This window comes from Marinobacter sp. L-80 (assembly GCF_056859395.1).
The window spans coordinates 1-83,470 of the sequence record NZ_JBSXOI010000045.1 but is presented as its reverse complement, the minus strand read 5'-3'; the positions used below and the strand labels follow the sequence as shown (position 1 = coordinate 83,470).

The following is an 83,470-nucleotide window of genomic DNA, read 5'->3' as shown; positions in this document are numbered from 1 at the left end:
CCTCTGCTGACTTCTCGCTCCGTGCTTCCACGTCGCCCTTTCAGGCATAAGGCGAGATCTCCCCGGGTAAGAACACACTCCTTCACCGCACAACCGCCGGATTTACGCCGCGTCGCCTTGGCCACAAGAGCTTCGCGGCTTCTTGCCCGCTCGCCCTGCTTGGCAGTGCCTCGTATCCGATTCTTGTTCATCGGCTCACGGTTTACGATCCACGCTTCCTCCCCACGGTCGGTCGCCCTTCCGCAGTTGCGCTTCACTTCGTTCGCTGTGGCCAGCTCACGGGAGGACTTGCACCTCCAGGAGTGCGCCCGTGCCGGGCGCACAAAAAAAAGCCCGCAGAGCGGGCAAGGGCAGTGCAATGGGTGCTGGGCAGACCTGGTAGGCAGGTAGGCGGCAGGCGTCGGCCTGCCCAGCAATTCGGTTGAGGATCCGGAGCCTTCCGGACCCTGGTGTCAGACGGTGACCTCCTTGGCGATGATTCCTTTCCCGGATTGGGACCGGGACAGGCGGATCAGGTCCTCGATGTCGAACTGCCCGCCAGCGGCCGGCAGCATGTCGCCGTGCTGGCTCAGCTTGTCGATCAGAGCTTCAGGGTCATTCAGGATATCCCGCAGGCCGTGGCGGTGGATCTGGTTGCTCATCTGCATCATTCGTTCGAACTCACCCTCGGAACCTTTGAACAGAGAGACGGTGCCCATGCGCAGGAAGTAGTGCGCCCCATTGGACGGGCTGAACTCGCCATCGCGGCGTGTGCCGTCGTCATCGACCGGGCCGTACCGCTCAAGGGCGTTCTCCAGCTCAAAGCCCCAGAACAGCTCAGCGCCTTCCTCGTCTACATCGAACTCGTCGCCTGTCGGTACAGCAAACGGATCCAAGGTGTCAGTCACAGCCGCCAGCACATCCATAGAGCCAACAGCGAAGTGACCGTATTCGCGATCTGCGAAGGGTAGAGTCACCTTCCGGATGCTCGGCAGGCTGGTCGGGTAGCTCTCGTTGGGGTCGGCCGCTGGAATCGGCCAGCGCTTCCCATTGTCCACTTCGTTGGCTGTGTGGCATGCCATCAGGGCGTGCTGGTAGCCGTACCGACTCCACAGGAAATCAATCGCAATGATGTCCTTCAGGCGCAGCAGCTGGAATCGCGGGGCGATACCCAGGCGAGCAGCTGCCCGGCGCTCATCGGCGTCGATGGTCAGGGCGTACCGCAGCAGGTCAAGGCAGAACCCCGGAGCATAGCTGTTCGGTGCGAGGGTGATCGTGCCGTCCTCATTGACGGTACGTGCCAGCCAGTTGCGCTTGTCGATTCGGAAGTGGTTCCGCTGGATGTAGTTGCGGAACTCGTTCAACGGGCGCATCCAGGCGTACTGATCATCACGGAGCATTGCTTCCATGGAGTAGTCGTCTTTGACCGCCAGGCAGATGTGACAGCCAGTACGGGAGCCGCAGCCGCTGGAGGCCGGCTTGCCCTTGGCATACACGTTGATCATGCACTGGCCTTCGTTAGCTGTGCGGTAGATCTCCACCAGCTGCTCGAAATCGGAGTAGGTGGTAATCATGTCGTTACGCACATACGCGATCAGGTAGTACACATCGTCCAGTGACCAGTGCGCGATGGGGCTCATGACCCACTCATAGGCCTTGCCCTGCTTGTCGCGAACCATCTTGACGGGAACGTCGGGACGCTCCCCGGAGGCACGCATGCCCCGGCCACGGTTCTCACTCTCGCTGTAGCGCTTTCCGATCAGGGTGACGAACTTGTCCCGGGCCTCTTTCTTGCTATAGCCCATTTCTTTGGCCAGACGCTTCTTCAGACGCTCGATCGGCTGGATCTTCATCATGACGGTGCACTTCCGGCCGGCGTCCGGCGTGGAAGCGATCAGGCGACCGCCAATCAGGTTCACCAGGTAGTTGTTGCTCGTGTTGGGGGTGGCGATGCGCATTTCGATCGGGAGGTTCTTGGCCTTGGCATAGGCGCGAACCTTTGCCGCCTCACTGAGGGAGTAATTGTCCATCAGAGGGTTCTCCAACAGAGTGTTGGAGGTGATCACGAACATCTTCGGTGCAGTGCCAGTCTCGGCAACCAGTTCTTCCATCGCCTGGATAGCCAGGGACAATAGTACGCTTGAGTCCTTGCCGAAGCTGCACGCTACAACAATGTGCTTGCCTGCAGACATTTGCGCCTTGATAGCGCCTACGGTGGCCGCAATTTTGTCATCAAGGGAGTCTTCTTCATTGAAGCCAACCGGCATGGCCAGCGGGACGACAGAATCAAGTTCGTCAATTCCGAAGAGATCGAAGTTCTCTGCTGCGCCCATTGTCGTTCTCCTGCCTGTGTTTATTGCCCTAACCTGTTAATAATTTTACCAGAACAAAGACACCCTGCAAGGTGTATTTAGCAGGAAATATTCACGGCGCAGCCGTGGCGTAGCCAACCGGCCTCAGTGCACACAAAAGGGCCACAGGCCCGCATGGCAGGCAATCGCCCAACCATAAGAGCCTGCGGATAGTTCGATGGTGGAATGGTTCAGAACTGGGGCCATTGCTTCCGGATAGCCTCGTAAATGGCCGCTGATAACACCAGGCCGATGATTCCGGCTGTCAGGTGGTCTACATCAACGGTGAACACGGCTCGGGTCTTCTGGTCCTCCCACAGCTCGTTTCCGAGGTGCCAAAAGGTCATCACCCCCAGCCAGCAATAGAAGTCAGTGACTATCACCATAACCTTCGACAGAAAGCGATCTAAGGCCGGTCTGGCTATGACCCAGTTGGCTGGCTTCTTGGCAGGCTCTCTAAGCAATGCGAACACGCCATAGCCCAGATACGGGAATGCCAGGCCAAAGAAGAAGTGCCCGAGAAAATAGTGGCTCGTTCCGACCAGGCCCACTGTGTACTGAATCGAAAGCACCAGTAGGCTCGCCGCTGTGAAAATGACTGCAGAGACGGTGGTGGTGAAGGTTTTGCTCATACTGATAGTCCTCTGATTGATAGCTGAACCGGTATGGTTCCCTAATCAGACCCCTTACGGTGCGCTGTAATTTAGGAAAGCGGGCATTTAGCCCGCCATTGTCCGAAAAGTGTTAGATCGGGAGAAGATGCCCCCGAGGGCATACACGGTATTCTGCAAAATCCGCCAGCGTGGCCGGACGAAGTTGATCTGTCTCCGGATTGATGAAGACAGGGCCCTTAAACGGATCGTGCCCCCCTTTGAGGACAGGACCGGAAAGAACTTCCATGATGTTTGATGAGACAACGATACCGAGAGTGTGCTCGTTTAGGACGACATAGCTCTCGAGTGCCGGCGCCCGGGATGTTTGTGTTTGATGTGTGGTCATGGTCGAAGACTCCGAAAAGAGGCTTTGGGGCCCTTCTGGGCCCCGCTGGATGGATTAAAACAGGGCCATCTGGTGTTCTGCGGAGAGAACCTTTGCAGGTACGTTCGGCGGAAGGATAGCGATAACCTTTTCCTCGGCGACCGGCTGGCTCTTGGTCGCTTCCATCTCCTTCATCTCAGCCGCGAACTCTTCCAATTCTTCTCGACGGGCCTCAACGTAGCCGCGCCACGCCTGACGCCATGAACGGAAGTCTTCATAGGCGCCTTCACCGTTGGCGTATTCGAGAAAGTCACGCTCGACGCTCTCAAGGCTCATGACGCCGAAAATGTCTGCCTCACGCTCGATCAGGGTCTTGAGGGCGGTCTTGTCGATGTTTGCGATATCTTCGATTGAGAACATGGTGCTACTCCTGCCTGTCTGTCTTTGTTTGCCTAACCTGTAAATAATTTTAGCAGAACAGAGACACCTTGCAAGGTGTATATAGGTTTTATTTTCCGCGGCGCAGCCGTGGCGTAGCCAACCGGCCTCAATGCACACAAAAGGGCGCCTCGCGCCCCGGCTGGCCAACGGCCAGGCGAAAAAAAAGCCCGCGTCGCGGGCTCGGGTTCGGGCTGATAGAAGATGCGGTCGGAGCAGGGGAGGCATTCCGGTCATGTCCAGCCCCGCTGAACATCGAAGTAACGCCGTGTAAGCTGCAAATGCCGCATCGAGCCCTGGGTCATGAATTCCATGGCTGACTTGCCGGCGAACGGCAGGTCAGTGGTGCCCAGTCGCATGCGGGCAATGGCTCGATCCTTTGTCGGATAAAGCATGCCCACTGACTTGTAGATACCAAGGATGTAGCTGATGCGCTCCATCACGTCCCGATTGAGCCGAATGGGCTTGAGCTTTTTCCAGTTCTGCAGGGTGCTCCGGGAAACGTCGCCCAGCAAAATTCGCTGTTCGTTCTCAGAGCATCCCCATTCCCGGGTGATGTTGAAAAAGCCTTTCAGCGCGACACGGCCTTTTTCGGCTTCGCGGTCAACGGAAGTGTTGTTGCGAGTTGGCTGAGTTTGCATGGCTCGTCTCCATTAACCTCTGCACCCAAAAACAGTACAGCAATAATGACCATATTCGTACATATAGCCCATTTATATGCATAGTTGGTCATTACAGGGTGAGCCAGGCGGAAAAGTTCCGCTCAATGGCGGGCAGGCAGTGGCAAAGGGTGCTGGGCAGGCCCGGTAGGCAGGTAGGCGGCAGGCGTGGGCCTGCCCAGCAATTCGGTAAAGCTATAGCGGCTCAGAGCCCAATTTCAGAAATGACTTCTCCATCAATCAGCAGCTTCAGAGTTTTGCTGTCCTCGTACAGCGGGCCTCCATCCATGCCGCCGCTGTAGTTTGTCTTGGTGTCGAGATCCAGCGTCAGATTTTCCTTCAGGAATTCGATGATCAACTCTCTCAGTTCTTCGTCCATATCAGGCCTCTCACTCAGAGATGTTGGTAAGGAAGCGATTGTCAGGACTGAAGCCAAGGCGCTCGTTCAGGCTGGGATCGACGGTCACTTCGCCGCTCTCGGGGAATATGAACGTCGGATCCGCCAGCCACTGCCTCATATCCTCCAGCACTTCTTCCAGAGCTCCGGCATCGGTCTCGAACTCATAGAGTGCGTGGGTGGCATTGAAGTCCGGCTGGTCGTGGCCGCGATTCCACTCGTGGGTCAGCAGCTCACCATCAAAGATGAAAAAGATCCCGTGACCAATGACGTTGGTTGTGCAGGGCTTGCCCTGGGCCAGAATGAGTCGATGGATCTGATTCCATGCTTTGGCAACCGCCTGGAACGCAGCGTTTTCGCGCTCGTCCTGTCTGAATGTCGCATCTTCCTTCAAAAAACGTTGCATTGTCATTCTCCGTTATATCTGTTGCCCGGACTGATCCGGGACGAATAGGGTGACCGGCTGGCGGTATTCAGGTTGGCAGGCAGGCGTGCCAGCCGGTCAAAACTGTTGAACTCAGTCGTAAACCTGTTGGCAGACCTTCTCGACAAGATCGAGGTCAAACCAACCGTTGGAACGTACTCGCCCTTCCATATCAATCCAGAACCGGCCTTCGCCCTCGATCATTTTCAGGTAGTCGATGACCGTTGCCGGGCCGATGCCGCCGGAGTAGCCGACCAACTGGTCAGTGCCGGGTAGGGCAGGGATATTCTCTGGGAAGCGGCCTTGGCCGCCGGAGCAATCAAAAAGCTCGAAAAAGGGCTGTCCAGTATTGAACGCCATGCTCCTGGTCTGAAGGATCACGTCGTATTCCGATTCGCTCGCGATCTTTGTCAGGTTCGGAGTCTGCGCCCGGCGTCCGTTGACCTGAACCCGATCGAACCGTCCCAGTTTGAACGGCTCCGGAAATGTCCCGCAGACCGTCAGGATGGAAGCGTAATCACCGCACAGGTGCGCAGACTTCCGGCCGGCAACGTCTGTCAGTTCCGAAATCATCTGGTTACTCGGGAACCGGGCATCCCGGGCGTGAACGGACATCAGGACGCCCCATTCAATTGGATACCGACTGGCCAGCTTGTCTGCACGGGTAAGGTCCGTGCGATCATCAATGCCGGTGAAGGTGATGAATTCTGGCTTACGCATGCTCACCCCCAGATATCTGCCTGGCAATTTCAGCGACCTTGGTTAAGAAGGGGCCGGCTATCTCCACAGTGTCCTTTCGCAGGTCCCACTCACAGGCATGCTTCGCCAGCGCGGTGGCCATGGATTCGAGATCACCGAGAGGGATGCGCTCCTTATCCTCAACGCCAACTTCCGGGACGTGGTGTTCAAGGTGCAGTTCTGCGCGAAACGAGCCGGTACCGGACTTCGGATAAATCGAAAGGGTCAGTGTGAACTCGTCTTCTTCGGTTTCATCCTCGTTGGACGGGGCGTAATCGACGGTGTACTCCGCCCGCCACTCGTAGCCGTGGCCAGTCAGGTCTCCTTCGAAAACATCCCCGGGGAACGTTTCAAGGGTCTTCCGCAGTGGGTTCAGTAACTCACCTTGCTTGGACTCAATACTGATCATGGTGTGCCTCGCTCTGCCAGTGGGGGTGACGGCTGGGTTAAATACCCAGCTCGTACTTGTCGATGACAGAGCCCGGGTGACCTTTGGGCTCGCCGGCAAGCTTCTCAAACTCGACGGCGTAGCAGTCCCGGGGGTCGGAGTAGCGCTTTGCCAGATCCTCGGCCTTCTGATGGCGCAGCAGGCGCCCGGCGTCAGCACTCATCTGTTGAGTGGCAACCACCTTGTTTGTGTTCAGCTCGCGAACCTGGATAACGAAAGCGACTCTTTCACGGGTAGCGGTAGTCATGGTGTCTCTCCTGCCTTTGCTTGTTTGCCTAACCTGAGAACCATTGTACCAGAGATAGTACACCATGCAAGGTGTATTCATGGTTATTTGTGATAAATCCCTATTTATTTGCTAAATGTTGAAAATTCACTATACTTTGCTCAACAAAAGGGAGGGCGAATCCATGGCTACCGCTATTCGCGAAGAAAAAGAGGTTGATGACCGGCAGGTGCTGGGCAAAGCGCTGTTCAAAGCCGCCGGCGCCCTGGGGATCAGCAAAGCTGATGCTGCGAGCATTGTTGGCCGTGAGCGTACGGGGATATCCCGGGACGGTATCGATCCGAAGTCTAAGGCCGGAGAGCTGGCACTCATGTTCGTCCGGATCTATCGGGGCCTTTATGCCGTCGTTGGTGGCGACGCCGAGAATATGCAGCACTGGGTATCCACGCCCAACAAAAGCTTTGGCAAGGCACCCCGCGAGATGATGCAAACCTGTGAGGGTCTGGCTCGAGTCGTTATGTACATCGACGCTATCCGGGGCAAGGTTTGACTCTGGTCGAACGTGTAGAGAAGGCGATCGAGCCGGTCAGAGGCCGGCTCTTTCGTGTTGCAGAGTCACAGGAGCAGGTGGCCACCACCGAAATTGTCGATTCAGCGGCTGAACAATCCCGCCTGGAGGAACTGCTGGAAGACAGCAAGCCTGCATATCCGGAACCAGTAGACGACCTCCACTATCTGCTAAAAACCCCTTTTCGCTACCCACCTTTGATGTGGGGATCCCGGTTTGGCGGGACGTTTGAACCCAGCTTGTTCTATGGAGCTGCCAGAACGGAGACTGCGCTGGTTGAAACGGCCTTCTATCGGTTTGTGTTTGTTACAGATCCGGAGGAACCCTTCCCGAAACCGGTGAAGTCCCAGCACACGATCTTTGAAGTGGACATCGCTTCGAAACGAGGGGTAAAGCTCCAGTCCGATGCCTGGAACGATCTTCACCCGGATCTGGTGCATCCCAAGGATTACCGGTTTACACAGGATGTGGGTAGCGCAATGCGTGCCGCAGGGGTGGAGGCCTTCCAGTTCATCTCAGCCCGAGCGGTTCAGGCCGGGATCCGGGAGATTGATGACCGCCCGGCGGTGCCGGGCATTCGGGATTTGTGGGCCGAATTGCGAGGGGTCAACTGGGCCCTGTTTACGCCCCGGGCCTTTGAGAAAACGAGGCCTACCAATCTCCGGCCTATGATTGCGGTCACGACGCGGGAAAAGGTGTCCATCGTGGTCACGGAGCCGGATGGTTCTTCGAAGGCGGTGGAATATCCGGTTGAACTTTTTCTGGTTGAAGGTGAGATACCGCGCCCTGCAGCATGAAATCTGTTAACGTGAAATCTCCAATTGTTGATTCTTTTGTGAGTTTGAAGGAAGTTGTATGGCTTTAATGGTATTGAAGCGTCTGCCCACGGAGGCGGAGTTGGAAAAGACAAGTGTTGAGCCTCATTCTTTCTTGAATGCCTTTAACAACATGCACGTATCAGACTTCGTTGCCGACGTTGAAGACAAGGGGGAACACGTTCTCCTTGATGGATGGCATATACAGAAAGCAGATTGGTTTGCAGTCGTCGACTAAACAGCCACAGGCTGTTGCGTAGCCAACTGCCTTCAGTGCACATTAAAGGGCGCCTGCGCCCTGGCTGGCGGAACGCCAGGCACAAAAAAGCCCGGGACTTCCCGGGCTCGTGGTCAGTTGGGTTTATGCGGCCTGCTTTTGCTCAGCCTCGATGATGTCGAAAATTGTGTCGACGCCAAACGGAGTCAGCCAGAACAAATCGTCTTCTTCGCAGTAGAAGCCAATCCCCTTGGCCTCCAGGCTTCCCATGAGTGCAGCTACCTGGTGCTTGTTCCACCCCAGCCCGGCAGTCATTTCATCCATGCCGGCGTTGCTGTAGTTATCACCATGCTGGTTTTCGCGATCATCATAATTAAGAGTCATTTTGACCGCGGCGATTTCGTTCTCAGTGAGGGTGACCTGGGAGTTTGAAGTTGTCATGGTATGTCTCCTGCCTGTGTTTATTTGCCTAACCTGAGAACCATTATAGCGCAAGGCGTACACCACACAAGGTGTATTTAGGGTCATTCCCCGCGGCGCAGCCGTGGCGTAGCCAACCGGCCTCAGTGCACAACCAAGGGCCGAAGGCCCCGACTGGCGGAACGCCAGACACAAAATCAAAGATCCGGAGGAACCGTTGATCGGCGCGGAAATATCGAGGTAGGTGGCGATTAACCGAAACGGCCGGTAGCAAACTGGTAAATGGATTCTTCGGTAGCCCTGGGGCCGGCAATTCGAGAGTGGCGGGAATGCGCCATCTGGGTATCAACGAAGCTGCCAATCTGGCTCAGCATCAATTGCTCAAGGGCCTCATCATCCAATCCGGGGAAGCGAGCTCTCAGTTCAGACAGGGCCGCTTCCGGATCTTCTTCGGTGTCGTCCCACTCGTCCAGCTCGTGTTCCCACATTTCAGAAAGAACGGCAGCCCGGGTGTCCGTGATCGCATTCCCCTTGCCGACAAGTGCGCGGTGCTCGCAGGCATCGCAGGATGTTTCGGCGCCGGGCCAGACTTCTTCCAGTCGAAACAGGCGCTCCTGGAGGGCCTTGGATCGCCGGCTTATTCCCAGAAAGTGAACGCGACGCGGAACTGATGTGGGTACGGAAGCAAGATCGCTGAGCATTTCCGGCGGGAAGGCGGCGGCGTTGCTCGGGATTGCCAGGCCACCGATCGGGCCGGGAAGGCAGAGCAGCGCTTGCTTGATGAACTGGGAAGGACGGGCTTCGCCACGCTGAACGGGCAGCAGGGCAATATGCTTCGGGCCGATGGCCTCAAGTACGGCAGCGCCCCAGTGCTGCAGCACATCAAGCGTGGCCTCCTGGCTGCCCACCACATCCGGAAGAACGAACGTGACCGGGTTGCTGGCGGCCGATGCGATCTTGCGGTAGATCTTGATAATCGAATCCCACGGCATGGCCTCCGGGCGGTCCCGATATACGAAGGCGCCGGAATCCACGAACAGCTCACCGCCAGCCTCGACATAAGCGATGGCCCGGTCAATCGCACTCTGGCCAGCTTCACTGGCGGCAATGCACATGGCGCGGCCTGCTCGCTCGTACCCAGCCCAGATAGCAGGGGAGAGCACGCCGGAGGCATAACGCTTTACCCGATCCTCCAGGGTCTGTCCGGAGAAGCCGAACAGATCGTTTGAGAAAGCGTCAGCGGTCTGAGTGGTCGTGATCATCGTGATTCTGCCTTTTAGTTCTTGGCTGCACTCAAAGCCCCGAAGGGCTTTGGTTAGCTCTTGTCGGGCTGTCGGTTATATGACTGGTAGCCCCTGAAGTAGAGCCGAGATGCCCAATCCGAATCAGGCTTGGGAAACGGTGGTGCCGCCCGGCCTTCTTCCGCAGCTTTTCTTCCCTTTGAAAAGGGGCTGTCTTCCGGGCATCTTCCAAGCATTTCGCGTAGTTTTCCCATGGTGACTATCTCCTGCCTGTGGTTTTAAGCCGGTAGTTCGATGCGCTGCAGATCGTACGGCACGCCATCAAGGCCGTAATCGAAGGTGTAACCGTGAGGCTCAAGGTCAGCCAGAAAGTCACGGCACAACAGGTAAGCGTTGCCGTCGTCGTTCTCGATCAGATTGGTGTGATGATCGATGATGGCCCGGACGTTCTCGGGGAGAGTGTCCTGTGCCTGGAAAAGATCGGTAGTGCTGTCGATATCGTGCGTCGTCATGATGTTCCTGCCTGTCTGTGATTGCCTAACCTGAACTCCATTTTACCAGCAACGATACACCATGCAAGGTGTAATATGGTGAGAATTTCACGGCGACAGCCGTGGCGTAGCCAATCGGCCTCAGTGCACACAAAAAGGGCCTCTGGCCCTGGGGCTGGCGGAACGCCAGACACAAAAAAGCCCGCATAAGCGGGCAAGGGAGCAGGTCGTCAACGCTGCGGAATTTAGTCTCTCTGGCAGAAAATGAAGTCAAAGCCGCCATAAACCACATTGAACGCGGAGCTGTTCGAACCGTGGTAGTCCTCATAGGCGTTATAGGTGCCGGTCTTGAACATGGCGACGGCATCGGAAACGGTGCGCTGGTTGACGGTCTCACCGTCGTCCTCACGGCTCCATGAAACATAGAGGGCATCGCAGGAGCGCTTGCGAACGGAGAACTTCACGCCCGGGAAAGCTTTTTTCAGGGTCTTGCGAACGTTCTTCGCGGTCATGTTGTCGCGCTGGCGGGAGTACATGCCGGCGCCCTCTGGGGCTTGCTCGAGGTGCTTGAATTCCTCGTTTTCACGCATGGCCTTTACAGCCCGATCGAAGGCCTCTGCTGCGGCTTTCTTCTCGGCTTCGGCCTTTTCGGCGGTTTCCTTGGCGAAGGCTTTCGCCGCGTCAATCTGGGCTTGGGTGTAGTCGTCCTCATCGAGGAAGCGCCACTGCACGCCGGTAGCAATGCACTCGGGAATACGAAGGCTGACAGAGCCGTCATCCCAGACCACATCAATGTGAACGTCTGAGCCGCTGGAGATCACAACCGCGCCGCCCAGCGCTGAAAGGGACTTGCTGACTCCAGGCTTACCGTCAACGGCGCTGATGACGCCATCACGGCCACCGTACAGGATGCAATGAATGCGACGGCCGACGCGGAGGTCAGTGGTGTTGTCTTGGATGTTAGCTGCTGCGCCCATGGGTAATTCTCCTGCCTGAAGTTGTTTGCCTAACCTGAAAACCATTCTACCAGATACCGTACACCTTGCAAGGTGTATATAGAGTTATTTCCCCGCGGCGCAGCCGTGGCGTAGCCAACCGGCCTCAGTGCACAACAAAGGGCCGCAGGCCCCGGTTGGCCAACGGCCAGACACAAAAAAGCCTGCTCATCGGCAGGCTCCTGGGTGTCATAGGTTTTGAGTGATTTCACAAAAACTGGTCTGGAGAATTGCCTTAACTGAATACCAGCAATACTTGTGGCTTCTAACTAATCACCGTCCGATCCGTACCGGTCAATTAAACTTGCCAACTTATCGCTTTTAAATGTTAGTTGGTGCATTTTCGACAGATCTTTTTCGAGTCTGATTCCAATTTTTACGATTTGCGGCTTAACAACGTACTTCTGCCAGTCACGCCAAATTATTACGTGTCGCTTAGTCGGATGGCGAAAATCAGAATCCATAAAAGCAGCACTCATAAGTCCTAAGATAACCCTGTCCAATGATTCTGTTGATCCTATATAAAGGTTTTCGTGATTAGTGTTCTTTCGCAACCTGTCTGTCTCCGTGGCGGAATAAAAATGCTTTTCAGCCATTTCAGGATCGGAGAAGTTCACAAACCCAACAAAACGTTCATCCTGTAATTCCACTTTGTGCTGCTTCAATCTCGCCTCAATTGTTTTGCTCATCCCTACTTTTAAAATGGGCGTCAGGGGATCGTATTGCCAAAAAAAATAAAGCCCTCCGAGTTTTTTGCCATTAGCAATCAAATCGATCATGAACGTACCTATTGGAATGCGTGAGAAAGGCCCTCCTCAGAGGGCTTCGTAGTTGGCCGGGTCAATGCTCAGGGCCGCTTCAATATCGAGGATGCCCTGACCGTGAATGGTCGGATCGTAGGCGCTGAAGCTGCTATCAGCAGTATCCAGCAGGATTTGCATTACCGCTACGTTGCTCAGGGTGGGAAACTGGCCTTTGACCAGAGCCGCAGCACCTGTCACCAGCGGGGCAGCCTGTGAAGTGCCGGAAACCCGCAGGTAGTCGGTGTTGGTGTCAAAGAACGCGCCATCAACCGCTGAACCCGGTGCACTGATCCAACGCGCCTGAATGTCTGCGTCTGATCCTGGGACATTGGTACCAGCTTCGGTACCACCCGCCAGCAGGAATTCCGCAGGCTGGCCGTTGTTGTCTACCGCACCAACCCACAGGAAGTTGTCAGCCAGCTCCGCATCCTTTGCCAGCAGGTCAACGCTGGTGGCGTCGAAAATGAAAGTGCAGGTCAGGTTGTCCTGACGCTCGGTTTCAGACAGGTCGCCACAGTTCACCGGATTGGTGAGGAACGTTTCGGTCATATCCAGACCAAAGTTACCTGCAGCAACGATAAAGCCCATCCCGGCAGTCTCCAGCCCCTCATACAGCGGACGCTCATTGATGAACTCGCTGTTCTCGTAGTAGTCCACGCCGGTCAGGGACGCATTGATGAATTCAACGCTCATGGTTGCCAGATCGCTGATCAGCCCCTTTGCCGCAAGAGAGTCCGGGTTGGTGGTCGCGTATACGTCCATCATGATTACGCCGGCCTCCGGTGCCACACCGACATTTTCACCCCAAGTCATTGAGGCTACGTGGGTGCCGTGGCCGAATACGTCTTCCTGTGCGCCTGTGTAGACCGGCTGGTACAGATCCAGACCGGACAGGCCCATCTCTTCGATTTCATCGAAAGTGTAAGCGTTGATCGCAGACACATAAGAGCCGCTGTTCTGGTTCAGAGTCTTACCTGCAAACTCGTTGTGATCGACGTTCACGCCAGAGTCGATGATTGCCACAGTGACGCCAGCGCCACCGATGCTACGGTTACGGGCGTAATCGGCATTGATCACCTTCAGGTGGTCGTTGTTGAAGGCTGGTGCAACAGTCTCAACGTTTCCACCATTGTCAGCGTTCGGTGTGCTTGGAGTGCCAGATCCACCACCTCCGCAAGCGGTAAGAGTGAAAGCCAGTGCTGGAATGATGATCTTGTTCATGGGGTGTTCTCCTGCCTGTGTATGTTTGCCTAACCTGAATACTATTTTACCAGACGCAGGACACTCTGCAAGGTGTATTTCTCACGGCGATAGCCGTGGCGTAGCCAACCGGCCTCAGTGCACACAAAAGGGCCAGAGGCCCGCATGGCTGGAACCTTCCCAGCCATGGAAGAGCCCGCAGATCGCGGGCGAAGTTGAGGATTGTGGGTAAGTGAGGATCAGCAAGACTGGTTAGCCGGCTGAACTGAGAGAGTCCAACCAAGGGCGTTGCACCTCCGGTCGGCATCCGCCGGGCTGTTTGCCATAACCCGGTACTCCTTCTCTGCGTATCCATAGATCTGGCCCAGCTTTTTGACCACGATGTACTCGCTGGTGCCGGGGTTCAGAAGATTCGGGGTGGTGACCCACTCGCCCATCTTGGGCTTGATGCCAAGGGCCTCGAATTCGTCAATCTCGGCCTCGGTCAGCACCATGCAGGGCTCCGGCACTGCCCGGGAACTGAACAGTCCCGGCATTGAACTGCGGTTATTGTCGACACCGATATACGGCCCGCGCTCGTGAGCTTTCTCCTGGGCCGAGTCGAAATCATCGCTCAGGGCACCGTAGAACTCATCAGCCGTATGGTTGAACTGGGCGTTGTAATAGTTGCGCAGCTTGTCCACCAGTGCGACAACCTGAAGAATGGTCATGCCACGGACGTTGATCACGAACGGCAGTTTGAATTCCGTCTTGGTCGCAGTCATGATTACACCATCAGGTCGAGATAGGGGTGGGCGGTGGCCTGATAAGCCTCTTCCATGGAGATTTCACCAAGGCGCTCGTACAGCTCATCAGCGGCTTCAATGAACTCGTCCGCGTCGTGGCCTTCCAGCAGCACATCAAGGCTCAGCTCGGCCAGATCGGCGATATGAACGGTAGAGAAAGCCCGATCGACGTTTACTTCCACGTTGCTGCCCGCAACGTACTGGGCGTACATCCGGGTGATCTCGATCTCGCGGGTGCGCTTGCCCATTTCCTCAGCCATGAAGCTGAGAGACTTTGCAGCTGATACGAATTGCTGTTCCATGATGATTCTCCTGCCTGTCTTTGTTTGCCTAACCTGAGAATCATTTTAGCAAAGAGCGGACACCGTGCAAGGTGTATACAGGTTTTATTTTTCGCGGCGCAGCCGTGGCGTAGCCAACCGGCCTCAGTGCACACAAAAGGGCGCCCCGCGCCCCGGCTGGCCAACGGCCAGGCACAAAAAACCCGCTCGAGGCGGGTTGTGGCTTGCTGCGAGAGAATCAATCAGCTGGTGTACCGTTTTTCGGTGGCCGTTTCATAGATCCGATTGCCGGATTCATCCTCGACCCATCCGCGCCAGCCGTTGTTGTCGATATGGCCTATGGCCTCCAACGCTTCGCTACGCATCATCGGGCTCCTGGGCTCGGTTTTAACATCCGAAAAGATCTCAGGATTGCCGGCAATGAACCTCACGTACCATTTTTTCCTGCTGGCCATTACCCCTCTCCCCACTCAAAAAGTTCCTGTTCCAGCTTTTCCAGCTCCTCTGAAGTTGAACCAACATACTCTGTGTTGCCAAGGATCAGGTAATAACTGCCGTCTGCCTCGATCTCGATGAACTTGTTGAACTCTTCGGAGTCGCCGAACCGGTAACCGAAGGCCTTTCGATCAAGTCCTTCTTTGACTTCCGCCTTCACCGCGGGATCATCACTGAGAAGATCGGCGGCACTGATGTTGAGGTAGGAAGCTGCCACTTCATCTCCGGTCTTGATGATATCCCGGAAGGTGATGCGCTCGCGGGTTTGTTTGAACTGGAAAAAAGTCTGTTCACTCACTGGGTTTCTCCTGCGTTTTGATTGCCTAACCTGAAAACCATTTTACCACAGGAAGTACACCATTCAAGGTGTATTTAGCTGATTTCAGTCAGGAAATGCGCCTGAGTGTGCTCACCAGCATGGCAATCTCGGCCTCCTGGTTGCGGGAGTGAATGAATCGTCGGTTGTCGCCGTGACTCCAGACATTGCCCGTGGGCCCGGCCACTCGTCGGATCCGGTTTTTCTCCACGTAGAGCAGGCCCCAACCTTCCGGCAAGTCGTCAGGCTCAATGACGCCCGGCGGGCACAGGTAAAACCGGTATGTACCCACCCCCATTGCCGGGTTCAGACGGAAGGGCTTTTTCCGATCCGCCAGGAAGTCAGCCCGGGAAGTCTTGCACTCGACCAGAATGGAATATTCCGACCGCCAGCCCAGGGCGTCCGGTGTTTCACCGGAGCCCGTGAATGCCCGCAGTTCGCCAACGGCCACACTGCAGCCGCAGGAACCCTTGAGCCATCGGCAGGCCCGCTCCACCAGCTCATCGTGCAGGGTAGGGGCCCGCGGCTCCTTCGGTTCACTGGGAGCGCCTTTCTCTGGATTGCGCTTAATGACGGCCATCTGCTTACTCGTTCACCTGTTTCGAATCAGTGCTGTTGAATGTGTTGCCAGGATTCTGGTGCTGTTTTCCCTTTTAGTGACGGTAAGATTTCTGTGTTGAGAAACTCGCTAACCCCCGAGTGCTCTATTTCCCAGTCGTAATCGCACTCGTGGTTTCGCATCTCCAATAGATCCTGCTCGGTTACAGGAATAACAGAGAAGAAAGAGTTCTCACCAGGATAGAAGGTGCCACCTGCATCCTCAGCGACCATTACCGGAGCAAATCCAACCGCGTCGACCATCGTCTCTGAGTCGATCAGGCAAAACGCATGTACCAACGACCGACTACCGTCTTTCTCCGCAGTTTCAATAAGGGCCTGCATGGGCAGGCCGGTCACGCGATTGATGGCGACAGCAAGCAAGTCACACGCGCCGCCATTCCAATCTAATGCACTAAGAGGTTTCCCAAAAAACGACATCGCCTTTATTCCCTGGCAAAATTCCGGATCACGATTCCGGCCTGGCTGTTGAGGAAATCGTCTCCGTCCCGTTCTTCGTGAAAAACCTCGTCAATCTGCTCTCGGAATTCTTCCGTCAGGTCTTCCGTCTTGAACAGGTAGATATTGTCTCCCTCCCGGGGGATGAAGCCTTCACTGAGTTCCATGCGGTGAGCCACGTAGTAGGCTGTAATCACCTGCTCGCAGGTAATAGCACCGGAGGAAATGACATCGACCGGCCACATGTTTTTTACTCGCTGAGTCGCCTCAATTGAGAATCCGCCGTCACGCAAGCACTCGAGGGAGATGGTTTCCTCCTCATCATCAACGATAGCTTGGGTCACCTTTGAAATAGTAACGCCCTCGGTCTGGGAGAATGCCTGGTACCGCTCGAGCATTCTGACCATTGGCTCATCTACTGCGATGGTAATGGTGTGAAACTCCGCGTCAGTTTCTGAGTGTTCCTCGGCGTCGAAGTGAAGAATAACGCGATCGCTCATGACAATTCTCCGGTTTTCAGAATTTCGAGGGCTTCATTGCCTTCCCGTACCAACACATCCTCCAGATCTCGGGTTGAAGCATTGCCGACTTCGAAGGGGTAGAAGATTGCAACGGCGTAGCCTTCCTTGCGAAGTTCATCAATTACAGCTTTCTGGTGTGCTTTCATGCTGCCGTCTCCTCTGTGTCAGCGGCCATGTCTGAAACCAATTCTTCAAGGTCTACCGCAATCCGGTAGAGCGTACGGCAGGAAGTGATATCCGCGCCTTCACCCGAAACGAAGTAGGGCGAGATCATCACCATTTTGTACTCGGGAGTCAGTCGGAGTCCGCCGGGCAACTCACCATCCAGCAGGGGAGTAAAGGCATTGACCACAATCCGGCCATCAAGGGTCACCTTGTTGCCGTGGGTGATGAAAAAATCCGTTTGTGGGTAGCGGGCTGACAGGTCAGCCAGACGCGCCTGAAGCGTTGCGGCCATTTCCACAAACTGGGAATCCGACAGATCGTTTTCTCCGGTTTTGCCGGCAGCGCCATTGTAGTGGGCGTTCAGCTCGACTTCACTCAGGATGCCGAGTTTGCCGTTGTAGACGGCCACAAAGCTGATTTCCCGGTGCAAATGATTGCGCGGGTCACCGACACTAAAGCCGGCATAGAGCGAATTGCCCTCGGCATCCATCTCGCCCTGGTCGTAGTGGCCCCGGAGGTTTTCGTAGCTCTGGGACGCAGCGCCGTTAAAGCTCCAGCTGTCCTTGAAGGTTTTGCGTGGAATGTACTCGCCGAACCGGTCGGTCAAGGGGATCGGTGCGGCGATGTTCTCAGAAATGATCGCAATATCGGAAGGTTGCATGGTTCTGCCTCGTGTTGTCCTAACCTGAGAACCATTTTACCACTGCCAGTACACCATGCAAGGTGTATAATGACGACAATTCACGGCGGCAGCCGTGGCGTAGCCAACCGGCCTCAGTGCACACAAGAAGGGCCGTCAGGCCCTGGGGAACGGACGCTCAGTCCGTGACCAACGCCTCCACTGGGGCGCGATGACGTCGAATCAGGCCGATCAGCCCCGCAATGAAGTTGCCGGAAGTAACCGCCATGCCGGGAACACTGCCGACAGCCAAAGCAAATCCGAAGAACACGGTTTCACCGGTCATAAAGCCGACCCGCAAGGTGTTACCCCTGCCGAGGAACTGCGTCATGGTGATGATCACGCAGCCTACGGCCGCCAGCACGTCTGCCCAGCCGGTTCCGAAGTACCAGCAGCAACTGACACCGGCGATGGAGAAAGCCGCGCCTGTGAAGCCTCTGGCGGCCGCACTGGCGTTCTGCATCCAGTGAGCAGCGAACAGGCTGACAGCCGCGACCAGATGGACCATGAAGCCGGATACGGAGCCGAGCAGCCCGTAGTGGACCGCCCAGAGCAGGACAGACAGTCCGAGCACCGCCAGAAGTCCTTGGTTGGACCGGCGCGTGAGCGCCACCACCGTCATGGTGAGGGCGATCAGGCCGATGATGTTGGGGACGTCAAACATGCTGGGTCCTTGGGTTACGCCCAATAGGCGCCGCGATTGCGGGATTGGGCGAACGCCAGAACGCTCCACACGTTCACGGTACGGCGCCGCAGGAGCTCCATTGCCTCGTTGCCGGCGAGGCTGACCTCCAGCGCTTTCAGGCGCTCAAGGGCGTCCCCGATGCGATCGGCGGGAATACCATCGCCTTGGGGGTCTTTGTCCTCAAACCCTGCTGCACGCAGTACCTGCGCCATGCTGGACGCCGACATGCGGACGTCCGGCGCGTTAAACGCGATCTCGTCGCACTCGTGCCAGCCGTTGACCATTACGCTGATGCCCATCGTTCTTCTCCTGCCTTGATGACCTAACCTGAAAACCATTTTACCAGAATCTATACACCGTACAAGGTGTATATGGGTTAATTTTCCGCGGCGACAGCCGTGGCGTAGCCAACCGGCCTCAGTGCACACCAAAGGGCGCTCCGCGCCCAGGTCTTTGCCTTCCTCCAGAACGTCTCCGTTTGAACTCCGAGTTTTATAAATAAAGGAAGTCGCGGGCGAAATTGTCTGATTAATCAGGGCTTTTTCGACAGAAATCGAAGGGTTTTTGGCGACTGAGGATAAATATTACTGAGGACAAAGTTTCCTCCAAAAACAATTCAAACAATACGGAGAAGAATTATGAATGAACTGATTTTAAGTATTACTGCGTGGGACATTGCAAACGGCTTGGCCGTAATCGCTCAGGTGCTTTTCTGGCTGATATTGCTGGCTTGCATCTTTGGGCAGGCACCGACAGTGGTGCTGATGTTGTGGGTAACGCGGAAAGGGGTGCGGGTGACTGAGTTGCTGCTCAGAGCCTGGCATTGCCGGAATCAGAAGAGAGAGGCGATCGGCTATCTCAGAAGAGCGGCTTTCGAGTTAATGCCTGTGTATCCGATCAGTTGAAGCCAACAGGGGCGTGAGCCCCTGGCTTTCAGGATTCTGTATCAGCGGTTAGTTTAGTCCCTGCACCATCCGCCAACATACCAGAACCACTTGCCTTCCTTGAGCATTTTGTCTTTTTGGTCTTTGATGTGCTTCTTCAGTTCCTTATCCAGCGCATCAATTTGGCTCTGGCACTCGGCTATTCTGCCTTAATCCCTTCGATGCGCTTTTTATCCGTGTTGGTAAGCAAGATCTCCTCATCACCACACACGGGGCACTGGTGCCTGGTGAGATACTGTTTGTTGATCTTGCTCTGACAGGATTGGCAGGTTTTAAACTGAGCTTTTTCGGTAGCTACGCGCTGTATGATCTGTCGCAGAATGTCAGCCTCACGGGCCATCTGGTGTGCCTCACCGTAATCTTTCGCGCCTTCAGGCAGTTTATTGCCCCACATGGGGTTGCCCTGTCCAAGTTTCAGCCGGTGGTTATTCATCCGCTCAAGAATTTTGAGCCTGCGATTCTCAATGGATTTAGTTTTGCGATCGCGGATTTCGCCGAGCATCTTAATCGCAACAAGGGGGTCGTCCTTGTCAGGGAAGTGCTTGTCGATCCATTCAAAGGCTTCATCCAGGTCGGTTACCACAACCGGCTTCACGATGAATCCGTGCTTGTCGCCCCAGTCACCGGAATAACTATGTCCAGATTCGTAGCCGGCCTGATCGATTTCGCCCCGAACCAATCCTTTAAGCGTTTGCTCGTCGCATGCCTTGAATTCCCGGGATTCGAATGCTGAGCCCATGGGTTTAGATCTCCTTTTGCCTGTCTGTGTTTGCCTAACCTGAAACCCATTTTACCAGACTGCGTACACCATGCGAGGTGTATTCGATGCGGTATTCCCGCGGCGCAGCCGTGGCGTAGCCAACCGGCCTCAGTGCACACCAAAAGGGCCTCAGGCCCTGGGCTGGCGGAACGCCAGACACAAAAAAACCCGCAGAAGCGGGCTCAGGATGCTTGATAGTTGCTTGGGCTAGTCGAACCGAACTTGAGCGGTGATGTGGTTCACGCCACCAAACACAATATTGAACGGGGATTCAGAGTCCCGGCTAAGGTCTTGCTGGGTGTCGTAATAGCCGGTTTCAAATTTACCGACCAATTCAAGAATGCTCTGCTGGCTCAGGGATTCGCTCTCATCCGTACGCGGCCAGGTAATCCACAGCGAGCTATAGCTTTCTTTTCGAACCGAGAATTTAACGCCGGGATGCGCCTTTTTCAGCACTTTGCGGATGTTCTTTGCGGCCAGTTTGGTCTTGTCAGTCCGGCCCTCACGACAACTTTGTTCAAGATCGGCGTATTCTTCAGAATTGCGCAGATCCTGAACCTTGGCCACGAAGTCTCTCTCTGCGGCAGCTTTAGCTTCCTTGGCCTCGCGATCCTTTTCCTGAGCGAATACGAGAGCATCGTTAATCTGCTCCTGATCCCAGTCCGGTTCATCCAAGAAACGCCACTGGACACCGGTACAGATGCATTCAGGAACACGAACGCTCACGCCGCCATTGTCCCAAACAATGGTGACATAGGCCTCTGGGCCGGTGACAAGATTCGCAACGCCATGAATGCGGCGGCTGTTACCCAGTCCCGGGGTGCCCTCTACGGAGGTGATTGTGCCGTTTTTGCCACCGTACAGGATGCAGTGGATGCGACAGCCTACGCGCAGATCGGGAGAAGTATCGAGTGACTGGGCTGCGTTATTCATTGGGGATTCTCCTGCCTGAGTTGTTTGCCTAACCTGGAAACCATTATAGCGGATCAGATACACTCTGCAAGGTGTATGCAGGGTTAATTTACCGCGGCGCAGCCGTGGCGTAGCCAACCGGCCTGAGTGCACACAAAAGGGCCGCAGGCCCCGGCTGGCGGAACGCCAGGCACAAAAAAGCCCGCATGCGCGGTCAGAGTAGGATAGGGTGGCCGGGGCGAAAGTAGGTAGGTAGGCGGCAGGATCCGCCCCGGCCGAAACGGTTGTGCTATTTGCCCTCGATCAGGGCAATCAGCTTGTCGATGTACGGTGCCGCTTTATCGGAATACTCCGTAATGAATTCTTCTTTCGAAAACTGGTAGCTGCCCTCGGGGAGAGTCACTCCACACCAAACTTCCGATAACAGCTCTTGAGTCAGCAACTGGTGCAACGTCGATTCCTGGGTGTGTTCCGGAACGTCCGGAGTTGTCGTGCCGAAAGTCCAGTTCAGGTACGTGAACGTCTCACCGAGATAATTGAGCTCGTTGTGCTCGACAAAGTACCCGCCTCGGCTTTGGATGGTGTCAACAACCTCGAAGAAGCCCCAACCCCAGTCCAGGTTCAACGCTCCGTGAAGGTTGGCACACCATGCAGCATAGTAGTTGCCTGGCACACTCAAGCGTTCAGGTAGCCCATCCAGCCAGAATTCGAAGGATGCGGGTCTTGCCAGATCGCCGCCGACATAGTTCTCCTCAAGGATCCTCGCGTATCTCTCGGCAACCTCTTGGATCTTGTTTTCCGGTGTAACCTCGCTCATTTCGATCTCCTCAAGCTTCTTCAAAAACGGTGAATCCATCAATGTAGCCGGCGTCACTGTCGAACTCGATCAATGAGAAGCCCGCCGCCTTGGCCCAGACAATAATCCGGTTTAGCGCGTCACTGGCCTGGTGAATCAGATCATGCTCAACTCTGTGAGCATCACCCGCCAGCTTTATGAAGTAGCCGTATGGACGCTTCAGGATGCGAGTGGATTCCTGGGTGTCTACCATGCGATCCAGCAGCTTAAAATCTGCCGGCGCCAGGTGTCCGGTGCTCATGGCAACCGCCGAATAGGTTTCGATGCCTTTGGGATCTGGAAGAACAATACCGCTCATTTTTCACCTGCCTCTTTATTCATTAGTTGGTATTTCTCTGCTGTCCGCCAGCAAACCTTGCTGTACGAAACAGTGAAATCCAGTTCATGAGGTTGGGCACGCAGAACGGCACGGTCCGTGACGCAATAACGCCGGTATTCGGTTTCGTTCAGCTTCACGAAAGGGCCGCCCTCTCGAAACGCCATGCCGTTAAAGATGGCGCCAACTGGGGCATTCCTGAAAAGAACGTGCATGCCTGAGCTCCTGCCTTACGTGTTTGCCTAACCTGAAAACCATTGTACCAGGTATTAGACACCATGCAAGGTGTATTGAGCCATATTTCACGGCGCAGCCGTGGCGTAGCCAACCGGCCTCAGTGCACATCAAAGGGGCGCTTGCGCCCCTGGCTGGCGGAACGCCAGACACAAAAAAACCCGCATGCAGCGGGGTTTTAAAGTGGCGTAACCCATTGCCCTAAAATGGAATATCATCTCCAAACGAATCTTTGATCGAATCAACCATATTCAGCAATCCATTAACGGCTCGCTCGAAATTGAAATCTTCAGTATCAGCCATAGTACCCAGCTGGCCGCAGAATGATTGCGTAAACAGACGAAGGAATTCCACTTGGTATTCCTTGGTGAAATGGCACTCCATCACCGCAGTATTCCGACTGTAATTCCGGCTGATTGAAAAGGAAAACCGGTTGCAGGCTTCCGGGATGTAGTTCTCCGCCAGCAATTTAGATCTGTACTCGGGAGTGGATACGTCAGGAATCTCAAAATCTTTGTCGATGTTGAATCGAACCTCGCTGATGGTGCCAAAGCGCTTAACAAAATCTCGGATCTCGTTGCTAACTTTGTAGTCATCACCGACCAGCATGCTCTGGCTTTCAAGGTCCACATAGATCCTAACAGCGGGACTGCGGTGAGCAACTTCCCGTGAAATTGGGGCAGGGCAAGCGGCAGAATAAAGTTTCAGGGACATGGGCGTGCCTTGGTCGTCTGCAATGGAGATCGTCCCGTCTTCGCCGATATCGGCGGTCATGAAGTTATTCAGCCCGAGATAAACCTCGTGCTCGTCGTCGGCGGCCTTCCATCTGAATCGATAGGCCTGACGCTCAGTGTCCGGATAGAGAATGTCGACGTCTTTCTTGGTCATTACTCCAGAGATTCCCACCAACTCGTAGGCAGCAGCTGACTGGAATGCTTCAAGGGCAGGAAGTTTGATCATGGATCCCATTGATTTACCTCTCACTGTGAATGTTTGTCCTAACCAGTGCCTATTATACAGCAGCACAGACACCATGCGAGGTGTATGAACCAAGTTCTATAACCGGCGCAGCCGTGGCTACGCCACTACCTCAGTGCACAACAAAGGGCGCTTGCGCCCCTGGGGCTGGCGGAACGCCAGGCACAAAAAAAACCGCTCGAGGCGGGCGTTGAGATTTGGTTCGCTCGTTCAGAGTGGACAGCCAAGCATCACTTGGAGAGGGGTGGAGGATTCAGCATTGGCAAAAGCCATGACAAATATCCCGGAGACAGATATTGCAGACCCGATTCGACCCGTATGGCGAGTGACAAACTCAGTATTCCTCAGCGCTTTCTTTCGTCTTAAGGCCTTTTTTCGTGTATCCAGGACTTCACGTCTTCGATCCAGCCAAGGCTTTTGGTTTTCAAGCTTGCTGTCGTAGTGAGAAATAAACCGATCAGCAACCATCACAAGGTTTTTACAGATGACCAGTTCATCCCGAATCTTGGGAAATTCAATGTCGCGCCACCCGATCAATAAGATGCCGGCCGCTGATAATGTTGAACCAATCGCGAAGAACAACGCTGCCTTACCCACATTAAACGATGCTTTACCGCTGACAAAGAGAACAGCCAGGAAGATAACTGCTAGCGCCACCGCAAAGAGTGGAAGTATGATCTTTAAGCCCACGAAACGCTGATGGAGTGAGCGCTTTTCCGTAGCGTGAATGAATTCTTTGCGGGCATTATCGTATTCATCCAAGTTAATAGGCAATTTGCTCATCCCTTTGGGTCGTAGTTAAATTGATCCAGTTCGCACAGCCAGACCCGGCCACCATCCGGGCCCGGGGTCTGCCATTCGATAATGGTACCGAAAACCCGGTGGTCGGCATCTTCGTCACAGGTTGAGACATCGACACTCACCATGTCGCCCACGGCAATGTCCAGAAACTCAGCCGGCAGCTCCAATTCCATGTCCCGGTCCTTGAACCACTGGAGTCCTTTGCGAATGCTCGCTTCGGCATCCTCCTGGGACATACCTTTATCCCGACCCGGGTTGGTGGCGAGATAGGCTTTGGCCGTGCAGTAGGCGCAGGCCTCGCTTCCATCTGCGTGCTGTCCCGGAGTGTCGTGGGGACGATTGTCGAAGCACGGATTCAGTGAATCGAACTGACAGCGACCGCCTTTAACCAGGCGCCTGATGATTTCGGTCGGATCGGTTGAAACTGTGCTCATGAAAGTAGCCCTATCTGCTCTGTATGAAGAGTCCCCGCCGGAGCGGGGAGGGGGGTGGCTATAAGTGGGCTCAGCCACAACGAGCTGCCCCACACTGAAGACAGGTGTCGCAACCGTCCATTTTGATCACAGCCTTAGTGTGACACTTGGTGCAGGTGGTCGCGTGGGCGGGATAGTTTGAGGCCGCAGTCTCCGTTTTTTGCTGGGCCTCGAACGCAATGCGCTTCTCATTGAGGATCTTGCGGGTGTGCTCGCTCATCTCCTCGTCCTCGATCATTCCAATGGCTTTCAGGTGCTTCTCAATGACCGCACCCAGATCGGCTACCAGGGAAGGCATGAATACACCGCCTTTCTTGAAGTAACCGCCATTGGGATCGTACACGGAGCGCAACTCCTCGGTCAGGAACTTGATATCACCACCTTTGCGGAAGCACGCTGACAGCAGACGTGTCAGGGCTGTGATCCACTGGTAGTGTTCCATCGCCTTGGAGTTAATAAAGACCTCATACGGGCGACGCTGCTCGTTGGCAGTACCTTCGTTGAGGATCATGTCGTTGATGGTTATATACATCGCATGCTCAGCCACGGGCGGCTTCAGCTTGTACGTGGTACCCATCAGAATCTCTGGACGCTCAAGCGTCTCGTTCATTTGCATCACCTCGGGAGCGGCTTGCTCAACCGGGGCTGCGTTCTGCGCCTCGTCCTCGGCCTTACCTTTAACCCGGTAGCCGACAATGGGCTTATCGATCTTTGCTGCTGCACTCATTGGATGTCTCCTGCACTGTGTTTGCCTAACCTGTAAACCATTTTACCAGAATAAAGACACCATGCAAGGTGTATTATACGGAAAAGTGGGGGTGGGACTCACCCCCAGTCTGGGTTTCACATCTTGGAGTAGGTGCCTTCCTTCAAGGCATCAAACAGGTTGGCGGCATTGTGGATCTCACCGTCATACTCGACGTGCTCATCACCGCGCAGGGTGACCTTGGAGCCATCTTCGAGGGTGAACTCGTACAGGGTGTTCTTGAGGTCATCTTCCCGTACCAACACGCCCTGGAAGGCTTCAGGATTGAACCGGAAGGTGGTGCAGCCCTTCAGGCCCTGCTCATAGGCAATCATGTAGATGTCCTTGAACTCTTGATAATCGAAGTCGGTTGGGACGTTCGCTGTCTTGGAGATGGAGCTGTCTACCCACTTCTGGGCGGCAGCCTGGACCATAACGTGCTGCTCCGGGGTAACGTCCTCAGTGGTGCTGAAGCACTCAGGAACCGCCTTGTCCGGATCCTCAGAGTAGGGCATGGCGCCAGGGTTCACTTCGTGGCGGTAACGCAGCAGCTCATAGCTGAACACATCGACCTTTTCCTTGGTCTTGCGGCCCGGCTTGATGATGTTCCGTGCATAGTGCAGGGCGAAGGAAGGCTCGATGCCGTTGGAGGCGTTATTGGCCAGAGACAGGCTGATGGTGCCAGTCGGTGCAATAGAGCTGTGATGCGTGAACCGTGAGCCGACTTCCGCCAGCTTGGACACCAGGTCAGGATCGACCTCAGCAATCTTTTGCATGTAGCGGCTGTATTTGGCGTGGAGCACGCTGCCTTTGACGGTATCACCGATCTGGTACCCGTCGCGGGCCATCTCCGACCGCTTGCGCAGCATTTCACCGGTGACCGTGTACTCTTTGGCGAGGACCGGGGCAGGGCCTTTTTCTTTAGCCAGCTCGAGGCCGGCTTCCCAACCGGTCACCGCCAAAGTCTGGGTGACGTTCTCGGTGAACTCGAGGGAGCCCTCAGGTCCGTACTTCATGCCTAGCATGGACAACGCTGAGCCCAGACCAAGGATACCCATGCCGTGGCGGCGCTTACCGAGAATCTCGTCCCGCTGGGGGCCCAGGGGCAAGCCATTGATCTCGACCACGTTATCCAGCATGCGGGTAAAGATTCGCACAACCTTCTGGTAGCTGTCATAGTCGAACGACGCTTCATCAGTGAAGGGCTTCTTCACGAACATGGTCAGATTCACACTGCCCAGCAGGCAGGAGCCGTACGGTGGCAGCGGCTGCTCGCCGCAGGGGTTGGTAGCGCGAATGTCTTCGCAGAACCAGTTGTTGTTCATCTCGTTGACCTTATCGATCAGGATGAAACCCGGCTCAGCATAATCGTATGTGCTGGTCATGATGGTGTCCCAGATGTGCTTTGCCGGTACCTTGCGGAAGATTCGGCAGGCCACCAGGCCCTCGTCGTTGACCACATAGCCCTGATGGGTCGGGAACTCGCGCCACAGGAAGTTCTCGGTATCAGTCAGATCGAGGTTTTCGCTATCCACTTCTTTCTGTGTGACCGGGAAGGACAGGGGCCACTCATCGTCGTTCTTGACCGCTTCCATGAAGGATTCAGTGATCAACAGCGACAAGTTGAACTGGCGCAGGCGGCCATCTTCGCGCTTGGCGTGGATGAAATCGAAGATATCCGGGTGGTTGATGTCGAAGGTTGCCATCTGGGCGCCGCGGCGACCGCCAGCACTGGAGACGGTGAAACACATGCGATCGAAGATATCCATGAAGGACAGGGGTCCGGACGTGGTTGCGCCGGCACCGGCCACGTAGGCGCCTTTTGGGCGCAAGGTTGAGAACTCGTAGCCAATACCACACCCGGCTTTCAGTGTCAGCCCCGCCTCATGGACCTTGTTGAGGATGTCGTCCATGGAGTCTTCGATGGTGCCCGATACGGTGCAGTTGATGGTGGATGTCTCCGGCTTGAAGGCCTCGGCACCGGCGTTGGACATGATACGACCGGCCGGGATGGCGCCATGGCGCAGGGCCCACAGGAATTCCTGGAACACGGCCTCACGCTTCTCTGGAGCCTCTACGTCCGCCAGCGCACGGGCAACGCGGGTGTAGGAGTCCTCGATGCTCTGATCAACGGCTTCACCGTCTTTGGTCTTCAGCTGGTACTTGCTCTGCCAGATATCAACGCTGGCATCCTGGAAGGTTACGGGGGTTTTTACTTTGGCATTCATGGTGTCAGTCTCCTGCTATGTCTATTTGCCTAACCTGTGACCAATTATACCAGAGCGCGTACACCTTGCAAGGTGTATTGATAGTAAATCTTCCGGGGGAAATATCCGAAAGAAACAGCAGGGGAGGTGTTTGGGCGTGAATCGAGGAAGGCTGGAAACCTTCCTCTCGTACCTACGAAAATTCAGTTTTCTTCCTTCAAAACTGCCCGGGTCCGGCATGCTGAAAGAGAAGAATTCGTTCAACCTGGAGAGCGGGTGCTCTTTGTCGAGATCCATTTCCGGGCCGTGCCAGCGGTATTTGTGAGTGACGTGAGGCCCGCGCCGGGTTGTGATCTTCATGCAGCCTCTGGCACCAAAGCGCACCGAATAGCCGCCATGGGCTGGGTGAGTGGCATTGACACCCCCAGTCTCAACCCAATTTCCGTATCGCTCGGTGGGTGAATCGATACCGTCGCGCTTTGCAGCTTCGCGAGCAGATGCACCATTGGGGACGAATTCACCGGTAGGCGTGCGCCAGACTGAGGCCTCCCCGCTATAGGCATAGATGATCACCAGCTCTTTGGTTACTTCGGGCTTGTTGTAGCCGGCAACAGCTTTGGCAATGAGATCTTCTATGCCACGAAGCTGAGTACCTTCAACCCGCAGGTGCACCCAGGGCCGATTAATTTCGATGTCACCCCAGGCCCGTTCGCGCCTCAGCACTTCGTGGCCGTTGGCGTCGTCATCACCACGCAGAAGAGCCCTCAGAACGGGGCCAAGCTCATCCGGGACCTGAGCAAAGAACAGACCGTCATTATTGACGGTGTAGGTGACTGTGTGTTCCTGAGGCCCGCCAGCTTCAATAAGTTCGATCTTCTCAGATTTAACCTTTGGCATGCTGGCCTCCCGAGTGCTCACCCGCCAGTTTGTCGACCTTCCGCTTGCAATGCCCGCACGGGAATGTACCTGGTTCCGCATCGACATGACCGCTGTTGGTCCGATGTTCGCGGCCGCAAATAGAGACCACTTCACCTTCTGGAAAGTAGTGAGCGCTCTGTGTGCTCGGGTGTTTCTGGTACCCGGCGGGTGTGGGCATTGAATAGGATCATCGTTCTTGCTCAGCCATAGTGATGCCTTCCATTTTTCTGCTTGCCTAACCTGACACCACCATAGCATAAACACCTAGCAAGGTGTACTGATAAAGGTCGCATTTCACGGCGCAGCCGTGGCGTAGCCAACCGGCCTCAGTGCACATCAAAGGGCGCACCGCGCCCCGGGCTGGCGGAACGCCAGGCACAAAAACCCCCGTCGAAGCGGGGCTGTCTATTCGAATCACCTCAATGAATAGGCTGATCCGGACCCGGGCCCCGGACAATCGCCTCAATGTCGTAGGTGTGAAGCTCGGAAAGCGTCTTTTGAGCCTCTGGGCTGTCAGGAGCTGTCAGCAGCAAACGTTGCCCCGCCATGCTGTAACCGACTTCCCATGGCAGATGCCTTTCAGCATCAGAGAGCAGCAGCTGCAGTACCGGTATGTGATCCATCTCCGGGAAGCAGGCATAAGACCTCCGAATTTTCTCATCGGTAATCGCCGGGTCGGCCTCAATCAGCGCAACTGGGTACTGATCCTGAACAAGGCCCGTATAGATTCCGGCGGGAAGTGATCCCTGCAGTTTGGCAATCTTGGCCAGATCGTTCAGCAACGCAGAGCCAAGATTCGGAGGGAGCGATTCGACCAAAATTTCGAAGCCAATGTGTTTGGCCAGCCCCACGGTGTAATGGAACGGAGGGCCATCCGATTCCTTACCACCGCCCATCGCAATGATCTGATGGCCATATTTCGCTACTTTCTGTTTGAGATTTTCGAGAAACTCTTCCACTCAGGCCTCCTGAATGCTCGTGGCGTGGGGAGACACTTCGATGGCCCCTCTCACGTATTCAATAGCAGCTTCCTCACTCATACGGCCAACCATCTTGGCCAGCCGCTCGCGTTGCCACTGCTCGTTAGTGTTACTTGCTACCATGCCGCCGGCGAATACACCAGGGCGAACCTCGGCGTAGAGATCCACGAAGGACTCAGCATCGTTTGAAATCATCTGCTGGTAGCACAGCTCGTTGTCCCGGTTGGGGTTGATAAAGTAATCCCTGTGGGTAGCGATCACCTTCACGCCCTGGATGGTGGTTTCCCGGGCAATCGCACTCTTGGGGATACGCGCCTTCCAGTTCCCGACTCGAGCATGGTTGCGAATAATGGTGATTTGACTCATCCGTGCCTCCTCAGCAGAACACGTCGGATTGCTCAAGGATGGTCTGGGCGTCCACGACACCTTCACCCGCAAAGGCAACACCGGCGCTCTCGCGCAACAGGCCTGCCATGGCGCACAGGTAGGTGGCATCGGGTCGAGATTCGGCAGAAACTCGCATGGCGTCATACTCGTTGCTCGCCTGTACGTGGTCCAGAAAGCTCTGGCCGGTTTCTTCGTAGAAGCCGAACACCGAGTAGTTCTCAAGAGGCTCCTCGGATTCAGGGGCGCTGGGGGTGTGCTCCGTGATCTCGTAGAAGGCCTCGGTTTCATCGTCATCGGAGTACTCGAAATACCAGTCGATGATGGCCTCACGCTGTTCAGCGTTTGCGGACTCCAGAATGGGGGTGATGTCACCGGTCTCGTCCTCAACCTCTAGGCCCAGCGACTCTGCTTCGTCAAAGAACGGATCGGCACAACAGGCGGGGATCCGCCCAGACACATAATTCCAGAGCGACTCCAGCGCTTCCGCCCGGGTCTGGAAGAGGTAAGGCCCGTTCATGGCCGCTTCAGCGTCTGAATCCCTGGAACGATCGAAAAAGACCAAAGTGAAAAGGGTGGATGCGTTGAAGCGCGGGCCGTTCGAGCTGATTGTCATGATGATCTCTCCTGCGTTGATGTCCTAACCTGGAAACCATTGTACCACTATTAATACACCGCTGAAGGTGTATTGCTGGCAAATTCCCCGGCGACAGCCGGCGCTACGCCACTGGCCTCAGTGCACATAAAAGGGCGCTTGCGCCCCGGGCTGGCGGAACGCCAGGCACAAAAAAGCCCGCATGGCGGGCTGATCAAAGTAGGGTGGCCGGGCGGAAGGTAGGTAGGCGGCAGGAGTCCGCCCGGCCGAAACGGTGATTTAACTCTCTGGCATAGCTTGAGACAGAGGCGATGCCTTTGGTTTGGTTCGCTGCTTTTCCCGAATCTGCGGAATTTTGGTCCAGATGCGTGCAAGTTCTGCGTCCGCACATTCGTCTTGGTCGATGCCGGCGGCCAGGCAAAGGGCTGCCAGAGTCACTCTGACGCCGCCTACTTCTTGAGTCGGCTCGCCGAGCGGTCGAGAGAACACATAGTTGGACAGCATGTCCGCCCGCTCCCGGGTGTAGCCAACCGACTGCACCAGCTCAAGCGACTCCTCGAGATAGCGATCGCAACGCTCGACCATATCCGCTGAGATCTCGGGACCAAAGCACTCCTGCATCCAAGGCGCTACACGGTCCTGGAAGGATTCCCGCTCGGCTTGCTCAGCCGATTTCTGACTGTTGCAGGCTAGCCAGCCTTCCCATCGGCCGATGTACTGATCTGAAATCTGAGGCCCATCACTGTCGCGGTCCCACCAGAAATCGTCATCAGATTCGATGACATATCGCTGATCGGCCTCACTCCACGCCATGCCTTCCGGAAGCGGGAAGACCTGTTCAAATTTTTCGCGAAGCTCTTTCATGGCAATGCCTCCAGCCAATCAGGCTATACAGAAAATGGGTATGCGATCGGCTCATGGTGCTGATACCCAATAACTTTGAAGTCATCGGTCGTTACCCAGGTCTCCAGATCTTCCAGAGTTTTGATGTCCGGGTTGATCTCGAACTGCGGTGCCGAGAAGGGCTCACGCTTCAACTGAACGTCCCTCATCAGCTCGTACTGATCTTCGTAAATGTGCGCATTAACAATGTGGTGGGCGGCCACCGCCGGCTTAGTTCCGGTGATCTGTGCCATGATGGCCAGCAGGAAAAAGACTTGCATCTGATTGAAGTTGCCGCCAAGGGGGACGTCCATCGACCTCTGATATGACGTCAGGAACAATTGATCACCCAGCAGGGAGAACTGGTGCGTATGCATGCACGGACGCAAACAGCCAAGATGGAATTCACCAGGGTTGTAGAACGTAATGATCTCGCCGCGGTCATCAATGCCATTCGATAGGTCATTTACAACCTTGCGTAGTTGATCAATGGAATTGCCTTCCGGCGTGCGCCAATCCCGAGCCTGAACTCCATAGACTCTGCCCATGTCATCCTCACCCTTTCGGGCAGGGTTGTTCAGCCAGCTTTCGTTAGCGTTGGCGTTGGCATCCCATGTCCGACAACCAAGCGCCCGAAACTGAGCCGCACTGTTGTAACCCCTGAGATAGCCAATAAACTCGGCAATGGCCTGCTTCCAATAACTTTTCCGAGTGGTGTCCAGTGGGCATTCACCGGCGCCTACGTCGTAGGTCATTGTCGCGTTAATCACGGTCTTGCAGCGCTTGCCGGTGCGCTCGTTCTCGACCCAGACGCCTTTCTCGACAATTCGCCGGTTCAATTCCAGATACTGCGTCATTCAAGCCTCCAAAGCTTCGGGCCAACGAAGGCCAGTTGTTTTTCCTGTGGCCCGCTCAACGGAGCGGACGAATGTTCGAAAATGGTCACCAAGCCCGCCAGCGCGATCCGAGACCCAATCCTCGAAGTACTTCAGGGTTTCGCAGGGGATCTTGTTCCCAAGTGCCAGGGCAACCGTGAGCTCGCCACACTGGCGCATGGCTGACCGGCGGAACAGCGCAAAGTCCTCATTATCAGAGCGATAAAGCGTCAACTTCATTCGCTCCTCTTCGGTTGCATTTGCTGCAGCAACCACCAACTCATGCTCTTCTTCAGCGGGTCTCATGGCAGTGTCCCTCATTTCTGGCTGTCTGGTTCGTGGCAAGCCGGACACTTGCGGCTGTATTGGCCCGATCCTTTTCCTCATCGGACATGCGGCTCCAGTTCGCGATGCTGTCGATATCTCGACCACATGAGACGCATTCGCGGTTCTCATTGAGCTTGCACTGTTTTTTACAGGGCGACTGGGTGTTCATCTGTATGCCTTTAGCTTGTCCAGAGTGTGCGTTTATTTTATCAATTTAAGTACATCGCGGAAACTGTTAGCCAGAAACACATGATTGTTTTATTTTCCGTGCCCGCTATTGATCTGATGTTCTTTGAGGTCCTCTATCGTGAGGCGCTTGGCAAAACGCTTGATTCTCATGCTTTCCGCCGGGAAGGGCTCACTCTCGATCATCTCTGCATGCGGTTTGACGAACCGGTAGAGTTGTTCGGCATTCGCAAAGGTTTGACCGGTCTGATACCCAAGGGCCGGCGACAGGCGAATACCTCGAAGCTCAACGCGCTCCCGCGGGCTCATTGTCTCCAGTAGATCAATCAACGGGCTTCTGGGTCGAAAAGTCTGGGGCAGTCGGCCAGTGGCCTTGTACTGCATCATTGCTCTGGGATTTCGCGCCAGGTAACGGGCCTGCTTGGAATTCATCGCTGGGTCCTCGTGGGTAAGGGCAGGCCTTTCGGCCCGCCCGTGGGTTTTACTGAATTTCCTCAGGCGGAATCTCGTCCCAGACCCAACCGTCACCGATCGCGTATACATGCTTCAATTCACCTTCGAAGGTGATGTCGAAGCCTTTGTATTCCTCGAATCGGCACTCATCATCAACGTCTTCGCCCATATCAACGACGAAGGTGTCCCGCTCCTTGTCGAATGTCATGTCCGGGCCTTGCTCCGCCAGCATCAAGGCGCCTTTCTCTTCGAACACCGGCATGGCAAAGCCATTCCACAAACGGCCGGTGGTGTAACCGGGAATCGGATCGTCGTAGGCCCCGTCGATGTTGAAATAAGCGGCGCGGTACTGAACGTTGTTGATTTCGTTCTGGCTTACCTTCCGGAAGGTTTCTTCGAATTTCGCCTCCGGCATGCGATAAACCGGACCACCGCCCATTGGGGCGAACTTAACGTAACCAGCTTCCTGTTCTGAAAACCGGCAGATAGTGATTGCACCGTTGGGATAGGTGTTCTCTTTTGGAATGTAAGTGTCGGTACTCATGAATATTTCTCCTGCCTGAAGTTGTTTGCCTAACCTGAGAACCATTTTACCAGACAGCGTACACCTTGCAAGGTGTAGATAGTTTTAAGTCTCACGGCGCCAGCCGTGGCGTAGCCAACCGGCCTCAGTGCACACAAGAAGGGCCGTAGGCCCTGGGCTGGCGGAACGCCAGGCACAAAAAAAGCCCGCATTCGCGGGCAAGCAGGAAGGAAGTAGGGCGCTTTTAGGCAGCCAGATCGCCCTCTACGATCGCCCACAAGTAGAATTTCCGCTCAATCTCTTCCAGCGGTCCCCGGAACTCCTCTTTGTAGTCCTGGAACCACGCTTCACCAGTGTTGGGGTCATACCCGAGAAGGCTCGGGCCAGGGTAAGTGACACAGTAGTCCGTGACGTTGATGCCTTCCACCAGATGCTCGTATTCCGCTGGCAGAGTGGAAACGTGCTCAAAATCACGATCCTGCTGAAATCTCAGGAATGAGATGACTTTGCTGGAGTCGAGTTCGTGCGTGCTCATGGTGGCCAGGGTCTCCGCGCTGAAGTCGGTATTAGCTTCATCCTCTCCAGCGTCTTTCAGATACTGCGAGTAGGCGCCAGATATCAGGTTGTGCCAAGCTGTCGGCAAAAACCTTCCACCTTCCTGAGCTGAAGCAGCTGCATCACTGAGGGATTCATTCGCGTAGTCCGCCAGCTCCGGCGTCACGGTCACGGAAGGTTCGCGGTCGGTAGTCAGGGCCTCATTCACGGCGTCGCGGATTTTCGCGGCCCAGACCGGCGTTTTCACCGTCTGTAGTGCCGGATCTCGATCCTCAAGCTCGTTCTGGTCGGCCAGCATTTCCAGCGCTTCGAAAATCATGGTGGTCGAAATTTTGTGGGTAGGGCGGTTCATAGACTTGTCCTTTAATTTTGCAGCCCGGGAAACCCCGGGCGCATGGTTACAGTTGGCGAAGAATTTCGCGATTCAGATTACGGGCAGCTGCTAGCGAAATCGTATGCGTTGGCTCTTCCTGATTTACATCGGCGAATACAGCCAATTGAAGTTCGCCTTTGTGCTGGATCAAGGTGAACAATTCGCCCATATCGTCCTCGGATGCGTTATCCGTATGGCCTTCCATGCGCACTGCTAAGCCATGGGGAAGGACAGAAATCATCCCTCTGGTGGGTTGGTAACCCCGCTCCTGGTCCTGAATGACAACAGGGTATTCCTGAATGTCGTTCACCGTGGGCGCTGATGGTTTCCTACCGGCGATTTCTGGGCGCGGTTCTGCGGCCCGCCAGTAGGAATCAAAGGCCACGGCCACGTTGCCTGTCTCGACAACCCAGAGCACTTCGATCGGTTCATCACTGTAGTAAGAGGAAAACTGCTCAGCTTGGTCGCTGTCCCTGGCACAACACCGGAAAGCTTCGGGGATGGGCATGACCTCACCATTCTTGGGCTTGTAGATCACAACCATCGGGATAAGCGGCTCCTCATCCTCCGGCATATTGACCCAATCTGAGCCTTCGTCCAGCTCTCCAATGTGGGGCGGGCACTCTTGGCCCTTTTCCTTCGGGCCAAAGCTCGAGCACATCTCTCCCAAGTCAAAGTTGGTGGTGCCGTGGCGAACATCGAAATGCTCTGCCACCAAATCCGCCAACTTGCTCTGGGCCTGGCTGATCAATCGGATCAACTCGTTAGCGCCTTCAATTTCCTGGTCCTGAGCAAGGCCGATCAGTTGGCCGGTATAAAGTGCGTGCATAATCTGATCTCCTCTCAGGCTGCTTTGCGATAGGGGTCGATCACGAAGCCGTCTGCATCGAGATCCTGTTGGTTGTAGGCATCAAGAGCTGCTTCCATAACCTGAAGCTCATAACCTGAACCAAAGAAGTCATGGCCAACGAAGCCACCAATGATGTTGTCCGTAATGTTGTCGAACCTTTTCCATTCACGGCCGGTCCAGTACTCGGAAATCATCGCCCAAACACCGGTACGTCGGATTTTGCGGCGGAAATTTTCGGCTTCGCGCTTAAGCTGCTCTGGGGGGACGCTCGGGTTTGCAGCAGGATTGAAACAATCACCCGCCAGCTCTTCGAAGCCACCATGAATGTCTGCCTGACGTGTAAGACGAATTTTGCCTAGCTGAATGGCGTCGATAACGGCTTGTACCGCCTCGTTCGACTTTTCATAGCCGGTGCTCAGATGTTCTTTGAGAGACTTGATAACCCGCTGGTCCAGATCGGGAAGATTCTTAATGCTCATCGTATGATTACTCCTGCCATTGATGTCCTAACCTGGTAACCATTTTACCAGACCTCAGACACCATGCAAGGTGTATAGCGTGAGCGATTTACGGCGCCAGCCGTGGCGTAGCCAACCGGCCTCAGTGCACACAAATGGGCCGAAGGCCCATGCCGAATAGTCGGCTTTAAAAAGGGGCATCAGGAAAATCCGGATTTAAGTGCACACCGAAAGGGCGCACTGCGCCCAACAACTGGCGAGGAAGAGTCGAGCACCCGCTATTGCGGGCGCTGGGGAGTGATCCGATCAGGCAGCTTGGGCGTCTGGGCTATTGCCCGCCAAGGTCTCGAAGGTGCGTACAGCAAGCCGGGCTTCCCTCATGGTGCGGAAGCAACCAAAGCTGAAGGGCTCTGCGCCGGAAGGCTCGAATGACAGGCTGAAGCCCTGACTGTGCCGGATCGCGCTGAACCGGGTGCCCGGAGCTTTCAGCTGGTCTATGTCCACATCCACGCTGCTGAGTAGAGCCCATGCCGCCAGAAAATGGCCCTCGGAGAGAAGGCGGTCGTAGCTGGCCACGCCGAAGTGGCCGAACAACTGGAACAGGGCGTCGATGATCCCAGGAACAAACTCCATGTCGAAAGGCTCATCATAGAACTCCTCGACCCGGCCATAGAGATGGTTGATCTCAATCGCAAGGTTTGCAGCCCGCTCCCGGGTCTCCGAAACGCCCTGATCGTTCAGGGCGCCCTCGAGGTATTCGCCGTATGGGCCATTAATGTGGTCCGGGATGTTCAGAGTCTCCCAGACACACATCGCCGCAGTAGCCAGCTCGATATTACCTGCTGCGTATTTCATATCATCACTCCTCCTCAGTAGGGAATATCGTTGTCGAACACCGGGTCAAAGTCCGGGTTGGTCGCGTCATAAGCCAGCTTGTTCGCCAGAGCCTGATAATCCTGCTCCTGACGAATGAGAGCTTCCGCCTCTCCGATATCCGGGAAAGCTGCGCGTGCCTTGCCGTTTGCCCACTGGCGAGCGTTGCCATCGTCCAGACCAGCATGGCGAGCGCTGGAGTAGGCTTCGGAATAAATCTCGTCAAACTGATCGCTCAGAAGATATGCTTCTTCAAGAAGCGCCTCGGGTACGGATGCGATGTTCATGTTTCCTGCCTCTTGCCTGTTTGCCTAACCGAACTCCATTTTACCAGACAACGTACACCTCGCAAGGTGTATATAGGGTTAATTTCCCGCGGCGCAGCCGTGGCGTAGCCAACCGGCCTCAGTGCACAACAAAGGGCCGAAGGCCCCGGCTGGCGGAACGCCAGGCACAAAAAAAACCGCTAAGCAGGCGAGTGGGATAGGGTGGCCGGGCGGAAGGTAGGTAGGCGGCAGGAGTCCGCCCGGCCGTTGAACGTTGTGCCGGCGTTAGACCAGCTCGGCAGTGTCCACGATCTGCCGGTTAGAGATGATCAGCTCATAATGACCGGCCTGAACCACGCTTTCTACACGACGCGGGGTAAACAGGCCCCAGCAAGTGGCACCGGGATTGCGAACAGACCAGTACTGGATCCCTTCGGAATCGTTTTTCCGAAGCTTTGCGCCGAGTGCCTGGGCGTCAGCATAGTCTTCCTTGTCATAGATCGGATCTGACAGCTCCAGAGCTGTGGCGTCCGCCAGCTCACCGGAGAACTGAACTGCCAGAGTGCGCAGAACGATTCGATCGAACTTCAGGTCTTCAACCCCGGCAACGTAGCGGCCCCAGTGATAAGAAACCTCAGACAGAGCAGTTTCCTTGGTGTCAGCAATGTAGAAAACACCATAATCGCCATTGCTGAATCGGCTTCCGTCCGGTGCAACGTGAGTAAACGGTGCCGCGGCATAACTGGTTCCCTGGATCTCCCACGGCACTTCATCCAGAGAGAGGTAATCGAGACTCCCAACCTCGTTGTTAAGGCGAGGGTTGGTCAGCTCCTGGAGGGCATACAGAGTCTCGAAATCCTCAAGGCTCGAAACATCCTCAAATAGATGGATGGTCGGCAGCTTCGAGTTGATAAGGCGGTAGCCTTTCACTCGCTCTAGCATTTTTGTGGGTAGGGAAGCGCCCATCTAAACCAGTCCTCCGCGTAGCGCATCAACGCGCTTGAATGTTTCGTAGAGCTTGGTGAACTCACCGCCCTCAATAACTTCCATTGGGCTGCGGCCAGAGAAGTACGGGTTGTGGTTCTTCATCTTCATAAATCCGTACTGGTTCTCTGGGTTCTCAAACACGATCCGCAGTGCCTGGTGAATGTTCAGCAGCATACTGATCCGGGCGAGCTGGTCGGCATCAAGGTTGGCGCTGTCCGGATCGCCTTTCAGCTTGAAGTACGTCGCCCGCTTCAAGCGCAAGATGGCTTGAGCCTGCTCAGCACTGCATCCCCATTTATCGAGGATGTTGAACGCGGCCTTCAGGCCGGCAACACTGAGTTCCTTGTTGCTGAAGCTTTTCTGTGCGCTGGCGGTATTCATGGCGAAACTCCGGTTCAAATCCCTATTTAGTCCAAGTATAGACAAATAAAGCCCTAAAGTCTATATATGGACTAAATCAGTGATCACAGACTGACTCCAAGTTCGTCTGCAATTTCCTGGTCGGAAACGCCGCACTGCTCCAGATATTCAAGTTGAGAGCTCATGCCATCGTTGTTGATGGCGCTGGCTCGCCGGGATGCCGCATCGTGAACCAGATCGTCCAGCATGGTGGATTCGATGCCTTCTTCCTGCAGCCGAAGCTTCAAGGAACTCATGCCGCGTTCTCCTGTGACTCGAGCAGTTCCAGACTGGGGATGTGTTCAGTTGATTTGATGCCGGACTGCAGCCAGCGAACCTTTGCGAACTTGCCGTCAACACTCAGTACTTCGGCAGAACCGGAACTTCTGAGCGAGATATCGTTGTACCGAACAAAACGTCCTGGCTCGATGTTCTCCATCAGGTAGTCGGTTCGTACTTGCTGGTAAAAGCTCGGCCAGAACTGACGCACTGGCGAAACAACATAGCCATCTTTCACCAAGACAGGTGAGGGGCCTTTGTAACCGATCGAGTGAAGAGTTTCGGTGACATCTCTCATGGGATTCTCCTGCGCTGTGATTACCTAACCTGTAAACCATTTTACCAGAGGGCGCACACCATGCAAGGTGTATATTGGTTCATTTCTCCGCGGCGCAGCCGTGGCGTAGCCAACCGGCCTCAGTGCACACAAAAGGGCGCCCCGCGCCCGGGCTGGCGGGACGCCAGACACAAAAAAAAGCCCGCAAAGCGGGCAAAGGTTGGCAGGCATTCGGGGTGTCACAGGGAATCCCAGGTATTCCCTGTGACGGGAGTCAGGCGGCTTGGGCCAGTGCCGGGCGATGGCCTCCGATCAGTGCAATGCTGTCATCGGCGAAGTGAACAATGTGCGGGTACCGGTCCAGATCAATCGCGGCTGCCTGCGGCATTTCCTGCTGCTCGGCAGTCAGGTACAGGATGTCGCTGTCGAACCATTCATCGTTGGCGGCCATGGTGCCAACGGTCAGGCCGATCTGGGTCAGCATCTCAATGCCAAGCTCAACAAAGACCGCTTCGAAAGCTGGGATGATCACGCCCTGACCAAGGATCTCATGGCCGACAGTGTTGGAGTTGCCCGCGATGATAGATGCCGGGGCACCTTTAACCGCGCAGTGCTCGGTCAGGGTGAGCAGGCGAGTCAGCTTCTCGTCAGTTGGGTGCTTGATACGCGGCTCGGTGCTGCGGACTTTCGCGTAACCCCGGCCGATAGTGCCAACCTTCTGAGCTGTGAGGTCAAGCTCCTGCATGGCAAAACCTTTGCCAGCGGCCTTGTCGCGGTCAGCCTTAACGCGGAGGTAATCGTAGTCTTTCCAGATTTCGTCCTCAGCGCTGAACTGCTCCACAATGTCAGCCAGCGTGTCCGGCTTCTTCGCAACGCTGCGAACTTCCGGGAACAGGTTCATAGCATCCAGACCCTTCGATGTTGCGATCATAGCCAGACGATCGCGATTCTCGAACGCGCCCAACTGGTTGCCGTTCAGGACGGTCTCACGCAGGGTGTAGCCCCACTGGTTCAGCACAGACCGGATAATAGCCATGCTGGCGCTGGAAGCGTACTCGACCACGTTCTCAAGCGTGATAACTGCCGGATTCATCGCTTCGATGTACCGGAGGAAGTAATAGAACATCGAGCCGGCCTGATCGTGTTCTTCCGGGTGGGTAAGGCCATTCTTGGAAATCCCACTCTTGGAAGCGCCGACGCAGGGGACGCCGCCGGTCAGAATGTGCAGGCTCAGGTCTGCAGGAAGCACAGAGTCCTGAATCGGGCCGTTGATGATGATGGAATCTTCCCGGAAAAACTGGGGATTGTTGGCGTAGCTGCTTCCGATGTAGCGCGGATCCCACTCAACCGCCAGCTTGGTATAGCTGGAGATGCCGACGCGCTCAAGGCCACTGTGAAGGGCGTAGTCGAGCATCCCGCCGCCGTGGAACAGGGAGCCCAGCTGCAGGGGCTCGCCCTTCATCAGGGTTTCGAGAAAGTCCTTCTCGCGGGCCTTGATGCGCTCTTCGTCAACGTGCGCCCGGATGGTGATCTTGCCCTTGAAGACGCCGATGCGTAGCTTCATCTGGCCCGGGAGGGCGTCGAGAACGGTCGGGTCTTTGATTTCGATCAGCGGCTTGGTGCGGCCGTCCTTCAGGGTACGGCGGGAAACGCGCACGGTGCCGAGGGAGTCGCTACCCGGCTTCGGGTGCAACTGGAACACGTTGCTCTTTTCGTGCTTGCGGATGTGCAGAGTGACGCCCGGCTCAATGCCACCGTGACGGAGATGGAAGCCTTCCATCCAGATCCGGCGGGTGCCGTTGTTTTCGCCAACTCGGGAGTAGATGATAACGCTCATGTTCTGTCCTGCCTGTTTTTCTGCCTAACCTGTAGAGAATTATAGCAAAACAGAGACACCTTGCAAGGTGTATTTAGTGTTTTTTTTCACGGCGACAGCCGTGGCGTAGCCAACCGGCCTTAGTGCACACGAAAGGGCGCTTGCGCCCCGGCTGGCGGAACGCCAGGCAATCGGGATAGGGGGGAGCCATGAGGCTCCACCCCTCCCACACCACCCGGCATGCGGGTCCGCACCGGGCGGTTCGAGACGTTGAGGGTTCACGAGAGTCTCGGCACTCCCAACCGGTCGAAGTAGGCAATCGTCAGGACATTGTGGATGGCAGAGCGACTGTTGTGCCACCAGCGGCGACTCAGAGCCGCCACAGATTCAGCCACCCAGGAACTGGCACCCAACCGGACCAGCTCCCGGTAGATCGTCTTACCCCGCCGCCACTGCCGGAGGTGGAGCATTCTCAGACGACGACGTATCCACTCATCCAGTGATCGCCAGATGCGTGGCGTTTGCGCCAGCCTGAAGTACCCTTTCCAGCCGAGCAGGTATCGGCGGAGTTGCTCTACCACCTGTTCAATACTGCGACCCCCTGATCCCCGGGTCAGTTGCCGGATCCGGAGCTTGAACGCCTGTAACGCCCTGGTGGATACCGCGCGTCGAACCTCAGCGTTCCTCCCTTGCCACAGGGCATAGCCGAGGAACTTGCGCCCGAACACGCTGGTCACCGCGCTCTTGGCTTCGTTAATCACCAGACGCAACTTTCCATAACAGCGGCGGAGTAACTGCATGACCCGTTCTCCCGCCTTGTGGCTGCGAACGTAGACGTTGCAGTCATCGGCGTAACGGGCGAAGCAGTGCCCCCGGCGTTCCAGCACTTTATCCACCTCGTCCAGCAGAACGTTGGCCAACAACGGCGACAATGGCCCGCCTTGCGGCGTGCCCTCGTGCCGATCCATGACCACACCACCGTCCATGATGCCCGCGTTCAGGTACGCACGAACCAGCCGGATAACGCCGGGGTCGTTTATGCGTTTCTTCAGGCGGTCGATCAGGATGTCGTGGTTGACCCGGTCGAAGAACTTCGACAGGTCGACGTCCACCACGATATGGCGGCCCTGTTGGGCGTAACGCTGCGCAGCCAACACGGCGTCGTGGGCCCGACGGCCCGGGCGGAAGCCGTAGCTGTGCTCGCTGAAGGTGGGATCAATCAGAGGTTGCAGCACTTGCAACAGTGCCTGTTGAATCAGACGATCAGTGACGGTGGGGATGCCCAGTTCCCGCTCACTGCCGTCCGGCTTCGGGATGCCTACCCGACGGACGGGCTGTGGTTGGTAGGCGCCGCTCAGCAGGTGCTGGCGAAGCTCAGGCCACGCCCATCGCAGGTGTTCCGCGGTTTGGGCAATGTCCAACCCGTCCACACCTGCCGCTCCCTTGTTGGCCTTCACGCGCTTCCATGCCCGCTGCATATTCTCTCGTGCGAACGCCTGCTCAAGCAGGCTTCGCCCTGCGCCTTCCGGTTCTTGTCGCGGGAGTCCTGCTTCATCGCTCATCGCCTTCGGCAAGGCTTCACCTGTCCGTTGCGCGATCCGCCCCGCTGGCGCGGGCATCTGATGCCGTACAGTGCTCATCGACAAGGCGTTTGACGCTCCTTCTCGTTCGGCCCTTCGCCCTGTGTTAGCGGTTACTATGGCCTCTGCTGACTTCTCGCTCCGTGTTGCCACGTCGCCCTTTCAGGCATGAGGCGAGATCTCCCCGGGTAAGAACACACTCCTTCGCCGCACAACCGCCGGATTTACACCACTTCGCCTTGGCCACAAGAGCTTCGCGGCTTTTGGCCCGCTCGCCCTGCTTGGCAGTGCCTCATATCCGATTCTTGTTCATCGGCTCACGGTTTACGCTCCACGCTTCCTCCCCACGGTCGGTCACCCTTCCGCAGTTGCGCTTCACTTCGTTCGCTGTGGCCAGCTCACGGGAGGACTTGCACCTCCAGGAGTGCGCCCGTGCCGGGCGCACCAAAAAAACCCGCTCAAAGGCGGGTTTTTATCATGGCTGTGGTTTAGATCATGGTACCGGTGCCGGGCTCCGGCATGGGCCACCACTCCACAACGGGTGCATCTCCGGAAATCCCGTCGACCCGCCAGCTTTCTATGCCGTGCAGGTACCGGCCAATGTCCATTGCGTAGCCTTCGCGGGATTCCACGCGGACAATGACGTTATCGCTGGGTTGCGCCTCAACCTCGGTCGGGTGAGGGTTTGCCTTGGGATCGGGCAATCGGCTCTGATTCATCACTCGTCGTCCTTAAACATTGAGGGATCCACGCCCAGCAGTCCGGCCAGTGTTGACCAAGAAACGCGACAAGCCTCGGCACTTCAGGCCGGGGAAGGATAGCGTGGCCACGGAACGTGGCCTATAATACTGTATGTACGAACAGTGGTGGATGAGCTGAATGAAACGCCTGCAAGCCTTTAAGTACGAACTCCGGCCCGATGGTCAGCAACAACGCCTCATGCGCCGTTTCGCGGGCTCCTGCCGGTTTGTGTTCAATAAGGCGCTGGGGCTGCAAAAGGCCCGTTACGATCAGGGCGAGAAGAAGCTGAACTACGCCGGGCTCTGCAAGCAGATCACCGAATGGCGAAACGCTCCGGAAACCGTCTGGCTTGCGGAGGCTCCGGTTCACCCACTGCAACAAACACTGAAAGACTTGGAGCGGGCCTACACCAACTTTTTCGCCAAGCGGGCTGATTTCCCTCGGTTCAAAAAGAAAGGCATCTCCGACAGCTTTCGCTACCCTGACCCCAAACAAATCAAGCTCGACCAAGCGAATAATCGCCTATTCCTTCCTAAGCTGGGCTGGGTCCGGTATCGCAACAGTCGTGAAGTTCTGGGCACGGTGAAAAACGTCACCGTCAGCCAGTCGGGCGGTAGATGGTTTGTCAGTATCCAGACCGAACGTGAGGTGGAAACGCCGATCCCCAAGGGCGATGCCATCGGCATCGACCTGGGCGTGGCTCGCTTCGCCGCCTTCGACCGGCCGCTGCCGGCCTTCGAGGGTGACGACCATCTGAAGCCCCTCAACAGCTTCAAAAAACATCAGGCCCGACTGCGCAAAGCGCAGCGGGCGCTCAGTCGCAAAACCAAATTCAGCAACAACTGGAAGAAAGCGAAAGCCAAAGTTCAGCGCATCCATGCCCAGATCGGTAACGCCCGCCGCGACTATTTGCACAAAGCCACGACGACCATCAGCCAAAACCACGCGATGGTGTGTATCGAGGACTTAAAGGTGCGAAATATGTCGAAGTCAGCGGCAAGCACCGCCGATCAACCCGGACGCAACGTCCGGGCCAAATCCGGTCTGAACCGGAGCATTCTGGATCAAGGTTGGTTCGAGTTCCGCCGCCAGCTGGACTACAAGCTCCAATGGAGTGGCGGGTGGTTGGTGGCGGTACCGCCACACAACACCAGTCGAACCTGTCCGGCTTGCCGCCATGTGTCGGCAGAGAACCGCCGAACGCAATCGCTGTTCCACTGTGTCGAGTGCGATTTCAAAGAAAATGCCGACACGGTTGGCGCGATCAATGTTTTAAGGGCGGGACACGCCCGGTTCGCCTGTGAAGTGAGCGATGCAGCAAGGTCGCCAGCAGCAGGAACCCACCGAAGCGACTCAGGCAAGGCTCTATGCCCTGCCTGAGCGCCGCAGGAATCCTCGGCATTCATGCCGGGGAGGATGTCAATGAACCTCTGAGCTGCGAGCATCAAAGCCATTCCGATAGGCGCGGAGGATGCAGACGGCCTGCTCAATCAACGCGCCCGGGTTATCCTGGGAAACCAGTGCATCACCAAGAGAGGGCATCAGAGATTCGCCATGGCGGCCGGTCTTTATGTCGTCCATTCGGGCCCAAAGGTACGCCTTCTCGTGTATGGTCTCCCGGCCAAGAGGCATAATCTCAAGGTCTCCGGCATAGACTTGGTACCCAAGCTTGTACATTTTCTCGACCAGGCCGCTCAGGTAATACTCCGGCTGGTCATTGCGCTCAAAGAACGCATTCGCCCAGACAAAGCGTTTTCGCAGATCCTCCAGCGAGAAAGATTGGAAGAGCGCGATAACGTCGCTCTTCTCCATCACGTTGCGCTCTAAATGTACGTTCATGGTGCCTCCTGATTAATCCTGGCCGCCGGGGTGGGGGATAAGGGCGATCTCAGCCCCGGAGTTTTCCAGAATCTCATTGGCCATCTCGGCAAAGGTGAAATCCTGCTTCTTGATGATTTGCTGGGCCTCACCGGACCATGCAACGGCTTCAAGCGTTGCTTCCATGGTAGGACCAGGGTTGAGCAGGCCGGCAACTTCCCAGACAAGGGCTGTCCGGAAGTCAGCGCTGGCGAGCTGCTTCAGCGCGACCTCGGCGTTGGGGAATACAGCCTCAACGCAGTCGGTCCAGCGGTTCATGTTCGGGTAACAGATAATCCCGATGCGGGCATTCGGATCTGAGGGGCCTTCGCCATTTTCCGGATTCTCCAGAACGAACACCGGCTTTTCGTCTCCACCAGGGGCGAGCATCAGCAGCTGGTAGCGCCCACCGGAGGCCACCGAATCAAACTCAAGACCGTGGCGTATTCCGATTGCTGTAATGTCGTCGGTGCTCATCTCAGTGTCCTTCTGCGTTGTTGCTGTCGGCGGGGATCTCGGCGTTGATCACCCCCAGCGCCCGGTTCACCATATTCTGGGCCTCATTGAGAATGTCCAGCTCATTCGGCTCATCGTGCAACCAGTGCCACTCTTGGCAAACGCCAGCCAGACAGTTTGCATCACAATGATCGTGGAGGTCGCCGAAGTTGTCGATCGTCTTGAGCGTATCATCCGAGAGGATATCCAGAAGGATAGCCCGTGATAGGCGCTGTGCCTTGATCAAGTCTTGTTTGTTCATGGGTGGTCTCCTGCGCTTAATTGCCTAACCTGAAGACCATTTTACCACAACAGGAACACCGTGCAAGGTGTATATCAGTTTACTGGGCTTTGATTTCGACGTCTGCGAAGCTCACTTCTACCCAGCCTGACACATACGCGCCGGGGTCATCCCCGAGGGAGGCCACAGAGTGCTCGTCGAATTCGACATCTATGTGACTGGCGGCTGAGATGTAGGCCAGCTCTACGTTGTCCTCGTCGGCATCCTCGTCCAGATCGTCGCACCCGGCATCGGCGGCATCGACCCATGCCCAGCACATCACCCGGTACCCATCCTCGGTTCGCTCCACGGGCAAGTCATCGGCGAATTCCACTTCACCGTCCCGGGCGTACATTTTCCGGGCGCACTCCCGGGCCTGCTTCGCTGCCTTGTACATGGTATCCACAACAAGAGCCGTATCAGGGCCGGAAAGGACGCTGGCCGCGCCATTGTAAAGAATATCCTGGGTAATGGCGGCCCGGTCAAAGTCTGTGAAGTCCGCCAGAATCGTCAAAACAGCATCCAGCGTATCGGCCCGTTGCTCAACTGAGTTGAGATTGATCGTGTACCTCATGCGTCTGCTCCCGACTCCTGGTGCTTATCCAATACGAATTTGGCCATTTCCTTATTCAGAGGCATCAGTGCGAGGCCCATATCCGCAGTGCCATAGGTTACAACAACGCCACTGAGCGTCAGGTACAGATCGCTTTCACCGTCTTTTAGATAGTCGTTGAAAGACTCCTCGCTGATGGGGATGTAGGGGCGCTCAAGATGCACGACGCCGATTCCGTATTCACTTACCGACCCGGATAGGGGGTGCAGATTGCTGCAGTCGAACTCCCGATCTGCAAACCAGCTCTGAACCGCCTGAATTACAGACAACCCGTCCTCGGCAGCTTGGTCAATAAACTCCGGGTTAACGTCCGCTGAAAGATCCAGGGCTTGGATTTTGGCAGCCACTTCCGCTGCAAAACCGTCAAACACGGGGATCTCGCGATCAATGGATGCTTCACTGGTCCACCAGCCCCGGTAGTCAACACCATCTTCAGGGTCGCCGGGCATGGTGATGTTGTCGTAAAGCTCGCCTTCACTGTAACCCTGAAGCATCATTTCGTGGGCCCGATCCAAGCCGGTCTCCTCAAGTGCCTCAAGGTGGCGCTCGGGGGTTTCTTCGGTCGTGCTCCAACGGATGTTGATTGAGATGGTCTTGGTGACCTTGAACTGTGCGTTGTTAGTCATGTTTGGTGTCCTTGAGTCCTGAGTGGGGGAGGGCGGCCAGTGGCAATCCCGCCCGTGTCCACTTCGATAGCAATTCTGGTGTGGCCTCGGAAATCAGCCCGGTTTCTTTGAGTTCGTTCTTGCCGGTTAGCCGGAAGGTCTGGCTGTTATGCGTAACCGGAAGCACTGGTTTCAGCCGTTCTGTGGTGATCGAGACCAGATGGATAGCGGCGGCCGGCTCGGTGAAAGACTTGTTGCGCTTCTGGCAGGCCAGGAAGTGAACTGTGTTTCCCCGATAGGTGACGGTCAGCGGTACCCATGTCTTGAGCTGATAGCCTTCGATGGCGTTGAACGCTTCTCGGATGGCTTCCTCTGCAGAGTCTGGGGCCTGTGGTTCCATGGCGAGTTTCCGATTAGCGGCGCCCATCGTTATGGGCGCCATGTGCTGGTCGGGTTACCAATGAGGCATCCATGCTCTGCCCATTCGCGAAGGCGCCCGGCCTCCTCGTAGCAATGCTGGATTTCCCAGTGATTGGCGTCCGGATCGGCTTTGCTCAGTCGCTCAATCTTGTCCTCAAGCCTGCTGGCCCGACGCTCCAATGATTCTTTGGTGTGTCTCTGTTTCATGCTGCCCCCTGATGTTGTCCTAACCTGACTTCATTCTACCATTCTTCTTACACCATGCAAGGTGTATACAGTTTCAACTCCCACGGCGACAGCCGTGGCGTAGCCAACCGGCCTCAGTGCACACATAAGGGCGCCCCGCGCCCCGGCTGGCGGAACGCCAGGCACAAAAAAACAGGCCTCGGAAGGCCTGTGTCTGTCGTTTGCAGGTAGAGAGATGTTTCAGGGCTGGCGCATCAGCTCCGATTCCCGCCAGCCGCCACCCTCGGTGCCATCTGAAAACTTCAGGTACCAGATAGGCTCGTTGGCTCCGTTTGGCCGTGAGCCCGGATCCGGGTCCGGCATCAGGATTCGGCCGCTGGCATTCAGGCCGGGCACAATCACTTTTTCGCCAACCGAAAGCGGCGGGTTGTGCTGGGTAACCTGGGACATAGGCGCTCCTGTCGTAATCTGGGGTGAGTCGGGTACCAGCCCTCTACATGAGGGCGAGCGTCGGTTCTTCGATGGTGTCCGGAAGAATGGTCCAGAGTTCCCAGTCCGGACTTTCTTTGCGGGCCTCGACCAGCTCGCCAAGCGCGATCGCGTAGGGGATAACCTCATACGAGGGGCGGTCATCCCAGTGCTCGCCGGTCTCCGGATTCGAGACTTGGTAGCCGATCGGGTTTTTAGACAGCTCCCAGTCCTCCGCGTTTTCAAGTGCCGACTCGAGCAGGACGTCATCTCCGGTACCGGGGAACCATATATCCCCGTGCTGGGACTGGTTAAAGGCAAAGTTCAGTTCCTGAAAGGTCACCGCCGGCGTGTTGATAGGAACTTCCGCATCGAATTCGTGAAACAGGGCCGAGACCCAGATCTGTTCGTCGGAGACCACAATTTCAGGGGTGGTGGCCGAGAAATCACCGCCGTAATACTGGGCATCCGGCTTGGTGAATCGTGCCTCGGAAAGGTCGTGGTCTGTAGCCAAGTTGATGACCTGGCCAATACGGTCTATGTCCGCCTCGCTCACAGTGAAAACGACGGCGATCGGGTTCTGTACCAGGGGCCCGGACTTGCAGGCCATGACGATTTTGATGCTTTTCATGGGATCTCCAGAAATTATCAGGTTGAAACGCTGTGCTGGATGTCCGCCGTGAAGGCGTGAACGTCTCCGTCGTAGTGTTCGGTAATATAAGCGTCGAATTGACGGTCCTCGGGTGACAGTGGGTCATGGATGAAAGCCAGCCCGTCATCAAGGGCTTCAATATCGGCCACCGCGTGGAATTCAGTTTCCGGATCCTCCCTCAAGACCAGCGTGTCTACCGGGAAGTCATAGCCGCCGTCGCCAAGAATCAGAAAGCTCGTCGCCGGGCATTGGCCGCTGAACCAGTCCTCCACCGAGATGGCCGGGATTCCGGTAACCGGGTAGTCAATCTTGAACACCCGGCCGTACCGTCTGGCCACATTCGGGGACCGGGACAGGAACAGCATGTCGGCCTCATCGCTCCGGCCGCGATCGGCTTTCCAGCCCTCGAAATCCGGAGCACTCGCCCCGTGGTAAAACGTCACCGTGGGGGTGCAGGGTGTGGCCACCTTTCGCACGTTCATGCTGTGCCTCGACCGGGAGCCTTCCGGCTCCCCAGAATCACGACATGGGGCCTTGAGGTGATAGTCAGACGCTCGTCCCAGTGTCGCTCAATCATGATGTCGCGGGCCCTGGGGCGGGTTTCCGCCTCCACTTCGTCCACGGCCAGGGCTTCGTCGTTGCCTGTTCCCCGAACCTTGAGGAGGCACTTAAACAGCATTGGTGTCCTCCTCGCCTTTCTCCTCAGTATCCGCAGGCTCAAACTCATGGCCCTCAACGTGGTACTCCGCCTCGATGTCGTTGCTGAATACCTCATCCGGAGCCAGAGCCATGGCGTGGATTTCCGCAGAGGCCGGGCCAATTTCATTCTCAACCTGAATCTCGCGGCAGCGAACGGCCGTCCGGTGTACCTCGACGGTATAGGTGCCATAGGCAGCCGGGTCCGGGTACCGGCGCTCGTGTTCCGCCAGCGCATAGGTCGGTACCGCATTGAAGTCGTAGGGGTTCCCGCTGAAGTAAGGCTCAATCGCCGGGGTATTGCACTCTGGGCACTCCTTGGCGTCGTTGAGTTCGTCTTCGACGGTCCACTCATGGAAACAGTGGGTACAGCGGTACCGGCCCTGCATCAGGTGTTGTGCGTTTACCTTGTCCAGAGCATCGTTTACCGATTTCTGCAGGGCTCTGACTTCCGTGGGGAAAGGGGTGTTCCCGGAGGCCACGGCCGCCAGCATATCCCGTACCTGATTCATCACAGCTTTTTCCACGGTCATCGTGGAGGTTTCAATGGTCACTTTGGGTGCGCTCATGGGATGCCTCACTGGTTAACGTAAAAGAGAATGTGGGTGGGTAGGTGGTCAAGCTCTCGCTTGAGGATTTCCCAAAGCGGGGCAAGTTGTTCGTCGTCCCAGCCGTTTACATCAAGGATCACCTCGTCATCGACGTCATCACGCTTGAAGACATCCAGCTCCGTACGGATGCGCTGGAAGGTGGCTTCAGTGACACCGTAAGCATGAATAGCGCCGGGTCTTTCCAGATCCGGATACTGGGTGATGGTCAGTTCCTGGGGGTGTTCCGGGCCGGGCTTCTCGCCGCGACTGGCTGTGTAAGCCGCACACGCAGGCACTTTGAAGGGCCGGCCATGGGTAATGTCGCTGCTCTGAACGAAGAATGAGGTTTCCCCGCCAGCCTGGGCCTGCTCGGCAAGAGCCGCCAACGGCCGGCTTCCATGAAGCCAAAGGTTCTGTTCGGGCTCGCTGGAAATCATGACAAGGATGCCGGTATCGGTGCGGATGGCATTTCCGTTATCCAGATCTTCTGCCGCGGCCCTCAGATATTCGAGATCCTGGGTGGGAATGTTGTCGGGGGATATGCTCATGCTGATTCTCCCGCAGGTGTCAGGCTGGTGCGTATCTCAGAGAGGGAGCGCCCCTCATGGACCTTGGCACCGTCGAGCCAAACCTGGGATTCCCAGACTTTCCAGCCATTAAGGCCAGCTTTCAGGGCGGGGGATTTCTCGGCTTTGAGCATCAACGATGCAGCAAGCGCGTCGGAAAATTGAGAGTCGGTTTCAAAAGCACACTCCAGAGTCCGGGTGACCGGTGCCACACGTCCCTCACGGCCATAGCGTGAGAAGTGAGCCGCCACGGTTTTCAGTGCTCTGTCGAAATGCTGTAAACGCTCGCTGGTGTTGTTCATAAGTCTTGCCTTGCTTGTTTGCCTAACCTGAGAACCATTTTACCAGCATACATACACCATGCAAGGTGTATATAGTGGCAATTTCACGGCGACAGCCGTGGCGTAGCCAACCGGCCTCAGTGCACACATAAGGGCGCTTGCGCCCCGGCTGGCGGAACGCCAGACACAAAAAAAGCCCGCGTTGCGGGCTTTGGATTGGTTGCGGTGAGGCGCTAGACTTCGACCAGATAAAACACAGAGTGCTCATCAAAACCCTCGGCCATGGGTATGGGCTTGGATGCAAGATCAAAATCATTCGGCAGTGGGACGAAGGCGGGCTTTTCCAGCCAGCGCTCAATTTTCGCTGACAGGTCTGCCAGATCGTCGGCGCCCTGGCCGTCGAAGTTGTAGAGCGGGCAAGACTGGTCCCAATTCGGTTCCTGGCTTGCATCGTCGAAGGCATAGCCGGTGCAAAACAGCAGCTCGTCTTCGAAAATGAAAAAAAATCCCTTGTCGATATCCGTGGTGAAGCACGGGTAGGGCTGGGTCAGGATTGCCCGGTGAATAGCATTCCAGTTGCGAGCTAACCGGCGGTATTCCCGGCTCTCGTGCTCATCATCAGACCATTCCAGATCTTCGCGTATCATTAACGGCATTTTTGGGTCTCCCAAGGGTTCTTTTTCGGCGTTGCTACACGCTCAGCGAGTTTCCACAAAGAGGTCCTATCTGCCTTGCGAATCTGGTTCAGCTCGGTCTTCAGGCTGGCGCGGTGCCATTGACGTCCGTCTTTGAAACGCTCATGAAGCAGGCCTTGATTGATCAGGTCGTTGATCAGCTCATTTTTAAACTGGTGAGAGATCTGACAACCGCCACGACCAGCCGAAAAGTGCTCCACAAACTGAAGACCAGGGAATGCTGAGCGGATGGCACCATACTCGTAAAACAGTCCGTCAGTTGTGATGTCTCGGTAGATCTTTCGCTTTCCAGTGAACGCGGAGTCGAGAAGGGACTCAGCCAGCTCCTCACGGTAGTAGGTCAGTCGGTTCAGTTTCTCGTCATCATCGAGCTCTTCGCAAATGGCGTAGACATCAACCCAGCGCAGCCCAGTGACGCTGCTTTTCCCGGCTTTGATTGCTTCGACAATCCGAACCAGGCGATCGAGCGAGACCAAACCGTTCAGATCATCCGGGTGAATGTGAAGCTTCTCGGGAACTTCACCAAATGTCCGGGCGTAGGTGCCATCAACAATCATGTGCTCGTCGCTGAGTAGGGCGCCCATTTCCTCGTAGAATTTATCGCTGGCGGCGTTGTCCGCGAACTGGGGGTAGTAAATGTTCTTTTGCCGGTAGCTCGGTGTATCAATCCGGATGTGGACTCTCAGATAAATAGATCCCGGATTAAAGTTCGCCGGCAAAGGAAGGGCTGCAGAATCGTGGAATTTGCACTCACCGTCTGCTGAAAAAATGTCTGTCAGTTGTTTCTGGGCACTCATGGCGACACCTCGAATTTGAAAAGGGCTGGCAGCCCATTAGCGGAAAGACTGCCAGCCAAAACGGAAACTGGGTTTATGCGGCGGCCTGGATTTCTTCCGGGCCGTGCAGGAACTGAATATTCGGGTAGCGGCCGGACGCTGCGTATAGCTCGCCGTTATCGGTGGTGCCCAGATAGACCGGAGCGTTTACACGCTCAGCGAACTCGCGAATGGTCATCGGGCGGCCGATTGCGTCGCTCATTTCGTTTGAGGTGGTATGGGCGACAATGGCGATATCGTCGGTGAAGAAAGGGATCGGGGTTGAATCAATCATGGTGTTTCTCCTGCCTGTGTATGTTTGCCTAACCTGTAAAGAATTATAGCAGAGTTAAGACACCTTGCAAGGTGTATATAGGGGCAATTTCACGGCGCCAGCCGTGGCGTAGCCAACCGGCCTCAGTGCACAGAAAAGGGCGCCCCGCGCCCCGGCTGGCGGAACGCCAGGCACAAAAAAAGCCCGCGTTGCGGGCTTTCTGGATCTATTGCCAAAGTCAGCTCAGGTATTGCAGCCACCCATGACCAGAGGTCCTCGGGTCGATCGGGACAGAAGGATGATTGAGACCGTTTGCCTCGCCTGTAGTGCCCGGCGCATAACGGCCTGTATTGGTCTTGAAATCGACGTAGGAAAGGGGCGACTCCGAATTGTCCGAAAGGCACGGCTCTACGGTTAACACCTGGATGTCCTCAATCTGGTCATCGGCATTCTTGTAGCAGTGAAAGCTGACACGGGCACCAATACCCATTGGGCCCAGTACTTCCACGCGCTGAAAACCGCCAGCCTCTTTGATCTGTTCAGCAACCGGCCGGGCCAGCATGGTCACCCAGTCGCACGGATACTCGGATTCGGGAAGGATGCTCGTCAGGTGCTTCTCAAAGCCTTCATCTACGCCTTCGTAGCGCAAACGCAGAACTTCCTGGTCCACTCGCTCATTGGCGATCTGGTAGTGCCGGAAAAGGTCTTGCAACGTCTTCATAGTCAGTCCTTGTGGTTTCGTGTTGATACAGCGCCAGCTCACGCTGGCATCAAGCCGGGCTCATCCCGAGCCAAGTGATATGTTTCTGAAGGTCCGCGGCGGTGATCCCCGGGGCGCAGCTCTTGCCGTCCTGATCGACGCCGGCGATCAGGACCGGGCCCGCTACCAGTTCCGGATAGAGGGGAAAACGAAAGAAACTGAAGTGCTCAAACAAGGCATCACCATCGTAAAAAATCGAATCGTCATATTGATAGCCTTCAAACAGATTCTCTCCTTCGATGTAAAAGCCCTCTTCATCGAGTCGTCCCCCTGGCCCAGCGTTTATAACTGGTGTCGCTTCCATCCGTTCTGACCCTGTTAATTCCTTGAATCGAGCTGACGTTCCATCATAGGGAACCTCTGTGACCGTGCGCTTGGCCGGGTCGATGAGAATGGCGGTGCGTTCTGGGTTTGTCATGGTGTCTCTCCTGCCTTTGTTTGTTTGCCTAACCTGATACTCATTTTACCAGGCAGCGCACACCACGCAAGGTGTATTAAGGGTTTATTTTTCCGCGGCGCAGCCGTGGCGTAGCCAATCGGCTTCAGTGCACACAAAACCGCGAAGCGGGGAGGGCAGGCCGGTGCCTGCCCGGTGGGGCCGGGCCCGCTCAGAGTGAGCAGGCTAGGCAGGCCATCGGCACTTCGTCGTGCTCCAGACCCTCTCTGGCGGCCTTGCGCTCGGTCTGGACACTGATGCCGTCCAGTTGCATTTGGACCTTCTCAGAGACGTCCTTGCTGGGTGTGTAGAGGCCTTCCCATGCCAGTTCCCCGGTGACCTTAGGCAGCTTGGCGATCATGGCCGCCAGCACGTCTACCTGCTCGGCGGCGTCCATGGCCGTGCGCTCGTCAGCCGGGTTGCTCTCCAGAACGGCCAGAGCATCCTCATAGCGGCGTTTCAGGTCCGCCTCCTGCAGGACAACCTGGCAGTGCTTAACGAGGTTGCGCAGCTGCTTGTAGGCCGTCTCGCTCTTCCAGGTGAAGGACTCGGATGCCGGCTTGCCGGTGTCGATGGTGCCCTTCGGGAAACGGATCTGGGTGATAACGATTTTCATGTCCGCCAGATCGTAGTGGGGCATAGGCGTGGTGGCCTTGAACTTGTAGTGGTTGCCCACGGCGGACTTGATGCCGGTCAGCGACGGGCTCAGAGTGATCAGCTCCTGCCAGTAGGTGCCCGGGGTGAACTCCCGGCCGGTGAACTGGCTGATGCGGTGGTCGCTGTACAGGGCGAAGGCAACGAACAGCTCGTCAAACGCCAGCTCGTCGGTCTCAGGCTCGAAACCGAACAGGTCTGCAGTCTGGTCGTCCTTGCGGGCTTTGACCGGTGCAGGGGCCTTCTTGGGGGCCTTCTCGTCCTTACGGATATCGATGAACGCCGGGACCGGGTACGCAGCCGGGAAACCGGCCTCGGTTAGCGTCTGGGGGATGTTGTCCCAGCGCTTCTCGTCCTCGGCGGTCAGCTTCTCCAGGCGCTCGGTGATCTCGAAGTTGTGCGGATCGTTAACCAGCATGCCCACAGACTCCGCCACTCGCTGGAAGAAGCAGTTGTAGCAGCCGCTGCGGGAGCGGTACTTGTAGGTCTCGGGAATGCCGATGGTGCGATCCAGGATGTCGAAAACCATCGCCTTGGTGATCTTCAGGTCGATGAACGGGAAGGCGGCCTTGGCGTCCGTCTCCATGCTGTACTGGAAGCTGATGCCGTCCCGGTCGGCTTCGTCGTACCGGATGCCCGCCAGAGACACGTAGCCGTTCTCTGAGGGGATGGTGGCCATGTACTGGGTCAGCGGGTCGATCTTGAGCTGGCGGGTGCAGTACCGGGCCCGGCCCGAAGGCAGGAAGCCGTTGTACTTGTCGATCAGGCCGAACAGGTCATTCTCCGGCTGAAGACGGGTCACAGCGATGCCAGTCATCTCCTCGATCTGGTCCAGTGCGGTGTAGCAGCTGTCCGGCTCGGCACCGGTGTCGGTGAACAGGAACGTCAGGTTCCGGTAGTGGGGCGCCAGATAGGCGGCGGCGAACAGTGCCAGCACGGAGGAGTCAGCACCCCCAGACAGGCCTACGATAACCTGGGCGCTGGGGTTGGAGATCGGGAGGCGGTAGCTCTCCAGAGTCTCGCGATCCAGATGGCTCTCAAAGATGCGCTTGATGTTGGTGATGTCGAACAGTTGCTTAACTGCGATCTCTTTGTAAATGCCCATGTCTCTCTGCCTCTTCAAATTGCCCTAACCTGAAAACCATTGTACCAGAATATATACACCTTGCAAGGTGTATCGGTAAATAATTTACCCGGGTGATTATCAGAGAGATACAGCGCCTGAGCTGTCTGCTGGCGGTCTAGCCGCCAGCTTGCCGGTACTGGGCGTCTAGGAAGGGGTGCCGCCCCCAGCGGGTGACATACTCGGAGAAGCCGCTCTGAATCAGGTGCAGGCCGATATCGCCGATGTTGGCCGCAGAGACAGAGCAGATCGGGCGTCCATACTTACCCACATCCCAGCAGCGGAAGGTGACCTGCTGGTCTTCAGTCAGGCGCTTCATGTGAGCGCTGATCGTCTTGCCTCTGAGGGTGTTGCGGGCCTCATTGGAATGGACAGACTCGGCCGTATCGACCGCGCCAAGGCGCATCTTCACGCTACGGTACCGGTCGTTGAAGTGGTCGGAATCGCGCGACTGGCTATAGAGCTGGCGGTAGACCTGGGGATCAATACCGGAGACCCAGTAGGTGTCACCGTCCACGGCCCGGTAGATGTAACCGGAGCCCTGCACATCGAATGCCTGGGCCTGGGAAAAGAGCAGGGCGCCCAGAAGGGCAATCAGGAGCCTCATAGCGGTCCTCCGTAGATAGCTTCAGCTTGTGATTGGGTGAGGCGGCCAACGCGCACCTTGTGCTGCAGATCAGCCCTGTCCCCCTCACGCATTTGTTTGAAGATGTCGCTGACCTTCCGGCCGCTGCCGGTATCCCCGGCAGCTATCTTTCTGAAGGCCCGGATCTCGGCGTCGCTATAGCTCATCAGGCCACCTTCCGGATGTCGTTGGGTGTCAGGTGCATCTGGGCTGCCTTCGCCTCCCAGTATTCGGGTGTGAGGATCCCCTCGACTGCAGGAATCTCCACATTGTACTGGCGGGAGATGCTCGCCAGGATCTGGGAGATTTCCCGGGGCTGGACGCCGCAGAGCTGGATGTAGTTGCGGGCAATGCTGTTCACGAAGCCCAGAGAGGGCTCGGAATCGCGCAGGGTTTCCAGCCACTCGGCGAAGCGGTGGTTCCGGAAATAGTGCTCGAAGTACTTGTCGAACGACCCGTAGTAAGCCTTCAGCTTGGGGCGGGATTGGTACTTGGCACTGACGAAATTGCGAAAAGTCTGCATGGGGTGCACTCCTGCCTGAAGTTGTTTGCCTAACCTGAAAACCATTGTACCAGAACTCGCACACCTTGCAAGGTGTATAAAGGTTTAATTTTCCGCGGCGCAGCCGTGGCGTAGCCAACCGGCCTCAGTGCACATGAAAGGGCGCTCCGCGCCCCTGGCTGGCCAACGGCCAGACACAAAAAAAAGGCCTGCATTGCAGGCCTTGGTCTTGGGTTTTCGCCAAGAAACAATTGTCAGTTCAGAAAGTCTATTCTACCTCTGGAATGTCCTCGGCGGTATCAGGATCAAAGCCCAGCAGCTCATGGGCGAAGCGACTGGTTGGTTTGTCGCCTTCGATGACATGACAGGTGTCGTCATCACCATGAACTCTACCGGTTACCAAGGACAAGTTGTCCAGATCTGGCCCCTGATTTTTTACTCCTTCTCATCAGGCTCCAACGACAAAAAATCAATCGCCTCTTTACCTTCTTTGTACAGGAAGCTCTCAAGCTGATTAACAGAGGCTCCTCTTAGTTCTTCGGGAGAAAACAGTGCTATGGCATAGCCTTCCGCCTGTAGCTCCTCAATAGTCTTGCCATTAGTGGTTTTCATTTACCTGTTCCTTCTTTGGTAGCCTTGTTTGCAGCGTTTTCCTGTTTACTCATTTCCGAACCCGTTCTGTCAGGTGAGAAAGGGGCCTTCTCAGGCCCTCATGAGATCGTCCGCGACGGACACTCCGAAGTACTCTTCGAACCAGTGCCATACTTCTTCTCTGTGGGTACCGGCAGCAAAGATCAGCCAGTCTTCGGCCAGGCACTCGTCATCCAGGCAGCCGTCGTGGTGGACCGGTACCGCAGAGAATGCCTCCCACAAGGCCTTGGCCATGGTTTTAGGATCAGAAAGGCCCCAGCGCTGTCGGGAAGGAGATAGGTCCCGCACCATGATCAGGTGCTTCACCGCATCCGCGTAGATACTGTGCGGTGCCGAGTATTCCGCCAGCTCAGAAGGAAACACTGACTGGTAGTGGTCGCCGTTATGCTCAACGGTGTAAACCTCCGGCTCATCCTCTTGGTCGTCGGCGTCCATGTTGGTAAGGCGGACCACGATGTGTCGGTTCTTTGCGAATCCTGGCACGCGCTCTCCGTTCTCGCCAAACCTTGCCTTCAAGGCCTGAATGATCGTGTCCCAGAGATCCTCCGGCATATCGGAGCTGTCACCCTCACCGGAGAGGTTCGGCTCAACAAGGACGGCCACGTCAGACCATTCGCTTGCCGGTTTTCCCGCCTGGTGCCAGGTGAACACGGTCTGGTTCTCGATGTACTGCAGGAAATCGGCCCGCTGGAAGAACTCGGGTGCATTCAGTTGAACGTGAAGGCCGAAGTGACCTACCACGCCGCGATTGAGTACGCTGTCGATCATGGTTCAGGCCTCCACTACCGGATTGGTGGAAATCTGGAAAACCTTGTGGAATTCCACGTTGCAGCCGGCCACGCGCCAGGTGTTGCCCTCATCGTCGATCTCGATTTCGTCAAGATCCTGCTCAGTAACATTCAGCTCGAGCATGCCGTGTTCTGTCTCAACGGACAGCTCTATGACTGTTTCATCTGGTGCGCCAGAGCCGCTGTGAATGGTCTCGTCGTAGTACCGGACAAAGAATCCGTTGATCTCGATCGCGTCTGCGTCCTGAAAAACGTCGAGGAATTTCTCGGCCAATGGGTTTCTCTTGGCGGTGTCGGCACGCTCAACTACATCACCGGCCTTCGCGAGAGAGTAGGCCTCGTGCTTTTCACTGGGCGTCAGCGGCACGCCGTTACGCATGACGGTAATCTCAAAGTCATCCAGACATTTGATGGCTAGCGTGGCGTGCAGGACATCCAGCGCAGCATCCGCCAGCAGATGCTCAGGGGTCGAAGCGCCAACGGATACAGGGATAACATCAGGAACATCCAGATCGGCCTCGTAATGCTCGCTGTCATCCACCAGGGAATCGATCACAACGTCCAGTTCAATCGTCTCCGTCTGCTCACTGGGGCTTTCCTGCTCAGCCAGCGCACTGTCCAGCTCGGCCAGCACTCGACGGGTAATGCCCTCAGAGCCTTCACTCTGCTTACGTAATGCTTGATGCTCTTCGATGGTGAACTTGAAGTCGCGTTCCTGCCTCAGGCGCCTCAGGCCCATGGCAACAGCATCACCTTTTGCAAGGCTCGGCAGTTCATACCGATCTGCCAATACCTTGATCGGCTCACCGCGCAGCAGGTCCCGAAGGATCTTCATGTCGCGAATGGTGCGCTCCTGGGCCGCCAGCTCATGTTTCGAGGGTGGAAGGGAGTTGCGTAGCAGCTCATACAGCTGGGATTTGCCGTAACCGGCCTCTTGAAGGTACCGGCCGGAGAGTAGAAAAGCCTCAACTTCCGAGGAGGGCGCCGAAAGGCCGTCCTCCAACGTTTGTACGCCAGTCTGAAAATCGTCGTTCTCCCATGAAACGAACTCCGTGGCCTTCAACAGCTCCATCGCTGCAGCCGCCGGCATTCTGAGAACAACCAGTTCTTTGGGGTTGGTGGTGCCTGTCATGAAATTCTCCTACCTGTGTTGATGTCCTAACCTGGAAACCATTTTACCATGGCAGGTACACCTTACAAGGTGTATTGCGGAGAGATTTTCCGGCGCCAGCCGTGGCTACGCCACTGCCTGAGTGCACACAAAAGGGCGCTTGCGCCCAGGGCTGGCGGAACGCAGGGCACAAAAAAACCCGCCAAGCGGGTTTTCTGCATGAGGTTGATTAGATCTGCATTAAATTTTCACGAGGTAAACTCCATGAAATTCTTCGCATTTATGAATTTGGTTTGCTGTGCATCATTTAGCATCATCACCGTCACATCGTTGGCGAAGGGATTCCCGAATGTCTCACAAAAAAGGGTAAGCATTTTTTCAGAAAGGCGGGCTGAAGAGCTAAGGCTCCCAGAAAAGAGCGCAGGCATTACGCCAAGACCTGAGGGCTGTGGTGCTCTTGAGAAGAAATGCTCAACCATCCCGTCAAGGGCAGCCTCCAAAATATCAGCGGATCCGTCGTCATGGACGGTTATCACCCCATTGAAAGTCTGCGGTGGAGCCGACTTTGTGTATGTTGTAACCCACCTGCTATTCCGCAAATCATGAGCTTTGAAATTACCGTGTTTCGCTCTGCTGACTAACTCGCGCATGTACATAAACTGGTCGTTTTCGCTCAACGTCGGCTTAGTAGCGCTTTCCAGCGAGTCGTCAAAAACCTCAACCGTAACCGAGTCGCTGATATCTGGCTGACTGGCTGTCAAAAGGTTTCTGATGTTATCCCCTAGTTCGGCCCAGTCCATCTCCGCTAAGTTATGAAACGGCACGCCGCCATTTCTCATCACAATCATGGAAAACTCGTCAGTATCGGTAAGGATCGAGACTGAAAAGAAGATTCGGTATGTGTCCATTAGTTAAGTTACCTTTTGTTTTCTTGCCGATCACTACGAGTACATGGGTGCTTGTTTGCCAGTTCTTTAAGCAAGTGCACCCCCAGTGGAAACTCCTCCAGCGCTTGGGCAGAAAGTGCCGGGCGCTCAAAGGTACCTACCGCCTGCCCAATCAGGTCCCGGATAGTCTGAATCCGGAACTGGGTACCAGGCTCAACACAAATGAGGGGGCCGTTAGCAGTGTATATTTTCCCGTCCCCGGCCAGAAGCATGGCAGCGAAAGCATCGTACAGACCGGCGTGCACTCCATTCAGGGCATTACGGGCCTGACGCTGCTCAACGTTCTGAACACTGGCCTGCTCCTGAATGGAGAAGTAATCCTGAACGCTGATCGCCAGAGCGGGGGAGCTGGCACCGATCAGTGCCAGCCATGTCAGGGCGAATATGAAGGGTCTGCTCATTGTTAACTCGCAAACAGTTCCGTTTGGCGGGTCCGGACAATCGTCCGGTTCCCGGCGTTTTCAATCAGGTGATCCTTGATGGAGCCCATCAGGGCCTTATGCATACTGTAGTCAACAGATTGCCCCAGCAGTTCCACTTCCTGCTCCTTGGCCATCCATGAGGTCACAAAACCCTCTTCATCCTGGGGGATCGACATCAGGTCTTTGATAAGTGCCGGGCTGGGGGCATAGATACGGCCACCATCGGCAATATAACATCCGTCTTTTACGAGGCGATCCTGTGATTTTATGATAGTCGGGCAATAGGTGGATTCCCGGGTGATGTAGTTGCCACCGCGCTCAACCGCTTTGGGGCTGGTAATGGCGTAGCTATCCGTAATGTCACGGCACTCGTGCAGACGGGCTTCCACAATTGGCCAGATCGGGGTTGTGTTTCTCTCCTGTGGTGCCGGGTGCTCATAACCCGGGAACACACTGGCTACCATGTGGTACCGGCGACGGCTCTGGATGCCACCGTAGTCCCGGGCGTCCATGACAGCCTCAGAGATGTGGTATCCCCAGCGACGAAGGGTCGTCTTCAGGATGTCCCCGGCCGCACTGGTTCCGAAGCCCGGAACGTTCTCCACGACTACCAGCATGGGCTCAAGCTCTTCGATCGCCCGAAGGGTGGGATAGATCATGTCGACGGTGGTGGAAAGATCCTCAACGCTCTTGGCTTTCGCCTTGGCGCCTTTGGCCCGGCTGTGGTCATCACACTGGATTCCAGCTGAGAAAATGGAGATCGGGTCGCCCTCATCCGCCAGCTTGCGCAGCATGCGCGGGTCCAGTTGGTAAATGTCCTCGTTCATCAGGATTCTGGGGGTGCCGTTCCTCAGGGTATTGAGGGCATTGATTTCCGAGAGGGACCGGCCGGCAGTCACATCCCGGGCTTCGTCCGGGCGATACTCGATCACGGCGTCCACCTTCATGCCAACCGACTCCATTGCGTGAATGTCGACACCACCGGTCATGGCCGCCAGCGCATTGAGCGGGTTGTGACCGGAGAGGCGGCGAATAATCGCAGCGGTCCTATTGGGGATGGGACTGATTTTGATGTCGCCGTGGCGCATTTTCACATGGAATCTCTCGCAGGCCGGCGGAAAGGTCCGCATCAACTGCTTATTGGCAAATTCCATGACAGCCTCAAATGGCTTGTTTGTCCGGGCCCGGTTGTAGCGGCGACTATAGATCTTGTGGTCCCCCTGGTCGCTTGGGCGCACGATAAAGCCACCATCAAGCGATGGGGTGGTGATAATGCGCTGTCCCTCATCAAAGCCCATCAGAGGGAGGAAGTTGGACGATACCCGTACCTTCGGGGTGCTCCGTCCTGAAACCATGTTCATCTTCAGGTTCTTGGTGACCACACTGGGAACGTGAAAGTCTGCGATTGCGTGCGTATGCATGTTCTCTCCTGCCTGTCCTAACCTAGTCTTGCCTTGAAGAGCTATCAGAAAACAACGATTACGCTGCTTTTTGATAGCTCTCCATGCCTGACCGCTTCACGCGCTTGCGGTCGTATTTGGTCTTGTCCTTGACCACGCGCATCCGATACTTCGGGCTGCGCAGATCCCGCTTTACAGCGGATTCTTGGGTGGCGGTTTTTTGCTTGGCCATGACGTCCTCCTTTGGGTTGTGGCTTCAGCGATTCATGTGATTATTCTACCAGAATGCGTACACCATGCAAGGAGTATAAATAGGGAATTTCACGGCGGCAGCCGTGGCGTAGCCAACCGGCCTTTGTGCACACGAAAAGGGGCGAAGCCCCAGGCTGGCGGAACGCCAGGCATGGGGAGGACCGGGTTATGCGGCCCTTGAGATGGTTTTGAGAGGAAATTCGACCGGATGGTCCCGCATATCCCGAATAACCAGATTGGTGATCTCCGGAAACGGCGGGGTGTTCTCGTCTGCCTCAATGACAGCGGTACGGCGTTCGGCATCCTCCATAGGCTGGGGGATCTTGAACGCCACTGCTTGGTCATACTGCAGAGAAACAACTTCGTCACGGCTGAACTGGATGATGGCCGTCTCTCCGAAGAACGCCAGCTCCTGCATGTTTCGATCGGCCTGGCCGTTGATCAGCCAGCTAAAACGCTGGCGCTCGTTCACGCGCTGCAAGACGCTTCGAATCCCAAGCAGGCAGCCGTTGCGGCGGTAGCACGGGACGATGATGGTCTTGCCGGTGGCCGATTTGAACTGGAATGCGTTTTCGTACGAGCCGGTGCAGCTGACCAGTTGCTGGCGCCGGCCGATCTTGGTTAGAAGCAGATTGGCTGCTTCCATCACTCGCGCTGACTCGAGTCCGAGCTTTTGTCCTGACATGAGAATCTCCTGCTGTATATGACCTAACCTGTAAGCCATTTTACCAGCAAAAAAACACCATGCAAGGTGTATTATCGGAAAGTAATCGCGGCGCAGCCGTGGCGTAGCCAACCGGCCTTAGTGCACACAAAAGGGCCAAAGGCCCAGGAGGCGGGAACCTCACGGTTCCCGGTGTGAATCTACTGGCGGTCGAGCCAGTTCCAGACGGTAAGGGTGGCGCTGGCATCGTGGATCGCCCGGTGAGCCGCATCCTGGCCCCAATCGTGATCCGCGTCATAGGCCGCCTGAACAAGCTTGTGCCGGCGCCAGGGCTCACCTGTGATTGTTTCCTGATGATAGGAGTAGGCTTCCATGCAGCATCGGATTTCCTTGGCACCACCAAGGTAGCCTTTCAGAAGCTCAGAATCGAAATCGGCGTTGTAGATGACCACGGTGCGGCCGTCCACTGAATCGTGGATCTGCTGGGCTAGATCCGTCAGAGTCGGAGCGTTGGCAACATCCTCTGGCGAAATGTTGTGAATTCGCTGGGCCGCTGGCCACTCGGTGTGCCGGGTCGGTCGAACCAGGCTGTTCAGCAACACATCCCCGTTTTCATCGAGAATGGCGATCTCAAGGATCTCGTCCCGCTCTGTATCAAGGCCGGTTGTCTCTGTGTCGATGACGGCAAGACTCATGGGGTGTCCTCCAGAAATCCCGGAGCATTCTTCAGGATTCCCCGGATTTGATTCTTCTGGCGGGGCGTCAGTTTCTTGTTACCACTACGCTCCTGAACCTGCAGAAGGTTGGTGATGAAGTTTCGATCGCTCCCGCTGAGGCTGTCCATGGCCTCAGTATTGGCGACAAGCTCACGAATGAGCACGTTGAGTGATTTGGCTGATTCCATCGTTGTCCCCGGGATCAAGAAAGAAACTGGCGACGATAGGCTGCGCCTTTTCGGAACGCTTCCTGCCAGGTTGCACCGTTAAAGTGCTGGCTTGGGAAGCCCGGACGGGAAGCGCTGGTCACGTAGCAGATCGCGCCGGAGCCGTCCCGATACTCGGAAGCAGAGACAGAAATGCCCTCAATCCGGTTTACTGCGGAGCCAGTTGTGAGGCGAGTAACAGGGTTGTTGTATCGGTCGCGTTCATCGGTCACCCGGTAAGCCGGCAACTCCTCATCGGAGTCCAGAAACCGGCCTATGGCGTCGTTTACAGATGTAGCTGCATTGGAAATCATGATCTCTTTCTCCTGCGTAGTCCTAACCTGTGTATAGTTTAGCAAAACACAGACACCTTTCAAGGTGTACAGCGTGGAATTTTCACGGCGCCAGCCGTGGCGTAGCCAACCGGCCTCAGTGCACAGAAAAGGGCGCTCGCGCCCCTGGCTGGCGGAACGCCAGACACAAAAAAGCTCGCAAGATGCGAGCCAGATAACGGGATTGTAAGGTTAAGCCGGGCAGATCAGATCCGGGCCATAGGCCCAGGCACTGTCGAGCTTCCAGATTGGCTGTTCGGGATGATCGCGGTCCCAAAAATGACCGCGCAAAAATGGTTGGTAAGTGATGTGCTTTGCTTTCTCCGTGTTCACGTCCGATGGCAGCTCGGAAGCCAGATCTTCAACGAGGCAGATGCAGTGGGCGTGCACGTTTCGGACGCCTTTGCGAATCACCGTTTGCCGGCCGGCTTCCGAAACCTTCATTTCCACGGATCGCACCTGAACAGCGGGACTGTAACCCAGCACTTTGCCTTTATGCTCCCCCTCCATGGCAACCACGGAGAAGCGTCGCTGGCGGTTCAGGTTCTTGTACAATTTCACTTTCATGCCCTTGTGAGGGCGGGGACGTCCTTGGAAAGACTCCCACGCCGGAATTGTCTCGTTCATGCTCGACTCTCCGAGACCTGCGCCCGGTGTGCTTCTGCGAGGAGAGACTGAAGCGCTTTCCGGATCTCGCCGGGTTTCATGGGGAGCGGTTCGCCGGCCTGCTCAATGCCGATCGTATCGGCAGTGACGCCTTCCCAGCCCTCAGGATCATAAGGACCCCAAACGCAGTGCTGTAAATCAGGCAGCCGGTCATCTGGCCAAACGGACATCAGCGGAGCATCGCAGAACGGCTGACCGGAAAAACTGCCGTCTGGAGCGTGAACTCCGTTAATCTGGCCGCCGCAAAATTCGGCGACCACTTTGCCGATTTGGTGGATGAATTCGATGTGACGCTCTTCATCGGGAAATTGGCCAAGCAATTCCGGCTTCACCAGGAGCCCGGTGACAATCTCAGCAAGCTCATTCGGAAGGATCTGTCGAGACATCAGGCGTCCCTCCGGAGTACGGCAGCACTGCCGGCAATGGATTCGATGAAGTCAGAAGGGGGCATCATTCCATATCGGGCGACAGCCTTGGCCAACAACAGGTCATATCCGTTCTTGATCAGGCGTTTGACCGCCAGCTCTTCAAGTTCGGCAGGCGAGTCAATGACATCCATGGCGTATTCATCCACTTCGGCCATAGTCTCACCGGTCAAAGCGCCGTTTCCGATTTCGCGCTCGATTGCTGACCGAAGGTTGCTCGCCATATTTTCCACGCTTTCACCGTTGATTTCGTAATCAACTCGCAAATCCAGATATACCGTGGAGATCTTTGGAGCACCAGGCTTTAAGCCTGAATCACCGGTATCCGTCGTTGAATCCATTTCCATAGCCTCTTCCCACTGCTCAACAAATTGCTCCAGATAGAGACGCTGGATGCCGTTAACCTCATCATGAACAATCAATTCATCAGCGGATAAATGGGGAAGCCCTTCGCGCATGACAAAGGCCTTGAGGTCATCGGTCATGGCGTCGATTGGATCGGCTGAATTCATGAGCTCGGCAAGGGGAACGTGAATCCAGTTGAGGCCCAGCATTCCCGAGAAAATGGGGTTGTTCATAACCTCGTTCAGTTCATCGCTGGCAACCCGGCGAGCTGATCGAATATCACCCCAAAAATAGGAGTCACTGGAACCGCCGTTCCAGAACCTGTGTGTCGGAGGAACATCGTTGCTGTTTTTCAGAACCCAGGGTCGAGGGCGGTTCTGCAATGCGTACTCCCAATAACCAAGGCGGGTTTCACCGCTTCTCACTTCGGCTTTCCAGTCACGAACGGGAACCAGAGAGTCCTCATCCCAAATGGAACCACCGCAACGCTTCATTAGTGCCTCTACATCCGCGGTGCGCACGCTGATGGTAGACAACCCATGAGCCCTCGAGTTCTGATCCATCTCGCTGGCTACGTGCTCCCAATAACCAAGTCGGGTGCCGTCATTCAGCACAATGCTGGCCCAATCATCGACCGGGTAATCCCCGTTTTCTTCCCAAATGCTGCCGCCAAACTCATTGATCAGGGCTTGAACGTCGCGGGTGCGTAACTGCATGTCTTTCTCCTGCTTTCTGATTTGTCCTAACCTGAAAGCCATTTTACCATGCAACATACACCACGCAAGGTGTATTTAATCGGGTTTTCGCGGCGCAGCCGTGGCGTAGCCCACCGGCCTCAGTGCACAGAAAAGGGCGCCCCGCGCCCCGGCTGGCGGAACGCCAGGCACAAAAAAGCCCGGAATGAACCGGGCCCAGAAAGAGTAGGAATATTGTCTTCAGGCTCGACCAGCAGCCCGCTCAGCCCGTAGCATCCGCAGGGAACCAGTTACCCGCTCAACCACATATTCCCAGTAACCCAACAGAGTTTCGCCACTCTCGACGTCCTCGATCCAGTCACTGGGTGGAATGCCTGGGTAAACCTCCCAGCTTGACCCGCCATTGTCCTTAATCACATTGAGAACATGAGAGGTATGCAGTTTCTCTTCTTTCACTTCCGGGTACTGCTCGACGGTAGCCAGCTCCCAGTAACCAAGCCGGGTTTCCTCGTTACAAACAAGCTGCTTCCAGAAATCCCTGGGCAGATCCGGGTGCTCAGCCTGACGATCACCACCAAACTCATTGATGACCTGTTGAACCAGATCCGTGCTCGAAATATCACTCATAGAGCCTCCTGTAAGGTGCTCGAAGAAATGTCCTAACCTGGGACTATTCTACCATGAGTGATGCACCGTGCAAGGTGTATTGTTGAGCGTGAAGCATTAAAAAACCCGCTCGAAGCGGGTCTGGGTGTAGGCGACCGGGCGGCGTGGTTAGGTTAGGCCTCAGGCAGGAGAGGTGCCGCCCGGTCTTGATCGTGGCTCAGGTATTCCTGAGCTCTTGGAACTGATTGTAATGAAAAAAAGACACCATGCAAGGTGCTTATCAGGAATTTTTTGCAAATTCCGGAGTTTTTTCAAGAATGGTGGAGACGGCACCCCGGGCATTCCAGTTCTCAAGCCGGTAAGTACGCACGGCCTTATGAATAAAACGGTCCAGGTAGACTCTGACAATGGAGCCTTTTTCACGGTCCACCCCCAGCACTTTAGCAACCACCGGCGTACGATCCCCGAACCGAACCGTTGCAACGGTCTCATCGAAAGATAGGTCGACTGATACGGACAATGAATGTGCAGCCATGCTTATACCTCTGAAACGTCAAGGATCGACTTGCTGGAGTGCAGCTTCAGGAAGGCCAGCAACATATCGGTAGCCTCTGGCGCAAACCGCATATCCAAGTGGTTCTTGAAGACGACAAACTCAACGGGCCCGCCTTCGCAAATCTTCGTCCGGGAAGCGAGCCTTGCCCCTTCCAAGGCCTTAGCGCAGGCAGCAAACGCAGCGGTAATGCCTACGTCGCCCATTTCCTGTTCCAGCACCCGGAATTCCTGGGCCAGGTCCTGCATGGCTCTGGGGTCATCCGAGGCATAGTGATCGCCAAAGTAGAAAGAACCGAAGTTATACGGGCAGATTAACCGGGTACCCTGGGTGCGCACAGCCGGCCGGAAATTTGAGTACTCGTAGCGGACAAGGTGCAAAGAGGTGGCCAGCTGGTCAGCGCACTTTTGCAGTCCCCGGTCTTCGAGCGTCACCGCCTGGAGCCTTGCATGCTTGGCGCACTCCTCGAAAGGAAAGGCGGCAAGAAGAGCATCGGCGCAGCTAGAGAAGTCGTTCTCATCGATCTGGCTTTTGTACAGAACATCGCGGGCTTCGCGAGTGCTCATCTGGAAGTCCGTGCGCAAGTCGACTCGAGCGTGGGTGCCTTCCGAGTATTGACGGGTAAGTTTTGATTCCCATTCCTTCAAGAAGGCACTGATCACCAGAGAGCCTACAGTGGTCGGGTCGGGTGTTGATATCCCGACGCCCAGTTGTGACAGTTGGCGATTCGCCTCAACGGCGTTTTGAAGTGCCTTGTAGGCGTCCGTGAGCCTCCACTTGAGATCAGCCTTAAGGGCTTCTCCGTTGAGCTTACTGAGATCCATTTCCGTGTTTGTCATGATACCCCCTTAAGCCGCCAGCTCTGGCAGTTCAACATCACCGTGCAGGGCAATGAAGCTCAGCAGTGCATCGGCATGGTCACGGGCAAGGACAAACTTGGTCTTGTCCTTGTATACAGTGGCCGTGAGAATGCCGGGAATACCCATTTTGGTACGGCTCGGAATGTCTCGAATCATGCCGTAGGCATTCAGCTCGCGGGTAATCCGCGAAACCGCATCACAGAGTCCGTCAACGCCGGTTTCGTGCTCTGCCACGCCGAGGGCACTCAGGGCTTCTTCCATGTCGCGAATCAGGTAATACCGATCCATTCCCTCGTGCGATCCGCCGCCATACTTGCTGAACTCGAGGCCGGCAGTTTTCATCACTGGGTTGCTGCCCCGTGGCATCAGATTGAGAAAGCTTGTCAGGTCCCGGGCCGCAGACTTCATGCCCAGATCAACCAGAGAGCCCGCCTGGTCCTTAATGGCCTTCGCGATCATATCGAAGTCCACCGGTTTCATGATCGCATCGAAAAGCTCCATGTGCTCCTCGATGAAGCCTTGCCTTTCCAAGTTAACCCACGGCATCCGGTGAGGATCGTCAATGCTATCTGGATAGCCGGAACCATCGTCAGGGTCGGGAAGGCGGATCTCAGCGTCCAGGCCGCCATTGTTTTCACTGGAAGCCCGGGCAATCAATTCACGCTTCCAGGTGGACAGAAGACGTTCAGCAGCTTCGATGCTATATGGAATCCGAACCTCAATGCCATGGAATGATTCAAGCTGGTGACCCTTGGTCGAGAATTCGAGGAATTTGTTCATGCCGTTCTCAAAGAACGAGCGACAGTGCTTCTTCAGTTCCGGGCCGGTGAATTCAACAATGGGTTTTCCAAAAATGGCGATTTTCAACATGGTTTTTCTCCTGCGTTTTTTCCTAACCTGAAACCCATTGTATCAGAATATATACACCGTGCAAGGTGTATTTAAGGGCGAAAGAAAAGGCCATTTTCAGAAAGCGGCCCTGCAATCGTGGGGGTGGAATCGCCGATTAGGCAGCGCAAAGAGTCTCGTAGGTCTCCCGGGAGCTCATCTCCAGAACCTCATGGCAGAAGGCCTCAAGAACCGCGTCCATGTGCTGGAATACATCGGACTCGGTGGCCCCGTCGCCCCAATCAAGGCCGCTGTCGGCCGCTGCCTGCTTCCATTCGACCACTTGGGCCATGTACTCATCAATACTGCCCCGCAGGTGCGCAAACTCGACCTGAACCGTGGCCTCCTGATCCGGACGGGTGGTCCGGGCGATGGCCTGGGCTTCCGCGTCCGCCGTCCAGTCCCGGTTGTAGAAAATGATGTGGCTGGCCTGAGGCAGGTTCAGCCCGCGCTGGCTCACCCCCAGAGAGGCGAGGAGCACCGGCGCCGGGCCGAACCGGAACCGGTTATCAAGGCGCTCTGTCCGGGCCTTGATGGAGCCCTTGCCGGTGAAGATAACCCCTTCAATGCCCCGGTCAGCCAAGGCCTTCTGCAGGCGCTCCAGGGTCTCCGGAGAGCTCGCGTAAACGATCGTCTTTTTGCCCTGGGCGCTCAGCTGCTCGAGGCGGTCAATGGTCCAGCGCTGTTTGCTGGTTAACGGCGTGTAGCACTTACCAACACCTGCATCGTGCGCATGGGGCGCGTTGGCTGCCTGAATAACCGCGTTAATCCGGGCCAGCACCGCCACCAGGTTAGAGCCTTTGCCCTCCATGTTCCGTTCTTTCTTGTGGGTCTCGAACCAGCGGGCGAAATCCACGGCCGGGGTCAGGTAATGGCGCAGGTGTTCTTTATCCCAGTTCAGGGTAACCGTGCCTTTTTCCGGGTCCGGGCACCCGGCGAAGGGCTCAACCTCGGGCTCATTGCGCAACCGACGTTGAATGAACGGTGCTACCCATCCCCGGAACTGAACCACGTTGTTGATTTTCGGGATCTCACGCTTGGCCCCGCCGCGCAGGTCATCTTTGAACTCGTTGGTGGCCCACTCGAGGGACACATGGCGCTCCCGGAAGACATCGATACCACGACTAGCGGCCTGGGCGCTCGTTAACAGGCGCGGCTCCATGAATACGCCGGAGCGGATACCGTAGGGCTGGTGTGCTCGGGAACCGCCGGCAGAGGCCGCCGCAAGCGGAAGGATGTCGCGGGGATAGTTACCACAAGGGGTGCCATCAAGGATGTACAGCTTACGAGCTGCAAGTTGCAGCAGGGCCCGGCTTTGCTGGCTGCCAGGGTTGGACAGAATCCCGCCTTCGTCGGCGATCACCACGCGGGCCCGGCGGCGCAGGTGGTACGCGATCGTCTGACGCTTGCCCTTAACAACGGCTTTCAGACGGTTGTAACTGATGATGTTGATTGCCCGGAGTTCCTGAGTGTCCGCCAGGCAATCGATGGTTTTCCACTGGTCAGAGGGTAGGCCGATCTTCTGAATCTCCCGGACCATCTCGGGAACCAGACCGGACTCAACACAAATCAGGCCCCGACCAGACATCAAGGCGAGTGCCAGTGACAGCCGGGCCTTCCCGGTACCTTGTTCCCACGCCGAAATGCAGCCGTAAGGGGTAATCAGCAGTTCGATAAGTCCTTCAAGCTGGTAGGGCCAGAGCCAATCTATGCCAGCCGCAAGGATCTGTTCCCGGTACTGGTGCGCCAGATTCGGGAAGGCCACACACAGGCCCTCATGGACCACTTGCCACTCAGTGGAAGAGCGCTCGTCCTCACCCCCAGCGAAATTGAACAGCCGCTGCAGCTGATCTCTGCGGTATTGAACGCGGAAACCATCCTTCTCAAGCAGGTAATCGCCGCCCATGGGCTCGGCCTGTACCTTTTCGCCCTTGCGGATGGCCGGAGACTTCACGTTACCCTGTTCAAGCAACATACCACGCTTGGCGGTCAGCTCCAGCTTGCCAACAGTCGAGGCTTTGATGGTGTGACGGAACGGAGTAGACGCCCGTACATGCTTGCGCTTCAACTTCTCCCAGTACCCGGACAAAGTGGGGGAGACCTGGGGCATTCCGCCAGCCTTGCGGATCTCATCAAGCAAACCATTGAAGCCTTCCTGTGGGTCGTCCTGCAGCAGGTAGGCGTCAAGCATCAGCTGGCCATCGCCTTTGAATTGGATGCTATCCGGGTACCGGTGCTTCAGGCTGCCACGGCGCTGTCCCTCAACCGGCTCTACTGGCTCACGCAATAGGGCATTGAGTACCTTTGCCTCAGTCAGCCCGCAAGCGAACTTCAATTTGATAGACCGGCGATGGTGATGCAGCTCTACGCGGGTATCGTGGGTAACCGGTGTATGGATGGTTGGCTCTGAGACATCGACACCGCCCACGGTAAGCCGGGGACGATCGTACCCGTACGTGGTTTCGGTACCGGTAAACAGCGAGGGCCAGTCCCGCTCTGTCGTAACGTCCAGAGACTGAGGCTCGGAGGCCGGTTTGTTGGGACCAAACACATAGATTGCAGTGCGCACGTTGGCGCCTTCGGCTTTGAAGGTTTCAATCGGTAGATTCAGCTCGGCCCAGAGGCGACGACGGGAAAAGCATTCCTCACGGGCAGAGGTCGGCAGCAACGCTACAACATAACGGGAAGCGGCCAGGGCCTGATCAACAGCATACAGATGACTAATTGCCGAGGTATTCGGGCCGAACATGCCAAAGGTAGTGCATGGGTACGGTTGCATCTGGGGGTGCTCAAGATGCAGACCAAAAGGCGGGTTGATAATGGCGGCATCGAAGTTTTTGGCTTTGACCTCTTCCATGCCGGCGCACTCCAGCTCGAACTCAAACCCAGCAGAAGAGGCGTCTTCTGAAAGGGCGTCAACGCAGCGCTGGTCAATATCGATGCCATAGAGTGCGTGACGGTCGGGGTCTGCATACTGCAGTAGGCGACCGGAGCCCACGGAGGTATCAAGCACAGCAGTCTTACGCTCAACGGCAGCCTGAACCCCCTCAAATACGGGAGCGAGAAGCCCCCACATCCGGGCAGCAACCCAATCAGGTGTGTAAAACTGACCCTCTGCCTCATCGCGGCGCCGATGAAGGTCTGCCAGGCTGTCAGCCTTGCGTACGATCGTGCCTTTGGCGGTAACCTCAAGCGCCTTGTTGCGCCAGCTCTGAATTGTGCCTGCCATTGATAAACCCTCTGATAGCTTGTCCTAACCTGAGAGTTATATTATCAAATAAAGCAGACACTTTGCAAGGTGTATAAATCCCGTGCAGCCCGGCCGGAGCCACATTCTGCAAGGTGTATTTGCCGTGAATTTCGCAGGCCTATCTGATGATCTTCGACCAGCCCTTAGGGTATTGCTTCAGTCGATAGTCTTTCCGGTAGGTCTGGTGCTCCATGGCTTCGGCAATGCCATCCAGAACGTCATCCAGCGATTCTCTGACCTGCTCGGCTGAGAGTTGAAAGAGGATCCAGCCGCGCCGGCAGAACATGAACTGCTTTTCCCGGGTCTTCTTGAAGCTCTCTACAAACTTGGCGTGAAATTGCCAACCGTCGAGCTCACAGCCGATGCGCCAGGAGGGCAAGGCTGCATCAAGGCGGTAGCCATTATCTGAGAACGGTTTCAGCTCCCAGACCACCTCGCCACCGCTGTAATACCGACCCCATCGCCGCACCATGGCCTGGTAGAGGATATCGGCCGGATTCTCCGGTGGCACCGGGCTAAAGGGCAGACCTAGCAGTTCCGCTTCGTTGGCCGGGCGTTTTTGTTTCTTGGCCCGCTTGAGCGGAGAGCTGGCGGACTCTTCCTTGATTTCTTTGAGCTCGCGTTCGATTCGCTCAGCAATTTTCGGGTTGATCTGATTGCCGGACTGGCGATCAGTTAATTCGTTCATAGATCGGATGCGGTAGCCCACGCAGTGCCCCCAGGGTAATCGTTAATTTGTCCTAACCGGCTACCACTTTACCACGCAGTAGGCACCAATCAAGGTGTATTCTGGAGGAGGAGGCCTCACGGCGCAGCCGTGGCGTAGCCAACCGGCTTCAGTGCACACAAAAAGGGCCGCAGGCCGCTGGATGCTGGCGGACTGGCGGGTATAAAAAAGCCCGCACAAATCTGTGCGGGCTGAAAGTGCCTATTCCGCGATACCGAGAACGTCGATATTGCTCCTCAAGCGTACCCGATTCGCTTCTGATTATCGAAGATCAGGGAGTCTGCCAGTTCGTAGAACCGATCCATAAAGGCGCTGTATGCCTCCTGCGGATTCATGGCCGTGATCTTGAAGGGCAGGGGCTTCACGTCACCGAGCAAAGGCCAGTAGTCATCACCCCACGGTGTCAGGTCGCGTCTCTCGGTCGCCAGCGCCTTCAGATCGGCTTCTTTGATGGAAGCGTCCATCGGGTAGGTCAGTCCGAAACGCTTGAATATGGCGGCCTCAACCCGCTTCTCGATGGCCTTAAATTCGGGAAGCATCGCCTTGAGCGGAGTCTGTAAATCTGGGCAGATCGCCTCGCTCGAATCATGCAGAAGCGCCGCCATCTGATGCTCGCGAGGAACCAAGTGGCTGACCAGTTCGCTGTGCTGTGCCACGGAGTAAAACTGGCTGCACTGGCCGCCAAAGCGGCAGGTGTTGGATAGACCACGCGCTATGTCCTCGATGACAAAAGATTCTGGCTGCGGATTGGCCAGATCGACATAGCCTGAATGTGTCGAAATTTCTGTACGTTGTGCGGAATATCCCATGATGCCTGCCTCTGAATGCTGATATGTCCTAACCTGCAACCATTTTACCAGCATTCGCACACCATGCAAGGTGTATATCCAGTATTTCCGCCGCTTGCGGTGGCTACGCCACAGCGTCAGTGCACAAAGAAGGCGCCTCGCGCCCGAGGCTGGCGGAACGCCAGGCACAAAAAAGCCTGCTCGAGGCAGGCTATAAGTTGAAATTATCCGCTGTTTGCTACGCGGATTCGCTGCAGTACTCCAGTGTGCCGACCTCGAAGTGCAAAGGCTGGCAAGCGAAACGGTCGACATGAACGAACCTGGTGGTAAGCCCGTGCTCCTGAACTGCGCTTGAAATGACGTGTTTCAGGTCCTCATACGCAATATCAGAAAGTTCCTCAGAAACCGACAATGCAACCTTGATACCCGGTTCTATAGAGACATCGCTGTATAAATCCTTTTGCGCGTTTCCATTCATAGACCAACCGCCACGGATCGGGTAGACCGTAGCACCGCCGTATCTGGAAGAAAATTTAAGCAAGAGGGAACGGCCAAAGGCTTCAAATTCTGGTTCGGTACCATCACAACAAATGAAGCATTCGAACCGGACACGACTCATCGAGAGTTCCTCTTTTCTCGAAAGTCACTAAGCCAGTCAAAGACGTCCAACAGTGCACGCCAGCCTACGGTGATGAAAAAGCCCCAAAAAAATATAGCCATACTGGCTGCGACTGGCTTCGCCCACTCAACGTCATTGAGGGCCAGAACTCCAGAGACGATCGCAATAACCAGTAGAGCCAGAAGACCGGAAAAGAAAATTTTCTTGCTCATGAGGATGCGACGCTCTCCGCGGTTGGGCACTCGAATTCGATGATGGGTAGGGCGCCTTCTTCCGGATAATCCGTCAGTGAGGCATTAAGCCCATAATACCGCTCTCCGTCGTCGTCCTGGGTTTCCCCGACCCACAATGTGCATTCGCCGAAATCTTCCTCTTCCATGCTATCGCCTGTCATGGCCACAAGCCGGCCCATCGCTTCCAGATCCAGAGTCATGCGGCTGGGGACCAGGCTAAAGCCTTCTGGAGTTAGTACCGGCTCGAAGGTCGGCCTGAACTCGGCCTCCTGAAGAACTTCACTGCTGGCAGTATTAGCGAGACGGGCAAGCGATCGGGCCAGCTCCTTCGGGGTGTAATTTTCGAGATCCCCCATTATTGAAGCCATCTTGTTAATGAAGTAATCCACATCAACGCCATATCGATTTTCCATAGCTCAAGCCGCTTCCGTTTCAGATTGGTTTACGTTCGGACAGTCGTCTTCGTGTCCGCACTCGGCACACATGTCGCACTCATCGCAGAGGGGAAAGTCACCATCCATCGTGGCCAGGCCGCAGCCGTCGCAATGCTCGTCGCACTCCACGGACCATCCCATTTCACGATAGATGGCCCGGTCAGTGACGACATGCGCATCTTTGCGTCCGTCCTTACCGAACATATCGTCGTGCTCTGGCCGGCGAACAACCCGAAGATAGATGTACTCCGAATCGCAGTCCTCATGCACATCACCGTATTTCCAGATCAGTTGCTTGGCCTGCTGGAGGTTCTGTGCAAAGCAGATACTGCGGAACTCATGGTCCAGCCCCTGGAGGCTGGATCCGCCGAAATAGCACTTCATGACCAGGCCTCTTCGGTGCCGGCATCAAGCTCCGGAAAGCCGCAACTTACCGGGGTCGCAATTTTGTCCTCTGGATTTTTAAGGGCCCGGTCGATCAGCATCAGCTGAACTCGCTCCAGAGTCTGAAGCTGGTGCTTCCAGTAACCATCCTCATCGCCGGTGGCCATGACCTGAGAGATTGCCTCGCGAAAATCCCCCATGTGAGTCCGCAGGTCGTCTGGCAGCACTTCCCATCCCGGCTCAATGCCCGTCTTGGTGAGGTATTCCCGCACAAGAGAGGTAATAGGCCGGTGAGATTCTTCTTCGGGCACCCCCAGCATTTCAGTAATTTCAGAGATGTCCTCGATGGCGCTGTTGGCGACTGCACGCCAATCAATCGCTCGATCGGTATCGGATTTCTCGGTATCGGGGTTCTGAATCCATGTCACGCGGCCCAACTCATGTACCGCGGCCTGTTTTCCGGATTCAGTTCGCACCAGGACACCGCAGACCTCACCCAACTGTTGCGCCTTTCTTAAGCCAATGCTGGGAGTGACGTGATAATCAGAGTCATGGCCAACCTTGCGCCATTCACGGCAAGTCAAAGTGATGTTGGGGCTTTCAGGGTCAAAGTCGCCAGTCTCCCGATTTCTCCATTGGCCGATAAAGCGTTCATGGCCGACAGCGATAATCTTGATCTGATCAGGGCCATAGCCCTCATCACCTTCAAGAATGTCGCCAGGGCCCCAGCCGTTGATCTTTAGAGTATCGGCTTCTGTTTTTCCGAGTTTCATCTGTCCGCTCCCCTGTAAGGTGTCCTAACCTACAAGCTATTATACGGGTATAAATACACCTTGCAAGGTGTTAGGCGCACTTCGACTGGCCGCAGCATAAACAGGTGTCGCAGCCATCCATCTTGATTACCGCCTTTGTGTTGCATTTGCTGCACATAGAGGCATTGGCCGGGTAATCACCGGATCCACTTTCCTGCTTGCCCTGGCTCTCAAAGGCAATGCGTTTTTCTTCGAGGATCTTCTTGGTGTGCTCACTCATCTCCTCATCTTCAATGAGGCCGATCGCCTTCATGTGTTTTTCGATGACGGCGCCAAGGTCCGCAACCAGGGAAGGCATGAATACACCGCCTTTCTTGAAGTAACCGCCATTGGGGTCGTACACAGACCGCAGCTCTTCGACCAGGAAGGTCACGTCACCGCCTTTACGGAAACAGGCACTGATGACCCGGGTGAGGGCGATGATCCACTGGAAGTGCTCCATGTTCTTGCTGTTGATAAAGATCTCGTACGGGCGACGCTGCTCGTGCTCGGTGTCTTCGTTCAGCAGGATGTCATTGATGGTGATGTACATGGCATGCTCAGCCACCGGCGGCTTGAGCTTGTAGGTCGTGCCCATGAGCACTTCCGGTCGCCCAATGGTCTCGTTCATCTGTACGACGTTTGACTCAGGGGCCTGTTCATGGGGAGCGGGAGCTTCCTCTTTGCCGGCAACCCGGAATCCAACAATCTTGGTCTCGATCTTCTTTGCTGCTTCAGTCATCTCGTAATCTCCGAATCTGGGGGTGAGGACATCACCCCCAGTCATGTTATTTGGTCGGTTCAGAACTTTGCGTAAGTGCCTTCTTTGAGCGCATCGAATAGGTTTGCGGCCGTGTGGATCTCGCCGTCGTACTCAACCTGCTCATTGCCCTTGAGCTTCACTTTGCTACCGTCATCGAGCGTGAACTCGTAGATGGTGTTCTCAAGGTCTTTCTCTGTAACCAGAACGCCCTGGAAGGCTTCAGGATTGAAGCGGAAGGTTGTGCATCCCTTCAGTCCCTGCTCATACGCGAACATGTAGATGCCTTTGAAATCCTGATAGGGGAAGTCAGTCGGCACATTCGCTGTCTTCGAGATGGAGCTGTCTACCCACTTCTGAGCGGCAGCCTGAACCATGACGTGCTGGTCCGGAGTTACCTGATCTGCGGAGGTGAAGTGGTCCGGAAGCATGGTTGCCGGGTCTTCACTGAACGGCATTGCATCAGGATTAACCAGGTGACGGTACTGCAGCAGCTCATAGGCAAATACATCGACCTTTTCCTTGGTCTTCCGGCCTTCACGGATGATGTTCCTTGCGTAGTGATGCGAAAAGCTCGGCTCAATGCCATTGCTCGCGTTGTTGGCCAGTGACAGACTGATAGTGCCAGTAGGAGCGATCGAGCTGTGGTGAGTGAAACGAGCGCCAGTTTCGGCGATCTCAGCGACCAGTTCCGGATCCACTTTGGCGATTTGCTGCATGTAGCGGCTATACCTGGCGTGCAGAATGCGGCCCGGAACCTTGTCGCCAACTTTGTAGCCGTCATCTTTCATTTCAGGGCGCTTGCGAAGCATTGCACCGGTGACGGTGAATTCCTGGGCAAGAATCGGGGCCGGGCCCTTTTCCTTGGCCAGCGCCAAGCCTTCTTTCCAACCCACTACAGCAAGCTTTTTGGTGACTTCTTCAGTAAAGGCCACGCTCTCGTCAGAGCCATACTTGATACCGAGCATGGCCAGTGCAGAGCCCAAACCAAGGATACCCATGCCGTGGCGACGCTTGGCGAAGATCTCGTTGCGCTGTTCTTCAAGCGCCAGACCGTTGATCTCAACAACGTTATCGAGCATGCGAGTGAAGATGCCAACCACCTTGGCGAACTTCTCGTAATTGAAGTAGGCCTCAGGAGTAAACGCCTTCTCAACGAACATGGTCAGGTTGACGCTTCCAAGCAGGCAGGAGCCATATGGCGGCAGCGGCTGCTCGCCGCACGGGTTGGTAGCGCGAATGTCTTCGCAGAACCAGTTGTTGTTCATCTGGTTGACCTTATCGATCAGGATGAAACCCGGCTCAGCGTAATCGTAAGTGCTGGTCATGATGGTGTCCCAGATTTCCTGGGCCGGAACTGTGCGGTAAATCTTGCAGGCCACCAGACCCTCATCATTAACCACGTAGTTGTCGTGAATGGGAAACTCGCGCCAGAGGTACTGGGTTTCGTCTGAAAGATCGAGGTTTTCTTTCTCAACTTCCTTCTGAGTGACGGGGAAGGAGAGAGGCCAGGGCTTGCCGCCTTTCACGGCTTCAACGAACTCCTCGGTAATCAGCAGAGACAGATTGAACTGGCGAAGAAAGCCGTCCTCACGCTTTGCACGGATGAAATCCATTACGTCCGGATGGTTGATGTCAAAGGTTGCCATCTGAGCGCCACGACGTCCGCCAGCGCTGGATACGGTGAAGCACATGCGGTCGAAGATATCCATGAATGACAGCGGGCCGCTGGTATTGGCACCGGCGCCCGCCACGTAAGCACCTTTCGGACGAAGGGTGGAGAACTCATAACCAATGCCGCAGCCGGCTTTCAGGGTTAGCCCAGCCTCATGAACCTTGTTCAGGATATCGTCCATGGAATCCTGGATGGTTCCGGAAACGGTACAGTTGATGGTGGAAGTGGCGGGCTTGTGAGCCTCGGCGCCGGCGTTAGACATGATCCGGCCAGCCGGGATAGCGCCATTGCGAAGTGCCCAGAGGAAATCTTTTTTGGCCTTGGTCTGCTTGGCCTTGGGCTCAACGCCTGCGATCGCGGTAGCAACACGCTCATAGGTGGCGCTGATGTCTTTATCTACAGCCTCACCATCTTTAGTCTTCAGTTGATACTTTGAAGCCCAAATATCCAGAGATGCGTCCTGGAAGGGTGTGCCGATGTCTGCCTTAGCGTTCATTATGATCTCCAATATTTACACAGAGAAAGTCTTGGTAGTTGGTTAAAATTAATACTACCAAGCCTGCCCATTTATGTAAAACAAGTTTTATGTTTTAGAGTGTAACAGTGATGAAGTTGCGATCGCAGGCACAAAAAAAGGGCGTCTAGCGCCCTTAGGTGAGGATCCGGAGCTGGCCCGGAGGTAAGCTCTATTCGCGATGCACAATGCGGTGAAGGAAGTTCTTCAGGCTGGATGGAACCGTGTCTGGGAGGCTTTCAAGGACCTCTGGCGTGCCCTCCAGATCCCGAATAAGGCAAAACAGAATAAACAGATCACCCCCGCGGGCTCTGATTGTCTCCTCATCAGATTTGTCGTCCTCGGCCATTTCCTGAAAAAACAGGGAAAGGAAATCCTCGCGGAACTCAGGCTCAAACAGACAATCTCTGAATTTCGGGAATTTTTCCTCAGTAACCACTTCGACCAGGCGAGCAGCCTTCATCAGTTTGTCTCGGCTCAGGTCAAAGTAACTCTTCTGGAAGCCAGTAAACTTCCTCACGCCATAGCCAAGATAGATCTCAAGCTCTCGCCTTAGAGAGTAGAAGCGCTCAAGGGCCTCTTCTGGGTCGTAAATGATCTCAGGCAGCAGGTGGACGCGACAGTAACGCCTGGCTAGCTCCATGTTTGCTGCCAGCCCATGATAAAGGTTGCCATCCTCATCCATTGTTCCGGCCATTATCAGCTCGCCAGTGCCAACGGGCTTGACCACTTGATCTCCATTGGCGGTTGTCTCAACTGCACTCATTGGCAGAACATAGCCCTGTTGCCAGCTCAATGAGTTGTCGTCGATCAAGTCACTGAGCTGGTCTGGCTTGAGCTCCGAATGCAGCTGAATAACAACACCTTCCTCCATCGGGGGAATGTCAGCTTTATCGGCTGTCGGTATCAGAGGAGTCTTGATCACCCGGCAGCCCTTAAAGATCACCTGCTTCCCGGTGTCCTTATGTATAAGAACCGACTCCAAACCATTGACTGCATCTACACTCATTGGGATATAGAGGTAGTTCGCATCCATTTAATTGCCCCCCCACTAATAATCGATGCAGTTTCCAATAATTTTATCAATTATGGAACACTGACAGAAAATTAGCCGAAAAGCATGCGGTTTGAAACTGTCTAAAGCAGGTTAAGCCGCCTCTGAACTCTCACCGCTACCAGTATTTTCGAACTGGGTCGAGATCATGTGGATGGCATTCATCGCTTCGGCCGCAGAGCTCGCATTCAATACCGCTTCTACCAGCGCCAGCTTTTCCCTGGGGATCATGGCAAGCTCCAGGTCCATCGCATCTGCAATTCGTTCCAGTGAGGAGAGCTTGCACTCGCCGCCGGTTTCAATGCGCTGGTACTGCTGCTGGGTCATGTTCGCCTGTTGGCCTACTTGTGACTGGTAAAGTCCAAGCTTGTTGCGGCGCTGTGAAATCTGCTTTGAAATCTTATCCATGGTCATTCTCCAGTAATGTGCGATTCAGTTCGTGTAACGGTCGTTGATGATTTCGAGGACATCCTCATCGGAAGGCAGTCGCTCGTTGATGTATTCGCGCCAATAGGCGCGTTTCTGCGGATCGTAAAGGCCGGGAATGTTGGCAATACGGTCTTTCGATGTTCTGGCGAAGATGAATTCCGATGCATGGGCGCGGTAGAAGTCATCCTTCAAGCGATCTTCGACAAGCACAGCCACCCCGTGCTCAAGCATCGCTCTCAATACTTCAGGATCTCGTTCCAGGTGAGCAGAGTGGTAGCGTGTAACATCATCACTCTCTAGCGCCCGGGCATTGTGATGGGCCAGCCCAAGCTTTGCGATATCGGCCTGTTGCAACTCGCCGTTGTTGGTCCACGCAATCAATTGCACTTCGTACCCACGATTGAGCTGGGCTTTGCAGACGCGAGTTCCACCATTCTCAGTAAAAACCTCAGCCTTGACGGAAACCATGTCCCCGTCTTTGTCAGCCTTCAGCTCCGTGATCTCGACGTAAAAGCCTTTTAGTATTCGTTTGTATGTCACGCCATGCCTCCTCTGAGGAAATCGTCTTCAGGCGAGAGGCAGAGCAGTACAGATCGTCCGTCTGCAACAGCTGGATAGCCCGTAAGAGCCTCTCTTTGTCCTAACCTAAGAATGATTATACACAGAATAAGACACCTTGCAAGGTGTATTTAATGGCGTGATAGGTGCTGACAAGAATTGGAAGAGAAAAAGAGGTTTAGGAGTTTGAGCAGTCGCCAAAGGCGTTCAAAGAAATTCGATCGCCTACGGTGATGCCATTGTTTCGATAGAAGCCCTGGGGAAACTCTGCTGCCGCCTTGAAGGGAATGCCGGCTTTGTACCGTGGGCACGAACTTGCATCAGTTGAGCAAGATTGCATCTGCTGGATGCTCTGTATCTGGCCATTTGAGTCCAGATAGCTGATATCAAGGTTCATCGGGGTCTGATACATCCAGAACTGAGATTCGGAGGGTTGTACGGAATCATATACGAACAGCATTCCATGATTTTCAGGAAGCCCTGGAACGCCCTGCAAACCTCTCTGACGTAGCTCAGGAGTATCTGCGATATAGAAAGTGACAGGAATGCTCTCTCTCGCTGTGCTGATGCAGCCGGCAACACGGGCAAATATAGAGCGTATTGAGGCGTCCTGGTGCTCCTCAGAAGGCGCTAAGGAGGGTGGCAAGGTAGCTTCACTCGGCTCTGCTATTTCGGCTTCAGTTGGAACTTCCATCCTTTGAGCCGCCCAAATGCCTAACCCCGACCCGATCGCCATCACCAAAACAAGAATGCCGAGTACGGAAGCCCAGTGATCGAAGAAGCCTCGATTGCCAATTGAGTTCAGGTCGGTCTGATTTGAATTTTCCACCACGCTACCAGCCTTCATGATTAGGGCTTGGAATGATAAAGGCCCACCTGGTGGTGGGCCTGAATAGGTCTGGGGGGTGTGCGTGAGAGGGTTGAATCCAATCCCCCCCAGATAACCGTCAAAACTTGTTACCCTTGATTACCTAAAATGATAATACAACTTTTACGTAAATACAAGCTAGACGGTCACGGGAAGTAATCTTGCTAAGAAACTACGTGCGGAGTTTCCAGGGTTAGGAGATCTCGTATAGCGGCAGAAATTTCGTCAGGACAAAGAGAGACTGGGATCTGCTTGGAAAGGCGAACGCTATGATGTGCATCGGGCTTCCCAGCACTCGGCTTACCCCAAAGCTGAACTTTGCAACCGATGCCATCTGGACGGCAAGAGCCAATATAATCAGTGACCCAGACGCTGACACTGCGGTCATGGCGGCTGTTAAAGAACACTGCGTGTGCTTCTTCAAGAGAGCCATTGGCACCAAGAAAGGATTCCGTTTCGTAATGACGAATCACTCTTCGTGCCGAGAGCTCTTCACCGATCTCGACCAGTAAATCACTGATCTCTTCAAGAACTCCGAAATTTGAACTGTTGATCAGCTCAACCATGCCGCCTCCAGAACCCTGCCAGGGGAATACTTTAATTGCGTGTCCGATGTTCGGTTAGGCTGCCGTGAAGCACAAGCCATTATTACAGGATTAATACAAATTGAGATGATTGGTTATATATCAAGAGAAGGAAATTGACAGCAGGAGAGGGGAGAAGTTCCGGGCCGATCAGAAAGGAGTCAAGCTTGTAGGTTAGGACAAACAGGAGGCACCAAACTGACAACTACCGAGGCTTCAGTAGGGATTGCTCCCGGCCCGGAACAATTAAAGTATACAAGACATCTCATATCAGAAAATAGGGCCTTTCCGAAAAATGTTTGCAAAACGAAAATAGCCTCCCTATTATCAGGAGGCTATTTCTGAAAAACTCTTTATAATCAACAACGTTGGGTAGGGCACGTGCGCCTCACAAAGAGGTTAGCCGTTGCCCCCCCACCGAACCGTACGTGCACATTTCTATGCATACGGCTCTCCAACAAGCTTTTTCCGGAAAGCGCGTAGGTCGGGTAGTGTCCCCTTGTGCAGA

General features: G+C 55.6%; 121 protein-coding genes. 5 read left to right on the top strand and 116 right to left on the bottom strand.

Annotation, left to right across the window (positions count from 1 at the left end; all coding sequences use genetic code 11):
• The 10 genes from AC13E3_RS04235 to AC13E3_RS04190 form a co-directional block, all read right to left on the bottom strand.
• The coding region (locus AC13E3_RS04235; RefSeq protein WP_482901748.1) for a hypothetical protein at nucleotides 1-257 on the bottom strand (257 nt) is incomplete at its 3' end.
• Between the two features lie 195 nt (nucleotides 258-452).
• Complete coding sequence (locus AC13E3_RS04230) at nucleotides 453-2,312, bottom strand: phosphoadenosine phosphosulfate reductase domain-containing protein (protein WP_136631026.1); 1,860 nt, start codon at nucleotides 2,310-2,312, stop codon at nucleotides 453-455.
• 209 nt (nucleotides 2,313-2,521) lie between these two features.
• Nucleotides 2,522-2,962, bottom strand: coding sequence for a hypothetical protein (locus tag AC13E3_RS04225; RefSeq protein WP_136631027.1), 441 nt, complete (start codon nucleotides 2,960-2,962; stop codon nucleotides 2,522-2,524).
• A gap of 421 nt (nucleotides 2,963-3,383) precedes the next feature.
• Complete coding sequence (locus AC13E3_RS04220; protein ID WP_482901747.1) at nucleotides 3,384-3,728, bottom strand: hypothetical protein; 345 nt, start codon at nucleotides 3,726-3,728, stop codon at nucleotides 3,384-3,386.
• Between the two features lie 251 nt (nucleotides 3,729-3,979).
• A complete protein-coding gene (locus tag AC13E3_RS04215) occupies nucleotides 3,980-4,387 on the bottom strand; it encodes an antitoxin Xre-like helix-turn-helix domain-containing protein (RefSeq protein WP_136631030.1) in 408 nt (135 codons plus the stop codon).
• A gap of 223 nt (nucleotides 4,388-4,610) precedes the next feature.
• On the bottom strand, nucleotides 4,611-4,784 hold the full coding sequence (locus tag AC13E3_RS04210; protein ID WP_153637323.1) for a hypothetical protein: 174 nt from the start codon (nucleotides 4,782-4,784) through the stop codon (nucleotides 4,611-4,613).
• A gap of 10 nt (nucleotides 4,785-4,794) precedes the next feature.
• Nucleotides 4,795-5,208 carry a hypothetical protein gene (locus tag AC13E3_RS04205; protein ID WP_136631031.1) on the bottom strand — a complete coding sequence of 138 codons (414 nt, stop codon included), beginning with the start codon at nucleotides 5,206-5,208 and terminating at the stop codon, nucleotides 4,795-4,797.
• A gap of 111 nt (nucleotides 5,209-5,319) precedes the next feature.
• Nucleotides 5,320-5,946, bottom strand: coding sequence for a hypothetical protein (locus tag AC13E3_RS04200; RefSeq protein WP_482901746.1), 627 nt, complete (start codon nucleotides 5,944-5,946; stop codon nucleotides 5,320-5,322).
• Nucleotides 5,939-6,373, bottom strand: coding sequence for a hypothetical protein (locus tag AC13E3_RS04195; RefSeq protein WP_482901745.1), 435 nt, complete (start codon nucleotides 6,371-6,373; stop codon nucleotides 5,939-5,941). Before AC13E3_RS04195 ends, AC13E3_RS04200 begins: the two co-directional genes overlap by 8 nt.
• Before the next feature lie 37 nt (nucleotides 6,374-6,410).
• Nucleotides 6,411-6,659, bottom strand: coding sequence for a hypothetical protein (locus AC13E3_RS04190; RefSeq protein ID WP_482901744.1), 249 nt, complete (start codon nucleotides 6,657-6,659; stop codon nucleotides 6,411-6,413).
• Between the two features lie 163 nt (nucleotides 6,660-6,822).
• Here AC13E3_RS04190 and AC13E3_RS04185 point away from each other — a divergent pair, with 163 nt between their 5' ends.
• Genes AC13E3_RS04185 through AC13E3_RS04175 form a run of 3 tightly spaced genes read left to right on the top strand, consistent with a single transcriptional unit; the run spans nucleotide 6,823 to nucleotide 8,259 of the window.
• Nucleotides 6,823-7,188, top strand: a complete 366-nt coding sequence (locus AC13E3_RS04185) for an MbcA/ParS/Xre antitoxin family protein (protein WP_153637326.1) — start codon at nucleotides 6,823-6,825, stop codon at nucleotides 7,186-7,188.
• Nucleotides 7,185-8,003 (top strand): RES family NAD+ phosphorylase, encoded by an 819-nt coding sequence (locus AC13E3_RS04180; RefSeq protein ID WP_136630343.1) that lies wholly within the window; start codon nucleotides 7,185-7,187, stop codon nucleotides 8,001-8,003. Before AC13E3_RS04185 ends, AC13E3_RS04180 begins: the two co-directional genes overlap by 4 nt.
• A 58-nt stretch (nucleotides 8,004-8,061) precedes the next feature.
• Nucleotides 8,062-8,259, top strand: coding sequence for a hypothetical protein (locus AC13E3_RS04175; protein WP_136630344.1), 198 nt, complete (start codon nucleotides 8,062-8,064; stop codon nucleotides 8,257-8,259).
• 123 nt (nucleotides 8,260-8,382) lie between these two features.
• On the opposite strand, the gene AC13E3_RS04170 is transcribed toward AC13E3_RS04175, so the two are convergent.
• From AC13E3_RS04170 to AC13E3_RS04090, 17 genes are all read right to left on the bottom strand, one after another.
• A complete protein-coding gene (locus AC13E3_RS04170) occupies nucleotides 8,383-8,679 on the bottom strand; it encodes a hypothetical protein (RefSeq protein WP_153637327.1) in 297 nt (98 codons plus the stop codon).
• A gap of 230 nt (nucleotides 8,680-8,909) precedes the next feature.
• Nucleotides 8,910-9,920, bottom strand: coding sequence for a hypothetical protein (locus AC13E3_RS04165; RefSeq protein ID WP_482901743.1), 1,011 nt, complete (start codon nucleotides 9,918-9,920; stop codon nucleotides 8,910-8,912).
• A gap of 257 nt (nucleotides 9,921-10,177) precedes the next feature.
• On the bottom strand, nucleotides 10,178-10,411 hold the full coding sequence (locus AC13E3_RS04160; protein ID WP_136630347.1) for a hypothetical protein: 234 nt from the start codon (nucleotides 10,409-10,411) through the stop codon (nucleotides 10,178-10,180).
• Nucleotides 10,412-10,635: 224 nt separating this feature from the next.
• The gene (locus tag AC13E3_RS04155) at nucleotides 10,636-11,367 is read right to left on the bottom strand and encodes an LPD29 domain-containing protein (RefSeq protein ID WP_136630348.1); all 732 of its coding nucleotides are present in this window, start codon (nucleotides 11,365-11,367) and stop codon (nucleotides 10,636-10,638) included.
• Between the two features lie 287 nt (nucleotides 11,368-11,654).
• On the bottom strand, nucleotides 11,655-12,164 hold the full coding sequence (locus tag AC13E3_RS04150) for a hypothetical protein (RefSeq protein ID WP_153637328.1): 510 nt from the start codon (nucleotides 12,162-12,164) through the stop codon (nucleotides 11,655-11,657).
• A 36-nt stretch (nucleotides 12,165-12,200) separates the two neighbouring features.
• Entirely contained in the window at nucleotides 12,201-13,409 is a 1,209-nt protein-coding gene (locus AC13E3_RS04145; protein WP_136631141.1) for a S8 family serine peptidase, read from the bottom strand.
• Nucleotides 13,410-13,627: 218 nt separating this feature from the next.
• Complete coding sequence (locus AC13E3_RS04140) at nucleotides 13,628-14,152, bottom strand: hypothetical protein (protein WP_136631140.1); 525 nt, start codon at nucleotides 14,150-14,152, stop codon at nucleotides 13,628-13,630.
• 2 nt (nucleotides 14,153-14,154) lie between these two features.
• A complete protein-coding gene (locus AC13E3_RS04135) occupies nucleotides 14,155-14,475 on the bottom strand; it encodes a hypothetical protein (protein ID WP_136631139.1) in 321 nt (106 codons plus the stop codon).
• Nucleotides 14,476-14,696: 221 nt separating this feature from the next.
• Nucleotides 14,697-14,909 (bottom strand): hypothetical protein, encoded by a 213-nt coding sequence (locus AC13E3_RS04130; RefSeq protein WP_136631138.1) that lies wholly within the window; start codon nucleotides 14,907-14,909, stop codon nucleotides 14,697-14,699.
• Entirely contained in the window at nucleotides 14,909-15,247 is a 339-nt protein-coding gene (locus AC13E3_RS04125) for a hypothetical protein (protein WP_136631137.1), read from the bottom strand. Before AC13E3_RS04125 ends, AC13E3_RS04130 begins: the two co-directional genes overlap by 1 nt.
• A gap of 88 nt (nucleotides 15,248-15,335) precedes the next feature.
• Nucleotides 15,336-15,845 (bottom strand): hypothetical protein, encoded by a 510-nt coding sequence (locus AC13E3_RS04120; RefSeq protein ID WP_227549498.1) that lies wholly within the window; start codon nucleotides 15,843-15,845, stop codon nucleotides 15,336-15,338.
• A 26-nt stretch (nucleotides 15,846-15,871) separates the two neighbouring features.
• Entirely contained in the window at nucleotides 15,872-16,303 is a 432-nt protein-coding gene (locus AC13E3_RS04115) for a hypothetical protein (protein WP_136631136.1), read from the bottom strand.
• A 5-nt stretch (nucleotides 16,304-16,308) separates the two neighbouring features.
• A complete protein-coding gene (locus AC13E3_RS04110; protein WP_136631135.1) occupies nucleotides 16,309-16,821 on the bottom strand; it encodes a hypothetical protein in 513 nt (170 codons plus the stop codon).
• Nucleotides 16,818-16,988, bottom strand: a complete 171-nt coding sequence (locus AC13E3_RS04105) for a hypothetical protein (RefSeq protein WP_153637329.1) — start codon at nucleotides 16,986-16,988, stop codon at nucleotides 16,818-16,820. Before AC13E3_RS04105 ends, AC13E3_RS04110 begins: the two co-directional genes overlap by 4 nt.
• Nucleotides 16,985-17,668 (bottom strand): hypothetical protein, encoded by a 684-nt coding sequence (locus AC13E3_RS04100; protein ID WP_136631134.1) that lies wholly within the window; start codon nucleotides 17,666-17,668, stop codon nucleotides 16,985-16,987. Before AC13E3_RS04100 ends, AC13E3_RS04105 begins: the two co-directional genes overlap by 4 nt.
• Nucleotides 17,669-17,825: 157 nt before the next feature.
• The gene (locus AC13E3_RS04095) at nucleotides 17,826-18,350 is read right to left on the bottom strand and encodes a YgjV family protein (protein ID WP_136631133.1); all 525 of its coding nucleotides are present in this window, start codon (nucleotides 18,348-18,350) and stop codon (nucleotides 17,826-17,828) included.
• 14 nt (nucleotides 18,351-18,364) lie between these two features.
• Complete coding sequence (locus AC13E3_RS04090; protein ID WP_136631132.1) at nucleotides 18,365-18,670, bottom strand: hypothetical protein; 306 nt, start codon at nucleotides 18,668-18,670, stop codon at nucleotides 18,365-18,367.
• Between the two features lie 339 nt (nucleotides 18,671-19,009).
• Between AC13E3_RS04090 and AC13E3_RS04085 the strand changes: the two genes are divergently transcribed.
• Nucleotides 19,010-19,276, top strand: a complete 267-nt coding sequence (locus AC13E3_RS04085; protein WP_136631131.1) for a hypothetical protein — start codon at nucleotides 19,010-19,012, stop codon at nucleotides 19,274-19,276.
• Nucleotides 19,277-19,454: 178 nt separating this feature from the next.
• Here the strand turns inward: AC13E3_RS04085 and AC13E3_RS04080 are convergent, their stop codons facing one another.
• The 32 genes from AC13E3_RS04080 to AC13E3_RS03925 all read right to left on the bottom strand — a co-directional run bounded on the left by AC13E3_RS04080 (nucleotide 19,455) and on the right by AC13E3_RS03925 (nucleotide 43,152).
• Nucleotides 19,455-20,054 (bottom strand): hypothetical protein, encoded by a 600-nt coding sequence (locus AC13E3_RS04080; RefSeq protein WP_136631130.1) that lies wholly within the window; start codon nucleotides 20,052-20,054, stop codon nucleotides 19,455-19,457.
• 228 nt (nucleotides 20,055-20,282) lie between these two features.
• On the bottom strand, nucleotides 20,283-21,008 hold the full coding sequence (locus AC13E3_RS04075) for an LPD29 domain-containing protein (protein ID WP_136631129.1): 726 nt from the start codon (nucleotides 21,006-21,008) through the stop codon (nucleotides 20,283-20,285).
• Nucleotides 21,009-21,276: 268 nt separating this feature from the next.
• Entirely contained in the window at nucleotides 21,277-21,804 is a 528-nt protein-coding gene (locus AC13E3_RS04070; RefSeq protein WP_136631128.1) for a hypothetical protein, read from the bottom strand.
• A gap of 10 nt (nucleotides 21,805-21,814) precedes the next feature.
• Nucleotides 21,815-22,141 carry a DUF5983 family protein gene (locus AC13E3_RS04065; protein ID WP_136631127.1) on the bottom strand — a complete coding sequence of 109 codons (327 nt, stop codon included), beginning with the start codon at nucleotides 22,139-22,141 and terminating at the stop codon, nucleotides 21,815-21,817.
• Nucleotides 22,138-22,374, bottom strand: coding sequence for a hypothetical protein (locus tag AC13E3_RS04060; RefSeq protein ID WP_136631126.1), 237 nt, complete (start codon nucleotides 22,372-22,374; stop codon nucleotides 22,138-22,140). Before AC13E3_RS04060 ends, AC13E3_RS04065 begins: the two co-directional genes overlap by 4 nt.
• 220 nt (nucleotides 22,375-22,594) lie before the next feature.
• Nucleotides 22,595-23,362 (bottom strand): hypothetical protein, encoded by a 768-nt coding sequence (locus AC13E3_RS04055; RefSeq protein ID WP_136631125.1) that lies wholly within the window; start codon nucleotides 23,360-23,362, stop codon nucleotides 22,595-22,597.
• 219 nt (nucleotides 23,363-23,581) lie between these two features.
• Nucleotides 23,582-24,145, bottom strand: a complete 564-nt coding sequence (locus AC13E3_RS04050) for a hypothetical protein (RefSeq protein WP_136631124.1) — start codon at nucleotides 24,143-24,145, stop codon at nucleotides 23,582-23,584.
• 5 nt (nucleotides 24,146-24,150) lie between these two features.
• Nucleotides 24,151-24,606 carry a hypothetical protein gene (locus AC13E3_RS04045; RefSeq protein WP_136631123.1) on the bottom strand — a complete coding sequence of 152 codons (456 nt, stop codon included), beginning with the start codon at nucleotides 24,604-24,606 and terminating at the stop codon, nucleotides 24,151-24,153.
• Nucleotides 24,607-24,676: 70 nt separating this feature from the next.
• Nucleotides 24,677-25,372 carry a TSCPD domain-containing protein gene (locus AC13E3_RS04040; protein WP_136631122.1) on the bottom strand — a complete coding sequence of 232 codons (696 nt, stop codon included), beginning with the start codon at nucleotides 25,370-25,372 and terminating at the stop codon, nucleotides 24,677-24,679.
• A gap of 116 nt (nucleotides 25,373-25,488) precedes the next feature.
• On the bottom strand, nucleotides 25,489-27,618 hold the full coding sequence (locus tag AC13E3_RS04035) for an adenosylcobalamin-dependent ribonucleoside-diphosphate reductase (protein WP_153637331.1): 2,130 nt from the start codon (nucleotides 27,616-27,618) through the stop codon (nucleotides 25,489-25,491).
• Between the two features lie 21 nt (nucleotides 27,619-27,639).
• Nucleotides 27,640-28,494, bottom strand: a complete 855-nt coding sequence (locus AC13E3_RS04030; RefSeq protein WP_136631121.1) for a hypothetical protein — start codon at nucleotides 28,492-28,494, stop codon at nucleotides 27,640-27,642.
• A 440-nt stretch (nucleotides 28,495-28,934) separates the two neighbouring features.
• Nucleotides 28,935-29,474, bottom strand: coding sequence for a DUF4262 domain-containing protein (locus tag AC13E3_RS04025; protein ID WP_136631120.1), 540 nt, complete (start codon nucleotides 29,472-29,474; stop codon nucleotides 28,935-28,937).
• Nucleotides 29,475-29,861 (bottom strand): hypothetical protein, encoded by a 387-nt coding sequence (locus tag AC13E3_RS04020; protein WP_136631119.1) that lies wholly within the window; start codon nucleotides 29,859-29,861, stop codon nucleotides 29,475-29,477.
• 10 nt (nucleotides 29,862-29,871) lie between these two features.
• Nucleotides 29,872-30,495 carry a hypothetical protein gene (locus AC13E3_RS04015; protein WP_136631118.1) on the bottom strand — a complete coding sequence of 208 codons (624 nt, stop codon included), beginning with the start codon at nucleotides 30,493-30,495 and terminating at the stop codon, nucleotides 29,872-29,874.
• A 258-nt stretch (nucleotides 30,496-30,753) separates the two neighbouring features.
• Nucleotides 30,754-31,338 (bottom strand): hypothetical protein, encoded by a 585-nt coding sequence (locus tag AC13E3_RS04010; protein ID WP_227549499.1) that lies wholly within the window; start codon nucleotides 31,336-31,338, stop codon nucleotides 30,754-30,756.
• Nucleotides 31,339-31,361: 23 nt separating this feature from the next.
• Nucleotides 31,362-32,213, bottom strand: coding sequence for a thymidylate synthase (locus AC13E3_RS04005; RefSeq protein WP_153637333.1), 852 nt, complete (start codon nucleotides 32,211-32,213; stop codon nucleotides 31,362-31,364).
• A complete protein-coding gene (locus tag AC13E3_RS04000; protein WP_136631117.1) occupies nucleotides 32,214-32,537 on the bottom strand; it encodes a hypothetical protein in 324 nt (107 codons plus the stop codon). It lies immediately after the preceding gene.
• Entirely contained in the window at nucleotides 32,524-32,727 is a 204-nt protein-coding gene (locus AC13E3_RS03995) for a DUF1289 domain-containing protein (protein WP_153637334.1), read from the bottom strand. The genes AC13E3_RS04000 and AC13E3_RS03995 overlap by 14 nt, the downstream gene beginning before the upstream one ends.
• An 89-nt stretch (nucleotides 32,728-32,816) precedes the next feature.
• The gene (locus AC13E3_RS03990; RefSeq protein ID WP_136631115.1) at nucleotides 32,817-33,176 is read right to left on the bottom strand and encodes a hypothetical protein; all 360 of its coding nucleotides are present in this window, start codon (nucleotides 33,174-33,176) and stop codon (nucleotides 32,817-32,819) included.
• A gap of 49 nt (nucleotides 33,177-33,225) precedes the next feature.
• Nucleotides 33,226-33,741: a hypothetical protein gene (locus AC13E3_RS03985; RefSeq protein WP_136631114.1), complete on the bottom strand. Its 516-nt coding sequence runs from the start codon at nucleotides 33,739-33,741 to the stop codon at nucleotides 33,226-33,228.
• Nucleotides 33,742-33,964: 223 nt separating this feature from the next.
• A complete protein-coding gene (locus AC13E3_RS03980; protein WP_136631113.1) occupies nucleotides 33,965-34,627 on the bottom strand; it encodes a hypothetical protein in 663 nt (220 codons plus the stop codon).
• Nucleotides 34,628-34,673: 46 nt separating this feature from the next.
• Complete coding sequence (locus AC13E3_RS03975) at nucleotides 34,674-35,477, bottom strand: hypothetical protein (RefSeq protein WP_482901742.1); 804 nt, start codon at nucleotides 35,475-35,477, stop codon at nucleotides 34,674-34,676.
• A gap of 14 nt (nucleotides 35,478-35,491) precedes the next feature.
• Nucleotides 35,492-35,977, bottom strand: coding sequence for a hypothetical protein (locus tag AC13E3_RS03970; protein WP_136631111.1), 486 nt, complete (start codon nucleotides 35,975-35,977; stop codon nucleotides 35,492-35,494).
• A 285-nt stretch (nucleotides 35,978-36,262) separates the two neighbouring features.
• Nucleotides 36,263-36,811, bottom strand: coding sequence for a hypothetical protein (locus AC13E3_RS03965; RefSeq protein WP_136632298.1), 549 nt, complete (start codon nucleotides 36,809-36,811; stop codon nucleotides 36,263-36,265).
• Nucleotides 36,812-36,825: 14 nt separating this feature from the next.
• Nucleotides 36,826-37,116, bottom strand: coding sequence for a hypothetical protein (locus AC13E3_RS03960; RefSeq protein ID WP_136631109.1), 291 nt, complete (start codon nucleotides 37,114-37,116; stop codon nucleotides 36,826-36,828).
• 264 nt (nucleotides 37,117-37,380) lie between these two features.
• Nucleotides 37,381-38,061, bottom strand: a complete 681-nt coding sequence (locus AC13E3_RS03955; RefSeq protein ID WP_136631108.1) for an RES family NAD+ phosphorylase — start codon at nucleotides 38,059-38,061, stop codon at nucleotides 37,381-37,383.
• Nucleotides 38,062-38,463 carry an MbcA/ParS/Xre antitoxin family protein gene (locus AC13E3_RS03950; protein WP_136631107.1) on the bottom strand — a complete coding sequence of 134 codons (402 nt, stop codon included), beginning with the start codon at nucleotides 38,461-38,463 and terminating at the stop codon, nucleotides 38,062-38,064.
• Between the two features lie 83 nt (nucleotides 38,464-38,546).
• Nucleotides 38,547-38,738, bottom strand: coding sequence for a hypothetical protein (locus AC13E3_RS03945; protein ID WP_136631106.1), 192 nt, complete (start codon nucleotides 38,736-38,738; stop codon nucleotides 38,547-38,549).
• Complete coding sequence (locus tag AC13E3_RS03940) at nucleotides 38,735-39,058, bottom strand: hypothetical protein (protein WP_136631105.1); 324 nt, start codon at nucleotides 39,056-39,058, stop codon at nucleotides 38,735-38,737. The genes AC13E3_RS03945 and AC13E3_RS03940 overlap by 4 nt, the downstream gene beginning before the upstream one ends.
• A 253-nt stretch (nucleotides 39,059-39,311) precedes the next feature.
• Entirely contained in the window at nucleotides 39,312-40,874 is a 1,563-nt protein-coding gene (locus AC13E3_RS03935) for a DNA cytosine methyltransferase (RefSeq protein WP_136631104.1), read from the bottom strand.
• A 257-nt stretch (nucleotides 40,875-41,131) separates the two neighbouring features.
• Entirely contained in the window at nucleotides 41,132-42,499 is a 1,368-nt protein-coding gene (ltrA, locus tag AC13E3_RS03930) for a group II intron reverse transcriptase/maturase (RefSeq protein ID WP_053115127.1), read from the bottom strand.
• A 422-nt stretch (nucleotides 42,500-42,921) separates the two neighbouring features.
• Nucleotides 42,922-43,152: a hypothetical protein gene (locus AC13E3_RS03925; protein WP_136631103.1), complete on the bottom strand. Its 231-nt coding sequence runs from the start codon at nucleotides 43,150-43,152 to the stop codon at nucleotides 42,922-42,924.
• 160 nt (nucleotides 43,153-43,312) lie between these two features.
• On the opposite strand from AC13E3_RS03925, the gene AC13E3_RS03920 reads away from it, so the two are divergent.
• A complete protein-coding gene (locus AC13E3_RS03920; RefSeq protein ID WP_482901741.1) occupies nucleotides 43,313-44,554 on the top strand; it encodes an RNA-guided endonuclease InsQ/TnpB family protein in 1,242 nt (413 codons plus the stop codon).
• Nucleotides 44,555-44,593: 39 nt separating this feature from the next.
• On the opposite strand, the gene AC13E3_RS03915 is transcribed toward AC13E3_RS03920, so the two are convergent.
• The 57 genes from AC13E3_RS03915 to AC13E3_RS03635 form a co-directional block, all read right to left on the bottom strand.
• Nucleotides 44,594-45,013: a hypothetical protein gene (locus AC13E3_RS03915; protein WP_136631101.1), complete on the bottom strand. Its 420-nt coding sequence runs from the start codon at nucleotides 45,011-45,013 to the stop codon at nucleotides 44,594-44,596.
• A gap of 12 nt (nucleotides 45,014-45,025) precedes the next feature.
• Nucleotides 45,026-45,508, bottom strand: a complete 483-nt coding sequence (locus AC13E3_RS03910) for a hypothetical protein (RefSeq protein WP_136631100.1) — start codon at nucleotides 45,506-45,508, stop codon at nucleotides 45,026-45,028.
• Between the two features lies 1 nt (nucleotide 45,509).
• Nucleotides 45,510-45,788 carry a hypothetical protein gene (locus AC13E3_RS03905; RefSeq protein WP_136631099.1) on the bottom strand — a complete coding sequence of 93 codons (279 nt, stop codon included), beginning with the start codon at nucleotides 45,786-45,788 and terminating at the stop codon, nucleotides 45,510-45,512.
• A gap of 79 nt (nucleotides 45,789-45,867) precedes the next feature.
• Nucleotides 45,868-46,380: a hypothetical protein gene (locus tag AC13E3_RS03900; RefSeq protein WP_136631098.1), complete on the bottom strand. Its 513-nt coding sequence runs from the start codon at nucleotides 46,378-46,380 to the stop codon at nucleotides 45,868-45,870.
• A complete protein-coding gene (locus AC13E3_RS03895) occupies nucleotides 46,377-47,045 on the bottom strand; it encodes a hypothetical protein (RefSeq protein WP_136631097.1) in 669 nt (222 codons plus the stop codon). The genes AC13E3_RS03900 and AC13E3_RS03895 overlap by 4 nt, the downstream gene beginning before the upstream one ends.
• Nucleotides 47,038-47,424 (bottom strand): hypothetical protein, encoded by a 387-nt coding sequence (locus tag AC13E3_RS03890; RefSeq protein ID WP_136631096.1) that lies wholly within the window; start codon nucleotides 47,422-47,424, stop codon nucleotides 47,038-47,040. The genes AC13E3_RS03895 and AC13E3_RS03890 overlap by 8 nt, the downstream gene beginning before the upstream one ends.
• A gap of 29 nt (nucleotides 47,425-47,453) precedes the next feature.
• Nucleotides 47,454-47,651: a hypothetical protein gene (locus tag AC13E3_RS03885; protein WP_136631095.1), complete on the bottom strand. Its 198-nt coding sequence runs from the start codon at nucleotides 47,649-47,651 to the stop codon at nucleotides 47,454-47,456.
• A gap of 219 nt (nucleotides 47,652-47,870) precedes the next feature.
• Nucleotides 47,871-48,080 (bottom strand): hypothetical protein, encoded by a 210-nt coding sequence (locus tag AC13E3_RS03880; protein ID WP_482901740.1) that lies wholly within the window; start codon nucleotides 48,078-48,080, stop codon nucleotides 47,871-47,873.
• Between the two features lie 43 nt (nucleotides 48,081-48,123).
• Nucleotides 48,124-48,729 carry a hypothetical protein gene (locus AC13E3_RS03875; protein ID WP_482901739.1) on the bottom strand — a complete coding sequence of 202 codons (606 nt, stop codon included), beginning with the start codon at nucleotides 48,727-48,729 and terminating at the stop codon, nucleotides 48,124-48,126.
• A gap of 17 nt (nucleotides 48,730-48,746) precedes the next feature.
• On the bottom strand, nucleotides 48,747-49,232 hold the full coding sequence (locus AC13E3_RS03870; protein ID WP_136631092.1) for a hypothetical protein: 486 nt from the start codon (nucleotides 49,230-49,232) through the stop codon (nucleotides 48,747-48,749).
• Nucleotides 49,229-49,429 carry a hypothetical protein gene (locus AC13E3_RS03865; protein ID WP_136631091.1) on the bottom strand — a complete coding sequence of 67 codons (201 nt, stop codon included), beginning with the start codon at nucleotides 49,427-49,429 and terminating at the stop codon, nucleotides 49,229-49,231. Before AC13E3_RS03865 ends, AC13E3_RS03870 begins: the two co-directional genes overlap by 4 nt.
• Nucleotides 49,419-50,015 (bottom strand): hypothetical protein, encoded by a 597-nt coding sequence (locus AC13E3_RS03860; RefSeq protein WP_136631090.1) that lies wholly within the window; start codon nucleotides 50,013-50,015, stop codon nucleotides 49,419-49,421. Before AC13E3_RS03860 ends, AC13E3_RS03865 begins: the two co-directional genes overlap by 11 nt.
• Before the next feature lie 8 nt (nucleotides 50,016-50,023).
• On the bottom strand, nucleotides 50,024-50,584 hold the full coding sequence (locus tag AC13E3_RS03855) for a hypothetical protein (protein WP_153637337.1): 561 nt from the start codon (nucleotides 50,582-50,584) through the stop codon (nucleotides 50,024-50,026).
• Nucleotides 50,581-50,904, bottom strand: a complete 324-nt coding sequence (locus tag AC13E3_RS03850; protein WP_136631088.1) for a hypothetical protein — start codon at nucleotides 50,902-50,904, stop codon at nucleotides 50,581-50,583. Before AC13E3_RS03850 ends, AC13E3_RS03855 begins: the two co-directional genes overlap by 4 nt.
• Before the next feature lie 212 nt (nucleotides 50,905-51,116).
• Nucleotides 51,117-51,539 (bottom strand): hypothetical protein, encoded by a 423-nt coding sequence (locus AC13E3_RS03845; RefSeq protein ID WP_136631087.1) that lies wholly within the window; start codon nucleotides 51,537-51,539, stop codon nucleotides 51,117-51,119.
• Nucleotides 51,530-52,375: a hypothetical protein gene (locus AC13E3_RS03840; RefSeq protein WP_136631086.1), complete on the bottom strand. Its 846-nt coding sequence runs from the start codon at nucleotides 52,373-52,375 to the stop codon at nucleotides 51,530-51,532. Before AC13E3_RS03840 ends, AC13E3_RS03845 begins: the two co-directional genes overlap by 10 nt.
• 73 nt (nucleotides 52,376-52,448) lie before the next feature.
• Nucleotides 52,449-52,688: a hypothetical protein gene (locus tag AC13E3_RS03835; protein WP_136632593.1), complete on the bottom strand. Its 240-nt coding sequence runs from the start codon at nucleotides 52,686-52,688 to the stop codon at nucleotides 52,449-52,451.
• Nucleotides 52,689-52,905: 217 nt separating this feature from the next.
• On the bottom strand, nucleotides 52,906-53,388 hold the full coding sequence (locus tag AC13E3_RS03830) for a hypothetical protein (protein ID WP_136631085.1): 483 nt from the start codon (nucleotides 53,386-53,388) through the stop codon (nucleotides 52,906-52,908).
• 49 nt (nucleotides 53,389-53,437) lie between these two features.
• Nucleotides 53,438-53,845 carry a hypothetical protein gene (locus AC13E3_RS03825; RefSeq protein ID WP_482901738.1) on the bottom strand — a complete coding sequence of 136 codons (408 nt, stop codon included), beginning with the start codon at nucleotides 53,843-53,845 and terminating at the stop codon, nucleotides 53,438-53,440.
• Nucleotides 53,846-54,035: 190 nt separating this feature from the next.
• The gene (locus tag AC13E3_RS03820) at nucleotides 54,036-55,622 is read right to left on the bottom strand and encodes a phosphoadenosine phosphosulfate reductase domain-containing protein (RefSeq protein WP_153637338.1); all 1,587 of its coding nucleotides are present in this window, start codon (nucleotides 55,620-55,622) and stop codon (nucleotides 54,036-54,038) included.
• Nucleotides 55,623-55,758: 136 nt separating this feature from the next.
• Nucleotides 55,759-56,247 (bottom strand): thermonuclease family protein, encoded by a 489-nt coding sequence (locus AC13E3_RS03815; protein WP_136631082.1) that lies wholly within the window; start codon nucleotides 56,245-56,247, stop codon nucleotides 55,759-55,761.
• Complete coding sequence (locus AC13E3_RS03810) at nucleotides 56,244-56,432, bottom strand: hypothetical protein (RefSeq protein ID WP_136631081.1); 189 nt, start codon at nucleotides 56,430-56,432, stop codon at nucleotides 56,244-56,246. Before AC13E3_RS03810 ends, AC13E3_RS03815 begins: the two co-directional genes overlap by 4 nt.
• Complete coding sequence (locus AC13E3_RS03805; protein ID WP_482901737.1) at nucleotides 56,432-56,788, bottom strand: hypothetical protein; 357 nt, start codon at nucleotides 56,786-56,788, stop codon at nucleotides 56,432-56,434. Before AC13E3_RS03805 ends, AC13E3_RS03810 begins: the two co-directional genes overlap by 1 nt.
• Before the next feature lie 247 nt (nucleotides 56,789-57,035).
• Nucleotides 57,036-57,170 carry a hypothetical protein gene (locus tag AC13E3_RS03800; RefSeq protein WP_482901736.1) on the bottom strand — a complete coding sequence of 45 codons (135 nt, stop codon included), beginning with the start codon at nucleotides 57,168-57,170 and terminating at the stop codon, nucleotides 57,036-57,038.
• Between the two features lie 32 nt (nucleotides 57,171-57,202).
• Complete coding sequence (locus tag AC13E3_RS03795) at nucleotides 57,203-57,379, bottom strand: hypothetical protein (RefSeq protein WP_482901735.1); 177 nt, start codon at nucleotides 57,377-57,379, stop codon at nucleotides 57,203-57,205.
• Between the two features lie 90 nt (nucleotides 57,380-57,469).
• Complete coding sequence (locus AC13E3_RS03790; protein ID WP_482901734.1) at nucleotides 57,470-58,186, bottom strand: hypothetical protein; 717 nt, start codon at nucleotides 58,184-58,186, stop codon at nucleotides 57,470-57,472.
• A 3-nt stretch (nucleotides 58,187-58,189) separates the two neighbouring features.
• Complete coding sequence (locus AC13E3_RS03785; RefSeq protein ID WP_482901733.1) at nucleotides 58,190-59,338, bottom strand: hypothetical protein; 1,149 nt, start codon at nucleotides 59,336-59,338, stop codon at nucleotides 58,190-58,192.
• A gap of 227 nt (nucleotides 59,339-59,565) precedes the next feature.
• The gene (locus tag AC13E3_RS03780) at nucleotides 59,566-60,225 is read right to left on the bottom strand and encodes a hypothetical protein (RefSeq protein WP_153637341.1); all 660 of its coding nucleotides are present in this window, start codon (nucleotides 60,223-60,225) and stop codon (nucleotides 59,566-59,568) included.
• Nucleotides 60,226-60,233: 8 nt separating this feature from the next.
• Nucleotides 60,234-60,665 carry a hypothetical protein gene (locus tag AC13E3_RS03775; protein ID WP_136630295.1) on the bottom strand — a complete coding sequence of 144 codons (432 nt, stop codon included), beginning with the start codon at nucleotides 60,663-60,665 and terminating at the stop codon, nucleotides 60,234-60,236.
• 2 nt (nucleotides 60,666-60,667) lie between these two features.
• A complete protein-coding gene (locus AC13E3_RS03770) occupies nucleotides 60,668-62,107 on the bottom strand; it encodes a DNA cytosine methyltransferase (RefSeq protein WP_136630296.1) in 1,440 nt (479 codons plus the stop codon).
• Nucleotides 62,108-62,165: 58 nt separating this feature from the next.
• On the bottom strand, nucleotides 62,166-62,318 hold the full coding sequence (locus AC13E3_RS03765; RefSeq protein WP_169054502.1) for a hypothetical protein: 153 nt from the start codon (nucleotides 62,316-62,318) through the stop codon (nucleotides 62,166-62,168).
• Between the two features lie 186 nt (nucleotides 62,319-62,504).
• Nucleotides 62,505-63,023 (bottom strand): hypothetical protein, encoded by a 519-nt coding sequence (locus tag AC13E3_RS03760; RefSeq protein ID WP_136630297.1) that lies wholly within the window; start codon nucleotides 63,021-63,023, stop codon nucleotides 62,505-62,507.
• 179 nt (nucleotides 63,024-63,202) lie between these two features.
• Nucleotides 63,203-63,697, bottom strand: coding sequence for a 3'-5' exonuclease (locus AC13E3_RS03755; protein WP_153637342.1), 495 nt, complete (start codon nucleotides 63,695-63,697; stop codon nucleotides 63,203-63,205).
• Entirely contained in the window at nucleotides 63,694-63,906 is a 213-nt protein-coding gene (locus tag AC13E3_RS03750) for a hypothetical protein (protein WP_136630299.1), read from the bottom strand. Before AC13E3_RS03750 ends, AC13E3_RS03755 begins: the two co-directional genes overlap by 4 nt.
• Before the next feature lie 14 nt (nucleotides 63,907-63,920).
• Entirely contained in the window at nucleotides 63,921-64,238 is a 318-nt protein-coding gene (locus tag AC13E3_RS03745) for a hypothetical protein (protein WP_136630300.1), read from the bottom strand.
• A 210-nt stretch (nucleotides 64,239-64,448) separates the two neighbouring features.
• Nucleotides 64,449-64,883 (bottom strand): hypothetical protein, encoded by a 435-nt coding sequence (locus tag AC13E3_RS03740; RefSeq protein WP_136630301.1) that lies wholly within the window; start codon nucleotides 64,881-64,883, stop codon nucleotides 64,449-64,451.
• Complete coding sequence (locus tag AC13E3_RS03735; RefSeq protein ID WP_482901732.1) at nucleotides 64,880-65,308, bottom strand: hypothetical protein; 429 nt, start codon at nucleotides 65,306-65,308, stop codon at nucleotides 64,880-64,882. Before AC13E3_RS03735 ends, AC13E3_RS03740 begins: the two co-directional genes overlap by 4 nt.
• Nucleotides 65,308-66,408 carry a hypothetical protein gene (locus AC13E3_RS03730; RefSeq protein ID WP_482901731.1) on the bottom strand — a complete coding sequence of 367 codons (1,101 nt, stop codon included), beginning with the start codon at nucleotides 66,406-66,408 and terminating at the stop codon, nucleotides 65,308-65,310. The genes AC13E3_RS03735 and AC13E3_RS03730 overlap by 1 nt, the downstream gene beginning before the upstream one ends.
• Nucleotides 66,409-66,627: 219 nt before the next feature.
• Nucleotides 66,628-67,014, bottom strand: a complete 387-nt coding sequence (locus tag AC13E3_RS03725; RefSeq protein WP_136630304.1) for a hypothetical protein — start codon at nucleotides 67,012-67,014, stop codon at nucleotides 66,628-66,630.
• 259 nt (nucleotides 67,015-67,273) lie between these two features.
• Nucleotides 67,274-67,528 (bottom strand): hypothetical protein, encoded by a 255-nt coding sequence (locus tag AC13E3_RS03720; RefSeq protein ID WP_136630305.1) that lies wholly within the window; start codon nucleotides 67,526-67,528, stop codon nucleotides 67,274-67,276.
• 2 nt (nucleotides 67,529-67,530) lie between these two features.
• Entirely contained in the window at nucleotides 67,531-68,385 is an 855-nt protein-coding gene (locus AC13E3_RS03715; protein WP_153637343.1) for a hypothetical protein, read from the bottom strand.
• A gap of 9 nt (nucleotides 68,386-68,394) precedes the next feature.
• Nucleotides 68,395-69,276 (bottom strand): hypothetical protein, encoded by an 882-nt coding sequence (locus AC13E3_RS03710; RefSeq protein WP_136630308.1) that lies wholly within the window; start codon nucleotides 69,274-69,276, stop codon nucleotides 68,395-68,397.
• A gap of 136 nt (nucleotides 69,277-69,412) precedes the next feature.
• The gene (locus AC13E3_RS03705) at nucleotides 69,413-72,523 is read right to left on the bottom strand and encodes a helicase-related protein (protein ID WP_482901730.1); all 3,111 of its coding nucleotides are present in this window, start codon (nucleotides 72,521-72,523) and stop codon (nucleotides 69,413-69,415) included.
• Nucleotides 72,524-72,662: 139 nt separating this feature from the next.
• Nucleotides 72,663-73,232 (bottom strand): hypothetical protein, encoded by a 570-nt coding sequence (locus AC13E3_RS03700; RefSeq protein WP_482901729.1) that lies wholly within the window; start codon nucleotides 73,230-73,232, stop codon nucleotides 72,663-72,665.
• Between the two features lie 275 nt (nucleotides 73,233-73,507).
• Nucleotides 73,508-74,134 (bottom strand): phosphohydrolase, encoded by a 627-nt coding sequence (locus AC13E3_RS03695; protein ID WP_482901728.1) that lies wholly within the window; start codon nucleotides 74,132-74,134, stop codon nucleotides 73,508-73,510.
• A gap of 163 nt (nucleotides 74,135-74,297) precedes the next feature.
• Nucleotides 74,298-74,678, bottom strand: a complete 381-nt coding sequence (locus AC13E3_RS03690) for a hypothetical protein (protein WP_482901727.1) — start codon at nucleotides 74,676-74,678, stop codon at nucleotides 74,298-74,300.
• Nucleotides 74,675-74,890: a hypothetical protein gene (locus AC13E3_RS03685; protein WP_482901726.1), complete on the bottom strand. Its 216-nt coding sequence runs from the start codon at nucleotides 74,888-74,890 to the stop codon at nucleotides 74,675-74,677. Before AC13E3_RS03685 ends, AC13E3_RS03690 begins: the two co-directional genes overlap by 4 nt.
• The gene (locus AC13E3_RS03680; protein ID WP_482901725.1) at nucleotides 74,887-75,324 is read right to left on the bottom strand and encodes a hypothetical protein; all 438 of its coding nucleotides are present in this window, start codon (nucleotides 75,322-75,324) and stop codon (nucleotides 74,887-74,889) included. The genes AC13E3_RS03685 and AC13E3_RS03680 overlap by 4 nt, the downstream gene beginning before the upstream one ends.
• A gap of 3 nt (nucleotides 75,325-75,327) precedes the next feature.
• Complete coding sequence (locus AC13E3_RS03675) at nucleotides 75,328-75,729, bottom strand: hypothetical protein (RefSeq protein WP_482901724.1); 402 nt, start codon at nucleotides 75,727-75,729, stop codon at nucleotides 75,328-75,330.
• A complete protein-coding gene (locus tag AC13E3_RS03670; RefSeq protein ID WP_482901723.1) occupies nucleotides 75,726-76,502 on the bottom strand; it encodes a DUF7241 domain-containing protein in 777 nt (258 codons plus the stop codon). The genes AC13E3_RS03675 and AC13E3_RS03670 overlap by 4 nt, the downstream gene beginning before the upstream one ends.
• A gap of 70 nt (nucleotides 76,503-76,572) precedes the next feature.
• Nucleotides 76,573-77,262: a TSCPD domain-containing protein gene (locus tag AC13E3_RS03665; RefSeq protein ID WP_482901722.1), complete on the bottom strand. Its 690-nt coding sequence runs from the start codon at nucleotides 77,260-77,262 to the stop codon at nucleotides 76,573-76,575.
• A gap of 59 nt (nucleotides 77,263-77,321) precedes the next feature.
• A complete protein-coding gene (locus AC13E3_RS03660) occupies nucleotides 77,322-79,451 on the bottom strand; it encodes an adenosylcobalamin-dependent ribonucleoside-diphosphate reductase (RefSeq protein WP_482901721.1) in 2,130 nt (709 codons plus the stop codon).
• A 190-nt stretch (nucleotides 79,452-79,641) separates the two neighbouring features.
• A complete protein-coding gene (locus tag AC13E3_RS03655; RefSeq protein ID WP_482901720.1) occupies nucleotides 79,642-80,505 on the bottom strand; it encodes a hypothetical protein in 864 nt (287 codons plus the stop codon).
• A gap of 111 nt (nucleotides 80,506-80,616) precedes the next feature.
• Complete coding sequence (locus tag AC13E3_RS03650) at nucleotides 80,617-80,931, bottom strand: helix-turn-helix domain-containing protein (protein ID WP_169054504.1); 315 nt, start codon at nucleotides 80,929-80,931, stop codon at nucleotides 80,617-80,619.
• Between the two features lie 24 nt (nucleotides 80,932-80,955).
• Nucleotides 80,956-81,492, bottom strand: a complete 537-nt coding sequence (locus AC13E3_RS03645) for a hypothetical protein (RefSeq protein WP_482901719.1) — start codon at nucleotides 81,490-81,492, stop codon at nucleotides 80,956-80,958.
• 196 nt (nucleotides 81,493-81,688) lie between these two features.
• Entirely contained in the window at nucleotides 81,689-82,357 is a 669-nt protein-coding gene (locus AC13E3_RS03640; RefSeq protein ID WP_136630320.1) for a DUF192 domain-containing protein, read from the bottom strand.
• A 185-nt stretch (nucleotides 82,358-82,542) separates the two neighbouring features.
• Nucleotides 82,543-82,944, bottom strand: coding sequence for a hypothetical protein (locus tag AC13E3_RS03635; protein ID WP_136630321.1), 402 nt, complete (start codon nucleotides 82,942-82,944; stop codon nucleotides 82,543-82,545).
• Between the last annotated feature and the right edge of the window lie 526 nt (nucleotides 82,945-83,470).

Excerpts from the sequence above, each read along its gene's own strand:
- AC13E3_RS04230 (WP_136631026.1), bottom strand. The coding sequence starts at position 2,312 with ATGGGCGCAGCAGAGAACTTCGATCTCTTCGGAATTGACGAACTTGAT.
- AC13E3_RS04225 (WP_136631027.1), bottom strand. The coding sequence starts at position 2,962 with ATGAGCAAAACCTTCACCACCACCGTCTCTGCAGTCATTTTCACAGCG.
- AC13E3_RS04220 (WP_482901747.1), bottom strand. The coding sequence starts at position 3,728 with ATGTTCTCAATCGAAGATATCGCAAACATCGACAAGACCGCCCTCAAG.
- AC13E3_RS04215 (WP_136631030.1), bottom strand. The coding sequence starts at position 4,387 with ATGCAAACTCAGCCAACTCGCAACAACACTTCCGTTGACCGCGAAGCC.
- AC13E3_RS04210 (WP_153637323.1), bottom strand. The coding sequence starts at position 4,784 with ATGGACGAAGAACTGAGAGAGTTGATCATCGAATTCCTGAAGGAAAAT.
- AC13E3_RS04205 (WP_136631031.1), bottom strand. The coding sequence starts at position 5,208 with ATGCAACGTTTTTTGAAGGAAGATGCGACATTCAGACAGGACGAGCGC.
- AC13E3_RS04200 (WP_482901746.1), bottom strand. The coding sequence starts at position 5,946 with ATGCGTAAGCCAGAATTCATCACCTTCACCGGCATTGATGATCGCACG.
- AC13E3_RS04195 (WP_482901745.1), bottom strand. The coding sequence starts at position 6,373 with ATGATCAGTATTGAGTCCAAGCAAGGTGAGTTACTGAACCCACTGCGG.
- AC13E3_RS04190 (WP_482901744.1), bottom strand. The coding sequence starts at position 6,659 with ATGACTACCGCTACCCGTGAAAGAGTCGCTTTCGTTATCCAGGTTCGC.
- AC13E3_RS04185 (WP_153637326.1), top strand. The coding sequence starts at position 6,823 with ATGGCTACCGCTATTCGCGAAGAAAAAGAGGTTGATGACCGGCAGGTG.
- AC13E3_RS04175 (WP_136630344.1), top strand. The coding sequence starts at position 8,062 with ATGGCTTTAATGGTATTGAAGCGTCTGCCCACGGAGGCGGAGTTGGAA.
- AC13E3_RS04170 (WP_153637327.1), bottom strand. The coding sequence starts at position 8,679 with ATGACAACTTCAAACTCCCAGGTCACCCTCACTGAGAACGAAATCGCC.
- AC13E3_RS04165 (WP_482901743.1), bottom strand. The coding sequence starts at position 9,920 with ATGATCACGACCACTCAGACCGCTGACGCTTTCTCAAACGATCTGTTC.
- AC13E3_RS04160 (WP_136630347.1), bottom strand. The coding sequence starts at position 10,411 with ATGACGACGCACGATATCGACAGCACTACCGATCTTTTCCAGGCACAG.
- AC13E3_RS04155 (WP_136630348.1), bottom strand. The coding sequence starts at position 11,367 with ATGGGCGCAGCAGCTAACATCCAAGACAACACCACTGACCTCCGCGTC.
- AC13E3_RS04150 (WP_153637328.1), bottom strand. The coding sequence starts at position 12,164 with ATGATCGATTTGATTGCTAATGGCAAAAAACTCGGAGGGCTTTATTTT.
- AC13E3_RS04145 (WP_136631141.1), bottom strand. The coding sequence starts at position 13,409 with ATGAACAAGATCATCATTCCAGCACTGGCTTTCACTCTTACCGCTTGC.
- AC13E3_RS04140 (WP_136631140.1), bottom strand. The coding sequence starts at position 14,152 with ATGACTGCGACCAAGACGGAATTCAAACTGCCGTTCGTGATCAACGTC.
- AC13E3_RS04135 (WP_136631139.1), bottom strand. The coding sequence starts at position 14,475 with ATGGAACAGCAATTCGTATCAGCTGCAAAGTCTCTCAGCTTCATGGCT.
- AC13E3_RS04130 (WP_136631138.1), bottom strand. The coding sequence starts at position 14,909 with ATGGCCAGCAGGAAAAAATGGTACGTGAGGTTCATTGCCGGCAATCCT.
- AC13E3_RS04120 (WP_227549498.1), bottom strand. The coding sequence starts at position 15,845 with ATGGCCGTCATTAAGCGCAATCCAGAGAAAGGCGCTCCCAGTGAACCG.
- AC13E3_RS04115 (WP_136631136.1), bottom strand. The coding sequence starts at position 16,303 with ATGTCGTTTTTTGGGAAACCTCTTAGTGCATTAGATTGGAATGGCGGC.
- AC13E3_RS04110 (WP_136631135.1), bottom strand. The coding sequence starts at position 16,821 with ATGAGCGATCGCGTTATTCTTCACTTCGACGCCGAGGAACACTCAGAA.
- AC13E3_RS04105 (WP_153637329.1), bottom strand. The coding sequence starts at position 16,988 with ATGAAAGCACACCAGAAAGCTGTAATTGATGAACTTCGCAAGGAAGGC.
- AC13E3_RS04100 (WP_136631134.1), bottom strand. The coding sequence starts at position 17,668 with ATGCAACCTTCCGATATTGCGATCATTTCTGAGAACATCGCCGCACCG.
- AC13E3_RS04095 (WP_136631133.1), bottom strand. The coding sequence starts at position 18,350 with ATGTTTGACGTCCCCAACATCATCGGCCTGATCGCCCTCACCATGACG.
- AC13E3_RS04090 (WP_136631132.1), bottom strand. The coding sequence starts at position 18,670 with ATGGGCATCAGCGTAATGGTCAACGGCTGGCACGAGTGCGACGAGATC.
- AC13E3_RS04085 (WP_136631131.1), top strand. The coding sequence starts at position 19,010 with ATGAATGAACTGATTTTAAGTATTACTGCGTGGGACATTGCAAACGGC.
- AC13E3_RS04080 (WP_136631130.1), bottom strand. The coding sequence starts at position 20,054 with ATGGGCTCAGCATTCGAATCCCGGGAATTCAAGGCATGCGACGAGCAA.
- AC13E3_RS04075 (WP_136631129.1), bottom strand. The coding sequence starts at position 21,008 with ATGAATAACGCAGCCCAGTCACTCGATACTTCTCCCGATCTGCGCGTA.
- AC13E3_RS04070 (WP_136631128.1), bottom strand. The coding sequence starts at position 21,804 with ATGAGCGAGGTTACACCGGAAAACAAGATCCAAGAGGTTGCCGAGAGA.
- AC13E3_RS04065 (WP_136631127.1), bottom strand. The coding sequence starts at position 22,141 with ATGAGCGGTATTGTTCTTCCAGATCCCAAAGGCATCGAAACCTATTCG.
- AC13E3_RS04060 (WP_136631126.1), bottom strand. The coding sequence starts at position 22,374 with ATGCACGTTCTTTTCAGGAATGCCCCAGTTGGCGCCATCTTTAACGGC.
- AC13E3_RS04055 (WP_136631125.1), bottom strand. The coding sequence starts at position 23,362 with ATGGGATCCATGATCAAACTTCCTGCCCTTGAAGCATTCCAGTCAGCT.
- AC13E3_RS04045 (WP_136631123.1), bottom strand. The coding sequence starts at position 24,606 with ATGAGCACAGTTTCAACCGATCCGACCGAAATCATCAGGCGCCTGGTT.
- AC13E3_RS04040 (WP_136631122.1), bottom strand. The coding sequence starts at position 25,372 with ATGAGTGCAGCAGCAAAGATCGATAAGCCCATTGTCGGCTACCGGGTT.
- AC13E3_RS04035 (WP_153637331.1), bottom strand. The coding sequence starts at position 27,618 with ATGAATGCCAAAGTAAAAACCCCCGTAACCTTCCAGGATGCCAGCGTT.
- AC13E3_RS04030 (WP_136631121.1), bottom strand. The coding sequence starts at position 28,494 with ATGCCAAAGGTTAAATCTGAGAAGATCGAACTTATTGAAGCTGGCGGG.
- AC13E3_RS04020 (WP_136631119.1), bottom strand. The coding sequence starts at position 29,861 with ATGAGTCAAATCACCATTATTCGCAACCATGCTCGAGTCGGGAACTGG.
- AC13E3_RS04015 (WP_136631118.1), bottom strand. The coding sequence starts at position 30,495 with ATGACAATCAGCTCGAACGGCCCGCGCTTCAACGCATCCACCCTTTTC.
- AC13E3_RS04010 (WP_227549499.1), bottom strand. The coding sequence starts at position 31,338 with ATGAAAGAGCTTCGCGAAAAATTTGAACAGGTCTTCCCGCTTCCGGAA.
- AC13E3_RS04005 (WP_153637333.1), bottom strand. The coding sequence starts at position 32,213 with ATGACGCAGTATCTGGAATTGAACCGGCGAATTGTCGAGAAAGGCGTC.
- AC13E3_RS04000 (WP_136631117.1), bottom strand. The coding sequence starts at position 32,537 with ATGAGACCCGCTGAAGAAGAGCATGAGTTGGTGGTTGCTGCAGCAAAT.
- AC13E3_RS03995 (WP_153637334.1), bottom strand. The coding sequence starts at position 32,727 with ATGAACACCCAGTCGCCCTGTAAAAAACAGTGCAAGCTCAATGAGAAC.
- AC13E3_RS03990 (WP_136631115.1), bottom strand. The coding sequence starts at position 33,176 with ATGAATTCCAAGCAGGCCCGTTACCTGGCGCGAAATCCCAGAGCAATG.
- AC13E3_RS03985 (WP_136631114.1), bottom strand. The coding sequence starts at position 33,741 with ATGAGTACCGACACTTACATTCCAAAAGAGAACACCTATCCCAACGGT.
- AC13E3_RS03980 (WP_136631113.1), bottom strand. The coding sequence starts at position 34,627 with ATGAACCGCCCTACCCACAAAATTTCGACCACCATGATTTTCGAAGCG.
- AC13E3_RS03975 (WP_482901742.1), bottom strand. The coding sequence starts at position 35,477 with ATGCACGCACTTTATACCGGCCAACTGATCGGCCTTGCTCAGGACCAG.
- AC13E3_RS03970 (WP_136631111.1), bottom strand. The coding sequence starts at position 35,977 with ATGAGCATTAAGAATCTTCCCGATCTGGACCAGCGGGTTATCAAGTCT.
- AC13E3_RS03965 (WP_136632298.1), bottom strand. The coding sequence starts at position 36,811 with ATGAAATACGCAGCAGGTAATATCGAGCTGGCTACTGCGGCGATGTGT.
- AC13E3_RS03960 (WP_136631109.1), bottom strand. The coding sequence starts at position 37,116 with ATGAACATCGCATCCGTACCCGAGGCGCTTCTTGAAGAAGCATATCTT.
- AC13E3_RS03955 (WP_136631108.1), bottom strand. The coding sequence starts at position 38,061 with ATGGGCGCTTCCCTACCCACAAAAATGCTAGAGCGAGTGAAAGGCTAC.
- AC13E3_RS03950 (WP_136631107.1), bottom strand. The coding sequence starts at position 38,463 with ATGAATACCGCCAGCGCACAGAAAAGCTTCAGCAACAAGGAACTCAGT.
- AC13E3_RS03945 (WP_136631106.1), bottom strand. The coding sequence starts at position 38,738 with ATGAGTTCCTTGAAGCTTCGGCTGCAGGAAGAAGGCATCGAATCCACC.
- AC13E3_RS03940 (WP_136631105.1), bottom strand. The coding sequence starts at position 39,058 with ATGAGAGATGTCACCGAAACTCTTCACTCGATCGGTTACAAAGGCCCC.
- AC13E3_RS03935 (WP_136631104.1), bottom strand. The coding sequence starts at position 40,874 with ATGAGCGTTATCATCTACTCCCGAGTTGGCGAAAACAACGGCACCCGC.
- AC13E3_RS03925 (WP_136631103.1), bottom strand. The coding sequence starts at position 43,152 with ATGAATCAGAGCCGATTGCCCGATCCCAAGGCAAACCCTCACCCGACC.
- AC13E3_RS03920 (WP_482901741.1), top strand. The coding sequence starts at position 43,313 with ATGAAACGCCTGCAAGCCTTTAAGTACGAACTCCGGCCCGATGGTCAG.
- AC13E3_RS03915 (WP_136631101.1), bottom strand. The coding sequence starts at position 45,013 with ATGAACGTACATTTAGAGCGCAACGTGATGGAGAAGAGCGACGTTATC.
- AC13E3_RS03910 (WP_136631100.1), bottom strand. The coding sequence starts at position 45,508 with ATGAGCACCGACGACATTACAGCAATCGGAATACGCCACGGTCTTGAG.
- AC13E3_RS03905 (WP_136631099.1), bottom strand. The coding sequence starts at position 45,788 with ATGAACAAACAAGACTTGATCAAGGCACAGCGCCTATCACGGGCTATC.
- AC13E3_RS03900 (WP_136631098.1), bottom strand. The coding sequence starts at position 46,380 with ATGAGGTACACGATCAATCTCAACTCAGTTGAGCAACGGGCCGATACG.
- AC13E3_RS03895 (WP_136631097.1), bottom strand. The coding sequence starts at position 47,045 with ATGACTAACAACGCACAGTTCAAGGTCACCAAGACCATCTCAATCAAC.
- AC13E3_RS03890 (WP_136631096.1), bottom strand. The coding sequence starts at position 47,424 with ATGGAACCACAGGCCCCAGACTCTGCAGAGGAAGCCATCCGAGAAGCG.
- AC13E3_RS03885 (WP_136631095.1), bottom strand. The coding sequence starts at position 47,651 with ATGAAACAGAGACACACCAAAGAATCATTGGAGCGTCGGGCCAGCAGG.
- AC13E3_RS03880 (WP_482901740.1), bottom strand. The coding sequence starts at position 48,080 with ATGTCCCAGGTTACCCAGCACAACCCGCCGCTTTCGGTTGGCGAAAAA.
- AC13E3_RS03875 (WP_482901739.1), bottom strand. The coding sequence starts at position 48,729 with ATGAAAAGCATCAAAATCGTCATGGCCTGCAAGTCCGGGCCCCTGGTA.
- AC13E3_RS03870 (WP_136631092.1), bottom strand. The coding sequence starts at position 49,232 with ATGAACGTGCGAAAGGTGGCCACACCCTGCACCCCCACGGTGACGTTT.
- AC13E3_RS03865 (WP_136631091.1), bottom strand. The coding sequence starts at position 49,429 with ATGCTGTTTAAGTGCCTCCTCAAGGTTCGGGGAACAGGCAACGACGAA.
- AC13E3_RS03860 (WP_136631090.1), bottom strand. The coding sequence starts at position 50,015 with ATGAGCGCACCCAAAGTGACCATTGAAACCTCCACGATGACCGTGGAA.
- AC13E3_RS03855 (WP_153637337.1), bottom strand. The coding sequence starts at position 50,584 with ATGAGCATATCCCCCGACAACATTCCCACCCAGGATCTCGAATATCTG.
- AC13E3_RS03850 (WP_136631088.1), bottom strand. The coding sequence starts at position 50,904 with ATGAACAACACCAGCGAGCGTTTACAGCATTTCGACAGAGCACTGAAA.
- AC13E3_RS03845 (WP_136631087.1), bottom strand. The coding sequence starts at position 51,539 with ATGCCGTTAATGATACGCGAAGATCTGGAATGGTCTGATGATGAGCAC.
- AC13E3_RS03840 (WP_136631086.1), bottom strand. The coding sequence starts at position 52,375 with ATGAGTGCCCAGAAACAACTGACAGACATTTTTTCAGCAGACGGTGAG.
- AC13E3_RS03835 (WP_136632593.1), bottom strand. The coding sequence starts at position 52,688 with ATGATTGATTCAACCCCGATCCCTTTCTTCACCGACGATATCGCCATT.
- AC13E3_RS03830 (WP_136631085.1), bottom strand. The coding sequence starts at position 53,388 with ATGAAGACGTTGCAAGACCTTTTCCGGCACTACCAGATCGCCAATGAG.
- AC13E3_RS03825 (WP_482901738.1), bottom strand. The coding sequence starts at position 53,845 with ATGACAAACCCAGAACGCACCGCCATTCTCATCGACCCGGCCAAGCGC.
- AC13E3_RS03820 (WP_153637338.1), bottom strand. The coding sequence starts at position 55,622 with ATGGGCATTTACAAAGAGATCGCAGTTAAGCAACTGTTCGACATCACC.
- AC13E3_RS03815 (WP_136631082.1), bottom strand. The coding sequence starts at position 56,247 with ATGAGGCTCCTGATTGCCCTTCTGGGCGCCCTGCTCTTTTCCCAGGCC.
- AC13E3_RS03810 (WP_136631081.1), bottom strand. The coding sequence starts at position 56,432 with ATGAGCTATAGCGACGCCGAGATCCGGGCCTTCAGAAAGATAGCTGCC.
- AC13E3_RS03805 (WP_482901737.1), bottom strand. The coding sequence starts at position 56,788 with ATGCAGACTTTTCGCAATTTCGTCAGTGCCAAGTACCAATCCCGCCCC.
- AC13E3_RS03795 (WP_482901735.1), bottom strand. The coding sequence starts at position 57,379 with ATGAAAACCACTAATGGCAAGACTATTGAGGAGCTACAGGCGGAAGGC.
- AC13E3_RS03790 (WP_482901734.1), bottom strand. The coding sequence starts at position 58,186 with ATGATCGACAGCGTACTCAATCGCGGCGTGGTAGGTCACTTCGGCCTT.
- AC13E3_RS03785 (WP_482901733.1), bottom strand. The coding sequence starts at position 59,338 with ATGACAGGCACCACCAACCCCAAAGAACTGGTTGTTCTCAGAATGCCG.
- AC13E3_RS03780 (WP_153637341.1), bottom strand. The coding sequence starts at position 60,225 with ATGGACACATACCGAATCTTCTTTTCAGTCTCGATCCTTACCGATACT.
- AC13E3_RS03775 (WP_136630295.1), bottom strand. The coding sequence starts at position 60,665 with ATGAGCAGACCCTTCATATTCGCCCTGACATGGCTGGCACTGATCGGT.
- AC13E3_RS03770 (WP_136630296.1), bottom strand. The coding sequence starts at position 62,107 with ATGCATACGCACGCAATCGCAGACTTTCACGTTCCCAGTGTGGTCACC.
- AC13E3_RS03765 (WP_169054502.1), bottom strand. The coding sequence starts at position 62,318 with ATGGCCAAGCAAAAAACCGCCACCCAAGAATCCGCTGTAAAGCGGGAT.
- AC13E3_RS03760 (WP_136630297.1), bottom strand. The coding sequence starts at position 63,023 with ATGTCAGGACAAAAGCTCGGACTCGAGTCAGCGCGAGTGATGGAAGCA.
- AC13E3_RS03755 (WP_153637342.1), bottom strand. The coding sequence starts at position 63,697 with ATGAGTCTTGCCGTCATCGACACAGAGACAACCGGCCTTGATACAGAG.
- AC13E3_RS03750 (WP_136630299.1), bottom strand. The coding sequence starts at position 63,906 with ATGGAATCAGCCAAATCACTCAACGTGCTCATTCGTGAGCTTGTCGCC.
- AC13E3_RS03745 (WP_136630300.1), bottom strand. The coding sequence starts at position 64,238 with ATGATTTCCAATGCAGCTACATCTGTAAACGACGCCATAGGCCGGTTT.
- AC13E3_RS03740 (WP_136630301.1), bottom strand. The coding sequence starts at position 64,883 with ATGAACGAGACAATTCCGGCGTGGGAGTCTTTCCAAGGACGTCCCCGC.
- AC13E3_RS03735 (WP_482901732.1), bottom strand. The coding sequence starts at position 65,308 with ATGTCTCGACAGATCCTTCCGAATGAGCTTGCTGAGATTGTCACCGGG.
- AC13E3_RS03730 (WP_482901731.1), bottom strand. The coding sequence starts at position 66,408 with ATGCAGTTACGCACCCGCGACGTTCAAGCCCTGATCAATGAGTTTGGC.
- AC13E3_RS03725 (WP_136630304.1), bottom strand. The coding sequence starts at position 67,014 with ATGAGTGATATTTCGAGCACGGATCTGGTTCAACAGGTCATCAATGAG.
- AC13E3_RS03720 (WP_136630305.1), bottom strand. The coding sequence starts at position 67,528 with ATGGCTGCACATTCATTGTCCGTATCAGTCGACCTATCTTTCGATGAG.
- AC13E3_RS03715 (WP_153637343.1), bottom strand. The coding sequence starts at position 68,385 with ATGACAAACACGGAAATGGATCTCAGTAAGCTCAACGGAGAAGCCCTT.
- AC13E3_RS03710 (WP_136630308.1), bottom strand. The coding sequence starts at position 69,276 with ATGTTGAAAATCGCCATTTTTGGAAAACCCATTGTTGAATTCACCGGC.
- AC13E3_RS03705 (WP_482901730.1), bottom strand. The coding sequence starts at position 72,523 with ATGGCAGGCACAATTCAGAGCTGGCGCAACAAGGCGCTTGAGGTTACC.
- AC13E3_RS03700 (WP_482901729.1), bottom strand. The coding sequence starts at position 73,232 with ATGAACGAATTAACTGATCGCCAGTCCGGCAATCAGATCAACCCGAAA.
- AC13E3_RS03695 (WP_482901728.1), bottom strand. The coding sequence starts at position 74,134 with ATGCTGGTAAAATGGTTGCAGGTTAGGACATATCAGCATTCAGAGGCA.
- AC13E3_RS03690 (WP_482901727.1), bottom strand. The coding sequence starts at position 74,678 with ATGAGTCGTGTCCGGTTCGAATGCTTCATTTGTTGTGATGGTACCGAA.
- AC13E3_RS03685 (WP_482901726.1), bottom strand. The coding sequence starts at position 74,890 with ATGAGCAAGAAAATTTTCTTTTCCGGTCTTCTGGCTCTACTGGTTATT.
- AC13E3_RS03680 (WP_482901725.1), bottom strand. The coding sequence starts at position 75,324 with ATGGAAAATCGATATGGCGTTGATGTGGATTACTTCATTAACAAGATG.
- AC13E3_RS03675 (WP_482901724.1), bottom strand. The coding sequence starts at position 75,729 with ATGAAGTGCTATTTCGGCGGATCCAGCCTCCAGGGGCTGGACCATGAG.
- AC13E3_RS03670 (WP_482901723.1), bottom strand. The coding sequence starts at position 76,502 with ATGAAACTCGGAAAAACAGAAGCCGATACTCTAAAGATCAACGGCTGG.
- AC13E3_RS03665 (WP_482901722.1), bottom strand. The coding sequence starts at position 77,262 with ATGACTGAAGCAGCAAAGAAGATCGAGACCAAGATTGTTGGATTCCGG.
- AC13E3_RS03660 (WP_482901721.1), bottom strand. The coding sequence starts at position 79,451 with ATGAACGCTAAGGCAGACATCGGCACACCCTTCCAGGACGCATCTCTG.
- AC13E3_RS03655 (WP_482901720.1), bottom strand. The coding sequence starts at position 80,505 with ATGGATGCGAACTACCTCTATATCCCAATGAGTGTAGATGCAGTCAAT.
- AC13E3_RS03650 (WP_169054504.1), bottom strand. The coding sequence starts at position 80,931 with ATGGATAAGATTTCAAAGCAGATTTCACAGCGCCGCAACAAGCTTGGA.
- AC13E3_RS03640 (WP_136630320.1), bottom strand. The coding sequence starts at position 82,357 with ATGAAGGCTGGTAGCGTGGTGGAAAATTCAAATCAGACCGACCTGAAC.
- AC13E3_RS03635 (WP_136630321.1), bottom strand. The coding sequence starts at position 82,944 with ATGGTTGAGCTGATCAACAGTTCAAATTTCGGAGTTCTTGAAGAGATC.